Raw genomic sequence first — 102,361 nt, 5'->3', positions numbered from 1 at the left:
TTGTTCTCTGGGGAGAGTAACTGCTCCACAGGGTGAATGGTGGTAGGGGCATCGAGCGTGTTCTCTTCCATACCATCGTTGGCTGCCAAGCGTACTACTCGGGCTGATGCCGGTGTGAAATTCTTGAGGTTGACGTTGGCGGTTGTTGCGACATCGCTGGTATTTGCTATCTTTACGATAAGTTCACCTGTGGCATCGTCGATAGTGGCAGACGAGAAGATTCCTTTCGTTTCATCATGCTTCAAGACCGTGTCGAAGACAAGTTCGTTGTCGAGCCATGCCTTGACGCTATCTCCTGCCACCTGAAGGGTTACATCATACCAGCGTCCAGACTCGATATGTCCTCGCTTACTTGCGGTCAGCAGCTTTCCGCCATTGCTGATTTGCTCTATGGCATGCTGTGAGTTTGTCCATCCTCCGAAGTTCACCCAACAGTAGTTCTTGTCGTCCACATAGTTGAAGATGATGAGGAATCCTTCTGCTCCCTCGTCTTTGCGTGCGCGGAACTTACATGTGTAGTGGTCGCTGTCGATAACATTCTTCTCTATACATAGGGTGCCATCCTTCAGCCCTGTCTGTCGAACGATATTACCTTCTTTGTTCCAGTCGCCATTGACATAATCGTATTCCTTGACGGTTTCGAAAGAAGCATGTGTGCTCCATGTGCCGAATCCTACACGGCTCTGCTTGGGAGTAAGAGGTTTTCGTGCCACATCCTTGTAGGGATTGTTCTGTACCACCTTCACTACCTGGGTGCCCAGATGCTGAGGCATGAGCTGCTGAACGTAGTAGCTTGGGGTGCCCATTACACGACTGCTATTGAAACGTATCATATCAGGACGCCAGCGGGCATCGTTCTCATTGACGAAGATTGGCGCATAGGAAGCTAATTCGACTACGTCGGAGTTATTCTCCATTCCCATCATATATACAGCCTCGCCAAGGGCTGCATTCATATTGCCCAGATTGCCGTAGCCGTTTGTCACAGCATATTCGCCCACATATACCTTTGGCCCTTGACGGTCATAGCTGTCGTATTTATGGAAAGCGGCAGCGAACCAGTCAGGTGAGCGATAGTAATGCTCGTCAAGCAGATCCACAGGCAGCTTGCTGTTCCACTTCGGGTTGTCATCGCCCCATGCGACCACGTTTCCTATGATTTTCATCTCAGGGTACTTTTCACGTATGGCTTTATAGAACTGCTCATAACGCTCATAGTAGTGGTCACTCTGCTGATTGGGATCAGGCTGGTTGTTCTCGTTTCCCACCTCTATATATTCTATTCCGAATGGTTCAGGGTGCCCGTTCTTGGCGCGTAAGGCACCATATTTCGAAGTGACGGGACCATTGGCATACTCCAAGGCATTCATACATTCGTCAATCCACGGCTGTATGTTGTCGTATGGAGTCATACCACCGTGCCATAGTCCTACGTTTACTACATAGAGCGGCTTGGCGTTCAGGTCCTCTGCCAGTTGTAGATATTCGTGATAACCGAGTCCGTCGGTTGTGCGGTATCCCCAGTTCACGTTCCAATGCCCTTCACGTTCTTCTATCGGTCCTATGGTGCGCTCCCATCGGAAGGCGTTATCAGGACTCTCCTGTCCCTCTACAAAGCATCCGCCGGGGAAGCGCATGAACTTAGGATGCATCTGCCACAGCATATTGGCAAGATCGGGACGCATGCCGTTTTCGCGATTCTTGAAGGTTGGAGGGAAAAGGCTTACCATGTCAAGCTGTACCTGTCCCACGCCATCGAAGACCAGCGCAAACCGTGCCTTAGGATCATTGTCGTTGGAGGTAAGGGTTGCCTCGTACTTCGTCCAGCCCTTGGCCTTGACGTCAGGGAATTGGCTGACCACTGTCTCGGCATAGAGCAGTGAGCCGTCCTTAGAGCAGAGCGTGGCCTTCACGGTACCTTGATATTTCAAGGCTTTTGCCCAGAATGTGAGATGATAACTGCGCCCCTGCACGGCATTGATGCCCCAGTAGCCCTCGTTTACCAGGCAGACAGGCATCGTGGGCGAAGCCTTGATGTCGAGTGCCAGGGCGTTGTGCTGCACACTGTTAAGCAGTGGTGTCTTTTTCGTGGGTTGTATGAGTCTTGCCGTGAGTTGCGACGGGGCTGCTGCATAGGTTGACCATCCCTGCATATCAGCAGGTGCGCCATAACGTGGTCCGTCTTCAAACGAGCGGTTGCGTATCAACTCGGCATAGATGCCGCCGTCGGCTGCGTGGTTGATATCTTCATAGAAGATTCCATAGAGCATCGGACTAACCTTCGGTCCGCGCTGCTGTGTATCGATGTCGATAGTTACCTGTGCCTGAATTGCCAATGCAAAGAGAGCACAACCGGTTAATAGAATAGATTTCTTGTAAGTCATTTTTTTCCTAAATTCCGCAGCACTTTAGTTTAACTTTGTTTATAAGCTCCTGAGCATTATTGCCCAGAATTTTGTCATGTCAGATTCTTCACTTATCTTAGTGCTGCAAAATCAAAACAAGCAAAATCATCAATGACATGGCAAAGGTAAGCATAAAATCTGAGAAAATCACTCCTTTTGGAGGAATATTTCATGTGAGAGAGCTTTTTTCCCGTTACGTGGCCTTTTGGTCATTGTGGGCTCCACTCGAGCAGGAAGGCGAGGTGGTAAGGGCGATTGGGGTCGATGGTGTACTGCGGCAGCGTGCGCTGTCCCCAGGTGTCGACACCCCCTACCCCGTGGATGTTGAGGTCGATGTTCAGATTGACGAAACGGCCACGCTGGATGTCAGCGGGATGACGGGGCTGGGCATCAAGATCCTCCTCACCATAGTCCCAGGCTCGGATGCAGAGGGGCTGGAGGCCCTGAATATGAAGAGTGCACTGGTCGTTACCTATCTTGAACCAACGGACATCACAACGATTGCCATTGTCCTGCGGATGGATGTACTCCGTCTCGTATTCGGAGAGCGGCATCTTATAGAGGCCGAGGAAAGCGCTACGCTTGCGGTCGGGATAGTTCTCCCAAGGGCCGCGACCATAGTAATTGATCTCTGTCATATCGGCCGGAATACGCATCCGCATGCCAACCTTTGGGATGACGGCACGACCTTCGGCGGTAGGTTCGTAGTCGAGTTCGACGAGGATGGAGCGATCATTGATAGCGGTATATCGCACCGTGACGTCCTTCACCTCTTTCCACTCTGCTACACGACGAGCGAAGCCTGCAGCGTGCTGGTTGTCGTTCTCGGGTTTCCAGAAGTAGGGCTCCAGAGGCGCCAGCAGCATCTCACGGCCATCGACCTTCCACGAGGTGAGGGCATTTCCATTAACAGTAACCTCTGCTTTTCCACCAGGTTTCAGGTCTGAGGCATTGGGGAAGATGTAGGGCGTGAGCACGAACTGCTCGCGAGCCACCACAAATCCCTTCTCAGCCCAGGGCTTGTCATGGCGCAGACGGGCAGCGACATTAAGAAGCACCTCGCCATCGATGCGCAGCGTATCGTAGGTGATGTCGTACTCGCTGGGGTCGGTAAAGCTGTCACGGTTGATGATAGAGATAGTGCCATCAGTAGCACGGACGAAGGTCAGCGGCTGATAGACATACTGCACCTCATAATAATGGGGATGCGGGGTGCGGTCTGGCCCCACGAGGCCATTGATACAGAAGGCGCCATCGTTGGGACGATCGCCGAAATCTCCTCCATAAAGGAATGGAGAGTGTAGAGTGTAGAATGTAGAGTTTGCTACCGCCATACCTTCACCAGGACCTTTAAGGAGTCCGGCAGGAAACTCTACACTCTCAGTTCTAAACTCTACATTATATAGTCCTTGGTCTACCCAGTCCCAGATGGCGGCACCGGCGATGCTGCTGTCGGCATAGATCACGTCCCAGTATTCCTGGAAGTTGCCCATGGAGTTGCCCATGGCATGAGCATATTCGCGAGCTATCAGCGGCTTCTCGGTTTCCTTCTCTGCCTCAGCCTTCAGCACATCGGGCGTGGGATAGCCGAAGTCGTGAAGGGCCGAATAGCGGGGATGACAGTCGTAGAACGGCAGACGTGTAGAGTCGAGACGACAAACGGCATCGTACATAGCCTGGATATTAGGCCCCACGCCGCCTTCGTTGCCAAGGCTCCAAAGGATGACACATGGGTGGTTGAAGTCGCGCTTCACCAGCGACTCGGCACGGTCCACATGGGCATTGAGCCAATCGGGGTCCTCGCCCATCTCGTGGTTGGCATAGCCATAGCCGTGACTCTCCTGATTAGCCTCATCCATGACGTAGATGCCCCAGCGGTCGCAGAGCTCGTAGAGGTACTCGCGGTCGGGATAATGGCTGGTGCGCAGGAAGTTGATGTTGGCCTGCTTCATTAGGCGGAGGTCCTGCTCGTAGGTGGCATCATCGACGTAGCGTCCTGTGCGGGGATGATGGTCGTGACGATTCACGCCGCGCAACTTCACGTTCTTGCCATTGATCTTAAAGACCTCGCCCACGCACTCCACACGCTTGACGCCGAGGTGGTAGTCGAAATGCTCAATAACTGAGCCCTTTGCATCCATCAACTCGATGGTAAAGGGATAGAGATTAGGCTTTTCTGCCGACCACATCTTAGGATTATTAATATGATGCGTGAGAAGCAGATGCGTGGTATCGCCTACAGCAATACTTTTAGCGGAGCCATCAATCGTGGTGCCGTCAATGCGCATCACCGCTGTGAGGTTCTTCACCTTCTGACGACCCGTATTGCAAAGGGCGATATCGGCAGTAACCGTGGCCTGCGAGAAGTCATGATTGGGCACAGCGGTGACGTGATAGTCGCTGATATGTACCAAGGGGCGCACCCACAGCTGCACGGAACGGAAGATGCCCGACAGTCGCCACATATCCTGGTCTTCCAGATAGCTGCCGTCGCTCCAGCGATAGACCTCGACAGCAAGGCGGTTGCGGCCCTCACGCAGGTAACGGGTCACGTCGAACTCAGCAGGCGACATGGAGTTCTGACTATACCCCACCCTTTGTCCGTTGATCCACAGATAGAAGGCGGAGTGCACGCCACCGAAATGAAGAATGAGGTTCTGAGAGAGCATATCCTTGGTGACGTCGAGAAAGGTGACGTAGGAACCCACAGGATTACGGTTTTCGTAGGCTGTCCAGTCGCGTGGCGGCTCACCAGTCACACTGGGACGATTACGCTGGAAGGGATAGGTCATATTGGTATAGATAGGTGTGCCGAACCCTTGCGTCTGCCAGTTGCCTGGCACCGTGATGTCGTCCCAAAGACTCACGTCATAGTCCTCATGCTCAAAGCCCACAGGTCGTGAGTCGGGGTCTTTGCTCCAACGGAACTTCCAGCGTCCGTCGAGACTGATAATCTCCTTGCATTCCTTCTGTTTCGAAGGCAACTGGAGGGTAGCATGATAAGGCAGTTTATTGATGCCTAACACAAAGGGATTCTCCCAGTCTTTGGGTTGGGCCTGAGCCTGCATAGTGAGCAGGGCTGATAAAGCGACGAGGACTTTTTTCATCTGTTACTTGGTTTTGATGGTGATGTTTGCGGTGGGCAGACTGCTCTTGATACTGACCTGAGCCTTGCCTTGGGCATGACTGCTACGGACTACCAGCAAGGCGCGCCCCTTCCACGTGGTGACATGCGACGAGGTGTAGGGCTCGGTGTCCTTCAGGTCGGCAGAAGCGAACGACAATAAAGAACCCTGGCCCTTGACGATGGCCTCGCAGGGGATGGCGGCATCAGGACAGACACGGCCCTGCTTGTCGACCACCTCAAGGGTGATAAAGGTAAGGTCCTGACCATCGGCTGTCATCACGGTCTTGTCGGGGGTAAGACGCAGACGGGCGGGAGAGCCAGCGGTAAAAAGACCCACCCCCGCCCCTCCCTGCTTAGGGAGGGGAGTAGAAAGTTCGGCACGAAGAGTGCCAGGCTCGTAGTTTACGGTGAAGACGGCCTTGAACTCAGTATCGCGGCTAACCTGCTTCGTGCCAACGAGTTTGTCATTAAGATAAAGTTTCACCTCGGGCTGTTTGGTATAGACCTCCACTTCAATGGGTTTCCCCTCCCAGCCTGGCCAGTTCCAACTCTCCCATGTGGGCCACACACTCCAGGAAGTCGTGTTTATCTTGCCACGATAACCATCGGGTTCCTTGACAGCAAGGTAAAGAATTCGCTCTTCACTATTCCACAGCATCTCCCTATAGTGACTAATGGGCTTGCGCCAACCAGTGATATCGACATCGCCGCAATAGGCACCGTGCCATTCGGGCTGTCCACCGTCTACCCAGTGTTCGCCAGGACGTTCTCCATCGTAGTAGTTACGACCTATGCCGCTTTCGCCCAGGTAGTCGAGGCCCGTCCACACAATATCGCCAATGATATAGGGATAGTCATGCACCAGTTTCCAATTGCTGAAGGCATCGCGCGGATAACTCTCCGTTTGCCACATCACACGCTTGGGGTCGCGCTGATGGTCACTGGCGTGTTTGTGAATCATGTAGTTATAGCCGCCAATGTCGAGCGCCTCGAAATGTGGGTCGTAGATCTCCCAGTCGCTGTCCCAGGCACAAAGGGCCTCGGTCACAGGACGTGTGTCGTCAATCTCCTTGATGGCTGCCTTCAGCTTGCGAGCTGTGGTGACCACGCGGATATCCTTACGCTCGATGACCTCGTTGCCGATACTCCACGAGATGATGCTGGGGTGGTTCATGTCGCGCTCTACCATCGCATGGATATCCTCAAGATAGCACGAGTCGATAAGCGTGGAGTAGTCGTAGGGATTCTTCTGCGTGCGCCATCCATCGAAGGCCTCACCAATGACGAGCATACCCAGCGAGTCGCAGGCATCGAGGAAGGCACGCGTGGTGGGGTTATGTGACGTACGGATGAGGTTGAAGCCTGCCTCCTTCATCAGTTTCACCTTACGTATCTCGGCAGCATCGAAAGCCATCGCTCCCAGCACGCCGTCGTCGTGGTGTACGCAGGCGCCATTGATGAGCACCTTCTTGCCATTGAGCACGAAGCCGTTCTCCGCATCATACGAGAAGGTGCGGATGCCGAACTTCACATGACGTTCATCGATGACCTTCCCGTTGGACTTCAGTTTGACGATAGCCTCATAGAGATAGGGATTGTCAGGCGACCACAGATGGGGATTGTCGATGTTGTAACTCATCACAAAGGTGGCTACCTTTCCGTTTGGCAATGGTGTATTCTCTATCTTTCTTCGTTCAGACTTGTTGGTATCCACATTCACCATGGTCATACCCTTGAAGTCGCGTTTGGGTTGGTTGGCAACGATGACGTAAGGAGAGTAGAGATGCGGAGCGTTATCATGACGAAGGGTGAAACTGCCTCCCGCGAAACTGACGTCAACATCGTCTATCTGCTGGGTATTGCCTCCGTTGTTTTCCACCCAGACATTCATATCAACCCTGGCGTTCTTGGCATTAGCGTCGGCAGTCCAGATGCGCACACCATTATCGGCGAAATGCAACGCAGGCATCGTCTCCAGCCACACATGGCGATAGATGCCTGAGCCAGAGTACCAGCGGCAGTTGGGCTGCTCGCTGTTGTTGACCTTGACCACCACCTCGTTAAGTTCATTCTTCAATTTTAAAAAGCGTGTTACGTCAACCGTAAACGGTGTATAGCCATAGGCATGCTGTCCGGCTTTCTGTCCATTGACAAAGACCTCAGCCTTCTGATAGACACCCTCGAAATGGAGTTTTACGATGTCGGCATCGGGTGTGGCGAAGGTCTTGCGATACTCGCCCTTACCTCCCTGATACCAGCCGCCGCCCTCCTTGGTGGCACCCGTTTTGGGGTCAGGAGCATCATAAATGTCCCAGTCGTGGGGCAGATTCACCTGCATGGTCTTGCCATTACGTAAAAACTGCCAGTTGTCGTCAAACAACTGCCTGGTCTGTGCTGTGCCGCTGATGGTCAACAAACAATAGCCAAGTGTTAGAAACAATAATCTTTTCATATCTAATTCTTTTATCTCAATTTATCCTTATTCCGTATAGTATAAGTGCCCGCCTGATAATCCTTTGCATTGGTATCGCCAGGCAGAGTTATCGTGGCAGTAGTCCCCGTGGGGATCGTAAAAGTCCATATCCAGTCGTCGCCCACGTATTTCCAATGGCTTTCTATAAGGCCTGCTGCCGAATGGTAGATGGCATCGAGGTGGTCCAGACGACGGTCAGGAACGGGCTTCATGATGATATGCTTAAATCCAGGATGAGCAGGGTCGGAGGCGATACCTGCACAAGTCTGCCAAATCCACTGGCACACGGCTCCATAGGCATAATGATTAAAGCTGTTCATGCCGTTAGGTCCCATGCCGTTTTCCTTCGTATAACTGTTCCAACGCTCCCAGATGGTGGTGGCACCATTATCGACAGAGTACAGCCAACTGGGGTTCTTGCGCTGGAAGAGCAGTGTGTAGGCCACATCAGTCATACCGTTGTCAGTCAGTGTTGGCATGAGGATGGAGGTCCCCAGGAACCCCGTCTGCAGGCATTCACCATGCTCTCTGAAGTTCTGGCGCAGACGCTCAATCATCTTTGTCTTTGTCTCGCCCTCGAAGAGATTGTTCTTAAGGGCGAAAAGCGCAGGTGTCTGCATGGTGTTGAGGATATCGCATATAAACGTACCATCACCATTGAAGAATCGCTTGCGCAGATAGTTCTTCGCTTCGCTGACCATTATTTCGTATTCTGCAGAGTTCCTACCTGTAGCCTTCGCCATGTCGCACATCATCGCAGCATCGATAACCCAATAGGATGCACCTAGATAGTTCCAATACTCGATAGCCTCTGGCTTAGGATCATTACCGTCGAAGGCGCTACGCCCACAGGTTTCCAGCGGCTCATAGCTCAGCCAGTCACCCCACTGGTAGTTGCCATTTTCCTTTATAATGGCTTGATGATCATACTTAGTTTGGTTAACATGGTCCATATATCGTCTCATCGACTCCCAGCTCTCTTCGATAATCGATTTGTCGCCAAACTGCTTCCATACAGTCCAGGGCACGATGATGCCGGCATCCGACCAGCCGAAACGCATATACTCATTACTCCATGAGCCGTACTGTCCTGGAGGAGCCACGCTGGGATAACCTCCCTCGTCATTCTGCGAGTCGCGCAAGTCGTGCAGCCATTTGTGGAAGAAACGATTGGTATTGGCGAAGAACGTACCCGTCTCGCAAAACACCTGCGTATCGGCTGTCCACCCCAGTCGCTCGTTGCGCTGCGGACAGTCGGTAGGCACGCTCAGGTAGTTGGAGCGCATGCCCCAGATGGTATTCGAGACAAGCTGGTTCACGAGGTCGTTGCCTGTGGTGATATGGCCCGTCTCCATCTCGGGCGTGATACTGCTGACAGGAACCGACTGTATGCTTTCAATCATGACCTCATCAGTGGCGGTAATGTCGAGATAACGGAAGCCAAAGAAAGTTTGACAAGGGGTGTAATCCACAACTTTCTTGCTGTTGGCAAAAGTATAATCCAGTCGGATACTCTTGTCGTGAATGCGCAGGTTGCGGCGATGGATGCTACCTTCTGGCCCATCCATACCACGACTCTTGGCACCTTTGCCATCGTTCAGCAGTTCGGCGGGCAGGCAACTGAGTTGCGTACCCTCTTTGGCTTTAAAACGAAAAGAGGGAACCGCTGCGCAGTTCTGTCCAAAGTCGATGACGAGGTGCTCGCCCTTATTGACAACCATTCTCTGGCCGTCTTTATACTCACGGCCTATAACAATTATGCCATATTCATCTTCGCTTTCGTCCTTCACCTTAGAAAAGACGTATGCACGTTTAGGGTTGAGTGCCCACTCATTGATGTGATAGATCTCCGCGCCACAGTTGGGAACGATAACACCTTTATATTCCTTGCTTATGGAGGGTATTGACAGCTCAAGGGCATTTCCAAATGGTACAAGAAGTCTTGCATCATACTCCTCACCATCAAAAATAGCGGCATGTCTCACAGGACCAGCGATGCCTGCTTTCCAATCCTTTGTGTTAGTGCCATACAGGCGTTTCGTTCCGTCAGCAAACGTCAGTTCCAGCACACCACGGAAGGCACACTTCTGTCCGTACATGCCATTCGAACCGCTGGGTGTGATAATCTTGTCGGCCCACCAGCCTGGTGTCACCTGCGCAGACAAGGTATTATCTGCCCCTTTCTTCTTAAAAAAAGCCTTCGTCACATCGTAGGTAAACGAGTATTTCGTCTTGCTGTGGTGCGAGAAACCTGGACGCAGTACTTCCTTACCAATGCACTTGCCGTTGACATACAGTTCGTTTACACCCAAACTGGTGGTCATCCACAAGGCGGTCTTCACTTTTTTCTCATTCGTGATGCTTGTTACAAACCAGTTGGCACCATCGGCTGCACGTGTATGTTCATCCACACGCCCTTGCACCTCAGGCGCATCTGCCACGCAAATCCACTCTGATTCATTCCATGCCTCGTTAGACAACGATATTGTCTGTGCGACAGAAGTCATCGAGAACAGCGCAATCATGATAGATATCAAAATCTTTTTCATCTTCAAGGTGTTTACTTTTTTCTTTCAGGCACAGAGAAGTACTGTAATAATGGTTACTTTATTCATAAGAGATTTTCTGGATGATTTGTCCCGGGTCAATAATAGAAAGGGTGATTGTATGGTTCTGGCGATTCTTGTCAAGGGGTAGCGTCACCACGAACTCCTTGCGGTTTTCGAGAACCTGCAACTTCCATTCCGGTCCCCACTCCTTGAAGACGTTCTCGCAGACGACGGCCTCGCCACCATCGACACTAACCTTGAAGCGATTGGATCGGCTGCTGGATACAGGCCACATGGGAACGACGCTGATGCAGAGCTTGATGTCTGATGTCTGAAGGCTGATGTCTGACGGGAGAGCGATATCGATACTGCCTGTTGCCTCGCTGAGTGGTTGTCCCATCTGCAGAGCCTGCCAGTCGGTACCAATGCCTTCGATGAGGCGGAAGGGTTCGCTGACGGCAAGTGACGAGAGGTCAATGACGTTGTTGAATTCCGGATGGTGCTGCTCTGCTGGCAGTCGGTAGGCCGTGGTAGGCTTGTCGCTGAGTTCTGGCATCATCTGGTACTTGGCGCAGAAGCCAGGGGGAAGCTCACTCATCATCTCAGCCCATTTGCCGTCGAGTTGTTCGTTGTATTTCTTGCGTAGCTGTTCCAGTTTGTCTTGCGCGTCGAGGGCCATCTCGGCATAGGCGGCATGGCCTGTCTCGTGGTTGCGCTGGGCATAGAGGAACTTACGGTTCATCTGGTAGGCAGAATGTACGGCATAGCCCAGCATCTCGAAGAGTGCAGGACAATAACTGGGGTCGATGCTCTGTTCTATCATGTCGTAGACCTCGCAGATGTTCTCGTAGTCCATGAGTCGTTTCTGGGCCGTGCCTGTGTCGAACGAGAAGTCCGTATCGTGCAGGCGGTTCTCCTCGTTGCTGCTCCATTCATATTCATAGCCCATGAACTCTGGCTTGCGGTCCCACGCCAAACGGTAATAGTTATCGAGAATAAACTGAAATTGAGAATTGAGATTACCTTTGTTGTTTGTAAAGAGCTTGGCGAGCCACTGGGCCTGGTAGCGGTTCACATTGTCGAAGTTGAAAGCCTCGAAGTCATAGGCCATATCGAAGAACTGCTGCATCTCAACCTCCATAGGTTTGATGTCGCCTATGTTGAGCAGCCAATAGCGGTCGGCACCAGCATCGTAGGCCTTCTTCAACTCGTGGTACATCAGCACGGGAGCCGTACTTGGCAACCAGAGATAGTCGTGAGGCGTGCCGAGGTAAGAAATATGATAATACACGCCGCTATGTCCCTTGCGTCTCTGTTCTTCAGTATTGCTTACACGCTTCATATAGCCGTAGTTATCATCAGGCCATACAAGGGTGATATCCTCAGGTACCTTCAGTCCTGCGTCGTAGATGTCGAGGGTCTCCTTGTAGGGTACGAAGATCTGGGGCAGATTGGTAGCTTTCGTCTTCTTGTATTTCTCGAGGATGCCACGCTGCTTTTCAAACACCTTTTCAAGGGTGCGGGCGCGTACCTTCGGGTCCTTACTGCCTTTCATGGCCTCGTCGTGCAGACCACGCATACCCATCGTATAGATGTTGTCATACTGGGCCGTCTCGCGGATGCGGTCGTCGAGTTTCTTGAGGATGGTGGCGCTGTTGGTCTCGTAGTTCCATTCGCCATCGCGGGCTTTGTCCCACTCAGATAGGGCGGCGTTGTTAAAGAGCAACGGCTCACAATGACTGGTAGTAATCATGATGCCCCACTTATCGGCTACCACCTGACTCTCAGGATGGCTATAGAAGGCACCTGTGCACGAGTGCATCGCTGGTGCCAGCATGTTGCCTTTCAGACGGAGAATGAGTTCACAGACCTTGTCGTAGGTCTTAGGACCGATATCTGCGAGTTCCTTCTCAAAGGTCTTCGCTGCCCACGTCTTCAGTCCCCAGTCCTCATCGTTGATAAAGATGCCACGATACTTGATGGTGGGCGAGGCGCTGACGTAGTTTTCCTCGTAACTATAAGCGCGCCTGTTGCCCTTATCCACAGGAACATCGGCCCACCAGTACCAAGGACTGACACCTATCGCCTCGCTCACATGAAAGACACCATAGGCCAGACCTCTGGCATCGGAACCCGTGATATAGAGGTTGCCGTTTTTCGTTTCGATGGCATAGCGCTCCCAAGACCCTCGCAGTTCATGGCGAGGCTCACTGGTATCTACTGTACGGAGAATGATATGTTGCTCTGATGAGGGTAGATAGGCCATTTGATAAAGACTGCGTGCACCTACCACCTCAGGTCTCGTGCCCGACACCCGTTCGATGTCATCGGCCAACACCTGTGCCATTTGCTTCACCAGCGGTGCATCTTTTTTATGATATACGATGGTCGCTTTTGTTAGGTCCACTGTGGTAGGAGTGGCCTGCACAATCATACTGAAAATCAGCCCAAAAGTCAATAAGATAGTCTTCATGTAAAATATCAAACCTTACTTTTCTGTAATTACTTCTACGTCACTATATCCCATGCGTTCGCCTTGTGCCAGTCGAAGTCCTTCCACACGGATGACCTTGGCACGGGTGGGCTTACAGCGTACGGTCTGCCAGATGGGGTTGTTCACGATGTTTGAGAACTCGCCCTCGCCAATCGTCTCCCACTTCTGCCAGTCGGTGGTGGCAGAAATGCGATAATGAGTGACGAGACCTTCCTTAGAATCCTGCGGTGGTAGGTAGCGAAACCCCGTGACATTAGCCTCATCATTAAGGGTGACGAACATCATCTTGTCGGCACCGAAGAAGATGTAATAGTCTGATGCGTGCTTCTCGCCGCTATCGGGGATGTCTTGGGTGATGTCGGGTGCCAGATAGACCGACGTGCGTGTGATGATTGGCTCGCACTTCGATTCAAGAATGGTGAAGCGCAGCTTTGTTGCCGTCACCTTGGGGAAGCAGATGATGCGACGATGGCCGATAGTGGTCAATCCGTCACCATTATCCACGAGTTCATCTTTTAAAGGTACCCATTTTCCATCGACCTCAGCTTCTAAAGAAAACTTTTTGACGCGCTGGCCATAGCGGATGTCCTCCTCAGCCACAAAGCGGTTGAAGGTGGTAGGCTGGTTAAAGTGTAGAGTGTATAGTGTAGAGTTTGCTGCCGCACTGGATTCACTGGCAGTAGGAGCGGCTGTAGCAAACTCTACACTATCCACTTTACACTCTCCATTAACAAACACCTCGTCAATCATCTTCTTGAAAGCGATGCCACGCAGCGAGTCCGTGGGATGGATGCGCCCGTTGGGAGCGATGGGGAAGTTGAGCAGCAGGCACGAGTTACGACCTACCGATTTATAATAGGTGTCCATCAACTTCGACAGACTCTTCACGTTCTCGTTCTCCGTCTCATGGTAGAACCATCCCGGACGGATGCTCGTGTTGGTCTCGCCTGGACACCACACGTTACCGTCTTCCACACCGTAGTGCAACATGTGGTAAGGCACATCGCCCTCTTTGTTCAGCAGACTCCAGTTCGTCTCGCCGATATTGCCAGCCTCAGTACCCACCCAGCGCAGGTCGCCACGATCGCTACCGTCGTTCCAGATGAGACATTTGGGTTGCAGCTCGCGAATCATCTTGTAGGTCTCTGGCCACTCGTAGTAGGTCGTGCGGTCAATCTTGCGCACTTCATTGGCACCGCCATACCATCCGTCGCCACCGTTGGCGCCATCAAACCATACCTCGAAGATATCGCCATAATTAGTCAGCAGCTCGCGCAACTGGTTACGGAAATAGGTCACATATTCGGGCTTGCCATAGTCTTTATGATTTCTATCCCAAGGTGAAAGGTAAACAGCAAACTTCAGCCCCTCCTCACGACAGGCGTCAGCCAATTCCTTCACCACATCTCCCCTGCCCTGCTTCCAGGGTGTGTTCTTCACAGAATACTCAGTATATTTCGAGGGCCACATGCAGAAGCCACAATGATGTTTGGCTGTGAAGATTATACCTTTCATGCCTGCCTGTTTGCACACTCGTGCCCATTGACGGCAGTCAAGGTCTGAGGGATTAAACAATTTCAGGTCCTCATTGCCATACCCCCACTCCTGATCCGTATAGGTATTGAGCGAATAATGGATAAAGGCATACATCTCCATCTCCTGCCACCGCAACTGGTTTTCGGAAGGCAAAGGCGGACACAATGTCTGTGCATGCGATGGAAAAGAGACAAGAAGGAAGGCAGCGATGAGTGCCGAAAGTAGGATATGGACTTTTTTCATATTATCTGATGTATTTCTTTCCATTCAAAATATAAACACCTTTTGTAGAAGTATTGTTTAAAGGCCGCCCCTGCAGGTCGTAGGCGATATCTGTTGCGAATGTGTCTCGAACTACATGACTGATGCCAGTATAGGGCCAGTCAACAGAAGCACAACCATTGATGATACCATCGAGGGCCAGTTGGTTGAATACTGTAAGTGTCTTACGGTTCAACACATCCATCGAGGGGCGCTGACAGTAGTTGGTATCCCATACGAAAGGTACAACACCATTATGTACAGCATAGCGACAAAGGGTATAGTACCAGGAGTAGATACTGGCATCATGCTTATCTTGGTCCTCACCTTCTGGCATCACACGCCAAAGAGTTCCAAACTCTCCCATGATGACGGGAATACCCTTCGAGGTGTATTTGTTTTTCATCTGTCTCATCTGACTCTGCATATACGACTCCTCGCCCCAAGTGGCGTTATGTATTGAGCCGCTAACATGATTACCGCTTCCCCAATAGTAAGCCTGGTTTCCCCACGATTCGTCCTTAGTCATCATGGTGAAATTATAAGGAGAATAGAAATGTACCTCAAGCATCATAGCATTAGACACGTTGTCTTGAGGCATCACATCATAGTTAGTAGCCAAGTCAACACTGGTGCTGGGAGCCTGCACCACAAGTACTCGCTTGGCATTATTGCCACCCGTCTGACGTACTGCATTAACGAAAGCCTGCTCATAGCGTATCAGTGTGGCAATGTCGCCCTCCTTGTCGTTGCTATTGTCACCAGCAGCATCAGGTTCGTTCATGCCAGCAAAGAGCAATCGGTGATCGTAGTCACGAAAGCGGTTGGCAATCTGCTTCCACAGCATCCCCATGATAAAACAATTCTTACTGACTGACGACTCGGTACGTTCTGCAAAGGAGCGCTCTACCCAATTATTGTCAGTATGATCATTGAGCACCACATAGAGACTATCCTTCAAACAATAGTCCACTATCTGCTGCACCCTGTCCAGCCAGTTGCTGTCTATGTTATAGTTCGCATCACAATGTACGAACCAAGAACAAGGTATGCGCACGGAACGGAAGCCTTGTGCCTTAACAAAGTCGATGATGGCTTGTGTGGTCTTTGAACCTTGCCAAGCTGTCTCCCAGTTGATGGGGTTACTAATCCAGTCACAGGGACCAGGCTCCAACGTATTTCCAAGATTCCAACCCGGATACATTTCGGCAGCCATCTCCATAGCCGTGGGCCATGATGTATCCGATGCCGACTGTGCTGAAGCGGTGAAAGGCATCAGTAGTGTCAACAGCAAAAAAAAATGTTTCATTTTGCTCATCATAAAAGCGTAATATTCAGTTTTTTAAGTTTACGTTGCAAAGTTACAACTTTTTTTCCAATTAGAAAGGAAATAATGTCTTATAAAAAGTAAATAATGTTTCATTGGCAACATTTTTGTCTTCCGCGCAACATGATTTCTCGCGCCGCATGGTTCGTGGCTTGTACATCAGAAATGGGAAAAAGTATGTTAAATAAGCTGCTGATTCGGAAATAAAATCGTATATTTGCAGCGTGAGAAGGTGGTCAGGGACCTGCAGAGTTCATTCGTACCATCCGCATCAAACGCGGCAGAGCCCTCCTGGAAACTTCGCAGATGCAAGTCACGGAGATAGCCTATGCCGTAGGCTTCACCACGGTGAAGAGCTTCACCATGAACTTTAAGGCCGAATACGGCATGACACCCTCAGAATATAAACAGAAAACATAAAAACGTTCTACATAACGACATGAAAGATTTCAGACTCGTGGCATTTCTTGCCCTCACCTGTTTCGCACTCACGGCAGCTGCTGCCGATGTAAAGACCCAAGGTAACATCGTCACCATACATCCCGATGGCGGCCAGTCGAAAGTGGTCCGACTGGAGGTTATCAACGACAACATCATCCGCGTGCGGGCTACCTCGAAAGACCAACTGCCGCAGAAGCCCCAGAGCCTCATGATTGTGCCACAACAGGCGCCTGCCAAGGGCAGCTATAGCATCGAGGAAAGCGACGAGACGGTAACGGTAAAAGCTAAGAACGTCAGCGCTGTGGTCAGCAAGGCTACGGGCCATATTGAGTATTTCGACAGCAAGAATGTGAGACTGGCTAACGAGGACTGTAAGCGTTTCTGGGACTATACCGTGCCTGAGCGCGAGCTGGGCATCAAGGGCGGCGTGCAGCCTACTGAGGAGCAGAAGCATGGCCTCTCGTGGCAGATGACCTTCAACTCGCCTGACGACGAGGCTTTCTACGGCCTGGGTCAGCACCAGTCGGAAGAATTCAATATGAAGGGCAAGAACGAGGACCTCTTCCAGTATAACACCAAGGTGTCGATTCCTTTCGTGCTGTCCAACAAGGGCTACGGTTTGTTGTGGGATGCCTATTCGTATTGTCGTTTTGGCAATCCCAACGATTACCTGCAACTGAACCGTGCCTTCAAGCTCTACGACAAACAGGGTCGCGAGGGTCACCTCACAGGCACCTACGTCGATGCAAGAGGCAAGACGCTGGTACGCGACGAGGACTCTCTTTATTATGAGTATGGTACACCCGCCAAGTCTGAGATTGCCCTGAAAACTGATAATGGCGGCATCAAGAACCTGCCGCAGGGTTTCAATCTCGCTGGCGCCAATGTCGTCTACGAAGGTTTCATCGAGCCTCTGAAGAATGGGAGTGCCGACAATAATTCTCAATTCTCCATTCTCCATTATCAATTTATTTTGTACTACGCTGGCTACATCCGCGTGTATATCGACGGCAAGGAAGTGGTGGCTGAACGCTGGCGCACGGCGTGGAACCCAAATGCATATAAGTTTAATGTGTCCCTGCGGCCAGGCAAACGTGTACACCTGCGCATAGAGTGGCAGCCCGATGGCGGCGAGTCGTACTGTGGCCTGCGTGTGGCCGACCCTCAATTTTCAATTTTCAATTCTCCGCTCGGCTCTGCCGCTTCGCTCGGCGAAGAACTTTCAATTTGGTGCGAGATGGCTCAGGATATGGACTATTACTTCATTGCTGGCGAGAACTTCGACAAGGTTATCTCTGGCTATCGTACGCTGACAGGCAAGGCCTCGCTCTATCCCAAGTGGGCGCTGGGCTTCTGGCAGAGCCGTGAGCGCTATAAGACGCAGGATGAGCTACTATCCACGCTGGCTGAGTTCCGTCGTCGCCAGATACCCATCGACAATATTGTGCAGGACTGGAACTACTGGCCTGAGGACCAGTGGGGCAGCCACGAGTTCGAAGCCTCGCGCTACCCCAACCCACAGCAGATGCTCGACAGCGTCCACCAGATGCATGGTCGCTTCATGATTAGTGTCTGGCCTAAGTTCTACGTCAACACCGACAACTACAAGGAGCTCGACGCCAAGGGCTGGATGTACAACCAGAGTCCCACCGACGATATCCACGACTGGGTAGGCCCTGGCTATAAGAACGGTTTCTACGATGCCTACGACCCCGAAGCCCGCAAGGTGTTCTGGCGCCAGATGGACGAAAAGCTCTATACTGGCTTGAGTAAATCGATCGATGCCTGGTGGATGGATGCCTCCGAGCCCAATGTGCGCGACTGCACCCCCATGTGGTATCGCAAGGCCCTCTGCGGCCCCACAGCCCTAGGCACGTCAACAGAATACTTCAATGCCTATTCCCTCGTCAATGCCATGGCCATCTACGACGGACAGCGCAACACGTGGAAGAAATCGTCAAATCGAAAATCGTCAAATAGTCCAATAAACGAGCCTCGTGTTTTCCTCTTGACTCGTAGTGGCTTTGCAGGTTTGCAGCGCTACTCCACCGCCACGTGGAGCGGCGACATCGGCACCCGTTGGGAGGATATGCGTGCACAGATGACGGCAGGTCTGAACTACTCGCTTTCTGGCATCCCCTTCTGGGGCATGGACCAGGGCGGCTTCTGCGTTGAGAACCGCTATGTAAGGGCCCAGCAGTTGTTCGACCGCACGGGTCAGGAAAACGAAGACCTGAAGGAGTGGCGCGAGTTGCAATGCCGCTGGAACCAGTTCGGCGCCTTCATCCCCCTCTTCCGCAGTCACGGCCAGTGGCCGCTGCGCGAGATTTGGAACATTGCGCCTGATAACCATCCAGCCTATAAGTCGTTCGTCTATTACGATCGTCTGCGCTATCAGCTCATGCCCTACCTCTACTCACTGGCAGGCTGGGCACACTTCCGCGACTACACCCTGATGCGTGCCTTGGTCATGGACTTCAACGGCGACGAGAATGTGAAGGATATAGGCAACCAGTGGATGCTCGGTCCTGCGCTGATGGCCTGTCCTGTTGGCTATTACAAGGCTCGCAACCGCTCCGTCTACTTCCCTCGCCAATGCGGCTGGTACGACCTTTATTCAGGCCAATTGATAATCGACAAAGGAGAATCAACGGCGGCAGCAAATTCTCAATTCTCAACTCTCAATTCTCCGCTCGACTCTGCCGCTTGGCTCGTCCAAGAATTCACGAGCCGCAGGCTCGTCGTCTCCGCCCCTTATGAGCGTATCCCAGTCTTTGTGCGCGAGGGTGCCATCATTCCCTTCGGCCCCGAGATGCAATGGAGCGACGAGAAGGCTCCTGAGCTCATCAACCTCTATGTCTATGGAGGTCAGGACGGTGAGTTCCAGCTCTATGAGGACGAAGGCACCAACTACAACTACGAGCAGGGTAAGTACGCCACCATCGACATCCGCTACGACGACACGCGTCATACCGTCACCATAGGTCCTCGTCAGGGCAAGTTCCCAGGCATGCTTCTCCATCGTCGTTTCAACATCGTGTATGTCACAAAGGAGAAGCCCCAGCCCCTCAACCTCCAGAACCCACAAGGTCAGCTGGTAGATTACAGCGGCAAGGCCCTTACCATCCAGTTATAGTAATTGTTCTTAATTTTAGTTGTAAAAGTTCGGGAATAAGAAGATTTTTTACTACCTTTGCCGCAAGTTTTAGAAATTAATAGGTATTTTGATTCAAAACATAAGAATATGGCAAAGATAAAGACAATAGGTATTTTGACGTCGGGTGGCGACTCCCCCGGCATGAATGCGGCCATCCGTGCCGTGACACGTGCAGGCATCTGCAACGGCTTTAATATCAAAGCTATCTATCGTGGTTACGATGGACTCATCAAGGACGAGGTAAAGACGTTTACCACCGAGGATGTCAGCGGCATCATCACCCGTGGCGGCACCATCCTAAAGACTGCTCGCTCAAAGGAATTCATGACACCCGAGGGTAGGCAGAAGGCCTACGAGACCTGTCAGAAGGAGGAGATCGACGCCCTCGTCGTCATCGGCGGCAACGGCTCGCTCACCGGCGCCTGGAACTTCGGCGTGGAGTTCGACTTTCCCTGCATCGGTCTGCCCGGCACCATCGACAACGACCTCTATGGCACGGATGCCACCATCGGCTACGACACCACGATGAACACCATCATGGAGTGCGTGGACCGCATACGCGACACGGCGAACTCTCACGAGCGCATCTTCTTCGTTGAGGTGATGGGTCGCGATGCAGGCTTCCTGGCTCAGAACTGCGCCATCGCCTGTGGTGCCGAGGCTGCCATCGTTCCCGAGGAGACTACCGATGTGGATCAGCTGGCCGCCTTCATGGAACGCGGTATCCGTAAGTCGAAGAAGTCGTGCATCGTCATCGTTAGCGAAAGTCCCAAGTGCGGCGCCCTCTACTATGCCGACCGTGTAAAACACGAGTTCCCTGGCTTCGACGTTCGCGTGTCAATCTTAGGACACCTGCAGCGTGGTGGCTCACCCTCGGCTCGCGACCGCATCCTGGCCTCTATCACTGGCGTAGGTGCCATCCAGGCCATCAAGCAGGGTCAGCGTAACGTGATGATTGGCGTCCGCAACAACGAAGTGGTCTATGTGCCCTTCTCGGAGTGCATCCGTACCGATAAGCGTTTCGACAAGCGCCTCATCACCGTGCTCGACGAGCTAAGTATTTGATTATGGGCGAAGTTCCGAGCTTTGCTCGCCTGAGCACCTATAAAAGAAAGCAATGAGCGAAGAAATACAGAAAATAAATCTGAATGATTATATTCAGACTGGCGAGGGCGGGACGGCTCTTACCTATACTAAGAAGGAGGTCTCTCGTTGGCAAAACTCTATAGACCAGGCTTCGAGGCCGATAGGGCCAAGGCCGAGTTCCTGACAGCCCGCGCCGTGTTCGACATGGGCATCCCGTCGCCAAAGCCCTACCGTATGATTACCGATGGCGAAAGGAGCGGAGCCGAGTACGAACTGATCAAGAACAAACGCTCATATACACGCATCATCTCGCAAGAGCCCGAGCGTCTGGAGGAAATATCGCTGAAGTTTACGCGTATGGCCCTTGAACTGCACGCCAAGCAGGCCAACACCACGCTGCTCGGCTCATACAAGCAGCGCATAGAGCGTTTCTACCGTGAGAAGAATCGAGTGCCTGAGGACTACAAGCAACGTGCCCTGAAGTTCCTGGAAACCGTGCCCGACACGCCACACTGCTTGCATGGCGACCTGCACATCGGCAACATCATAACTGACGGCAAGCGCGACCTCTGGATAGACCTGGGCGAATTTGCTTACGGCGCCCCTGAGTGGGACCTGGCGCAGCTATGGACCATGTGCCACAACATGCCTGACAATAGGGTTCAGCACATTTTCCATATCACACACGAGCAGATGAAAGCCCACTGGGACATCTTCTTCCCTGCCTATCTCGGCACGTCAGACCCGCAAGCCATCGACGAGGCCACCAAGCGCCTCCTACCCTACTACGCCGCCAAGGTCCCCTACATGTTCGACATGATCTTCAACGCTCCCATGCCAGACGCTGCCCTGCAGAAAAACATGAAGAATTTTTGCTAGCTTTGCAATAAAAATCACTCCATGTATATCGATGAAGTAATTGAATGATAAGAAAAGTGAGTATGAAAAAGATTTTTTCCCAAGTATTATTGTTTTTCTGCCTGATGTTTGCAATGGCAGCACAGGCCGATGTGTTAGGAGATTATAGTTTCGTGGGGACATTGGGTGATAAGATTCCCGTCAGGTTGAAATTTGCCGTCAACGGTGAAGAGATTGCTGTGGGTGAGATCTATTATCCCAAGGCAAAGCACCCTGCGCCCATATTAGTGGTTGGTGCTCCAACGAACGATGAAGGCTGGTACAGTCTGAAAGAATACCAAAGCGACGGCACCATCACAGGAATAATGCAGTTCAAGATTGTGGAAAATGATAACGAGGAACCCTATATCTCTGAAGGCACCTGGACGAATCCGAAAACAGTGAAATCGCTGCCTATGAAGAACTTCACGACGAATGATGATGCCCAGACCGGACGTATCGATGTGACAGACTATCTTGACTACGAGGACCCACAGAACATCGGACGTGAGTATGCCTATTCCATCTGGAATCCCCGTTATAACGCTATGATGGGCGGCACCGTGAAGTTCCGTGGAGCAGGCAAGTACAAGCTACATTTCGAGGTGTGCAATGCGCCTGGCAATATAGCTGAGGGAAAGAGTGACCTTAACCGTCCTGCGGTACTGGGCGAAGCAACCCACGACTATTTCTATTATGATAATGTCAACGAGTGCGGCTATAGCTTCAGTGCCCATTTCTTCAAGAAGTTCGTGGTATTGAAGTCTACCACGGTGTTGTATGATAAACTCAAATGTTTCGGCATGGGCGTAGCCTTCGATGGTGTATATATCAAAGTAGTACAATAGCACAAAATAAAAGAGGGTGCAGAACACCCTCTTTTATTATTTCATACCCGTCATCTGGTAGTTCTCAAGACGGCGCTGGGCCATGGCCTCGTACTTGGTACCTGGACGGCCGTAGTTGGCATAGGGATGGATGCTAATGCCGCCACGAGGGGTGAACAGTCCTACGACCTCGATATACTTGGGCTGCATGAGGCGCACCAGGTCTTTCATGATGACGTTGACACAGTCTTCGTGGAAGTCGCCATGATTGCGGAAGGAGAAGAGATAGAGCTTGAGGCTCTTCGACTCCACCATACGCTCGCCAGGCATGTAGAGTATCTTGATTTCGGCATAGTCGGGCTGACCCGTGATGGGGCAGAGCGAGGTGAACTCAGGACAGTTGAACTGCACCCAGTAGTCGTTTTCGGGGTGTTTGTTCTGGAAGGTCTCCAGCACCTCGGGTGCATAGTCGGACTTATATTCAGTCTTGCGGCCCAGCGATTGCAGGCCTTCTTTTTCGCGTTCGTTGCTCATAATGATTGGATATTAATATTCAAATGTATAGTCGATACTGTCGCCGTGACGGGTGACGGTGAGTTTCTGCACGCTCTTGTCAGCATTGAGGGCAGCAGCGACGGTGATATTGTCGGCTGCATTCTGGAAGGTGGCAGCACTAACGATATAGGAGCTGCGACACAGGCGATAGAGCGACGCCAGCAGGTAGGGGTTGCATTGCTCGGCACCAAGGATGAGCTGGTTGACATCGACAGACTGATGGCGGTTGTCAGCGTTGCTATACTTGAATGCCATGTTCTCGCTGGCCACCACATAACCCTGACTGTTCTTGGCCTGATAGCGCAGGCTGTCGGCGATATTGATGCTGTCGGGATGAGAGGCGGCATTCATCTGCAGGAAGCCGTAGCCCTGATAGGCGCCATTGCTGTGGTGCTCCTCGAAATTGAAGGCGAGGCTGGCAGAGCCGGCATACATCAGGCTGTAATAGGTCTGCTCGGCAAAGACGATGGTGTCGCCACTACCGCCCAAATCCCTGGGCTGATAGTTGTTGGTATAGGTGGCCGACAGCTGCAGGCCCTGCGAGTTGACACGCATGGTCTGGGCGTAGTCGTTATAGGTGAACTCAAGGTTGCGGAGCGGTGTGCCGTCTTTCGAGATAACCACGGTGAGGGGGCGATAGTAATCGTCGTAGGTGAACTCGAAAAGACTGCCGTCGCTACCTGTGATTTTCTTCACCAGAGCGGCATTGCCAAAGGCACCGTTGCCGCGGGTAGCCACCTGAGTGAGTTTGAAGCTGACGTGGGTGTCGGAGTGTTCCTTGTCGAAGATGTCAAAGACAACATCGCGCGAGGATTCCGTGGTGTTCTGTGAGAAAATGATGGGAATGGTATAGCTTGTCATACCATTGCCCGAGTTTCTGTCGAGCTTGCACCAATTGGCTCCGCTGGTGGTGTTGATTTGCCACGAGCCGTAACTGGTGACAAAGAGCGTGTCTTTGTCGTTGTTGGCATAGAAATAGTTGCTCTTAACAGCGAGCTGTGGAAAACCGGCCTGATAGTTATCGTCGTTGCTGAGACACGAAGTCATCAGAGCTGTCAGGGCAGCAATGCCAAGAAATGATTTCATCGTTTTCATACGTTATCTTTGTTTTTAGTCATTATTTTCTTCTTCATCGTCGTCGTCCCAGCTGTCGAAATCGAAGCCGCCAAAACCCTCCATCGAGGGCATGACGAAGGCATCCATGGCGCGACGATCTTTCTTTGTGGGACGACCAGTGCCGCGGGCTCTGTCGACAAAGCCGCTGATGCGATTCATCTCGAGCAGCTCGTACTGGTCCTGTGGTGTTACATTCTCGTAGATCTCAGGTAGCAGCTTCGCCCCTACCCTTTGCTCGATGGTTTTGAGGATACGGAAGGAATAGGTTACAGGCGGCTTGCGCACGCTGATAACATCGCCCACCTTGACCATGCGCGACGGCTTGACATTGACATTATTCACAGCCACGCGACCGTTCTTGCAGGCATCGGCAGCAATGGTACGCGTCTTGAAGATGCGTGCCGACCATAGCCATTTGTCTATTCTTGCCTCATTCATGCGGTAGCAAATTTTTCACCTTTCACCTTTCACCTTTCACCTTTCACCTTTCACCTTTCACCTTTCACCTTCCCCAGCTTATTATACTGGTTCATAGTGATGTCGATACCAGCCAGCACGAAGCTTTTGATGATATCGACAGCCAAGTTGATAGAAGGCTGCAGCTCCTGCTGCTCCTCCTCACTATAGCGTCCCAGCACCCAGTCAATCTGTCCGCCACGGGCATACTCGTTGCCAATACCCATGCGCAGACGGGGATAGTCCTGACCTATGAGCTGCTGGATATGTCCCAAGCCATTATGACCACCATTTGAGCCGCTGGCCTTCAGACGAAAAGCACCAAGCGGCAGCGCCACATCGTCGCTGATGACCAGCAAGTGGCTCTGGTCGATATTCTCCTTGTTCAACCAATAACGCACAGCATTGCCGCTGAGGTTCATATAGGTGGAGGGCTTCAGCAGAAAGACCTTGCGGCCTTTGAGCGACGTCTCAGCCACAAAGCCGTAGCGACGGTCATCAAAAACGATATTGGACGCCTTTGCAAAAGCGTCCAATACCATAAAACCTGTATTGTGGCGGGTCATCTCGTATTCAGAGCCTACGTTGCCCAAACCAACAATTAAGTACTTTTCCATTACGAAACTTTAAGCCTTATTCAGCAGCAGCGGCGGCAGCAGCCTTCGATGCACGAGTCTCCTTAACTGAGCATACAACCACCTGAGCGGGAGTAGCCAGAGTAAGACCCTCGAAGCTCAGCTGACCCACCTTGATTGCCTTACCCAGACCCAGGTTGGTAACGTCGATGTCGAGAATCTCAGGAATCTGCTTATAGGGAGCGGTCACGTCAATCTTACGGATTGAGAGGTTCAGCTTACCACCATCGCGAACACCCTGAGCCAGACCATTGAGCTTAACGGGAATACCCACGGTGATGGGCTTAGTCTCGTTGATCTCGAAGAAGTCTGCGTGCAGCAGAGCATCAGATGTGGGGTGGAACTGCAACTCCTTCACGATAGCCTTATGCTCCTTACCATCGATAGTGATGTTAACGACATAAACATGAGGAGTGTAAACGACCTTGCGCAGCTCGGCGAAGCTGGCGGTGAAAGCCAGAGCCTCGGGCAGACCATTCTCACCCTTCTTCTCACCATAAAGGTTGCAGGGAACCAGACCTTCCTTACGAATCATCTTGGAAGCCTTCTTGCCAGTAGCCTCACGCTTCTGGCCATTGATTGCGATTTCTTTCATAACAGTTGTGTTACTCTAAATTAAGTTGTTTAACATTAAAATTACTGACTTAATTCGCCATCACACGAAAAAAGCGGGTGCAAAGGTACGAATAAAAATTGATAAATCACTACTCTTTCTACAAAAAAAACAAAAAAAGTGCGTTTTATTTGTGTAATAACGGAAAAATCACTAAATTTGCATCCGATAATAAACAATATACCGCATGATTAATAGAGAAATCATTAGAATCAAGATTGTTCAGTTAACCTACGCGTACTATCAAAACGGTAACAAGAACATTGACACAGCAGAGAAAGAGCTGTTCTTCAGCCTGTCGAAGGCCTACGACCTCTATAACTACCTGCTGGCACTCATGGTTGCCGTCACCAAAGAGTCGCGCCGACGCCTGGAGGTGCTCCAGACAAAAGCCGCACGTGAAGGTACAGCGGCACCCTCACAGAAATTTGCGTTTAACCGTTTTGCCCTGCAGTTAGAGAACAACAGGCAACTGAACGACTTCTTAGAAACCCAGAACCGTACTTGGAACGACACGCCAGAATTCATTGGTCGTCTGTTTGAACAGATTGAGCAGAGCCAGATTTATAAGGAATATATGGAAAGTGCCGAAGATAACTATGCCACCGACCGCGAGGTGTGGCGCAAGATTTATCGTAACCTGATTCAGGAAAACGATGATCTAGACCAACTGCTGGAGGAGCAGAGTCTTTATTGGAATGACGATAAAGAAGTGGTTGACACCTTCGTACTGAAGACCATCAAGCGCTTCGACGAAAAGAACGGCGACAAGCAGGAGCTGCTGGCCGAATACGACTCGGAAGAGGAGCAGGACTATGCCCGCAAGCTGTTTCGTGCCACCATACTCAATGCCGATGACTATCAGCGCATGATGACAGAAGCCTCGCGCAACTGGGACTTTTCACGTTTGGCCTATATGGATGTCATCATCATGCAGATAGCCCTGGCCGAGATGCTCACCTTCCCCAGCATCCCTGTCAGCGTTACCATCAACGAGTTTGTAGAGCTGGCCAAGTACTACTCTACCCCTCACAGCGCCTCTTACATCAATGGCATGCTCGACACGATTGCACGTCATCTGGTGAAGACTGGCAGACTGATGAAGCACATAGACGAAAAGAAATAACAACACATTATATTAATTATTAAACAAAATGACTAATCTCTTTTTAGCAGCACAGGAAGCCGGTCAGCAGGCTGGCAACGGCATGTTCATGACACTTCTCATGTTTGGTGCCATCTTCGCAATCATGTATTTCTTCATGATCCGTCCACAGCAGAAGCAACGCAAGGAAATTCAGAAGTTCCAGAACGAACTGACGGAGGGTACGGCAGTGGTGACTGGCGGCGGCATCTACGGCACCGTCAAGAGCATTGACATGGCCAAGAACACCGTTGACGTGAAGATTGCACGCGATGTGGTCATCACCGTTGACAAAGGCTTCGTCTATAAAGACACTGCCAGCACCAACTTGCAGAAATAACCATTAGCTCTATCACCCTTGAAAGGCTTGGGCATATTCCGCGCTATCAGACATTTCCTGTTCAGTAAAGCGAATAGGGAATTTCTGATTTTTTTTGCATTCCTCGTCATCTCGGGCATCTTCTGGCTTATGACGACGCTCAACGACGTGTACAGCAAAGAAACCGTTATGTGGGTGAAATATGTCAATGTACCAAAAAACGCTGTGATGACCTCCAACGAGACCGACAGTCTTCACATTACCATCAGCGACAAGGGATTCAATATCGTAAGTTTCCTCTATACTGCCAACAACGACGTGCTGGAGGTTGACTTCAACAGCTTTGCACAGACCAACGGTACAGGCACAGTATCGCATAGCGACCTAAGCCGACTCATACAGCAGAAACTGCCCACATCGACCAAGCTCGATGCCGTCAAGCCAGAGAAACTGACGTTCTATTATAATTATGGTGAGAGAAAAAAGGTGCCTGTGAGATGTCAGGGAAAGGCCATTCCACTAGCCACCCACTATATCTCGAACACCGCTATCACACCCGACAGCGTCTATGTCTATGCGTCCAAGCAGAAACTCGACAGCATCAAGTGGGTGGATACAGAGGACTTCAGTCGCGCCGACATTGACGACACGCTACTGGTTGTTTCGAAACTACAGCATATCAACGGCGTCAAAATGGTGCCAGACCGCGTCAATGTCACCTTCCAGACCGACGTGCTGACGGAGGGAGAAATCGAGGGAGTACCCATCTGCGGTCTCAACATGCCTGAGGGAAAGGTGCTGCGCACATTCCCTGCAAAGGTCAAGATACGTTTTGTAACAGGCATGAAGAACTATCGCACGCTGACCGCTAACGACTTCCTGATTGTGGCCGACTACGAGCAGTTTGGAAGCAACCCGTCGGCCAAGTGCAATATCACACTCAGACGCAAGCCTGAGAGCGTGACGAAGGTTGTTCTCGAAACCAACCAGGTGGACTATCTGATAGAGGAGTTACGCTAATGAAAATAGCTATCACAGGAGGTATTGGTAGCGGCAAGAGTTATGTCTGCAAGCTGTTAGAGCAACGTGGTATCTGCATCTACGACTGCGACAGCGCTGCCAAACGACTCATGCGCACATCGCCAGCCTTGCGACAACAGCTAAGCCAGCTGATAGGCTCTGAGACCTATGATGCAGAAGGCCGTCTGGACAAGGCCATTGTAGCCCGTTTCCTCCTGCAGTCGGAAGCCAATGCTCGCGCCATCGACGATATCGTGCATCCTGCCGTAGCTGCCGACTTCCAGTCGAGCGACTATCAATGGATGGAGTGCGCCATCCTGTTTGAGTCGGGCTTCGACAAACTGGTTGACAACGTTATTGTGGTCACAGCGCCACAGGAGCTACGCATACAGCGTATCATGCAGCGCGATGGCATCACCCGCGAGAAAACCCTCGAATGGATAGGGCGCCAATGGCCCCAAGAACAGGTCGTGGCACGTTCGCAATACGAGATTATCAACGACGGCCGACCGCTAAAACCCCAAATTGACAACATTATTAATAATATATAAAAGGTATAAGACTTATATGAAACAGACTATTTTAGCTATCTCCGGCAAACCCGGACTTTACAAACTGGTATCACGTGGCAAGAACAACCTCATCGTTGAAGCCCTTGATGCCACACACCGTCGTCAGCCCGCCTTCGGCACCGACCGCATCACCTCGCTGGCTGACATTGCTATGTTCACCGATGCTGATGATGTGCCCTTGATGGATGTGCTCGAGAGTCTGAAGACCCTTGAGAACGGAAAGAAGTCGAGCGTTGACTTCAAGAAGGCCAGCAGCGACGAGCTGAGAGAATACTTTGCAAAGGTGTTGCCCGCCTTCGATCGCGACCGCGTGCACACCAGCGACATTAAGAAACTGATACAATGGTACAACATCCTCGTAGAGAACGGCATCACCGACTTTAAGGAAGAGATGGCCCCCACCGAGGGTGACAATATCGACGACCGTAAGGAGGAATAATTATGAAACTGAACGAAATCTTTTCTGGCAGCTACAATGCCGCCGAGTGGGAAGCCAAAGGCTATGAGCTCCCCAAGTTTGACATCAAAGCCGTACGCGAAAAGACGGCAAAGGAACCCACATGGGTACATTTCGGTGGTGGCAACATCTTCCGAGCCTTCCCTGCTGCCATCCTCAACGATGCGTTGAACACAGGTAAGTACGACCGTGGTGTCATCGTGGCTGAGACATTCGACTTTGAAGTCATCGACAAGGCATATGCGCCTTACAACAACCTGTCGCTCTGTGTTAATCTCTGCTCTGACGGGTCTATCGAAAAGAAGGTCATAGCAAGTGTAACAGAAGCTTTAAAGGCAGACCCACAATTTCCTGATTGGCAGCGTCTTGTAGAAATATTCAAGAAGCCAAGCCTGCAGATGATTTCGTTCACTATCACAGAGAAAGGATACACTTTCAACGAGGCTGATCTGGCTCGCGGTCTGGCTCCGCTGTTCGCTATGGGTAAGGTCTGTGCATTGCTCCTGGAGCGATTCAATGCAGGACAACTGCCACTTACTGTTCAGTCGATGGACAACTGCTCGCACAATGGCGACAAGGTGAAGGCTGGTGTCTTCGCCTATGCTGAGCGCTGGGTCAAAGACGGACTGGTACCCGCTGCTTTCCTTGACTATCTGAAGGACGAGAAAAAGGTGACCTTCCCCTGGTCGATGATTGACAAGATCACGCCGCGTCCCCATGAGAAAGTGAAAGAGCTGCTGGCTAAGGACGGTTTCGAGGACAACGACTATATCGAGACTGAAAAGCACACCTTTACCGCACCTTTCGTGAATGCCGAGGAAGTGCAGTACCTGGTCATCGAGGACAACTACACCAACGGGCGTCCCCCACTCGACCTGGGCGGTGCGCTCTACACCACTCGCGAGACTGTTGACAAGGTGGAGACCATGAAGGTGACCACCTGTCTGAATCCGCTTCACACCGCCATGAGTATCTATGGCTGCATGCTTGACTACACCCTCATCTCTGCCGAGATGAAAGACGAAGACCTGCGTGCGTTTATCCAGAAGATTGGCTATATGGAGGCAATGCCTGTAGTTGTTGACCCAGGCGTGCTGAACCCCTATGAGTTCATTGGTGCCGTCATCAACCGCCGTCTGCCCAACCCCTTCATGCCCGATGCTCCTCAGCGCATTGCGATGGACACGTCTCAGAAGTTGCCCATCCGCTTTGGTGAGACCTTGAAGAAATATGTGGCTCGTGGATTGGATAAGAGCAATCTCGTTCTGATTCCTCTCACGCTGGCAGGCTATGCACGCTATCTGAAGGGACTCAAGGATGACCTGACCACCTTCGAACCGTCGCCCGACCCCATGCTGACCGAGCTGCAGGCCATCGTCGCCCCTCTCGAGATAGGCAAGCCCGATCAGGACTGGAGTCCGTTGCGTCAACTCTACACCCGTACTGACGTCTTCGGCCTCGACCTCTATGAGGCAGGTCTAGGTGAGCAGATTGAAGGTATGGTGAAGGAGCTCTACGCTGGTGCAGGTGCCGTTCGCAAGACCCTGCATAAATATGTACAGGCTCGCTAAGTTACAAGACAACAGAATAAAGAAGATGACGAGTAGCACGCTACCCGTCATCTTTATTTTGTATGCTTGACTAAATGGTCAATCTTTTGTAATCTTCAAAAAAATGATCAATCCTGAGAGTCCGTCAGGAAAGTATCAATCACCGCCACGCCCTTCTGTGTACATATGCCACGAATGGTCACGAAAAGCATATTGTTGAAAAGCTGTTCGAGCGGGAATTCTGTATAGAGCTTATGGTTTTTCATATACTCATTGATGGCGTCAAAGACATTGGCTATGATATCAACATTGATATCGCCTTTGAAATAGCCCTCTTCAATACCTCGGCGCAAGAAGTCCTTCAGTTTTGTACGGTCCTTGTCGTGCTGTTCCTCAAGGAACGACTGCAGTTGAGGATATTTCTCCAAGTCGGAATAGAACTGCGGATTGATTTTCTGCAACTGCGACATTTTTGAGCGATAAATATCCAAAATAATATCCATCACATTAGCCCGCTGAGCGGCGATAAACGTCATTTCCTCTTGAGCACGTGCCTTAGAAGTCTTCAGACATTCGTATAGCAGCACCTCCTTATTCTCATAGATTTCATAAAGTGTGCGCTTGGAGATGTTAAGGCTTTGGGCAATGTCGTCCATACGAACAGACTTGATGCCTTTCTGTGAAAAAGCATCTGAAGCAGCCTCAAGAATACGCGTCTTGAGCGACTGCCGATAGGCTGATATAATCTTTATTTCTTGCATATCTATAAGTTTCTGGTGCAAAGTTACAAAAAAGATAGATAAAGTTTGCGGTTTTCATCGATTTTTTGTAATTTTGCGCTGCATTTTTATAACATTACACTTTTTTATGGTTAAAATTTCAAAAGAGGCTGCCTTGGAATACCACATGAAAGGCAAGCCTGGAAAGATTGAAGTGAAGCCCACAAAGGCTTACAGAACACAAACAGATCTATCGTTGGCATATTCGCCTGGAGTGGCGTATCCCTGCCTTGAGATTCAGGAGAACGCAGACGATGCTTACAAGTATACCGACAAGGGTAACTTGGTAGCCGTCATCTCTAATGGTACCGCTGTGCTGGGACTTGGTGATATTGGTGCGCTGAGCGGCAAGCCCGTGATGGAAGGTAAAGGCCTGCTGTTTAAGATTTACGGCGGCATCGATGTCTTCGACATTGAGGTCAACGAGAAAGACCCAGAGAAGTTCTGCGAGGCCGTAGAGCGTATCGCCCCCACCTTCGGAGGTATCAACCTGGAAGACATCAAAGCTCCCGAGTGCTTTTATATAGAAGAGCGTCTGAAGCGAACGCTCGACATCCCTGTAATGCATGACGACCAGCACGGTACTGCCATTATCAGTGCTGCAGGTCTGAAGAATGCCCTTGAGGTCAACGGAAAAGACATCAAGAAGGTGCGTATTGTGGTCAACGGCGCTGGTGCCGCTGCCATCAGCTGTACCAAGCTCTATATGGCTATCGGTGCCCAGAAGGAAAATATCGTGATGCTCGACTCGAAGGGTGTTATCAGTCAGGACCGTCAGGACCTGAACGAGCAGAAGCGCTTCTTCGCCACCAGTCGCACAGATATCCACACCCTTGCCGAGGCCGTGAAAGACGCTGACGTCTTCGTAGGCCTGTCGAAGGGTAACGTGTTGACGCAGGATATGGTTCGCTCAATGGCGAAAGACCCTGTTATATTCGCGCTGGCCAACCCTGTACCTGAGATTAGCTATGAGGATGCAATGGCCGCTCGTCCTGACGTGCTGATGTCAACAGGTCGTACTGACTATCCCAACCAGATTAACAACGTTATCGGATTCCCCTATATCTTCCGTGGTGCCCTCGACGTTCACGCCACCGCCATCAACGAAGAGATGAAGCTGGCAGCCGTTCACGCCATTGCCGACTTGGCTAAGCAGCCTGTGCCCGATGTGGTGAACGATGTCTATAAGGTGAACAACCTGAAGTTCGGACGCGATTACTTCATTCCCAAACCCGTTGACCCACGTCTTATCTCTGAGGTCAGCGCTGCCGTTGCAAAAGCCGCTATCGACAGCGGTGTGGCTCGCAAAAACATTGAGGACTGGGAACAGTATAAGGATTCGCTCTCTGTGCTGCTGGGTCAGGAGACCAAACTCACCCAGAAGCTCTATGCCACCGCAGCAGCCCATCCCCAGCGCGTGGTCTTCGCAGAAGCTATTCACCCCACCATGCTGAAGGCTGCTGTACAGGCCAAGAGCGAAGGTATCTGTCAGCCTATCCTGCTGGGTAATGATGAGGTCATTGAGAAGATGGCCAAGCAGATGGACCTCAACCTCGAAGGCATCGAGATTGTGAACCTGCGTCATCCTAACGAACAGTCACGTCGCGAGCGCTATGCCAAGATACTGGCAGAGAAACGTCAGCGCGATGGCTACACCTTCCAGGAGGCCAACGATAAGATGTTCGAACGCAACTATTTCGGCATGATGATGGTCGAGACTGGCGATGCCGATGCATTCATCACAGGTCTCTATACCAAGTACTCTAACACCATCAAGGTTGTCAACGAGGTCATTGGTATCCGTCCTGAGTACAACCACTTCGGCACCATGCATATCATCAACTCACCCAAGGGTACGCTCTATGTAGCCGACACGCTGGTGAACGAGAATCCTGATACTGACACCCTTGTCGATATTGCCAAGTTGGCAGCTACTGCCGTTCGTTTCTTCAACGAAAAGCCCGTCATCTCGATGATTTCGCACTCTAACTTCGGTTCCAGCCAGAGCAACGGTGCCCAGAAGGTGCGTCATGCTGTAGAGAAGATGCAGCAGATGTATCCTGACCTGGCCATCGACGGTGAGATGCAGATCAGCTTCGCTCTGAACAAAGAACTGCGCGACGAGCAGTATCCTTTCACACGCGTGAAGGGCAAGGATGTCAACACGCTGATATTCCCCAACCTCACCTCGGCCCGTTCCAGCTATAAGATGCTGCAGATGCTCGATGCCGACGTTGAGATTATCGGCCCCATCCAGATGGGTCTGAACAAGCCTATCCATTTCATCGACTTCGGTGCCTCTGTCCGCGACGTAGTGAACATCGTGGCTGTGGCAACCATCGACGCCTATGTGGACAAGGTGAAGACACGTATCAATAGTCGCAACAGTTGAGAATTGATCGCTCGGCTTTGCCGCTTTTACAAAGGCGGAACGCCGACTAAAAGAATTGAGAATGTATGCATCAGGTTATCCTTTCATTAGCCGCTAACTGCGATGCAGAAAAGAATCTGCCCGAAGCACGCTTGTGTCTCGAGCAGATTCTTACTTTTACACATTATACCAATGCCATCTGGACAGAACCCATAGGTTGCAAACGCAAGGACCCATACCTGAACCAGATGGTGAAAGCCAACACGGAGCTGACCTTTGAACAACTGAACGAACAACTGAAAGCCATAGAGCGACAGATGGGACGCAGCACAGAAGACCGTCAGCAGGGCATCGTTCGCTTAGACCTCGACATATTGGAATATGATGGTGTGCGCCATCATCTGGCCGATTGGGACCGCCACTATGTCAAGTTGCTGTTACCGCAGCTTTAACTGGTCGCCCACCCTGATATCATAGTCGGGACTCAGCTTGTTCATCTTATAGAGCGACTCCAAACGGATGCCGTATTTCTGTGCGATAGAATACATCGACTCACCCTGACGCACATAGTGCGGACGGTCCTTATATTCCTTAGCGGCACGCTTCTGTTTCTTCTTCAGCCACACCACCTCGCCTTCCTTCAACACGTCGTTCTTGTCGCGCTCATTATAGCGAGCCAGCTTTTTATACGAGATGCCCACCTCCTCGCCAATAGAACGGAAGGTATCGCCCCTGCGGGCATAGAGGAAGTAGTTCTTATTATACATGCCAATGGGATGCAGCGGCTGTCCGCCCACATTATGATCTTTGGCATGTTGCGTCATAAATTTGTCGTAGTCCTTAGCCTTGTCGTATTCATAGAGCTTATAGAGCTGAATGATGTCTATCAGCGACTCGGCATATCTGGGATTGGTGGCATAGCCAGCAGCCTTCAGGCCTCGCGCCCATCCCTTATAGTCAGTAATCTTCAGTTTGAAGAGGCTACGATAGCGCTGACCTGATGCCAGGAAACGCGAATGGTCTTCATAGGAGTCGAAGGCCGAGCGATAGGTACGGAAGCACTCGTTACGCCTATCGTCATCGACATACATCGTGCCCCCTGACCAGTTATGACACTTGATACCGAAATGGTTGTTACCCTTGCGAGCCAGCGTGCTCTCGCCAGCGCCACTCTCCAGCAGTCCCTGTGCCAACGTAATAGAGGCCGGCACCTTCCATTTCAGCATCTGCTCAATGGCGCAGTCCTTATACTGGTCTATGTAACGCTGATAGCGGGCATTCCATTTTGCCTGAGCCGAGACAGTCAGCACACAGAACATCCATAATGCAATCGTCAACCATTCTTTCCTCTTCATATCTTCTTCAATCTTTATTTCAACACATTAAACTTGGCGAACTTCAGCAGCAACTGCTTGGTGCCTACATTGCGGAACTCCACCGTAGCCTTCTCATTGTCGCCAGAACCCTCCAACTTCACAATGGTGCCGATACCGAAACGCTGATGCTCGATAACAGCTCCCTCATGCAAAGCCGTTGACGATGAGGGCTGGCTGGCTGCCGCAGGCGCACTTTTCGGCACAGGTTTGAACCTGCCGTTCGATGCGATATTAAGCTGACGCTTGAAAGCATCGCTAAACGGATCGGGAGCGGCCTCGGGCCTACGAGGAGCCACCTGACGGGGCTTCGGGTCGGCACGGAACTGCGTAGCCACAGGTCTGGGATTCTGCATCCACTCAGGTCCCTCGGAGGGTCGCTGCCAGGGCTTCCTCTCGCTGGTGCCGAAACTGCTTCCTCCCTCCATCTGTCCCACAACAGTAAGCAACTGCGGGTCTATATCTCGAATAAATCGCGAGGGCGTGTCGTACTCCATACGTCCATAGCGGAAACGGTTCTGTGCACAGGTCAGGATGCAATGCTTCTCGGCTCGTGTGATGGCCACATACAGCAGTCGGCGCTCTTCCTCCAGCTCACGCATAGAATTGACGCAGAGCGGCGATGGGAAAATATTCTCCTCCAAACCCACCACGAAGACCGTAGGAAACTCCAAGCCCTTAGCCGAGTGGATGGTCATCAGCGACACCTTCGGCTGGTCCTCATCACCCTCGCTGTCGAGGTCGGTCAGCAACGCCACCTCCTGCAGGAAATCACTCAGCGCCACCTGGTCGCCTTGTCCTTCTTCCTTGTGACTCTCCACAAAGTCCTGCAGTCCACCCAGAAACTCTTCCAGGTTCTCCTGTCTCGACAGGTCCTCAGGGTTGCGACTGGAATAGATATCCTTCGAGATACCACTCTCGGAAATGATGCTATGTCCCAGCTGATAGGCATCTTCGGCAATAGCTCTTGCGCTCCAGCCTTCTATCAGTTGCCTGAAGGCCTCCACCTTCTTGGCAGTTCCTCCGCTGATGTCCAGATGAAACAGCTGTGGTTGTTGGATAACAGTCCACAGAGACACGCCATAGATCGAAGCCGTTGTCACAATCTTATTCACGGTGGTATCGCCAATGCCTCGTGTGGGATAGTTGATGATACGCTTCAGGGCTTCCTCATCGTTGGGGTTAGCCACCACACGGAAATAGGCAATCACGTCCTTTATTTCCTTGCGTTGATAGAAGCTCAGGCCGCCATAGATACGATATGGAATGCCGTCTTTTCGCATCTGTTCCTCAAACGAACGGCTCTGCGCGTTGGTGCGATAGAGGATAGCAAAGTCAGAGTATTGCGCCTGATCCTGCCGCTTGATGCGTTGAATATCCTTACACACAATGATGGCCTCTTCTTTGTCGCTATAGGCAGGCTTCAGGGTGAGCCTCTCACCATGCTCATTCTTGCTGAACACATCCTTTGGAATCTGTCGAGCGTTCTTCCTTATCAGACTGTTGGCAGCCTGCACAATGAGCTGTGTAGAGCGATAGTTCTGCTCCAGTTTGAAGAGCTTAGCATCATCGTATGAGTCTCTGAAATTCAATATATTATCAATATTGGCTCCACGGAAACTATAGATACTCTGAGCATCATCGCCCACCACACATACACGCTGGTGTTCCTGTGTCAGTTGCAGCACAATTTTCTGTTGGGCGAAGTTCGTATCCTGATACTCATCCACCAGCACATACTGGAAACGCTCCACGTATTTCCTACGCACATCCTCATGGTTCAGAAACAGCAGATAGGTCTGCACCAGCAGGTCGTCGAAGTCCATCGCATTAGCCTGTCGACAACGCTCCGCATAGCGCAGATAAACATCGGCCACCTTGGGCTTCTTAGTATCGAAGAGTGAGCACTTCACAAAGGCATTGGGCATGATGAGATGGTTCTTCGCCATCGAGATCTGGTCGCTGACGCTGGCAGGCTTGTACACCTTATCGTCGAGTCCCATTTCCTTCACAATACTTTTCACCAGCGAGCGAGCATCGCTCTGGTCGTAGATGGTGAAGTTCGAGTTGTAGCCTATCTTCTCGGCCTCAGCCCTGAGTATGCGCGAAAAAACGCTGTGGAAGGTACCCATCTGCAGATAGCGGGCCTGCTCGTGCCCCACCAGTCGAGCTATTCGCTCCTTCATCTCCCTGGCTGCCTTGTTGGTAAAGGTCAGCGCCAGGATATTCCAGGGATTGAGCCCTTTCTCCTGCATCAGATAGGCTATCTTATAAGTCAGCACACGCGTCTTTCCCGACCCTGCGCCAGCAATCACCAGCGAGGCTCCGTCGCAATATTTCACAGCATCGCGCTGACTTTCATTCAGTTGTGAAAGTAAATTGTCCATATCTTATGAAATCAGGTGCAAAGATAATCATTATTTATAAAATAAACGCTACTTTTTTCCGTTATATTTAAGGTATGGAAAATTTTCCCGGTGAAAAGATACTGATTTCGGTTGTCACACCCGTGTACAGAGGCGAGGCTTTTGTGCAGAGTGCCTATGATTGTCTTTGCCGTCAGACGTATCAAAACTGGGAATGGGTGGTGGTTGACGACGGCTCTGACGACGGCACCTACGAGAAGCTTGAAGCGCTTGCCATGAACGACCCTCGCATACGTTGCTTCCAACAGAAAAACAGCGGCTCGGCCAAGCAGCCCAGAGATCATGCCGTATATGAGTCGCAAGGGGCTTTTGTGCTGCCCCTCGACATTGACGACCTGCTCAGCGACGATTATCTGGAGTTGATGCTCACGCGCCAGCAGCAGACCGATGCCGATATCGTCTATCCCCAGATGCTGGTTGTTGATTTGGATTCTGGCCAGACCACCACGACACTCCCCGTTGCAGGTTTCGACACCACGAAGGTTTATCGCTCCAGGGACCTTGTCAGGGAGACGGCTCCTGAATGGCACATTGGCTGTAACGGTGGCCTGTATCGTCGCTCTGCATGGATTAACATGAGTTGGCCAGAGAAGAAAGAGCCCATATGGATGAACTCCGACGAGGTTGACGAGCGTCTCTATCTGATTCATGCCAACACCGCGGCCTTTTCCTCGGCACGCTATTATTATCAGAACCACGAGCAGTCTATCACCACACGCATCACGCCTAAGGTGTTCCATACCCAGAAGACCTGTCTGCAACTGCTCGACATCATTGAAAAGGAGTTTGGCCGCAACAGCGAGGAATACCGCAGGATGATGCGCAGGGCCTTCTGCGACTGGCGTTGGAAGACAGCCCTCTTTGTCATTCATCACGACGAGCTGGCTCATGCCGATGCCGAGATCCACACCAACCTCTCCACCTGCTTCCGTCGCCTCGACGTCAGCGTGCTCACGCTGGGCGAGCGTCTGCAGTTCCTCAATCTGGTGAGCTTTCCCTTGGTGCTCGCCCTGATTTGTCTGAAATACAAGCCCATGCTTTTGGTGGAGAAGATGATACAGCGCCTGTGCCCCAAAGCCTATGCCAACAGGTATATCCGCCAACGCACAGAGCAGGAGATTATCGAGGCCATAGCACCTTGTTATCAGGAGGCAACAGCCTTACCCGACTGCCAGCCCTACGTCATCAGCATGTTCTGCGGCAATGCACCCAGCGGTGGACTCATCGACCGTCTGCGTGGTGCCGTGAGCACCTATCAGGCCTGCTTGCAAATAGGGCGCACGTTTAAGTTGCACTTCACTCATCCCTTTGTGCTGAGCGATTATCTGGAGCCCAACACTTACGACTGGACCCTCCCTTCCGAGGCGCTGTCGTTTGCCCCTTCTCAGTCTGAGAGGCTCATTGCCAGCAGCGTGCTCGACACCCCTGCCGAACGTCAGCAGCACCAACAGCAGATGGTGCAGATGCTCAACAGCAGTCGTCAACATCAGGTTCACGCCTATACCAATGCCGCCTTCTGCTACGACCACGACTTTGGCCATTCGTTCCAGTCGCTCTTCAAACCTTCGGCACGTCTGCAGACCAGCATCGACCGTTGTAAGGCCGCTATCGCAGGCGACTATATCACCGTCTCGGCGCGTTTCTGCAACTGCCTCGACGACTTCAACGAAGAGGTGTATTGCGAGCCTCTCTCGGCACAGGAGCGCAGCCAGCTGCTCGACAGCTGCATGGCCCAGCTCACCATCATCAAGGAGAAGCATCCGCGCCAGCGCCTGGTCATCTGTTCCGACAGCACCACGTTTATCCGCGAGGCGCAGCGCCATTTCGACATCGTCACCACGCCAGGCACTATATCGCATATCGGCAACGACGACGTGCACAACTACGAATACTACGAGAAGACCTTCCTGGACTTCTACATCATAGCAGGCGCCAGCGAGGTCTACCTGCTCAAAGGCCCTCACATGATGAAGAGCGGATTCCCCTATGCCGCTGCCCTTGTGGGCCAGAAGACATTACACATCATAGATTTCTGACACATCAAGCATGAACGATAAGAAAACCAGCGCATATCGAAGGATAGTATCCAGCACCGCCATCTTCGGCAGCGCCCAGATACTCAACATCCTCGTCAACATCATACGCGGCAAATTAGTGGCCTATATCCTCCATTCGGCAGGCATGGGCATCGCCTCTATCTTCACCTCGGCAGCCAACACCATACAGCAGTTTGCCCTGATGGGACTCAACATGTCGGCGGTACCCTCCATCTCTCAGGCCAACAACGATGCCGACCCGCAGGTGCTGGCGTTCACCATCCGTCTGGTGAGGCGCATCGTGCTGCTGGCGTCGCTATTGGGACTCATCGTCACCGTGGTGCTGTCGCCAGTGCTGGCCCACACATCGTTCAACGACCAGTCATACATTCCCTATTTCATCCTGCTCAGCCTCTCTGTGTTCTTCAACGTGATGGGTACTGGCGAGATGGCTGTCATGCAGGGCTTACGACGCTATAAGCTGCTGGCCTTCTGTTCTGTGGTGCCTCCACTCTGTGGCCTGCTGCTCAGCGTGCCCATCTATTTCATCTGGGGCATCAAGGGTATTGTGCCAGCCATGATTGTTGTCAACCTGGTCTATTTCGTCGTCATCCGCATGCTGTCGTATCGCAACAAGCAGTCGGCACCACAGGAGCACATCTCCATGAAGACCATGTGGACGCAGGGTCGCGGCATCATCAAGTTTGGCGCCATCATGACCTTCGGCTCGCTGCTGGGCACGCTCACCACCTATGCGCTCATCGCCTTTATCAGCAATGTGGGCAGCATAGAGGATGTGGGGTTCTATCAGGCCAGCAACGTCATCACCAGCCAATACACAGGACTGGTGTTTACCGCTATGGCCACCGACTACTACCCTCACCTGTCCAGTCTGGTGAAGACCAACATGCGCGAGGCGTTCCGCGTCATCAACCAGCAAACGGAGATCATCATGCTCATCATTGCGCCGCTGGCTTCCATACTCATCCTCACGGCGCCGCTGGCCATCCGCATCCTGCTCACCGAGGAGTTCCTGAGCATCGAGCGAATGATTTGTTTTATCGGTCTGGCCAGCGTGTTCAAGGCACTCTGCTTTCCTCGCGACTACATCATCTTTGCCAAGGGCGACAACCAGATCATCTTCTGGGTAGAGACGGTATGGGGCTGCACCAAGACGTTCACCATCATGGGCGCCTTCTACTACTACCTCGGACTCGACGGTCTGGGCTATGGTGCGCTCTGCGTGTCGCTGGTCGATGTGGCCGTCAGCCTGGTACTCATCCCCTGGCGCTATGGCTTCCGCTTCACGCGCAAGACCATCAACCTCATCATCGTCACCTCTATCATGGCCACCATCTGTCTGCTGGGCTCACTCATCCCCTCGCCTGTCGAGAAATACGCCGTCATGGGCATCACCACCCTCGTCTGCACCGTATATTGCGGCATACAGCTCAACAAGCGCATGGAGTTGCGGGCCATCATCAGCCGCATAAAAAACAGGCATAAAAAGCAGGAGGAATAGAAACTTTTTCGTATCTTTGCGCCATGAAGTTGAGTATCATCGTTCCCGTCTATCGCTCCGAGGCCACCTTAGACCGTTGCCTGCAGAGCATCATACGCCAGGATATCACCGACTACGAGGTCATCTTGGTCGATGACGGCTCGCCTGATGGCTGCCCTCAGCTGTGCGACGAATGGGCTGCGAAGGATAGTCATTTCCGCGTGGTTCACAAGTCTAACGGTGGACTCAGCGACGCCCGCAATGCCGCCATCCGTGTGGCGCAGGGCGAATGGCTCACGTTTGTCGATGCCGACGATGAGGTGGCGCCAGCCTCCTATGCCGCGCTGCTGCCGCTGATGGGCCCTGACACCGACATCATCGAGTATCCCATTGTGCGCCGCCATGCTTCTGGTCGCGACGAACGGCTACAGCTGCCCTGCCGCACCTTCAGTAGTGCCCGCGATTACTGGCTGTGCACCAAGGGCTACACCCACACCTACGCCTGCAACAAGCTCTATCGCAAAGCGCTCTTCCAGCATGTTACCTTTCCTGTGGGCCGTGTGTTCGAGGATGCGTTCACCCAGCCGCTGCTGCTCCAGCAGTCACGCGCTGTCACCACCACCTCCGAGGGCTGCTATATCTATCATCTCAACCCGCAAGGCATCACCCAGCAGGCGCAGGGCCCACAACTGGCCATGCTGCTCGATGCTCACCTCACCACGCTAAGGACGTGGCCCGACGCCGAGTACTACCTGCACGTGGTCAACATCCAGATGGATGTCTATGAGCTCACGGGCCAACAGCCTGTGCTGCCCTTCCTCCGTGTAAACCCCTTCACCCGCGGCCTGTCGCTGAAACTCCGTGTAAAGGCGCTGCTGCTCAATATCCTGGGGCTGCGAGCCCTCTGTAAACTCAACAAAACCCTTCACCGATGGAACAGCAACCACTAGTCAGCTTTATCATCCCCACCTACAACCTGCCCGAGTCCCTGCTCCGCGAGTGTATCGACAGCATCATGAGTCTGTCGCTGCGTGAGTTTGAGCGTGAGATCATCGTCGTCGACGACGGCTCGAAGCGTGCCGCTATTGCATCGCTCACCGACCTTGCCGACACCATTATATATATCAGGCAGCGCAACAGCGGACTCAGCGCCGCCCGCAACCGCGGACTGCAGAACGCCTCGGGTCGCTATATCCAGTTTGTCGATGGCGACGATACGCTCGTCAGCAACCTCTACGAACACTGCCTCGACATAGCACGCTTCCAGCAGCCCGACATGGTGATGTTCGACTTCTGTCGCAAGCAGGCTAAGCAGTACTCCTACGACGACCTGCCCGCCATCAGTGGCAGCGACCTCATGCGCCATAATAATATCAGGGCCACCGCCTGCGGCTATCTGTTCAAGGCCACCACCATGGGCAACCTCAGGTTCACGCCAGGCATCTGCCACGAAGACGAGGAGTTCACACCGCTGCTCCTGCTGCGTGCCGAGTCTGTCATCCGCACCAGCGCCCCAGCCTATTTCTATCGTCAGCGCAGCGAGTCCATCACCACCAGCAAGAACCTGCGTAAGATGCTCCGTCGCCTCAACGACTTCAAGGCCGTCATCTACCGCCTCAACGACCTCTGCACGTCGGCCTTCAGCATCGAACGCTCGTCGTTCACCTCGCTCGACCGCCTCGCCCTGCAGCGCCGCGTCCACCAGCTCACCATGGACTATATCTACAACGTCATCGTCGAGACACGCAACAAGAAATACCTCGACCGCCAGCTCAACGAGCTGCGCAGCCGCAGCCTCTTTCCCCTGCCCGACAAGGACTACACCAAGAAATACACCTGGTTCCGCCGTCTCACCACCAACAAGATTGGCCTGGCCTTCCTGTTCCGCACCCTGCCCCTTATCAAGAGAGAGAGATGAAGATACTGCTACTGGGCGAATACAGCAACGTCCACGCTACACTGGCCGAAGGACTGCGCACGCTGGGCCACCACGTCACGGTGGCCTCCAATGGCGACTTCTGGAAAGACTATCCGCGCGACATCGACCTCACGCGCCACGAAGGTCCTCTGGGCGGACTGCGCCTGTCGGCCAAGGTGCTGTCGTGCCTGCCGCGCTGGCGTGGCTACGACGTGGTGCAACTCATCAACCCCATGTTCCTCGAGATGAAGGCCGAGCGCATCCTCCCCATCTTCAAATACCTGCGCCGCCACAACCGTAAGGTGGTGCTCTGCGCCATGGGCATGGACTATTACTGGGTCAGCGAGTGCACCAACTACAAGCCCCTGCGCTATAGCGACTTCAACATTGGCGACCAGCTGCGCACCGATGAGTGTGCCGTCAGAGAGCAGCGCGACTGGCTGGGCACCGCCAAGGAGACGCTCAACCGCTACATCGCCACCCATTGCGACCATATCGTCGCCGGCCTCTACGAAGACTACGTCTGCTACCAGCCCCACTTCCGCGAAAAGCTCTCCTTCATCCCCCTCCCCATCAAGATGCCTGCGAACTCCCTTCACCAAAATCCCTTCACCCTTCACCCTTCACCCTTCACCAAAATCTTCATAGGTATCAGCCGCGGCCGCAGCGCCTACAAGGGCACCGACATCATGCTCCGTGCTGCCGAAGACGTGCTCCAGGCCCACCCCGACAAGATGCAGCTCATCAAGGTTGAGGGCGTGCCCTTTGCCGAGTACCAGCGACTGATGGACGGCAGCGACGCCATCCTCGACCAGCTCTACAGCTATACCCCCTCCATGAATCCCCTGCTGGCCATGTCGAAGGGCATCATCTGTATTGGCGGTGGTGAGCCCGAAAGCTACGACATCCTCGGCGAGACCGAGCTGCGCCCCATCATCAACGTTGAGCCCACCTACGACAGCGTCCGCAATGCCCTCGAAGACCTCATCCTCCATCCAGAGCGCATCCCCGACCTCAAGCGTCAGAGCATCGACTATGTCCGCCGTCATCACGACCACCTCAAGGTCGCCCGCCAATACGAAACGCTGTACAAGCAATAACTGCCTCAATTCTCCAATTCTCATATACGTCATGATAGACCTCCAAATGGTCTATCTATGACTATATGTCCCTATTTATAGGAATAGGGACTATATCGTATATAGTCCTTATAAAGCAACTATCGGTATTTCCCGACGACTCTGCGTAAATTCAAGGCGAATTCTGCGTAAATTCAAGGCGAATTCTGCGTAAATTCAAGGCGAATTCTGTGTAAATTCAAGGCGAATTCTGCGTGCAAACTATCTCCTTGGTATGTGGCTCTGTGACTGACGTCATCTTACACTCGTTCCGACGTCATCTTCAGGTGCTTCCGATGGCATCTACGACTCGTTCCGATGATACTTTAGGGGGGTAAAGTATCATCGGAACGACTGCAAAACACCATTGGAACGGATGAAAGGAACGTCAGAAAAGACCCGAAAGTGACTGTATCTTTGCGGAGTCTACTTCGACAGAGAGCATGACATCATCCTTCAGCCATCAGCCCTCTACCATCATCCGTTAGGCGAGACGCTCACCTGTCCCTAGTGTACTTTGGTAGAGAAATCAATTTCCTTACCAAAATGTAACTTAAAGTCTTTCTGCTTCAACAAAAAAAGGAACCCACATGGCAGGACTCGCGCCCTCATACTGGGCATTGCGATGCCCTGCCATTATGGATTCCGATGCAAAGATAATCAATATTTGTTCACTAAGAGCAAACAGATGAAATATTTAAAAGATAATTAAACCTTTTCCCCCAAAGTATAGGATATCATGCAGTCAGTATAGTCAATGTTTTCATCCTCTAATTCAGAATAAGGTATGATATTTCCAATATCAGGATTCATATATACCACATCAGCATTGTTTATCTGACAGGTATATGACTCATCTTTGTTGATGAATTGAATTGCCTCATACTTCCTTAACTGCGGAACGCCCTTAATCTCCTTCACAGTCCCATCTTCATTCAGAACAAAGAACATACTGAGATTTTTAGGAGAAATCGCATCTGTATATACTTTCGTCTTACCGCTTACAATGCTCTTAAACGTATCCTTATTGACTTTAAGTTTTAGAACGTTATCATTGTCATCAGAATTCAGTTTAATGAGAGTTTCGCCTCCGCAAATATCCACAAACTTGGATTTCAAATTCTTACTCATAGTCTTATGATTTTTAGTTATACGTAATTATTGTTTTCTGTTTGCAAAGATAATCATTTTTTTGTTCAGCCAAAACGAACAAAAGAGAATTTATTTAGATAATACTGCTTTTTCTAACTCCTTTGCCATTTTGGTAAAACGTTTCCAGGTATGTTTAAATATGTCTGGATTATCCCAAACCTTTTCAAAATGACGTAGTGGTGCCATTATTAGATTCTCCCCACTAACCAACATCCCTGCTTCATGATTTCTTTTTACCCGCATGCCTATAGCAGCCGAGGTGATGTTGGCAGAACCAATGTAAGCACATTCATCATCAAAGACGAATAATTTCATATGGTTGTGCTCGTTATAACGTAACTCGAAGAGAGGATTGTCCAAAAGTTGAGGGCAGTTTTCCTTTGTGTACAGGTAGAATCCGAAAGGCTTCATGCACACCACCTGAACATGAACACCTCGCTCCACAAGTAACAGGAAGAAGTCGCATAAGCGTAGTTTTTCATCTCCGCTATCTGACTCAATAGTAACGCTAAAGTTCTTTAGATTTGCCGTTGCTATTTTCAAGCTATGTTTCACTTCTGTCATCCGTTTGAATACCTCTGAGTAATGCTCCTCATCTGCTACATAAGAAATATAGTCCTCCGTTTGAGGAACTTCTTCAATAGAGTCTGACTCATTCTTAATCAATCCTAATCCAGCCAGATCTTGTGGCATAATACGCCATCCGCTTTTGGGGGCTTTGCGAGCTGGAAGCGTACCGTTATGAATCAGGTCGTAAATTTCCTGCGTTGAAAGACCGGTTAGACGGACCGCATCTTTGGTACTTATGTATTTATTGATGGGCATCTTTTCTTATAAGTTGTCTTGTTCGTAATCTTCTTGCGTGAATGGCGGAGTTGGGTCTATGATAAGCACCTCATCGTAGGTCAGGCCGGAACACAACTGGGTCGGTTCAGGCGTGTACTTGATTTACTTATGCTTATTATTTATTACTTCTAAGATTAATCCTAAATGATATTCCACGACACCATTCCTGTACGTGATATCCTTCACCTGAACCAAGGCGCTTTCTCTAGCTTTATGATAACCGACAAAAAGACGTATTGCATCATATCGACGTAGATAGCGTTTTCCATCAGATTCATCCAGATAGGTATATTTGTTGAGTGTCGTCTGCTTCAATTCTCTATACTCTATCTTCTTTGCACCACTCAGAATATCATCAAAGTATATCTTCTTGATATTGAGTGTCAGAACCTTCATGCCTTTGGTATCGAATGTAGACTTCTCCTTTATTATTCGTTTTTCCAAACATTCTTGCTCAGGATTATAAGTGTATCCTACAATACTTCCATCCATGATTTTTTGGATAATTACATCCACAACAGGCAAAGGTACTATGAACCATTCTTGAGGTTGATGCTCTGCACCTTTATCGTCGAATACAGACACTTGGAATTGAGCTGGCTTTAATACCTGATGTATCAAGTCTTCAAACTTCTGAGAATTTACATTAACTACCTTATAGGTAGCTTGAATCTTTACTGGAGCCATCAAGTATGTGGGTTCATTCTCAGCATTTGCTATTCTTTGCTCAACACTATTTGTCGAGAATCCAATCTTATAGAGATGCTTTACGTCTTTGATAACAGGGTCTTGCGATAATGAACTAAGTACATAAATGTAGCCCGTCACTTTGTCATCTGCTGTTATATCAGAATTGCTAAAGAACTTGCCATTAACATCTTCCTGCAATTCTGTTACTGCATACCCGTCACCCACAACATTCTTTCGAAGTGTTTGTAACAGGATGTCCGACTCAGTACCATTCTCATAAATACAACGCGTTCTCGCATCTGGAAGGAAGTTACTACTTTTCTTCAGTTCCCCTATCTTTTCCAACAATAGCATTTGTCCACTTACAAAATAAAAGCGACCTTCAGCGAGTGTAGCAGTCTTGGTAATTTTGACCAACGAGCGCAGTCCTTGTTTCAACTCACGATGTACCTTCGCAAATAAGGGTTTGTAATCATCGAAGTTCTCGCAGAGTTTATGTTGGGCCACATAATCAGCTTTCTTCTTGGCAATCACCCTTCGCATATCCTGTGGAATTTCAAAAAGACTCTTTTCTTCTTCGCTAACATTCAACAATGGGTCATCAAACAATGCCTCCAATTCTTTATCTATGTCCATAATCCCTTTTCTTTTAATGTCGTTAATGATGCAAACATTAGTTTCTCTTTCAAGTTACCATTCTTTTGTGGTTCACGACCATTTTGAGCTATCCATTCCTTTATCTCAGCAATCTTCTGCATGATTCTGTCATCTGCAGTAATGGCCTTAGCAAAAGGACGTGCGCCATCCAACAAAGGATCATCAAATAGTTCAAGCAATTCTTTCTTGATGTCTCTTATAATCATACTCATGCCTCTACTCTCCTATTTCTAGTCCGCTCAATTGACGGCGTTTCTGGTTCCATATCTTTGCATAAGCCACGGCTAACTCCCTTACTCTTGGATCAGGATCATCCATTGATGGTATTTTCCCATCATGCTCAGCCACATATTCTTTCAACGGACCCTTGAACAGAATGATGGCCTGTTCTAAGGTCATATCATATTTCTGCTCTGCAATAGTATCTTGTATCAGTTTGAGCGTCTTAGCATCTACCGACTTAGATATAACTTCGTAAGCACGCTGGAAAGGATTTATCGTGTCAATCAAGTTAATACTAAGTTGGTCAATATTGATAAACCTATTGGCAATCTTTATCAGCCTGTTTCCTTCACTCTTCTCTTCACCATCGCCACTACTTGGTATCGAAGAGATTGGCTCACCTTTTTCATTAACAATATCATTGCCTTTAATGATGGTGTCGAGGAGCAAACGCTGACGCACCTCCTCAATTTCTTCGTCCGTCAACTCCGGATAACGTTCACGTATTATCTTTGGAATGATATGCTGGGTAATCGTTTCTGCTGTAGTAGAACCACTCAACGCCTTGACCATCATGTCGTCCTGCAATACAGCAGCCTTCAAATCATCAAGTTGACTTTCAACAATCGTCTTTGTCTTTTCGCTTGACAGCGGCTTCAGTCCTTCCACAACAATAGTATGCGTCAAATCGCCTTTACCGTCGTCTTCGTCCTTAATGGTTTTAAACTTCCAACTGGGTGCCATCACCTGTTCCATCAGAAGCGACGCGGTAATTGCTTTCAAAAAGTCATTTACCGCCACTTTCACTTCTGCCTGCTCGGCATCCGGCATTGCTATCAGGTTCACAAAACGAGCCGTTTCTTTTCCTTCACAGTCACGCGTACATCTTCCAATAATCTGTATCACTTCAGTCAGCGAACCACGTACACCAACCGTCAGACACATCTCACACCACTGCCAGTCAAATCCTTCCTTGGCTGTACCCAGTGCAATAATAATGTCCACATCGTCACGATGCTTGATGTTTTGCAGATATCCTTGCACCATATTGCGCTCCTTCTGGTCGTCTTCCACAAGGTCTGCTACCTTCAGCAGTCTGCCATCAGCAGTTCTTACATTATAAATACCAGTATTATAATCTTTTGATTCGACAGTACCTATCACTTTCATGATTTCGCCAGTCTCAGTATACTTACCGAGTCCCGTTGAACTACGTGCATTCACACTGGGTATGTGGATAATCGTTTTCTTCGTGGTATCGAGCACTTCACCAATACGATCCAGATACGAACCATGATAGAAGTGATAACCCAAAATCAGGTTCTTCAAATATTTGTAGCCGTTTAGTTGCTGGTAGTAATTATAGGTTACAGGGAAGAATCTTGCCTCATCTTCTGCTCTGAGCACAGGCACACCATCGCCTCTAAAATAGCTTCCTGTCATAGCAACGATATGTCCTGTGGAGTTGTTCATCACTCTGCGCACCACGTCGCCAAGATTTGAATTGGCATCAGCACTGGTATGGTGAAACTCGTCAATAGCCAACAATGTATCGTTAAAAGCTTCGTCTTCCAGTTCTTTCATGCCATTTCGCAGGGTAGCATGGGCGCAAACCAGTATCTTCGCACCATTCTGACGGAAGAATTCAATAAAACGACCTTTCTTGTCCTGCTCGTTTTTGACATCAGTCAGATTGAAATATGTTGGTACGGCCCAATTGGCAAAGAAGCCACCATTCGTCAGATTGGTATTCTTAAACGAGCGGCCAATACTCTTTTCAGGCACAGCCACCACAACTCTCTTAAGTCCCTGATTCTGCAACTTATCAAGTGCAATAAACATCAGTGCGCGGCTCTTTCCAGAGGCTGGAGGTGCCTTAATCAGAAGGAAACGTTTGTTACGATGTTCGTAGGCCATTGCCTGCATCTCGCGCATTCCTAAGGGGTTTACGGCAGTAGCCGTCCCTGTCTGTTGATACTTGATATCAACAATCGTGTTTTCAGTTTTTAGCATGTCAGAATATCTTTAGTTCAGCGCCTTTCCTCAAAAGATATTCTCTACGTTTGTCTGTCTGCGGCCAAGCTTAAGAGACGTTTCGAATTCTTAGTTTTGTAGCGCTTTGTTATTTGTCTTCTGTCAGCATCTTTGCTGTCAGTTCAAAGTCATCAATAATTGCTTGGGCCATAGGGTTCCGGTTTTCAACAATGATAGCAGCATATATCCCCTGCCCTTCTATCACAGCACTTGCCGTCTTTATTGTAAAACGTTCTGGTTCTGCAGATTCCTCAAACCATCGCAAGAACAGTCGGTTGCGTGCAGCTTCACGGCTATCACTGGTATCACACATATAAAGCAAGCCGTCTAAGTTCTCGCGGAAGAACGCATCGACAATAATAAGTGTGGTGTTCTTTACATCTGGGTCGTATGAAGCATGGAGTTTATTCTGGTTACTGATGGACAACTGATAAGTTTCGCATCCTCCAAGAGGGTCGTTCTCGATAAAACCAATGCCATAGATAACGCCCTTGGCAGTCTGAAACACATAATCGCCATCATCTGCTCGTTTGACCAGATATGGCGACCTCGTGTTAATATAGTCTAAGGAAAGATTGTTCATCACTCCTATGCTGTTGTGTACAAGTTTGTTACATCAGCATATTTCGCTTCGAACTTTTCTTCCCAAGCCTTCTTGCGATTCAGTGCGTTTTTAAAACGCTTCAGTGCTTCTTCCTTTGTCAGTTTCATAACTCACTTCTTTGCAATTACACTGCAAAGATACGGACTTTATCTGTAACTTCCAAATTTTTCTGCCGTTATTTCGCAGATGTCATCTTTTCGTAGAGCTTAAACAGACACTCCAAACGGGCTTCGTCTGAGGCAAAAGGATAACCAGGATAGCAACTCTCCACGATGTCATCCAGTTTGGCATGAGCCTCACGCAAATCCTGTGGCATCTTGTCTGGGTCATAAAGCTCTGCCAAAGTCTTCTCAGGATAATACTCACGAGTAATCAGCACTTCCTCTGCTGCTGATTCTATCTCCTGCTTCTTCTCAGCAGAGATTTTGGGGAAGGGGAAGGTGTTGTAACATAGGAAAATTGAGTAACGAAAATCGCTTCTCATCCTTCCTGCATTCTTTTTTACCCACATATTGTGCAATTTGGATGACAACAATCCAAATAAGAAAGAATCTGCATTATAGACAACTTGAGCAGAATTTGGCACTATGGTCTTATTTGGGGGAAAACCAATTGGTATATAATCTCTTCTTCCTGAAGATACAATTGGAATCAGCAACGACCATTCGCCGCACTCGAAGAACTCTCTGAACTGATGTGGACGTTTTGCTTGCTCATGTAACGTTACATCTTTGCTATGAAGTCGGTATTCCCTAACAGCATCAACACGCTCTTTAATTGGTGGAATTGATATTGCGGAAGAATAATCCTCATCAGAAATCCACAAACAGTATCGCTCAATGCTATTGATGAATTCTTCAGAACCTACCTGTAGCCTTATATATTTTGATGAGTCTGGATAGTTGTCAATCATCTGCTTCTTCTCATAAACAGACAACCTTAAATACTCTTTATCATTAGGCATATTACCTCTTCTCATTTCAGGCAAATCAGAAATTGACTTTGTCTGTTTTTGAATAGACACATATAAAGTCTCATTAGACAAACGAGGAGATATTGAATCTACTTCTTTTTTCTCATCTCCTTCATATAAGAAACATTTTTCTTTACATTTCCCTCTAATGCCTATTATTACTACAGATACGCCAGCATTATATTTTGCATTATTTGTCCAGTTAAATGTCGTATAGGCAAAGCCAATTTCCGTATTTTCTAAGACCTCATCCCAAAGGCTTAATTGTTCTCCTTGGCATATGGAGTTGGTAGATACAAAAGCAAGACGCGCTTTCGAGCCTTTAATATATTTGGAACCTAAAAAGAACCAGTTTGCAATATAATCAAATCGACGATGCGATTTAACTCTTCCAAGAACGAAATCAATGTCTGATTTATGATCTTCGGTTTGGTTCCGACTTCCCAAATACGGTGGATTACCAAAGATATAGACCTCTTCATCTGGGGTATGTGGGCATACTGTATTCCAGTCAATACGACAGGCATTGCCGCAGACGATTTGGGTAATATTCTTCAAGGGCAGGGCCTTGGTATTGACGCCAAAGTTCTCATTGAGTTTGGTGTTCATCTGGTGCTCTGCCAACCAGAGTGACAGCATCGCCACCTCGTGAGGGAAGTCGAGCAACTCAATGCCGTAAAACTGGCTCAGCGATATAACGCTGTTATCCACAAATAGGATTTCACCTTGAGGGGTACACTTCTGCTGTAATGCAAGGATATCCATTTCGAGGAATCGCAAACACTTATAGGTGATAATCAGGAAGTTGCCGCTACCACAAGCAGGGTCAAAGAACTTCATGCGACTCATGCGCTTCAACAAAGCATCACATTTTCTTATCACAGGCTTCAAGTCATCATAGAATTGTTTCACAGAGAGTGCGCCAATATTCTTCATCTGAAGTTTCTGCTCATAGAACTCATTCAGCTTGTTATATTCTCCACGCAGTTCATCCAAGAACAACGGGTTAATCACCTTCATGATGTTTGGCACACTCGTATAGTGCATTCCCTGATTGGCGCGTTCCTCAGGATTAACCACAGCCTGGATCATTGAGCCGAAAATGTCTGGGTTAATGTCCTTCCAGTCCAGTTCGCCACACTCAATGATAATCCTGCGGGCCTTAGCACCCATCTTGGGTATCTGAATATGTTTGGAGAACAGACCACCGTTCACATAGGGGAACTGCTTGATGATGCTCAGCGTTTCACGACTGCGCAACGAGACATCCATAATATTAAAGGTATGTGCCAGATAGTCTGATAGGTCCGAACCGTCCTCCTTGGTATATCGTTGGATCGAACTCGTAAAAAGGTTTTCCTCGAAGATGCCAGTATCTTCTGCAAAGAAGCAGAACAGCAGGCGGGTTATAAAAATGTTGAGGTCGTGCAGGTCATCATTACTACGGAACTCATTATAGGCTCGCAGTTCGTCATGAAGTTTGGCTAATTTCTCTGCCGCCTTGATGTCTGCAGGGCTCTCCTCCACATAGTGAACGCGCTCTACATCCATCAATGGATAGAAGAAAGCAAAGTCAGAGGGCAGTCGCTCCAGTTGGTTCTCATAAGTATCTTTTTCCCTGAGATCATAAGCTAAAATTGACTTACCATCACTTACAGCAATGATCTTAGGTGCTGCCTTGATAATCTGTGGTTCCGTCTTTAGTAGTTCCAATTGTGATGTTAAGCCAAACATACTGACGGGTTGATAGCAGAAAAGGCCCTTGATGAGCAAGCCATCAAAGGTTTTAAGTACCCCCTTACCCTCTTTGTAACGCTCAATGTCACGTTCGCTTTTGCCAAAGGAATAGAGTAATTGATAACCCACCTCAGATGGATTCACACCCTTACTGAACGAATCGGCTAATCGTTGCTCTATCTCCCTATAGCCAAGTTGCAGTTTCTTTGCCATAGTTTCATAGTTATTGAAGAAAGCGAACGGAATTTCTTCAATAACGCGACATCGGCCAAGCGCATGAAAAAACGTGGACAGTTTATACTTATCCAACGTCTCAGGCGCTTGGCCGGTGCCTTCACCAAAAGATAAGATAAACGCCCACGCTATCTGCGTGAACGTCCACTTTTATCATTTTGGTGATCGTCTATTTCGCGGCCAAGCTTAAGAGACGTTTTGAATTAAAAGCGTACGCTTCATTTGTTTTACCCTCAAAAGTCATACCACCACCCTGCACCCAGGGAGCTGCCGAAGCAAGTGTAGTTTACTACAATTGGCAGTACTTGAATGCAAAGATAGCAATTATTTTGCACAAAACAAAGAATAATGCATTTATTTTTGAATTCGCTGCTCGAAAATTTGGAAGATAACAAAAAAATAACTATCTTTGCAGCACGAAAGGAAACGATTTCCTCCCGCTGAAATGAAAGAGTAGCACCGTAATCGGGTTAGCAAATCAGTTCAGCGGTTTTTTATTTCCGCAGGTTTTGTATCTCAGCATCGAACATCGTTTGATCAATAATGGCGTATGGCTTGAACAGACCTGTGTTCTTGATTCTGCGAACACAGAGATATGCCTTTGCTCCCAGCTCTCTGCTGAAGTAAGCGAAATAGGCAGTCTCTGGATGTTTGCCTGGAATCACCTCGCGCCAGCCTTCGTATTTAGCTTTTTCAATGAAACCCCTAATGTCCTGTGCAACCTTGTTCTTGAAGGCATTGAAACGGTTGTCCTGAGTGTTTTTGCTGACAATGGTTTTCAAGTCAGATTTCGTTACCTCAACGTCCATCGTGATACCATTAGAGTGTGACAAGGGACTGTCCCCTGTCACATTAAACAAAAAATATTCCGCCAAAAGCGCTGATTTTCTCAGATTTTTGTTGTACCTTTGCCATGTCATTGATGATTTTGCTTGTCTTGATTTGCAGCACTAAAGTGCTGCGGAATTTAGGATATAAAGACATTGCTGAATGAAAAGGATATTACTGACATTCCTGGTACTGAAGTGTTCCCTCATTATTTCTGCCGGTGAGGTGGTGTGGTTCGACGGACAGCACCCGGTGACCTACAATATTCCCAAGAAGGCGGAACTCGTGGTTGGTACAGCACTGTCGATGTGGAAGGATGATATGCTGCAGGTAACAGGAATGATGCCTGTGGCATCCAAGAAGGCTGTCGTCAACTGCCAGTTGTCAAAGACTCTTCCTGCTGACGCTTTCCGCATATACACAAAGAATGGAAGCATCTTCGTAGAGGGTGGAAATGGCAGGGGAATGGCATATGGACTGCTGGAGCTCTCGCGCATGGCTGGTGTCTCGCCTTGGATATGGTGGGGTGATATAGTGCCTGAGCGTCGTGACAAGCTGGTGCTTAGCGGAGACTTTACCACAGAGCAGAGCCCGAGTGTAGCCTATAGGGGTATCTTTATCAACGATGAAGACTGGAGTATCCGTCCTTGGAGCTGCAATACATTCGAGCCAAACTCCAATGGGGAGATAGGTCCCCGCACTTATCGCAAGATATTCGAGTTGTTGCTGCGCCTGCGTGCCAATGCCATCTGGCCTGCTATGCACGAGGGTACAAAGGCATTCTTCCTTACACCAGGCAACAAGGCTGTTGCTGACTCGTGCGGCATCGTCATAGGAACCTCGCACTGTGAACCGCTTTTGCGCAACAATGTAGGCGAGTGGAATGTATCCGAACGAGGACGCTTCAACTATCGCACCAATCGCGAGGCAGTACAACAGTATTGGATTGAGCGCCTTAAAGAAGTAAAGACATCCGGTAATAACATATTTACTATTGGCATGCGTGGTATTCACGACAGTTCGATGGAGGGCTATGCCACTGAACAGGAGAAGTTCGAGGCCCTGCAGCAGGTTATCGACGACCAGCAGCAGCTCATAGTGAAGTACGTCGGAGCACCCGAAAAGCAGATGCAGATGTTTGTGCCGTATAAAGAGGTGCTGCAGTTGTATGAGAAGGGCCTCAAGGTGCCGGACTATGTCACCCTGATGTGGTGCGATGACAACTATGGGTATATCACCCGTCTCTCTGATGCCCGCGAGCAGCAGCGCAGCGGAGGTGCGGGAGTGTATTATCACCTCTCTTATTGGGGGCGTCCTCACGATTATCTCTGGCTCACGACTACACAGCCCGGACTTGTCTACAATGAGATGCGTCAGGCGTATGACCACAATGCCCGAAGGCTTTGGATTGCCAATGTCCACGATCCGAAAGTGGCAGCCTACGACCTGGAACTCTTCCTCGACATGGCTTGGAACATCAACGCTGTCAGCAGTTCTTCGCTTGGACAGCATCTCCGCTCCTGGCTCTGTCGTCAGTTCGGTAGTGAGGCGGGCGAGCGGCTCTATCCTGCTATGTTCCAGTTCTATCGTCTCTGTGGCGAGCGTCGTCCGGAGTTTATGGGATTCACACAGGTGGAGCTCGACAAGAAAAAATATCATCGTGGCCTCTCCACAGTTGGCGATGTGCAATTCTCCCGTCAGGAGGCTGCAAGTCGTCTGGCCGACTTCGAGTGCATCAAGGCTCGCATCATCGAGGCTAAAGCCTATGTGCGTCCAGAACTGTATGATGCCTTCTTCGCAGCCATCCAGTATCCCGTGTGGGCTGCATCTGCTATGAGCACCAAGATTCTCACAGACTCCGCAGAGAGCCGCCGGGCATACGATGAGATCCAGTCGCTCACTCGTCAGTATAATGAGATGCGTGGAGGCAAATGGCGCTGTCTGATGGATGCAACCCCACGAAAGCTGCCTGTTTTTGAAGATGTCCGTGGGCGTCTGAGAGAAGAGGTTAAGACTGTTGACGTAAGAGTGGTGCCGGTATCGGGAAATGCGGATGTCATACAGATGCTCGGTCACTCCATGAATGCCATCTCACTGCCCAAGGGCAGGAGCATGACCTACAAGGCGGATATCGACGTGGAGGGCGACTACACCGTGACAACAGCCCTCATACCGACACATCCTCTTGACAGCGGTGACTTGCGATTTAGTGTCAGCATCGATGGTGGTGAACCGGTTGTATATTCGTTGAAGGAACCCTTCCGTTCAGAACGATGGAAAGACAATGTACTTCGCGCTCAGGCTATACGTGACACAAAGGTTCATCTGCAGAAAGGGAGTCACTCTATTACAGTCCATGCTCTCGACAATCATGTGGTTCTCGACGAGCTGACTGTTAAAAGCATACAAAATTGATTACTTTTAAAATAAAATCGCTATCAACCGAAATTAGGAAAAGACACAATCCCCTACCCGTCCGCTTCACTAGAACAGAACGAAGGCACCGACTCAGAGATGAGTTGGTGTCTTTGATGTTCAAAAAAAGTAGGCTCGCTTCACAGCGAACCTGCCCGTATCAATTAAAGTAGAAAAGAATATTAAAAGAGGGGGAGGATAGCCTGTGCTACCCTCCCCTTTCTTTTGCTGTGGTTCTTACCTCAAGTCTATTTCTTCAATTGTTTCAAGTGTTGAATTATCACTAAGATCGGCATAGCCTCTAATGTAATAACGCTTACCTGGCCTTAGATCGATTTTGCGAGTAAAGGAGACTTCTCTTGTAGTAAACTTGTCGTTGTTCAAAGGCGGTTTAGTTTCGCTATGAGTTATGCCAAGGCGTGATACATCGTCAGCATTAACGTTGTGAACCTTCACCGTGACCTCTAATTTATATTTATCTAAAGATGATAGGTATGTTGGATTTCCCCAAGACAATGAAATGTTGGCGTCACCAGTTTGTGAACCATTAGAAGTCCCTTGACCACTTTTCTTGAGAGTAAGATCATCTGACCAGTACTCGACATGCTTTCCTTCAAAGAATTCGGATTCAACCTTCATTTCGCCAGCTTCCACAGAACCGCTTATGATATCCCAATAGAGTTCGGAGTCAAATTTCTCTGACGACATCAACACACGCTTGCCTCCACCATAATTCCAATGGTAGATGGAAGCAGTCATACTGGCATTTATTGCTGGAACCTTCATAGTAATAGTTCCTGTCTTGTCGGCATTAAAACGCGCAGAAACTGTGATGGGATAGTTATCATACGTAGTACCACTGCCGCTCCATGTTCCCACAAGAGCTTCGTCATAATTAATGACTTGGGGTTCTTCTGGTGGCGTTTCAGATTCTTTTTCGTCGTCGCCACACGAGACAAACGATAACGACATCACTACTGCCATAACAGCAGACATCATCGCAAAGATTTTTTTATTCATAATAGTATTGTTTTGATTAGTAATTCATATTTCTTTGTGTTAGTCTATCGTTTGCAAAGATACAAAAAGTTTTGAAAAACCAAATAAAAAGAAGAAAAACATGGAAGTATCTGCGTATTTATTTTGCAGTTTAGGTATTATTTGCTATCTTTGCGCTATAAATTAAAACCAATAACAAAATGACCTATACTTATAATTATCCTAGACCGGCAGTTACGGCTGACTGTGTGGTAATAACGAAGGAGGCAGAACCCAAGGTGCTGCTTATCCAGAGAGGAAACGAACCGTTCAAAGGCGCATGGGCTTTTCCTGGCGGATTTATGAATATGGACGAGACCACAGAACATTGTGCCATCCGTGAACTGTTTGAAGAAACTGGGCTTCAGGTATTTAATATTCAGCAGATAGGCACATACTCCAACGTGAACCGCGATCCACGAGGTCGCACCATCACGGTGGCGTATCTCGCCGTCATCGATAAGCCTGTTGCAGTACGTGGGCAGGATGATGCGGCAAAGGCTGCATGGTGGCCTCTATCTGAGTTGCCTGCACTAGAACTGGCTTTTGACCATGCAACAATCATGCATGACGCCATAAAACGATTACAGAGGATATATACGTATCAGAAACGTACGACTCCGGAGTGTATCACAGTGCTCCAGCCAAACGAGATATTCGTGTTTGGCAGCAACCTTCGTGGGATGCATGGGGGCGGTGCAGCTTATATTGCCCATCGCTATTTCGGCGCTATCATGGGACAGGGCGTGGGACTGCAGGGGCAGAGCTATGCCATCCCCACGATGCAGGGCGGCGTAGAGACCATCAAGCCCTACGTAGACGAGTTCATCGCCTTTGCCAAGCAGCACCCTACCCTTATCTTCCTGGTCACCCGCATCGGCTGTGGTATCGCCGGCTTCGCTGATGAGGAAATAGCACCTTTATTCCAAGCTGCACATTACGTAGATAATATCGTGCTGCCGCCGAGGTGGTAAGCGAGCATAGCTCGAGCGGGTATTTTGCTCGTTTATTCGTACTTTGACCGATGGTCTTAGGTAGGATGCACCTCGGAAATAAAAATAAATAAAGATTTATTTTGTATTTCGCTCGTTTATTCGTATCTTTGCAGCATAAACCCCAAAACTAAGAAAAAGAATATGACTGCAAAACAAACCATTGAGGCTGGAAAAGCCATTCTGGGAATCGAATTCGGTTCCACACGTATCAAGGCCGTACTCATCGACCAGGACAACAAACCCATTGCTCAGGGAAGCCACGAGTGGGAGAACCAGCTGGTGGACGGACTGTGGACATACTCGATAGAGGCTATCTGGTATGGTCTGCAGGACTGCTACGCCGAACTGCGCAAGGACGTGCTGAAGCAGTACGACTGCGAGATTGAGTCGCTGGCTGCCATCGGCTTCAGCGCCATGATGCACGGCTATATGGCCTTCAACGAGAAACAAGAGATTCTGGTGCCCTTCCGCACTTGGCGTAACACCAACACGGGCAAGGCTGCAGCAGAGCTGAGCAAGCTGTTCAACTATAACATCCCCCTGCGATGGAGCATCTCGCACCTCTACGAGTGCATCCTGGAGAACAACGAGCACGTGAAGGACATCAAGTACCTGACGACGCTGGCTGGCTATGTGCACTGGCAGGTGACTGGCGAGTTTGTGCTGGGCGTGGGCGATGCCTCGGGTATGATTCCCGTTGACCCCGCCACGAAGACCTACGACGCCACGATGGTGGAGAAGTTCGACAAGCTGATTGAGCCTAAGGGCTATAGTTGGAAGTTGCTCGACATCCTGCCCAAGTCGCTGAACGCAGGTGAGAATGCCGGTTTCCTGACTCCTGATGGTGCCAAGAAACTCGACGTGAGCGGTCACCTGAAGCCCGGCATCCCCGTCTGTCCTCCCGAGGGCGACGCTGGCACGGGTATGGTAGCCACCAACGCCGTGAAGCAGCGCACGGGTAATGTGAGCGCAGGTACCTCTTCGTTCTCGATGATTGTGCTGGAGAAGCCGCTGAGCAAGCCTTACGAGATGATTGATATGGTGACCACGCCCGATGGTTCGCTTGTGGCCATGGTACACTGCAACAACTGCACCAGCGACATCAACGCCTGGGTTGGCCTCTTCAAGGAATATCAGCAGCTGCTGGGCATCAAGGTCGACATGAACGAAATCTACGGCAAACTCTTCAACAAAGCCCTGGAGGGCGATACCGACTGCGGCGGTCTGATGGCCTACAACTATGTGTCTGGCGAGCCTGTCACTGGCCTGGCTGAAGGTCGTCCAATGTTCGTTCGCTCTGCCAACGACAAGTTCAACCTGGCCAACTTCATGCGTGCCCACCTCTATGGTGCCATTGGTGTGCTGAAGATAGGCAACGACATCCTGTTCAAGGACGAGATGATTCGCGTGGACCGTATCACGGGCCATGGCGGCTACTTCAAGACTGCCGGTGTGGGGCAGCGCATGCTGGCTGCTGCCCTAAACAGCCCCATCAGCGTGATGGAGACTGCTGGCGAAGGTGGTGCATGGGGTATTGCCCTGCTGGCCGGATACCTGATTAACAAGAACGGCAAGACGCTGGCCGACTATCTGGAGGATGTGGTGTTTGCTGGCAACACTGGCGTGAGCATCGCACCAACAGCCGAGGATGTGGCTGGATTTGAGAAGTATATTGAGAACTACAAGAAGTGCCTACCCATTGAGCAGGCTGCTGTAGATAACAAATAAGCCGATATACTCAATTCGCAACAAACGAGCACCGCAAGCCTCGATACAGGGCCTGCGGTGCTTATTTTTATATTATAAGGTACGCGCGAGGAAGAGGGACAGACACAAAGAAAAATCCCAGCCACTGGAAAGTGACTGGGATTCGCGTTGTAATATCAATGAATCGTTTTACAGCGTTTACTCTTCTACAGGAGCCTCGGTCTCGTCGATATCCTCCTCTACAGGAGCAGCAACGGGAGCCTCAGCAGGAGCCTCAGCTACAGGAGCAACACCACCCTCGGCTACAACAGTAACGGGGATCTCGGCGCTAACCTCCTTGTGGAAACGAACCACAGCAACATACTCACCAACCTTCTTGATATCCTTCAGGACGATAATCTTACGGTCTACCTCCTTACCAAGCTTGGCAAGCTCGTCGGCAACAGTCATATTGGTAACAGAACCGTAAAGCTGACCAGTAGCGCTCACCTTGGCGGTGATGGTCAGAGCAACACCCTCGAGAGCAGCAGCCTTCTCCTCGGCAGCAGCCTTCAGAGCAGCCAGCTTGTGAGCCTGCTGCTTCAGGTTCTCAGCCAGAATCTTCTTAGCAGAGGGAGAAGCAATAACAGCCTTGCCCTGAGGAATCAGGTAGTTACGGCCATAGCCTGACTTTACATTCACGATATCGTTCTTGAATCCCAAGCCGATAACATCTTCTTTCAAAATCAATTCCATTCTTGCGTCCTCCTTTGTTTACTTCATCAAATCGGTTACGTAAGGCAGCAATGCAATCTGACGTGCACGCTTAACGGCCTGAGCCACACGACGCTGGTACTTCAGAGAGGTACCGGTGATGCGACGGGGCAGAATCTTACCCTGCTCGTTCAGGAACTTCTTCAGGAACTCGGGATCCTTGTAGTCGATGTACTTGATACCGCTCTTCTTGAAACGGCAATACTTCTTCTTCTTTGTATCGATAGAAGGAGCTGTCAAATAACGGATTTCACTCTGTTCTGCCATAGTTTAAGCCTCCTCTTTTTTACCCAGCTTGTTGCGACGCTTCTCAGCATACTCTGCAGCAAACTTGTCGAATTTAACAGTCTGGAAACGAATAACCTTCTCGTCACGACGGAAAGCAGTCTCCAATGTCTTAATCACTGCTGGCTCAGCCTTGAACTCAATGAGAAAATAGAAGCCAGAGGTCTTCTTCTCAATCTGGTAAGCCAGTTTCTTCAATCCCCAGGCCTCTTCGTTCACAATCTCTGCACCTTTGTCGGTGAGAACCTTCTTGAACTTAGCGACCGTTTCCTTTGTCTGTTCGTCAGACAAAACGGGAGTTAAAATGAAAACGGTTTCGTACTGATTCATACTACTTTTTAATTAATAAAAATACTTAATTTGCAAATTGCGGGTGCAAAGGTACAAAAAAAATCGCATTCAAAGCCAAGAATTACGAATTATTTTGTATTTTTGCACCCAATTTTAACGATTTATATGAAGTTTATACTGAAATACAGCGGTTTAGCACTTATTTTGCTGGGAGTTTTGCTCTTAGCAGCACTTCATCTGCTGCATTTCACCTTCGTCAACGTGGTGCTGCTCACACCATTCTTCATCATCCTGGCAGGCGTGGTGCTGCAGGTGTGGATGATGAAGCGCGAAAGCCGTTATTAAGCGTCGCTAAGCCGAGATGTGGAGGAAGCGCGTCACCTTGCCCACAATACTCTTGTCCATATTGTCGATAAACGCATCGAGGATGCGCGTCTGTCCGTGCTGCGGCACCACGTCGTAGTCGGCCAGCGCAGCAGGTATCAGGCAACTATGACCTTCGCGCAGCTGTAAGCGCTCGCCCGTCTGGCGGAACTGCAGTTCACAGTGGCCCGCGATGCACATGGTGATGACAAAGCTGTCGTATTTCAACAGGTTACGATGGAACGACTTCTCGGTCTCTGTGACGCGCACGCTGAAATAGGGTGAGTTGACAATGAGGTTGGCACGGTTCTGGGCTGCGGAATAGAGCGTGCGATACTCGTCCTCCACATGATAGTCCAACGCCTGTGCTGCCAACTCGGTATGCAGCTCGCGCGGCTTGCCGTCCATACCAGGACGGTTGTAGTCGAAGATGCGATAGGTGACGTCGGACGACTGCTGCACCTCGGCCAGCAGGATGCCGCTGCCAATGGCGTGCACACGACCTGCAGGCAGATAGAACACATCGCCAGAGCGTACCTCATGGCGCGCCAGCACATCGACAATGGTGCCGTCGGCAATGCGCTGCTTATACTCCTCAGGCGAGATCTCCTTCTTAAAGCCGGCATAGAGATAGCTGCCAGGCTGGGCGTCGATGATATACCACATCTCGCTCTTGCCCATCTTGCCGTGTTCACGCTGCGCCATCGCATCGTCAGGATGCACCTGGATGCTCAGGTCGCGCTTGGCGTCGATGAACTTCACCAGGAGGGGCAACTGGCCCTGATACTGATCGCTGACCGCCTTGCCCAGAATGGCCTCGGGCTGTTCGCTGATGACAGAGATGAGATCACGACCTGCATAATGACCATTGGCCACAATACTGGGACTGGATTTCACAGCGCTGACCTCCCAGCTCTCGCCAATAGGTTCGGAGGCGTCAGACAGCCCTTTATAGGGGCATAAGCGTTCACCACCCCATACTACTGTATGCAGGTTCGGTTCAAACAAAAGGGGATATATCATCATAATAAATGCAAAAGTAGCAAATATTCAGCGAATCGCCAAATATTTGCCACTCTTTTTCACATTTCACCTTTGACCTTCGGTCTAGTCTGCTCTCGCTCAGCAAAGCTCAAACAATTTCTTGCGTCCCTTCGGTAGCAAGCGGTATAACCGAGCGGGCTCTGCTCTCGCTTACTCGCAGCCTTCACCTTAATACTCTCCCCAAGCCTTGATGCCGATGCCTTCGAGGCCCACATTACAGAAAGCCTGGATAAAGGCAGCCGCCAAGCGGGCATTGGTGATCAGAGGCACGTTGAGGTCGATGGCTGCACGACGAATCTTATAGCCGTTGGTCAGCTCGTGGGTAGTCAGGTCCTTGGGGATATTCACCACCATATCTATCTTGTGAGCATGCAGCAGGTCGAGGGCCGAGGGAGCATCGCTGGCGCCGTCGGCCTCTTCGGAAGGCCACAACACGCGGGTGTTGGCAATGCCGTTGTCAGTAAGATACTGACTGGTGCCCTTGGTGGCGTAGAGCTCGTAGCCGTGATTCACCAGCATGCGGGCAGCATCGAGCATGTCGGCCTTCTGCTTGGCACCACCCGTGCTCAGCAGGATGGTCTTCTTGGGAATACGATGACCAACACTCAGCATAGACTTCAGCAGCGCCGTATCGGTATTGTCGCCGATACAACCCACCTCGCCTGTCGACGCCATATCGACACCCAGCACGGGGTCGGCCTTCTGCAGGCGGTTGAACGAGAACTGCGAGGCCTTGATGCCCACATAGTCGAGGTCGAAGAGGTTCTTCGAGGGCTTTTCTACAGGCAGTCCCAGCATCACCTTCGTGGCCAGGTCGATGAGGTTGAGTTTCAGAACCTTCGACACAAAGGGGAACGAACGTGAGGCACGCAGGTTACACTCGATGACGAGGATATCGTTTTCGCGCGCCATATACTGGATGTTGAACGGACCATTGATATGCAGGGCGGCAGCAATCTGACGCGAGATGCGCTTGATGCGGCGCACCGTCTCGACATACAGCTTCTGAGGCGGGAACTGGATGGTGGCATCGCCAGAGTGCACACCAGCAAACTCTATGTGCTCGCTGATGGCATAGGCCAGAATCTCGCCATCCTTAGCCACAGCGTCCATCTCAATCTCCTTGGCATGCTCGATGAACTTCGACACCACCACAGGGTGATCCTCGCTCACATTGGCAGCCAACTGCAGGAAGCGCTCCAGCTCGTCTTTGTTAGAGCAGACATTCATGGCAGCACCGCTGAGCACATAAGAGGGGCGCACCAGCACAGGGAACCCTACCCTCTCTACGAACTTGTCGATATCTTCCATCGAGGTCAGCGCGCTCCATTCGGGCTGGTTCACACCCAGCTCGTTGAGCATCTGCGAGAACTTAGCACGGTCTTCGGCGCCGTCGATATCCTGAGCCTGAGTACCCAGGATGGGCACATGCTGCTCGTCGAGATACATAGCCAAGTTGTTAGGAATCTGACCACCCGTTGACACGACGACACCATGAGGGGCCTCCATATCGATGATATCCATCACGCGCTCGAACGTCAGCTCATCGAAGTACAGACGGTCGCACATATCGTAGTCGGTAGATACCGTCTCAGGGTTATAGTTTATCATCACTGAGCGCCAGCCCTCCTTGCGGATGGTGTTCAAAGCCTGAACGCCACACCAGTCGAACTCGACGCTGGAGCCGATGCGATAGGCACCAGAGCCCAGCACGATGATGCTGCGACCATCGTTCTCGTAGGCGATGTCACAATGGGCTGCCACAGAGTCGCCGTTTGTAGTACCTTGATAGGTAAGGTACAGGTAGTTAGTCTGAGCAGGATACTCAGCTGCCAGCGTGTCAATCTGCTTCACCACAGGCAGGATGCCCAGCTCCTTTCTGCGACGGCGCACCTGCAGCATGGCCTGATGCATATTGTCGGAGGTTTCCTCGAGTCCAATGGCACGGGCTATCTGGAAGTCGGTGAAACCATAGACCTTGGCCTCTCTTAGAAGTTGAAAGGTGAGAGTTGAAAATTTAGAGTTTTTCAACTCCTCATCGATGTCGATGATGTGCTGCAGCTTCTGCAGGAACCACTTGTCAATCTTGGTGAGCTCGTGAATCTTGTCGATGGTGTATTCAGGCATGTGCATAGCCTTTGAGATGACAAAGATACGCTTGTCGGTAGGCTCGCGCAGGGCGGCGTCGATATCGGTAATCTTCAGCTCTTTGTTCTCAACGAAGCCGTGCATGCCCTGACCAATCATACGAAGACCCTTCTGGATGGCTTCCTCGAAGGTGCGACCGATAGCCATCACCTCGCCAACAGACTTCATTGACGAGCCGAGCTCCTTGTCAACACCGTGGAACTTTGAGAGGTCCCAACGGGGAATCTTACACACCACATAGTCGAGGGCGGGCTCGAAGAAGGCACTCGTAGTCTTGGTAACGGAATTCTTCAATTCGAACAGACCGTAACCCAAGCCCAGCTTGGCAGCGACGAAAGCCAAGGGATAGCCTGTGGCCTTTGATGCCAATGCTGACGAACGGCTCAGACGGGCATTGACCTCGATGACACGATAGTCCTCTGACTCGGGGTCGAAGGCGTACTGCACGTTACACTCGCCCACGATGCCGATATGACGGATAATCTTGATGGCCAGCGCACGCAACTTGTGATACTCGCTGTTGGTAAGCGTCTGCGAGGGAGCAATCACAATAGACTCGCCAGTATGGATGCCCAGCGGGTCGAAGTTCTCCATGTTACAAACGGTGATGCAGTTGTCGAAACGGTCGCGAACCACCTCGTACTCTATCTCCTTCCAGCCCTTCAGGCTCTTCTCAACCAGCACCTGCGGCGAGAAGGCGAAGGCTTTCTCGGCCAGCTTGTTGAGCTCTTCCTCATTGTCGCAGAAGCCTGAACCCAGTCCGCCCAGAGCATAGGCGGCACGCAGGATGACGGGATAGCCCAGTGTGGCAGCGGCCTTACGGGCTGCCTCGATATTATCGCAAGCCTCGCTCTTGATGGTCTTCACATCAATCTCGTCGAGTTTCTTCACAAACAGCTCACGGTCTTCAGTATCGATGATGGCCTGAACGGGAGTACCCAGCACCTGGATGCCGTATTTCTCGAGCACACCACTCTGATAGAGCTCCACGCCACAGTTCAGAGCCGTCTGTCCGCCAAAGGCCAGCATGATGCCGTCAGGACGTTCCTTCTCGATGACACGCTCGACGAAGTATGGCTGGACAGGCAGGAAATACACCTGATCGGCAACACCTTCGGAGGTCTGCACCGTTGCAATATTCGGATTAATAAGTACGGTCTTGATGCCCTCTTCCTTCAGGGCCTTCAATGCCTGCGAACCGCTATAGTCGAACTCGCCGGCCTCACCAATCTTCAGGGCGCCTGAACCAAGTAACAGGACTTTCTTTATCTTATGATCTTTCATTTTCTTTCCCTTTTTCTTTTTTACCTTCTTACCCTTTTACTTTTTAAAGCGCAGCAATAAAGCGGTCGAACATAAACTCTGTATCTACAGGACCAGAACAGGCCTCAGGATGGAACTGACTGGTGAACCAAGGGTTGGTCTGATGGCAGATGCCTTCATTGGAACCATCGTTCATATTCACAAAGAGCTCGCGCCAGTCCTTACCCAATGTAGAGGCATCGACGGCATAGCCGTGATTCTGGCTGGTGACATAGCAACGGTTGGTGCCCACCTCGCGAACAGGCTGGTTGTGCGAGCGGTGACCATATTTCAACTTATAGATAGTGGCGCCACTGGCCTTTGCCAGCAGTTGGTTACCCATACAGATACCACAGATAGGCTTTCGGCTCAACGACATCTGCTTGCGGATAATCTGAACGGCATCCTCACACATGTCAGGGTCGCCAGGACCATTGGCCAGGAACAGACCGTCGAACTGCATCGCGGTATAGTCGTAGTTCCAAGGCACACGAATCACCTCGACACCACGGTTTATCAGGCAACGGATGATATTGGCCTTGACACCGCAATCGACCAGCACCACCTTCTTGCCTGCACCTTCGTTATAACGGATGATGTCCTTGCACGACACACGCGACACCCAGTTGACCGACTCATAGTCCTCATTAGCATTATCAGGCTCAACGGCCTCACCATCAAAGACTATTCGTCCCATCATCACACCCTGCTCGCGAAGCACCTTTGTCAGCGCACGGGTGTCGATGCCTGTTACGCCAGGCACCTTCTCACGCTTCAGCCAGTCGGCAAGGCTCTCGCAGGCATTCCAGTGAGAGTAGCCTGTGCTGTAGTCGCCCACAATGATGGCAGAGGCGTAGATACGGTCGCTCTCCATAAAGGTGGGAATACCATTTTGCTCGATGGTAAAAGGCGGCACGCCATAGTTGCCTACCAAGGGGAAGGTGAGTACCATGATCTGTCCAGCATAAGAGGGGTCGGTCAGCGATTCGGGATAACCCATCATCGCCGTGTTGAAAACCACCTCACCAGACACAGGCACATCGTAGCCGAACGATTTTCCCTTGAATGTTGTCCCGTCGCTCAGGACCAGTGTTACATCTTTCATCCTACTTCAGTTTTATCTTTTTGCTTTAATACCTATTTCTTTTTATAAAAAAGGCGAAACGTTCAGAAACGTATCGCCTTTAAATTATTCAACAGTAACAGACTTTGCCAAGTTTCTTGGTTGGTCAACGTTCTTACCCTTGCAAACAGCCACATGATAGGCAAGCAGCTGCAACGGAATGGTAGCCACCAATGGCTCGAGACACTCCATCACCTCTGGCAACTCTATCACTTCGTCGGCCACCTTGGCAATGGTATCATCGCCCTTGGTCACCAACGCAATCACCCTACCCTGACGGGCTTTGATCTCCTGGATATTGGAGAGCACCTTCTCGTACATAGCATTGTGAGTGGCGATAACGACGACAGGCATGTCGGAGTCTATCAAGGCAATAGGACCGTGTTTCATCTCTGCGGCTGGATAGCCTTCAGCGTGAATATAGGATATCTCCTTCAGCTTCAACGCTCCCTCGAGGGCCACTGGATAACTGAAACCACGACCCAGATACAGGAAGTTATGGGCATAGGTGAAGGTGCGTGCCAGGTCGGCCACCTTATCGTTGGTCTTCAACACCTCTTGTATCTTTTCAGGAACCTCGCTCAGTCCTTTCACAATCTGCAGATACTCATCGCGGTCGATGGTGCCCTTGGCCTCACCCATTGCCAACGCAATCATGGTGAGCACAGTGACCTGACCTGTGAATGCCTTCGTAGAAGCCACACCAATCTCTGGTCCTACGTGGATATAGGTACCTGTATCGGTGGCACGAGGGATGCTGGAGCCAATGGCGTTGCAGACGCCATAGATAAAGGCGCCACGCTCTTTGGCCAACTGAACGGCAGCCAGCGTGTCGGCGGTCTCTCCACTCTGAGAGATAGCAATCACCACGTCGCCCTTGCCTATAACGGGATTGCGATAGCGGAACTCAGAAGCATACTCCACTTCGACAGGTATGCGACAGAGCTTCTCAATAATCTGCTTACCAATCAAGCCTGCGTGCCACGATGTACCGCAAGCCACAATCACCACGCGTTTGGCGTTGAGCAGCTGACGACGATAATCGATGAGGGCGCTTAGAGTCACATGGTCGGCTTCTACGTTGACACGTCCTCGCATGCAGTTCACCAAGCATTCGGGCTGCTCGAAAATCTCCTTCAGCATGAAGTGGGGATAGCCGCCCTTCTCAATCTGACCCAGGTCAATATCAACGGTCTTTACTGCAAGTTCCTGCTCTTCACCAAGAATACTGATGACCTTCAGTTCCTCACCAAGACGGATAACTGCAATGTTGCCGTCTTCCAGATAAACCACCTTATCAGTATATTCAATGATAGGACTGGCATCGGAGCCCAGGAAGAACTCATTGTCGCCAATACCTACCACCAACGGGCTCTGCTTACGTGCTGCCACAATCTCATCAGGATGACGCTTGTCGATAATGGCGATGGCGTAGGCGCCAATCACCTGGAACAATGCTACCTGAACGGCCTGAACCAAGTCGAGGTTCTTCTTGGTCATCACATACTCTACCAACTGAACCAGCACCTCGGTATCGGTGTCTGACTTAAACGTCACACCCTTCTCCTTCAGCTTGGCCTTGATGTCGGCATAGTTTTCAATGATACCATTATGAATAATAGCCAGATTGTGAGATTCTGAATAATGAGGATGGGCATTGCGCGAAGAAGGCTCACCATGAGTGGCCCAACGGGTATGGGCAATACCGATGCTGCCGCTGACATCCTTGTCGCTGCAGTACTCCGTCAGATTGTCCACCTTTCCCTTGGTCTTGTAGACATTCAGACTGCCTTCGGCATTAATCATGGCCACACCTGCGCTGTCGTAACCACGATACTCCAGACGGCGCAATCCTTTAATCAGGATGGGATAAGCTTCGCGTTTTCCCAGATAACCGACAATTCCACACATAATCGTTTTACTTTTTGTAAGTGTTTGTGTTATGAAAAAAGAGATTGGGATAAAAACCCCAACCTCTCAGTATTTATCTTAAGATGTTATACAACAGCGATGTCAACGAAATGAGAATCGACGTTGCGGAGAACCATAGCGTCGTCATGCTACCCACACTTGAGTTCTGGGCTTTAACCTTGTTAGGCGTCACGTAAATCACATCGTTCTGCTGCAAGTAGAAATACGGCGAGTTGATGATGTTGGCATCCGTAAGGTCGAAAATATGAATAGACTTCTGACCTGTGGAGTCTTCACGAATCAACTGCACGTTCTTACGTTGACCATAGATAGTCAGGTCGCCTGCCTGGGCCAAGGCCTCAAGAATAGAAATCTTTTCACGCGACACAGTAAATGTACCAGGACGCGCTACTTCACCTATCACCGAAATCTGATAGCCTGGCATACGAACTGTTACAATAGGATTCTCAGCCTCTGCCATAAACGGCTTAATCTGATCCTGAATCATCTTCTCAGCCTGCGATTTGGTAAGACCACCTACATGGATGCTACCAAGAATGGGGAAATTGATATTTCCTGCATTATCGACCAGATAGGTCTGAAGCATTGCCTGAGAATAGGTAGAACGGGAATTGACCGTATAAGGTGTAGGCACCGTCAGATTGAAAGGCGTTGCAGCCTCGTCATTGGTAGTGCTGACAGTAATAGTCAGCTGGTCCTTAGGCATAATCTTAGCATCAAAGAGATACTGCGATTTCGACAAGTCTACTGATTCTGCATTCTGAAAATAGGGAACGTCCTTTTGAGTACCACATGCTGCTAAAAGCATGAGAGCTATCAAAGGCAAAACAATTCTATTGAAACGCTTCATATTCTATTTCGTTGTTAATCGGCTGCAAATTTACAGCATTTTTTCTAAATACGCAAAAAAGTAGGGGAGTTTTTTATGACAACTCCCCTTTTTCTTAACCAATCGATATTCTCACGATTAATAGAACTTGAAATAACGACGCGCGTTATTATACGAAATATCCTCAACCATACGGGCCAACGTCTCGCGATCATCTGGCAGTAATCCCTTCTCCACATCATTGCCCAGCAGGTTACAAAGGATGCGACGGAAATACTCGTGACGAGGATAAGAGAGGAACGAACGGCTATCGGTAAGCATACCTACGAAGCGACTCAACAGGCCTAATACGGAAAGGGCGTTCATCTGCTTCACCATACCGTCCATCTGGTCGTTAAACCACCAGCCTGAGCCAAACTGAATCTTGCCAGGCTCGCCACCCTGGAAATTGCCCAGCATAGTGGCTATCATCTCGTTGGCGCAAGGATTCAGCGTATAAATAATGGTACGCGTAAGTTTGTCCTTCATCTCGAGATTGTTCAGGAACTTCGACATGGCCTTAGCGGTATTGAACTCGCCGATGCTGTCAAAGCCGGTATCAGGTCCCAGTTTGTTGAACATCTTCGTGTTGTTGTCGCGTATGGCACCATAGTGGAACTGCTGCGTCCAGTCGCTGTCAGCATCCATCTCTGCCATCACCGTCAGGAAGCAGTTCTTAAACTGACGAACCTCCAAATCCGACAACTGCTGTCCACGCATAGCCTTCTCGAAGATAGTTTCTATTTGTGAGTCGGTATAGGGCTCATCGTAGAACTCCTCAAGACCATGATCCGACAGTTTACAGCCGTTGGCGGCAAAGAAGTCGTGACGCTTCTGCAGGGCATCGACCATATCGGCAAACTTTGTAATGCTCACGCCGCTAACGTTAGACAGTTGTTCTACGTATTTGGCATAGTCAGCTTTCTCAATATTCATGGCCTTGTCTGGACGCCAGGCAGGAATCATCATGGGGTCGTCGTCGGCCTTGTGCTTGGCATACTCAATATGGTTGTGCAGGTCGTCAACGGGGTCATCGGTGGTACACACACACTCCACGTGATAGTGTTTCATTAAGCCACGGGCTGAGAACTCGGGGCGCTTCAGTTTCTCGTTACACTCGTCGAAAATCTCGCGGGCCGTCTTAGGACTCAGCAGTTTCTCGATGCCGAAGGCGGTCTTCAGTTCCAGATGTGTCCAATGGTAGAGGGGATTGCGGAAGCAGTAGGGAACGGTCTCGGCCCACTTCTCAAACTTCTCCCAATCGCTGGTCTCGTTACCTGTGCAGTATTTCTCTTCTATGCCGTTGGTACGCATAGCGCGCCATTTGTAGTGGTCGCCACCCAGCCACAACTCTGTAATGCTCTTGAAGCGATGGTCGTTGGCCACCATCTCAGGAATCAGGTGACAATGGTAGTCGATAATCGGCATCTTAGCCGCATGATTGTGATACAGGTCCTGGGCGACTTCGGTCTCCAGCACAAAGTTTTTGTCGTTAAACTGTTTCATAAGCTTATGTTGTTTTAATTATCGGTTTTTATGTCTTACGAACCATTGGTGTGTGAAGCAGACATACATCAGCAAGGCCACGACGACGAGACCGAGAGCTGTTGTCAGAAGCTGCTGAATATGATGGGTGAAGCAGGCACAGCCCAATCCCACGCCGATAGCCAGTCCACTCTCCCAGCCCAACATGAAGGTGCTCTGCGAGGTGCCTCGCTGGCAATGGCGACTCAGCTTGATGAAGAAGAGCAGGAATCGGGCGCCCACGATGCCCAAACCCAAGCCCAGCAGGGGTGTGGTGAGTGGCGACATTCTTGAAGCCAGCAGGATAATCATGGCGGCAGCCATCAGCAGCAGTCCTGTAATCACCTCGCTCTTCACCTCTGCATCACGGAACACAAAACGCTGGGCCAATAGGGCCAGCAGGAAACCTATCATCACCATACCGTAAGAGTTGGCGGGAACAGCCATCGACATCAGCAGTCCTATGGCTATCGTGACGAGCATCAGGTTGAAGAACAAAGGGAAGCCCGACGGCAAGAAGAAGCGGTCGAGGCTCATGAGGCGAGTACCGTCCTCAGGTATTCTAAATGGGAAATGGATAAACAACACCAGGACAACAGCTGCTAAACAGCATATTGCAGCCACAAAGAACACGTTGAGGGGCGATAAGTTGCCGCTGCAGTCTTCGAGCAGACGATTGGGATAGATCACATCGGAGAGTTTCAGCAACAGCAGTCCAGTCATCGGCCCCAGCGACAGGGCGAAGCGTCCAAACCAGGTAGCCGAATGGTTTGCCTCTGTACGTTGGTGCGACTCGCAGGTGTCGATAATCAGGGTAGAACTGAGCACCATCTGAGCCAGTCCGAAGGCCGCTCCCTGCATCACACGCCACAGGATAACCACTAAGGGCGATTGATAGGCGGAATGCGGCAGGAAAGGCAGCACCATCGAGGCTGCCAGCACCAGCACGCTGATGATGAACACCAGATTACGACGGTAGCGTTGCACCAAATAGGAGCAAAAAGCGCCAGGCAGGAACAGTCCTATGGCAAAAGCAGCCATTACAAGTCCAGTCAAGGTGTCGTCCATCCCCGTCCATTGGCGCAGCCATAAGGGCAGAACCGGTATCAGCATGGTGACCGACATCGACAGCAGCAAGTTGGCCGTTGCCATCAGCCAAAACTCCCTGTGCCACAGGCGCATATGTACCGTTGTATTCTGACTATTCAACTCTCAAATTTTAATTATCAATATGATTCACTCTCATTGGGGAAGTCACCACTCTTTACGTCAGTAACATACTGCCCAATGGCATCAGTCATCACGCTATTCAGGTCGGCATAGCGGCGCAGGAAGCGCGGAGAAAAGCCCTGGTTCATGCCCAGCATATCGGCTACCACCAGAATCTGTCCGTCACATTTGCCGCCAGCACCAATACCTATCGTAGGCACGCTGATTTCCTTGGTGACCTGCTCAGCCAGCGCTGCAGGAACCTTCTCCAGAGTCACAGCAAAACAACCTGCCTCGCTCAGAGCCTTTGCGTCGCTCAACAGTTTCTGGGCCTCTCGCTCTTCCTTGGCGCGCACAGCATAGGTACCAAACTTATTAATAGACTGAGGCGTCAGTCCCAGATGGGCCATCACAGGGATGCCAGCATCCAAAATGGCCTTGACGGTATCAAGAATCTCCACACCACCTTCCATCTTCAAGGCGTCGCAGCCGCTTTCTTTCATAATGCGGATGGCGTTGACCACACCATCGTGAACGCCAGTCTGATACGAGCCGAAGGGCATGTCGCACACCACCAGGGCACGCTTCACAGCCTTGGTCACAGCTTTGGCGTGATAAATCATCTGGTCCACAGTAATGGGTAGCGTAGTCGAGTTACCAGCCATCACATTCGAGGCCGAGTCGCCAACCAAAATGCCATCAATGCCAGCACGATCTACAATGCCAGCGGTGGTATAGTCATACGAGGTGAGCATCGAAATCTTCTCACCCTTTTGTTTCATTTCAATAAAACGATGCGTTGTTACCTTGCGCTCGTCATTCACTAAATATCCTGCCATCTTTCTACATTAAAGGTTATACATTAAATATCTTACTCAGGGCATCATACGTAAATCCCTCATAATCAGATATCTGCACATCTGACAACGACGAGATATCCTCCTTCTTGTTGGTGGTAGCCAGACCTACGACAAACATTCCTGCGGCCCTACCCGACTTCAGTCCGTTAAAGCTATCCTCCAACACCACGCACTCGCTGGGCTCTACGCCGAAACGCGCTGCACCACGCAGATAGCAGTCGGGCGACGGCTTGCTCTCGGCAAAATCCTCGCTGGTCAGTATCTCATCAAACAATTCCTTGAATTCTGGACGAGCCTTGAACACACTCTGCATCTTCGGCAGATTACTACTTGTCACCACAGCCGTCTTCACACCATGCTGGTGCAAGTCATTGATAAAAGCCTCCAGACCATTAATATATGTATAGTCCATCTGTGCCTCAAACTCATTCAGACGCTGAGTCACCGTTTCGCGCTCTTTTTCCAGTTCGCCGCTCCACCAACGACCATAAATCTGGTCCAGCGTCGAACCCTTTATCTCGTGCTCCAATCCTGGATGCTCCGGATGGTACAGCCTGCACTGACTTCCCCAGAAAACAGTATATTGTGGCTCTGTGTCAAACACCACGCCATCCAGGTCAAACAATGCCGCTTTTAGTTGCTTCATTTCAATATCATCTTAAAATCGGGTGCAAAGGTACTGCAAATTAAGCGAAAAACCAAATTAATTTGAGTTTTTCCGAGTACGAGTGACCCTTTAGAGGTATAAAGCCTATTCCTTTAAGACATAGAAAGCATTTGAATGAAAAATAAAGATTAAGCAATAAAAAAATCCGGGTCGCTCTTGCGGTCCGGATTCTTTTTTATTGATGTAAGAATGGAGATTAGAGTGCTGTGGCAGCTTTATCTATCCATTCGTAGATGCACGAGCAGATGCCGAAGAGCAGGATGCCCACAGTGCAAATGGCGAGGCTCCAGTTGATGGCAGCACCATTGCGGAAAGTAGGCAGAGGATTCTCTTCCTTTGTGATATACATGGCCTTGACGATAAGCAGATAGTAGTACAAGCTCACCACGGTGTTGATCAGGGCGATGAACACCACGAAGTAGGGCCAGAAAGGTGCACTCTCGTGACCACCTACAGCAGCCATGAATACGAAGAACTTAGAGAACATACCTGCGAAGGGAGGAATGCCTGCCAGCGAGAAGAGTGCGAGGGTCATCAGAAGGGCCAACTTGGGGTTGGTCTGATAGAGACCGTTGTAGGCGCTCATCTGTGTCTTGCCGCCGTTGTTCTCTTCAACAGTACTGATAACCGTGAAGACAGCCATATTGGCAGCCACGTAAACCAGCACATAGAAGGTAAGAGCGGTGAGGCTGGTAGCGCTATTGCCTACCACAGCCAGCATGATATAACCTGCCTGCGAGATTGATGAGAAGGCCATGAAGCGCTTCAACTCGTTCTGACGGATAGCCAAGAGGTTGCCCACGGTGATGGTAAGCATGATAACTATCCAGAGCAGGGGCTCCCAGTATTCCACCATGCGTCCGAAGACGTGCATGAGGATAATAGCCAGCGTCAGCGTGGCAGCACCCTTAGACACAACACTCAGATAACCTGTGACAGGCGTAGGAGCACCCTCGTAGGTGTCAGCCGTCCAGAAGTGGAAGGGCACCAGCGAAATCTTGAAGCCCAAGCCGCTGAAGAAGAACACCATACCCATGATGGTGAGCGGGGTGAGCTGCATCTGTGCAGCCATATCGTCGAAATAGAGTGTGCCTACAGCACCATAGAGGAACGAGATGCCATAGAGCATCACGCCGCTCGAGAAGGTGGCTGTGAGGATATACTTGGCGGCAGCCTCAGCAGACTTCTTCTTATAGCGGTCGAAAGCAACAAGACATGCCATAGGCACAGAGGCCATCTCGAGTCCTAAGAAGAACAGGAGGAAGTGTCCACTCGACATCATCATATACATACCCAGCAGCGTAGAAAGTACCAACACATAGTACTCGCCGGAAATCTTGCAAACGTTATTCTTAAGCCACGACTGCGACATCACCACAACGATGAATGTACCCAAAGTGAGTATGGTCTTCATCACGTTGACAATGGGATATGTAACATAGAGGCCTCCGAATGCCGAAGTGGGCTCTGCCAAGAAGCAGGGAACCAACTGACAAAGCAGTAAGGCACCAGTGAGTACGCTCAGCACATAGGTCTTGCGCTCGCTTTTGTGTAATGCAAAGTCGGCGCAGAAAACGATAATCAAGGCCAACATCAGAGTTGCCTCGGGAATCATATTCAAAAATTGTGAATAGTTCATAATCTTTTTCCTCCTATTTTTACATTACACCAATTGACTTGAGAATATTTCCAGCGGCAGGCGAAATCATATCGCTGAAGAAGAAAGGAGCGCAACCCAGACCAGCCACACAGAATATGAGGCAGCACACAGCCACGCGCTCGTCCCATGTTGCATCGGTAAGTTCCAGGAAGTGCTTGTTCTCAACCTCGCCATAGAGAATCTTACCTACCACACGCAGGATGTAGACAGCCGTTACCACAATCGACGTACAGGCGATGATGGTAGCCACCATGCGGAACGACGATGAGGGGTCGCCAGCAACCTCGTGGGCTCCAAAAGAGCCAACAAAGATGGTCATCTCAGCAATGAAGCCTGAGAAGCCGGGCAGACCCAGATTAGCCAAACCAGCGATGACATAGCCCACAGCCAAGAATGGCATAATCTTCATCAAACCTGCCAACTCGCGGATATCACGAGTGTGGGTACGTCCGTAGATCATACCGATGAGGGCGAAGAAGAGAGCCGTCATCAAACCGTGAGACAACATCTGCAGGATGGCACCTGTACAAGCCGTCTGCTGCATCATGAGCAGGGCAAAGAGTACCAAACCGCAGTGTGATACTGAAGAATAAGCGTTGATATACTTCAGGTCGGTCTGCACGCAAGCGCTCAGGGCACCATAGACCACAGAGATGGTGGTCAGGATGAGGAATATCCACGAGAGGTTCTGGGCAGCGTCAGGCAGCAGGTACATGGCCAGACGGAAACAGCCGTAACCTCCAAGCTTCATCAGCACGCCAGCATGGAGCATTGATACTGCAGTAGGCGCAGAAGCATGACCATCGGGAGACCATGTGTGGAAGGGGAACAAAGCACCCAACACACCAAATCCAATGAAGATGAAGGGGAAGAACGCATTCTGAATCTCCTCGGGAATGTTGTGCATAGCAGCAATCTCGTTGACATTCATCGTGGTGTGACCACTGAAGTAGTAGATACCCAGCACGCCGAGAATCAGCAGGGCTGAACCACCCATCAGCATCAGCGTCAGCTTCATGGCAGAATACTCCTTGCGGCCAGAACCCCACACACCAATCAAGAGGTACATAGGAATCAGAGCCACCTCATAGAACATGAACATGGTGAACATGTCAGTGCAGATAAAGAAGCCAAACACACCCGTAGAAAGCAGGGTGAACCAAAGGAAGTACTCCTTGGTAAGAGGCTTCAGCTGCCAAGAGGCGAAGGTACCTGTGAACACGATGATACTTGACAGCAGCAGCATGACGACAGAGATACCATCGACACCCACGCTGTAAGCGATATTCAGAGGTTTGAACCAAGGCATAGAGGCTACCAGCAACATCTCGTCGGTATTGCCGCCATTACGCTCGGTTACGAAATAATAGCAAAGCCATATTGACAGGGCAAGCAAGCAAGACGAACCTGCCACCATCACGCCACGCACCTGGTTGAGGTTGCGGGCAATCCACAATCCCAGAAGCATCAGGGCGGGAATCAAAACGAATAAACTTAATATATTCATAGTCGTTATATCGTTATTACGTTATATCGTTATTACGCTTTATAAAGCAAGTAAAACGAGCGTTAATGCCACTGTGCCAGTGAGGAACCACACAGCATACTTACGTACATCGCCACTCTGCCAAGCACGCAGGCTCTCACCGCCTTCGTTAGCACCCCAAGCCATAAAGTTAAACGTGCCGTCAACAACGTGGCGGTCGAACCAGGCTATTGGCGTAGAGACGCAGCGGAAGATGATGCGGTGGGTGACATACTGCCAAATCTCGTCCTGATAGAAACGCTTGTAGGCTGCACGATGCAACTTGGGGAACGTCTTATAAAGACGGTCAGCAATAGGCTGGTTCTCACCTTTATAAATATAGGTGGCCAAGCAAATGCTCAGAATAGCAATCACAGTAGAGGTAGCAGCAATCTGAGTGTTGAAGTGGATAGTGTAGTCGGTACCAGCAGCAGAAACGAAGCTGCCAAAGCTACCACCCCACTCCATGAAGCCTGCCAATGTAGAATAGATACCTACACCCATAGTGATGATGCAGAGCACTATTAGAGGAATGGTCATCGTCAACGGAGCCTCATGGGGAGTATGGTTCTCATGAGCCTCCTTGTTCTCTGTACCCCAGAAGATGCCGTAGTACAAACGGAACATATAGAAGGCAGTCATGGCAGCGATACCAGTCATGATCCAACCTACTACCGGGCTGTACTCCATGCAGGCAGTAATAATCTCATCCTTTGAGCTGAAGCCCGAGAAGAATGGGATACCAGCGATGGCCAGACACGAAATGAGGAAGGTGATGTGAGTGATAGGCATGTACTTGCGCAGACCACCCATCAGAGCCATCTCATTGCTGTGAACAGCGTGGATGATACATCCGGCACCCAGGAACAGACAAGCCTTGAACATAGCATGAGTAAACAGGTGGAACATACCAGCCATGTAACCCAGCTGTGCATGATTATCGAGGATAGCACCATGATGACCAGGTAGCGATACACCCAGAGCCACCATCATAAAGGCAATCTGCGAGATGGTTGAGAAGGCCAGTACACGTTTGATGTCGCTCTGGGCGCAAGCCACAGCAGCAGCATAGAAGGCGGTGATAACACCCACCCAAACCACAATCGACATGGCCTCGGGGGCATACTCAATCCAGAGGGGGAACATACGTGCAATCTGGAACACACCAGCCACCACCATCGTAGCAGCGTGGATAAGTGCAGATACAGGCGTCGGGCCCTCCATAGCATCGGGCAACCAGATGTGCAAGGGGAACATAGCACTCTTACCAGCACCACCGATGAACATCAGCACAAGGGCTGTAGGCAGGATAAAACCTCCTGCGGCAACGGCCTTGGCCATATTGCCCTCGATGAACGGTGTGGTGCCCTGCCCCATCACGATATCGCCAGCAAACGAGAAGCTGAACGAATCGGTGTAGTAGCCGAAGGTCAGAATACCAATCAGGAAGAACATATCGGCAAAGCGGGTCACGATGAAAGCTTTCTTACTGGCTGCAATGGCGGGCTTCAAAGGATAGTAGAAGCCGATGAGCAGGTAAGAAGAAACACCCACGAGCTCCCAGAACATATACATCTGGAAGATGTTGGTGGCCAAAACCAAGCCCAGCATTGACATGGTGAAGAGGCTTAGGAAAGCGTAGTAACGCTGGAAACCTTTCTCACCGTGCATATAGCCGAATGAGTAGATGTGAACCATCAACGACACAGTTGAGATGACAATGAGCATCATCACCGAAATAGGATCCAGGAGGATACCCATGTCGAAGTGGAGATTGCCCAGAGGCAACCATGTGAAGTTGAAGGGCACGATAGTCTGATACACACCCTCAGCAGTACGGTCGGCAGTGAAATAAGTGATTGCCGTCCAGTAAGAGAGAATCGTAACCAGTGACAGCGAACAAGTACCGATAAGTCCGGCAGTCTTGTGCTGCATCTTCATGCCTGCCAGTCCCAACACGATGAAGGACAGTAGCGGCAGAAGCAGAATCAAATAAGATAATTCGTAGATCATAGCGTCGTTTTATCCTTTCATGTTAGAAATAGCGTCCACGCTGTCACTCTTGAAATTGCGGAACACATTAATAATAATCGCGATAGCCACAGCACTCTCGGCTGCACTCACACCGATTGAGAAGAGCGTCATGAAGAAGCCCTCGAGCTCACCGGGGAACAGCAGGCGGTTGAACGCTGCGAAGTTGATATCAACGGCATTGAGCACCAGCTCGATAGAGATGAGCATAGCGATGAGGTTGCGACGGGTGACGAAACCATAGACGCCGATGAAGAACAGCAGTGCACTCAGCACAAAATAACATTCTACAGGTACCATAGCTTAATCCTCCTTTTTACGTGATACAACCAAACCGCCGATGATACATGCCAGCAGGAATACTGAGATAAACTCGAACGGCAACACATACTGATACTTGTCACTACCCAGCAGGGCGGTTCCAATCTGATCCATAGGCAACTCGTCGGTCGTAGCGGCGCTTATAAAGCTGTTCTTCAGGAAAACAACAGCTACCGTTGCCAGACCTACCACAGAGAGAAGCAAGCCCTGAAGCATGCGTGAGCACTTTATATGCCCTACCATACCCTGCAGTGTCTGCTTGCTAACCAACTGGATGGCAAATACATAGATCATCGTTACGCCACCAGCGTAAACAGCAATCTGAGCAGCACCCAGGTAGGTGTAATCGAGCAGGAAGTAAAGACCTGCTACCCCAAAGAGCACGAACAACATATAGGTGGCGGCTCTCATGATTCGCTTCGTTGTCACACACAACAGGGCTGAACCCAGAATGACAAGAGCGAGAATAGAAAATACTACTATACTAGCCATAGTGCAGTTTACTTCTTTTTAGTGTTAAACTTACCGACCTGCCAGTCAGCGCCACCCTCCAAGATGTTGGGCAGTGAACCGCCCTCGTATACCTCCTTGTCGAGGTGGAGGACCAGAGCGCCACGACTGAACGTGGCATTCTCGAAGTCGTTGGTAAACTCAATAGCATCGAAGTTGCAGGCATTGGTACAAAGCTGGCAGAACATGCAGTCGCCAAGGTCGTACTGATAATCGTCAAGCACCTTCTTCTTTTTGCCCGTCTCAGGGTCTTCTTCCATGTGGGCGGTAATCTTGATAGTACCGTTAGGACAGGCTTTTTCGCAGAGCGTACAAGCGGTGCACTTATAGGCACCTTCCTCGTTGCGTTTGAAGACCAAACGTCCGCGATGGCGCTTAGCCACATGGAGCGTAGTCTTACGGTTCTCAGGGTACTGCTCAGTACATTTATTGGTCCAGTAATCCTTGGCGTATTCCTTCAAGGTCACCTTCATACCGGTAGCCAACGTCTTGATACCACGCCCTATTTCTCCGAAATATGATTTGTTATCTTCCATTTTGCTATACCTTATTTAATATATAAGCCAAAGGCCACGACAACTGTCATCAGCACCAGGTTGATGAGTGCCAGTGGCATAAGATACTTCCACTCCAGTTTCAGAATCTGGTCGATACGCAGACGGGGGAACGTCCACTTAATCCACATGAGCAGCCAAACCAGCAGGAAAGCCTTACCCATGAACCAAACGATGCCAGGAATATACTGCATCACCTCATCGAAGGCATCTACACCAATCTGAATAGGTGCCCAGCCACCCAAGAATACGGTAGCAGCGATACCAGCAATGATAAACAGGTTGAGGAACTCAGCCAGATAGAAGAAGCCGAAGCCCATACCTGAATACTCGGTATGATGGCCAGCGGTCAACTCACTTTCAGCCTCAGCCATATCGAACGGGCCACGATTAGCCTCAGCATTACCTGCTACAAGGAATACGAGGAAAGCGATGATAGCGGGAACATGACCCTGTACGATGAGCCAGCCCCAAGGTCCGGCCTGAGCCTCAACGATACCACTAACCTGCATGGTGCCAGTCAAGATGACGGCAGTAATCAGGCAGAGACAGAGAGACATCTCGTAAGAAATCATCTGCACAGCAGCACGCATGGCCGATACAACAGAGTACTTGTTGTTAGAACCCCAACCAGCCAAGAAGATGCCTACTACACCAATAGAGGAAATCGCGGTGAGCAGGAATACACCTACGTTAAAATCGAGGATGTGAGCACCACGGTTCCAGGGCAGGAAGGCAAAAGCGCCAACAGAGCCGATGATAACCAGGAAGGGAGCAACAATATAGAGCAGTTTATCTGCTTTGTCAACGAAGAAAATCTCCTTGATAAGCATCTTCAGCACGTCGGCCAGCACCTGCAGCAAGCCCCAAGGACCTACACGAACCGGGCCAATACGGCACTGGAAGTATGCGCAGACCTTACGCTCCATGAAAATAAGAATCATAGCAATGACAGAATAGGCGCCCAGTATGACAGATCCAACCAGCACACACTCTATCAAGATTGCTAAGAATTCGCCCAGACCCAGCGTCTGCGTCAGCAGCTCGTGGAACCAGGTGGTTACTTGTGAAAAATCAAATATATGTTCCATACCTTCTTCTTTTATCTGTCAATGTCGGGTATAACAATATCAATGGCAGCACCAGTAGTCACCAAGTCAGCAATTTTCTGGCCACGCAGCATCGGGTCGAGGGCACCCACGAGCGATAGACCCATAGGACGCATTTTCATGCGGTAAGGAATCTTGTCGCCGTTAGAGTCGAGATAAACGCCGAACTCACCTGCAGCACCCTCTACAGAGAAGTACCACTGACCCTCGGGCACCTTGATGATAGGCTTCTGCTTCACATAGAAGTCGCCCTCAGGAATATTGTCAATGAGCTGTTCGATGATATCCAAGCTCTGATACATCTCGTTGATATGAACAAGATAACGACCCATTGAGTCACATGTGTCGAAAGTAATCTGCTCGAAGTTCACCTTGTCGTACATATCGTAGGGATGGTTCTTACGAACGTCGTTCTTCCAACCAGATGCACGACCTGCAGGACCTGTGACACCATAATTAATACAGTCGCCAAGCGACATGGGTCCAACGTTCTCCAGACGGTTGTGGGCAATAATGTTATCGCCAAACACATCCATATACTCCTTAATCATAGGACGCAGGTACTTACAGAGTTCCTTCACGTTGTTTACGAAGTTAGGATCAATGTCGTCCTGCAGGCCACCTATTCTATAATAGTTCTGAATAAGGCGTCCACCAGTGGTTTCCTCCATCACATTAAGCACATGCTCACGATCACGCATTCCATAGAGGAAAGCTGTGAGGGCGCCCAAGTCCTGAGCACAGCAAGAGGTGAACAGCAGGTGGCTGTCTAGACGCTGCAACTCATCCATGATGGTACGGATATAATGGATACGGTCTGTAAGTTCTACCTCCATAGCCTCCTCAATAACGCCCACCAGCGCATGACGCTGCTGCATAGCACAAAGGTAGTTCAGACGGTCGGTCAGAGCCAGCGTCTGAGGATAGGTCATCGACTCCCACATCTTCTCTATACCACGATGGATATAACCCAGATGGGGATAGATACGCTTCACTGTTTCACCATTGAGCACCGTTTGAAGACGAAGCACACCATGGGTAGATGGGTGTTGAGGACCGATATTAATGACATAGTCGTCAGAGGTGAAGAGTTTATTCTCCTTCTGCTGCAAATGACCGTCGCGATCGAGTGAGTATTCAATACCATAGTCAGGCTCATCATCATCATCAAGGCTATACTCATCAGAAGCCTTGAAATCTTTACGAAGAGGATAGCCCTTGAAGTCATTACGAAGGAACAGACGACGCATATCGGGATGACCTAAGAACTTGATGCCAAGGAAGTCAAAGCACTCACGTTCCAACAGGTCGGCACCCTTCCAGATATTGATGACGGTAGGTATCACACTCTCACCATCAACCACCTTTGCCAGCATCTTCACGCTACAACGCTCATGGTTCTCGGTATTCTCAAGGATATATACACAGCCCAGACCTTCTTCTCCAAAGTCCTCACCAACGATAGTAACAAGGAAGTCGAAGTGCTTTTTGTCCTTCAAGTTCTGCATCTCTTGTGCAAACTTGTCAAAGTCAAATACAAGATGATTCAGTTTCATTTTGCTTCCTCCTTTCCTTTGTTGTTCTCTGTATTCTCAGAGAGTTCAGTGATAAACTCCTGGGGTACCTCAGTCACCACAATGGGTTTCTTACCTCCACGACCATACATCAGTTCCTCATTGGAAACACCCAACTCTGCCTCTGCCTTGGTCTGTTTATGGTTAGCACCACCGAAGAACTTCTCGATTTTTACTTTACGCTGCAACTGCATCATGCCATAGAGGATAGCCTCAGGACGAGGAGGACAGCCTGGAATGAACACATCGACGGGAACTATCTCCTCGATGCCCTTCACTACATGGTAGCTCTGCTTGAACGGACCACCACTAATGGCACAACCGCCAACAGCCACCACATACTTAGGCTCAGCCATCTCATCGTAAAGACGCTTGAGGGCAGGAGCCATCTTGTGAGTGATAGTACCTGCACACATGATGAGATCAGCCTGACGGGGTGAGTTACGAGTCACCTCAAAGCCAAAACGCGAAAAGTCATAACGAGAACAGCCACAAGCCATAAACTCGATACCACAGCAACTGGTTGCGAAGGTCAGTGACCACAATGAATTGCTGCGGCCCCAATTTATCAGCGAATCCAGATTGCCGGTTACCACGTTGACACCACCCTCATGGAGTTCGTCAACAATCTTCTCCAACGACTCGTTATCCTTAAACTCGTCGTAGGGCAAAGACTTGATTTTCGGTTTTCTTACTTCCATTCCAGTGCTCCTTTCCGCCAAGCATAAGCCAGGCCAAATACTAATACTACCAAGAAGAACCCGATTGACAGCAAAGCTGACGCACCAAAGTCCTTCACAACGACTGCCCACGGATATAGAAACACCGTTTCCACATCGAACATGAGAAAGAGGATGGCAAACAAATAATAGCCTACGTTGATGGGAATCCAACTGGTGCCGTGCGTAGGAATACCGCATTCGAACGGTTCTCCCTTAATCTTATTATAAGAGCGCGGGCCCAATAGTTTCGCCATTACATAGGCTGATGCCACCAGTGTAATAGCCGTCACCAGGACGGTGATTAACATTGTGAAATTCATAAAAGTATTTAGTGTTATAACAATATTGTTCACTTTAAAACGCTGCAAAGGTAGTAATTTATTTGCAAACAAAAGACATATTTTATCAAAATCTTTTTGCTGATTGAAAAAAAAGGAGTACTTTTGCAGCCAGACATTTAAGAGTGGCTCATATTTATAATGAAAAAAACGATATCCATACTACTGGCAATGTTGCCATTATTCATGAATGCTCAGACCTTCGACTTCGACATGACGAAGCCGCAACCTCGGTATGACAGCCAAAACGGCTATGGATATGACATACTGCCATCGCCTGATAAAAAGAAGCCGTCATTGCCATTCTTCTTCTCTGTGGCGGTCCCCGACGGCAACTATCGAGTCACTGTTGTGCTGGGAGGCAAAAAAAATTCTGACACCACCGTCAGAGCTGAAGGTCGCCGATTGATGATGGACAATATAACTACTAAGAACGCTAAAGACACGCAGGAGGTGACATTTGTGGTCAATAAGCGTTCGCCATATATCGAGGAAGGCAAGAACGTCAAGATTAAAGACCGCGAAAAGGACTATTTCGTTTGGGACGAGAAATTGACATTGGAGTTCAACGGTGCGTTGCCTGCCGTCAAGAGCATCCATATTGAAAAGGTCGACGTGCCAACCATTTACCTATGTGGTAATTCCACTGTGGTTGACCAGAACTACGAGCCGTGGGCATCTTGGGGACAAATGATTACCCGCTGGTTCGGTCCTGAGGTAGCTATCAGCAATCATGCCGAAAGTGGTCTCACAGCTCGTTCCTTCATTGCATCGCAGCGACTGAATAAGATTCTCACTTCCCTAAAGCATGGCGACTATGTCTTTGTGGAATTCGGACATAACGACGAGAAAGAAAAGGCACCAGGCGACGGTGCATGGTACCACTATCAGTACCAGTTGAAGATATTCATTGATCAAGTTCGAGGAAAAGGAGCAGAGATTGTGTTCTGCACACCCACTCAGCGTAGAGCTTTCAATGATGACCATCAAACACTACGCAATACTCATGGTGACTTCCCCGCAGCCATGAAGATGGTAGCAGAGAAGGAGAATGTACCATTAATAGATCTGAACCAAATGACGAAGGTATTCTTCGAGACACTGGGATTTGAAGATTCCAAACGAGCACTGGTACATTATCCTAAAGAGATGTACGGACGGGAACTGGCCGACAACACACACTTCAACCCCTATGGCGCATACGAAGTGGCAAAATGTGTAGTGATGGGTATGAAACAGCTCCAGCTACCGATTATCAAATACCTTCGTCCTGATTGGCAGGACTTCAACCCTGCACAGCCCGATGATTGGCGCACTTTCCAATGGGCACCATCACCTATCGTTGAGAACGTGAAACCCGATGGTAATTAAAATATGAAAAAGATTCTCTCCGCCATAGCACTTTCCATGCTAACACTGACTGTCGAAGCACAGTCGTGGCCTACGATAACAACGGAGGCCAGACCTGGCACACGCTGGTGGTGGCTGGGCTCTGCTGTGGATCAAGAGAATCTGAAATGGAATCTTTCAGAATATGGAGAACACGGTATCGGAGCTGTAGAAATCACACCAATATATGGTGTTCAAGGTAACCAAGCGAATAACATTACCTATTTGTCTGATGCATGGATGGCAATATTACGCCACACCATTGAACAAGCTGACCGGAACGGCATAGAAGTGGATATGGCCACAGGTACGGGTTGGCCCTTCGGAGGGCCTTGGGTGCCATTAGAGGAGAGTGCATCAAAGATGGTATTTGTCGACACCCTGATGAGTAAGGAGGGTGCCGACGAACTCGCTGCTAATGGAGTGATTCTTACGTTACCACTTAAGGATCAGAGAAATAGTCGCTTCGAATTGCAAAAAACGTTCCCACAGGCCGACGGTCGGGTGCGTGTCATTGCTCTTTACAGTAAGTTTGGCATAATGAGAGTGAAACGTGCTGCCCCTGGTGGTGAAGGTCTCGTTATTGATCATTTTGACCATAAGGCTGTGGCAAACTATCTACATCATATCGAAGAAGCCTTCGAGAGAACAAAGACCCCCTACCCTCACACATTCTTCAATGACTCGTATGAGGTAGCCGATGCCACATGGACACCGACACTATTTGCAGAATTCGAGAAACGCCGTGGTTATAAGCTAGAAGAAAAATTACCGGAACTGCTAGAAAACGACCCAAAAGTATTAAGCGACTATCGCGAGACTCTTGGCGACCTATTATTAGAAAACTTTACCGAGCAATGGACAACTTGGGCACATAAGCACGGGGCCATCACAAGGAATCAGGCTCATGGTTCACCCGCGAACCTCATCGACTGCTACGCTGCTGTTGACATCCCCGAAATAGAGGGTTTCGGACTCTCAGAGTTCGGCATCAAGGGACTGCGCACTGATCCAGGCAAAACCCGAAAAAATGACTCAGACTACTCAATGTTCAAGTATGCGCCTTCAGCAGCTCATGTCTGTGGAAAGCCCTACACCTCGAGCGAAACATTCACATGGCTTACGGAGCACTTCCGTACCAGTCTATCGCAACTAAAACCCGACCTCGACCTAATGTTTTGCGCTGGTGTCAACCACATGTTCTTTCACGGCACCTGCTATTCTCCTAAGGACGATAAATGGCCTGGATGGAAGTTCTATGCTTCGATTGACATGAGTCCTACCAACAGCATCTGGCGCGACGCTCCTTACTTTATGGATTACGTTACCCGTTGTCAGAGTTTCCTGCAAATGGGACAACCCGACAACGATTTCCTCGTATTGCTACCCATTCGCGACATGTGGAAAAAGAATATCAATAAATTATTGATGCAATTCTCCATTCATGAAATGGGGCGTTTAGCACCAGACTTTATCAAGACCATCCTCAACATAGATCGTGCCGGATTCGACTGTGACTATATCTCCGAGCGTCTATTGATGGGTGTAACATATAAAGATGGCAGGGTGGAGACTGCTGCTGGCACTCAATACAAAGGATTGATTATTCCAGGTTCAGATAACATGCCTGAGCCAGTTAAACAGCATATTGCACAACTGAAAGCCCAAGGTGCGCATATCTTTTATCAGATTGATGCTACCTCTCTTCAGACAGCGGCAAAGCCGGAACTGATGAAGACGAAGTGTGGACTGAAAGCTATACGCCGTAAGAACGTCAATGGCTATCACTATTTCATAGCCAACCTGACGCCTGAGGACATCCACCAGAAGGTGCCTTTAGCTGTTCCTTTTAAGGATGCCAAGTGGTTTAATCCACTGAACGGAGACATCTATGATGCAGTTTTCGATCGTGAAGGCCTTGACATCTGTTTGCATAGTGGAGAATCCATGATTCTTCAGACATTCGACGAAACTCTTGATAATAATTGTGGAGTCAATATAGCAAATAAAACTATAGAGACTATAACAATCAGCGGACCTTGGACGCTTTCTTTTACAGAATGTGAGCCAGTTGTCAGCAAGACCTATCAACTTCAGCAGTTACAAACATGGGAAGGATTGGATGAACAGACCAAGATACTTATGGGTACTGGCGTCTATACCACGACATTCAGGCTTCCCAAGGGAAACTATAAAGAAGGCAAATGGGTGATAGACCTCGGCGACGTCCGCGAGTCGGCCCGTGTCTACATTAACGGACAATTCATTGGCTGCGCATGGAGTGTGCCTTTTGTGCTCGACTGTCAGCAAACGCTGAAAGCCGGTGACAACGAAATACGCATCGAGGTGACCAACCTACCAGCTAATCGCATTGCCGACCTGGACCGTCTGGGCGTAAAATGGCGTAAGATGGAGGAAATCAATGTCGTGGACATTAATTACAAAAAGACAACATACGACCAATGGGAACCTGTTCCTAGCGGTTTAAACTCTGAAATAATAATTAAAAAACTTCAATAAAAATGGCTGAACAAGAACATCATCATCATCATCACGAACATCACGAGCACCACCATCATCACCACAAAATGGATGGCGCATCTAAGTTCAAGAGAGACAGTCTGTTGGCAATACAAAGAAAAAGAATAATTCAAAAATGGCTGTTCAGAATTCTTTGCATTGTAGCAATCTTACTGTTCATCGCTGTTGTCATCGTATACAAAATGGACTAAAAGCCCTACTTAATATAGAAAGCTTCTGTAAGCTGACGATACCAGTCAGAACGTTGACCCGGCGACTCTTCTAAGACTCCGACGCCTGCATCTATGTGCCTAACACTATGAAGACCAAAGGACAGCAGGAAGCGTCGGATATTCTTGTGTGGCGTGGTTTTGACCGCCCAGTCCCTATGTAAAAAGAAACCGCTTAGTGCGGCTTCAGATTTGACTTTCTGTACATAATCAAACGGCACTACTACAGAAATAATGCCCTGCTCCGTCAATAATCTACGAGCTGTTTCGAAGAGCGCCTTATATGTCAGGGAGAGACTGTGGCGTGCTATAGAACGTCGGGAGTCTGGAGATATTAACGAATCAGCAAAAAAAGGAGGATTAGAGACAATGGCATCAAAAGTACCATTGAAGTCATGAGCATCGGCTTCAAGTATTTCCACATGGTCGGCAAAGGGCGAATGTGCAACATTAATTCGTGCCTGACTAACAGCAGCAGGGTCGATATCTATTCCTGTGATATATGACTCGGGAAAACGTTGCGCCATCATCAGTGCAATAAGTCCTGTACCAGTGCCGATATCAAGAATCTTCTGACCACCTTCTGCCCATGCACCAAGAAGTGTTCCGTCTGTTCCAACTTTCATGGCGCAATCGGATTGCCATATGGTGAATTGTTTGAATTTGAAGTATTCATTTGCCATAATCGGCCACAAAGATATACATTTTTTGTTAATAATCAATGAATACATCGCCATTTTTCAATTAATTTTCGTAACTTTGCACCCCAATTATGGAGTTTAAAATTAAAATGAACGATAATCAGTATAATACTAAGTCCATATCGATGATTGCCGATTTGGAAGGAGATATCACAGACATGATTGATGGAGAAATCCCATCAACTCTGCCCATCCTTCCTGTCAGGAACATTGTGATATTCCCTGGCGTCGTATGGCCCATCCTGCTTGGTCGTGAGTCAAGCATGAAACTGGTACGTCAGGCAGAGAAGACTAGTTCTTTGATAGGTGTTGTATGTCAACGTGATCCGGATATTGAAATGCCTGTTGAAGGCGACCTTTTTGAATACGGCGTGGCAGCTAAGGTTGTTAAGCAGTTTAATCTGCCAGGTGGTTCCTCTACGGTTGTAGTGCAGGCATTAGGACGCTTTCATTTAAAACGTCTCACCAAGTTAATGCCTTATCTCGAAGGTGAGGTTGAGCCCAAGCCAGAGATGCACCCCGACAAGCACGACAAAGAATGGAAGACCGCCATTGATGACTTACGGAATATGGCAGAACGCTATATTTCAATGGTTGATGAGATGCCCGACGAGGCTATGTTTGCCATCCGAAATATCCACAATGACGAGATGATGCTGAGTTTCCTCTGTTCCAACATGCCTTTCACCATACAGGAGAAAGTCAAGCTATTGACTGTGGAAACCGTCAAGGAGCGGCTCTTTGGTGCCATGAAAGCGCTAAACCGCGAAATAAACCTTCAGAAGCTAAAGACGGATATCCGTAATAAGACCCGTGAGGATATCGACGAGCAACAGAAGAACTACTTCCTGCAACAGCAAATCAAGAACCTGCAGGCTGAAATGGGTAACGAGCAGTCACCCGAGAAATCAGAGTTGCTTCGCAAAGCCATGGACAAGAAATGGTCGGACGATGTTGCACGCACTTTCTATAAGGAAGTAGACAAATTGGATAACCTCCAGCCACAAAGTCCTGATTTCAATGTCCAGTTAAACTATCTACAGACATTTGTTTCGTTGCCTTGGGATGACTATACCAAGGATGACCTAAACCTACAACGTGCACAGAAGATTTTAGACCATGACCATTACGGCATGGAAAAGGTGAAGGAACGTATTCTGGAATATATGGCAGTTCTTTCACTACGTGGCGATTTGAAGAGTCCTATCATTTGTCTTTATGGACCTCCAGGTGTTGGTAAGACCTCACTTGGCAAGTCTATTGCCGAGGCCATGAAGCGTAAGTATGTACGTGTATCATTGGGCGGTCTGCACGATGAGGCAGAGATTCGTGGACACCGTCGCACTTATATCGGTGCCATGCCCGGACGCATCATCAAGAGCATTCAGAAAGCTGGTTCAAGCAATCCCGTATTCATCCTTGACGAGATTGATAAAGTGACACAAGGCACCATCAATGGCGACCCAGCTTCAGCTCTGCTCGAAGTGCTTGATCCCGAACAGAACACAGCTTTCCACGACAACTATCTTGACGTGGACTATGATCTATCGAAGGTACTCTTTATTGCCACAGCCAACAACCTCGGCACTATTCCACGTCCCTTGCTCGACCGCATGGAGGTTATTGAGGTGAGTGGTTATATCACAGAAGAAAAGATAGAAATTGCCAAGCGTCACCTGATACCAAGGGAACTGGAGAATACCGGACTGAAGATGCTGACTAGCAAGCCTAAGTTCAACAAGGCCGCCATTGAGAAAATCATCGAACAGTACACACGTGAAAGTGGTGTCAGACAGTTGGAGAAGCAGATTAACAAAGCCATGCGTAAATTGGCTTACCGACGCCAGATGAATGGTAGCATTGACAACTGGAAAATTACGCCTGAATCATTGGAAGACCTGCTTGGCAAACCGCCATTCTATCGTGACATCTATCAGGGCAACGACTATGCAGGTGTTGTCACAGGACTGGCATGGACCAGTGTAGGTGGCGAGATATTGTTCATCGAGACATCACTCTCGAAGGGAAAGGGTTCGAAACTGACATTAACCGGAAATCTAGGAGATGTGATGAAGGAGTCGGCGGTGTTGGCTCTGGAATATGTGAAAGCCCATGCCGAGAAGCTCAACATCGATTACCGCATCTTTGACAACTGGAACATTCATATCCATGTGCCAGAAGGTGCTACCCCAAAAGACGGTCCTTCGGCAGGTATCACCATTGCCACATCTATCGCTTCTGCCCTAACCCAACGTAAAGTACGTAAGAATATGGCGATGACCGGTGAGATTACTTTACGTGGTAAAGTTCTACCTGTAGGTGGTATCAAGGAGAAGATTCTGGCAGCAAAACGTGCTGGTATCACCGATATTGTGATGTGCCAGGAAAATAAGAAAGACATTCTGGAGATACCCGAGATGTATCTACAGGGGGTTCAGTTCCACTATGTGGAGAATGTGCAGGACGTATGGAACTTGGCATTGACTGATGAGATTGTCAAGAATTCGCTGAAGTTTGAAATCGAAGACGAGAAAGAGAAAGAGGACAAGAAATGAAATTCGAACTGCAACATAGCGACCCATATAGCAGTGCCCGCACAGGGCTTATCACCACTGACCATGGACAGATAAAGACACCTATCTTCATGCCAGTCGGCACCTGCGGCAGCGTGAAAGGTGTTCATTTCCAGGAATTGCGTGAGCAAGTCAAGGCACAAATCATTCTGGGAAACACCTACCATCTATATCTGCGGCCGGGACTTGACACACTTCGCAAAGCTGGAGGTCTGCATAAGTTCAACACCTGGGACCGTCCCATACTGACGGACTCTGGCGGTTTTCAAGTTTTCTCGCTGACAGGCATACGCAAGTTAAGGGAAGAAGGTTGTGAGTTCCGTAGTCATATTGACGGTTCAAAACACGTCTTCACTCCCGAGAATGTCATGGATACCGAGCGTATCATCGGTGCCGATATTATGATGGCACTCGACGAATGTCCTCCTGGCGAAAGCGATTATCAATATGCTAAGCGTTCTCTTGGGCTGACACAACGTTGGTTAGATCGGTGTATCAAACGCTTCAACGAGACAGAGCCACTCTATGGTCATAAGCAGACCCTTTTCCCAATTGTACAGGGATGTAAATACAAAGACTTGCGACAGGATGCCGCCAAACACGTGGTAGACCGTCTGGGCATGCTTAACGATGGTGGAGGTGCCTCCATTGGTGGTCTGGCTGTTGGTGAGCCTACCGAAGTAATGTATGAAATGATTGAGGTAGTCAATGAAATACTGCCTAAGGACCGTCCACGATATCTGATGGGAGTGGGTACACCTCAGAATATTCTTGAAGCAATAGAACGTGGCGTAGATATGTTCGATTGTGTGATGCCTACCCGCAATGGCCGAAACGCCCTACTTTTTACCTATCAGGGTACTATGAACATGCGCAACAAGAAATGGGAGAATGACTTCTCACCTATCGACGCCGATGGTTGCGACATAGACCGCTTGCATTCAAAGGCATATCTTCACCATTTATTCAAAGCTCAGGAGTTATTGGCTTTGCAGATAGCCTCTATCCACAACTTGGCTTTCTATCTCCGATTGGTGACTGATGCCCGTCAGCACATCGAGCAAGGCGATTTTACGCAATGGAAGCGCTCAGTGATTAATGACTTAGGACGCAGAGTATGAAGAAAATACTTGCACGATTAATCCCACGGCTTGACCGATACATCATCAGCAAGTTCATTGGAACATACATATATTCCATCTTGCTGATAATCAGTATAAGTATCGTGTTCGATTTTAATGAGAACTTAAACAAGTTCTCTACCTATCATGCGCCATGGAGTGCCATTATTTTCGACTATTATGCCAACTTCGTTCCCTACTTTGCCAATCTCTTTTCACCATTGTTTGTATTCATTGCCGTCATCTTCTTTACATCAAAGTTGGCGGGCAATTCCGAAATCATTGCCATGTTGGCAGCAGGTACCAGTTTCCGTCGTCTGATGAGACCCTACATGGTGTCAGCCGCCATTATTGCTATCCTCAATTTCTATCTGGGAGCGTATGTCATTCCTCATGGCAACGTTGTACGCTTGAATTTCGAAACACAATACAAAAACAAGAAACGCATCACCTCTGCCAGCAATGTTCAGTTGCAGGTTGCACCTGGCGTTATTGCATATTTGCAGCAATACGATAATAATATCAAACGTGGCTATGGCTTCTCGCTTGATAAATTTGAAGACAAGAAACTGGTTAGTCATATGACGGCCAACGTCATCCAGTACGACACCATTTCTGATTCACGCTATCATTGGAAAGCCATCAACTACAAAATTAGGACACTTAAAGGTCTGCGCGAGAAAATTGAGACAGGAGTAGAGATTGACACGCTTATTATGATGGAGCCCATGGACCTCGTCTATAGTAATGGGCAGCAGGAAACTTTCACCTCACCCGAGTTGCTGCGCTACATCTCCAAACAGCAGGAACGAGGTTCTCAGAATGTTGTACAATATGAAGTAGAATACCACAAGCGCATAGCCACTTCGTTTGCCTCCTTCATTCTTACAATCATCGGTGCCTCTCTATCAGCTAGAAAGCGCAAAGGCGGCATGGGATTGTCTTTAGGAATTGGTCTGGCTCTGTCTTTCTCCTATATCCTTTTACAGACCATCAGCGCCACTTTTGCTATCAACGCCGGTCTGCCTGCCTTATTGGCAGCGTGGATTCCCAACTTAATATATGCCGTCATAGCATATTTCTGCTATCGACAGGCGCCCAATTAAATGGAAAAGAACGATAATATAAAATGACATTTGAAGAAACATATTTAAATGATAATATCCTCGATGCGCTTTATGATATGCATTTCGAGGAAATGACACCTATTCAGGAGCGATGCATTCCAGAGATACTGGATGGACGTGACGTATTGGGTGTAGCTCAAACTGGTACTGGAAAAACTGCCGCATACTTATTGCCTATTCTTTCTATGCTTGATGACGGCGGCTATCCCGAGGATACCATCAATTGCATTGTGATGTCACCCACCCGTGAATTGGCTCAGCAGATAGACCAGGCCATGGAGGGCTTTTCATACTATCTTGATAACGTTAGTAGCATCGCTGTCTATGGTGGCAACGACGGCTCACGTTTTGATCAGGAGATAAAGAGTCTGAGAGGTGGTGCACCTGTGGTTATCGCCACGCCAGGCCGTCTTCTCAGTCACCTGAAAGTCGGCAATCTTGATCTCTCACGTACGTCATTTTTTGTACTCGACGAAGCCGACCGTATGCTCGACATGGGCTTTATGGAGGATATCCTTCAAATTAACAAGCTGCTGCCTGAGAGTTGTCAGAAGGTGATGTTCTCTGCCACCATGCCTGCCAAGATTCGCGAGCTGGCCGTATCCCTACTTCATAACCCCATAGAAGTGAAGCTCAAGGTGAGCCGTCCGGCAGAAAAGATTCACCAGATGGCCTATATCTGTTACGAACCCCAAAAGGTACGTATTATAGAAAACATCTTCAAACAAGGCGACCTGAAACGTGTGATTATCTTCTGCGGTAAGAAAGATAAGGTGAAGGACATCAACCGCACCTTACAGAAACTGAAGATCAATTGTGCTCCCATGCACAGCGACTTAACCCAGGCCGAACGTGATGATGTGATGTATCGTTTCAAGGCCGGTCAGGTTGATGTCTTGGTAGCTACCGATATCGTAGCACGTGGCATCGATATTGACGACATCAGAATGGTTATTAATTTCGATGTGCCCCACGACAGTGAAGATTACGTTCATCGCATTGGCCGAACGGCCCGTGCAGATCGTGACGGCGAGGCAATTACTTTCGTCAGCGACAACGACTTCCGTTTTTTCAAGCCTATAGAGCATTTCCTTCAGAAGGAGATAGAGAAGCTCCCCTTACCTGAAGGACTTGGAGAAGGTCCCGACTATCAAGCAATGAAGGAGGTCAGAAAAGGCGGTCGCGGACGAGGACATCGTAAGGGCAGCAAAAGGTCTGGCACGCATTTTGCTAAATCTTCTTCGAACAAACATAAGAAAGGAAACTCATGACGAATCAGTTTTCACCTAAAGTCTCCGAGATTTTGGCTTTCTCACGAGAGGAGGCTCAGCGTCTTTCGTCCAGCTACGTTGGCCCGGAACATCTGTTACTGGCTATGATGCGCATGAAAGATGGTCCTGTATTTGACATTTTCCAGAGACTCTCCATCAAGAAAGAAGATATCAAGTTGTCATTGGAAATGAAGCTCAACGACACAAATGGTCTGTTTCAACAAACAAATGTAGAAGAGTTGCTTCTGAACGAGAGTGCCAACAACATACTGAAACTGGCCGTTCTCGAAGCACGTATGCAACACGAGCAATGCGTTGACGAACAACATCTTTTGTTGGCCATTCTTCATGATCGTTCTGAGAACGAAGCAAAACAGATATTGGAAAACAAGAATATCCACTACACCGATGTCCTCAATCTGCTAAAAGCACCCCAGACAAAGGATGCACTCCAATTGCCTGATGAGGATGAGGAAGAGACGGAAGAACAGACATCACAAACCACACAAACAGCAACAAATAGTCCCAAGGAAAAATCCAAGACACCTGTTTTAGATAATTTCTCCACAGACTTGACACGTGCAGCCCTTGAAGGCAAACTTGATCCCTGTGTAGGACGTGAGCAAGAGATACAACGTGTGATGGAAATTCTGGGACGGCGTAAGAAAAACAACCCCATACTGATTGGCGAACCTGGTGTAGGCAAGAGTGCTATCGTTGAAGGTCTGGCACAGATGATAGCCCAGCGTAAATGCTCACCCATGTTCTTCAACCGCCGCATAGTAAGCCTTGACATGACAGGTGTTGTTGCAGGAACGAAATATCGCGGACAGTTTGAGGAGCGTATCCGTGCCCTTCTCAAGGAAATAGAACAGACACCGAATATTATCGTCTTTATTGACGAAATTCACACGATTATCGGTGCCGGATCCACACCTGGCAGTATGGATGCTGCCAATATCATGAAGCCTGCATTGGCACGCGGTGTCATCCAGTGTATTGGTGCTACCACACTCGATGAATACCGTAACAGCATAGAGAAAGACGGAGCTTTGGAACGTCGTTTCCAGAAAGTTCTCGTAGAACCTACCACTGCTGAACAGACTTTACAAATCCTGTATAACATCAAAGACCGATACGAAGATCATCATCATGTAGAGTTCTCCGAAGATGCTATCATAGCATGTGTCAAATTGACAGAACGCTACATGACTGACCGTGCTCAGCCCGATAAGGCTATTGATGCAATGGATGAGACAGGTGCTCGCGTACATCTTAGAAATGCACAGATACCTCCCGAGATTGATGAACTGGAGAAACAGCTCGATGAGATAAAAGACAAAAAACATCAGGCTGTGAGCAACCAGAACTACGAGTTGGCTGCCGGCTACCGCGACAGGCAGTCAGCATTGGAGAAGCAATTGGCTGAGGTGCAGACAAAATGGCTTGCCGGTAATTCCGAAGAACGACAGACTGTCACCGAGGTCGAAGTATCTGATGTGGTATCTATGATGACTGGCATCCCAGTTCAGCGTATGGCAGAGAGCGAAGGTGTCCGTCTGAAAGATATGGCTCCAAAATTGAAAGCCAGCGTTATTGCACAGGATGCAGCCATCGACAAGATGGTGAAAGCCATCCAGCGCAACCGTGTGGGACTGAAAGATCCCAACCACCCCATTGGTGCCTTTATGTTCCTTGGTCCGACGGGTGTTGGAAAGACCTATCTAGCCAAGAAGCTGGCAGAACAAATGTTTGGCTCTGCCGATGCACTCATTCGTGTAGACATGAGTGAATATACCGAGTCGTTCAACGTCTCCAGACTTATAGGTGCACCTCCAGGCTATGTAGGCTATGAAGAGGGCGGTCAGCTCACGGAGCGTGTTCGTCGCAAGCCTTATAGTATTGTGCTTTTGGACGAAATCGAGAAAGCTCATGGAAACGTCTTCAATCTGTTGCTACAGGTTCTCGACGAGGGACGTCTTACTGATGGCAATGGTCGTTTTGTGGACTTCCGTAATACGGTTATCATCATGACCTCCAACGCAGGCACCCGTCAACTCAAGGAATTTGGCAACGGCATTGGCTTTACCGCCTCTACGCTGGGCATCAACATGAATGAGAAAGACCGCGAACATGCCCGTTCCATCATCCAGAAGGCGTTGTCCAAGCAGTTCTCTCCCGAGTTTCTCAATCGTCTTGATGAAATTATAACCTTCGACCAATTGGATATGGAGGCTATCAAACGGATTATCGACGTCGAACTGAAAGGACTGGTTAAGCGCATCAAGGATTTGGGGTATGAAATGCAGTTGACAGATGCTGCCAAGGTCTTCGTAGCCACTAAAGGCTATGATGTGCAGTTTGGTGCCCGTCCTCTGAAACGTGCCATCCAGAACTATATCGAAGACGGCATCTGTGAGATGATTCTCGACGAGAGCATTAAGCCAGGTTCCGTTATTGTAATCGACAAACATCCCGACAAGGAAGAACTTTCCATTCAATTACAAACAACAATTCAAAGTGATTAAACCTCAGTTCAACAAGCGTGAGGTTTTGGTGTTCCATCATTTTCAGCGCAAAGGCTATTCCGTCTTTGCCAGTTTGGGACGCGAAGTTATCATCTCTGTACTCAGCGTGGCTACACTCTCTGCAGCCAAGGCCGAAAGTATCAGTGATGAGACATGGCGTGTAGACTCCACCAAAACCCCTGCTCGCGAAGTGACGCTTGATGATGTATGCGTCATGGGGTCCCGAGCCCCCCTGACAGTGAGTCAGGCTGCGAGAATGGTAACTGTACTGAGCCGCGAGGACATTGCGCAGGCGCCAGTACAAAGTATTAACGATTTGCTCAAGATGGCTGTCGGCATCGACGTCCGACAACGCGGGCCTTTAGGTTCACAGACAGACATCTCAATTCGCGGAGGCACCCAAGAGCAAATCACAGTCCTGCTCAATGGCATAAATATCTGTGATCCACAGACTGCCCATAACACCTTTGACCTGCCATGCGACCTGAGCGACATCGTGCGTGTCGAAGTGCTTGAAGGTCCCGCTGGACGTATCTATGGAACCTCGTCGCTCGTTGGTGCTATCAACATTGTGACTACATCCCATAATAAAGGTACTGAGATCTACGCGGAAGGAGGCTCGTATGGCTATGGCAGAATTGGTGGACGCATGTCTATGGGCAACAATTCCATTTCATCATCATATACCCGAAGCGACGGCTATTCACGTTCCAAGAGTGGTAGGCTTAACACTGACTTCAGTGGTTCAAAGGCATTCTATCAAGGCAACTACGATGATGAACAGGTGCGACTATCATGGCATGTAGGTATAGCCGACAAAGGATGGGGGTCTGGCACTTTCTATGCCACACCCCGTTGGCAAGCCGATGAACAATATGAACATACCACAAAGATTTATTCCGCCCTGCAAGGTGAGAACAAACGCGGTTTCGTCCATTTCATGCCTGCCTTATATTGGAACCAGAATCGCGACCGCTATGAAGGCTATCGTGGACAACCCGACATTATGAAGTATAATTATAACCGTTGCGATGTATATGGATTAAAGCTTAACAGCTACTTTGACTGGACTCTTGGTCGCACTGCCTTTGGTGCTGAACTCAGAAACGAGGATTTGGTGAGCGGTAACCTAGGTGAGCCGCTCTTCAACACACACCATATTGCCGGCACAGACCGCGACTACACGTTGGGCGTCAACCGTACCAACATCTCAGCCCATCTAGAACATAATCTACTACTAAGGAGATTCACCCTCTCTGCAGGTTTCGTGGCCGCCAAGAGCACGTGGAGCAGCATGAATATGACCATCTATCCAGGAGTTGATATCAGTTATGTGGCATGGGAGAATCCATCCCTTCATAAGCTAAAGCTCTTTGCCTCATATAACACATCGCTGCGGCCACCCTCGTTCACAGAGATGTACTACAAACTGCAAGGCTATGCTGCCGACCCACATCTAAAACCAGAAGAGATGCAGGCTATAGAAGTTGGCGCAAACTATCAGTCTGACATATTCCAGGCTAAGTTCACAGCCTATCATCATCACGGAAAAGACATGATTGACTGGGTGATGGACACACGACAGGGTGAGCAGGCACAATGGCAGAGCGTCAATCATACGAAGATTAACTCCTACGGCATTGAGGCTAATGCCACATTAGACCTGCGCCATCTGCTGAAGTTGGAGACACACCAGTCTACGCTAGACATTTCATATAATTATATAGAACAAGATAAAGATTTGGAGCGGGGCATCGTATCACAATACGCCTTGGAATACTTGCGCCATAAATTAGTAGCACGACTTCAGACGGACGTCTGGCGACAACTCAGTATGGGTTTGAGCTGTCGTTGGCAGGACCGTGTAGGCTCATACACCAACTTTAGTGACGAGATTTGCGACTATCGTCCCTATGCGTTAGTTGATGCCCGCGTACAATGGGAAGCCCCTCGCTATACGCTCTATGTCGAAGCCAACAACTTGCTGGATAACCGTTCGTATGTAGACTTCGGTAATGTACAGCAACCTGGCCTCTGGCTCATTGGCGGTGTCAAGATACAGCTGTTACAGTAACACTTTCGGATGCAAGGACAGGCTTTTCAGAAGAAAAATCCATTTTCATTTGGTTTTTCCCTCGAATTGCAGTACCTTTGCATCCGAAATTGCAATTTTTAGGAAAATGATACTTGAAAAAATAGACCAACTCCTTCAGCAAGTAGACTCGCTGGAGGCCAAGAATGCTGAGGAAGTAGAGCAGCTCCGACTGAGATACCTGAGTAAGAATGGTGAACTTAACGAGCTGATGAAAGACTTCCGCTCAGTACCCGCCGAGCAGAAAAAAGAAGTGGGTATGAAGATTAACGAACTGAAGCAACGCATTACCGACCGCATCAATATGCTGCGCGAGGCATGTACTGCTCAGGATAGCGTTGACGAAGCCATCGACCTCACCCGCACGCCCTACCCCATCCAATTGGGTACGCGCCATCCGCTCACCATTGTGACTAACGAGATTATCGACATCTTCAGTCGTATGGGCTTTGTGTTGGCTGACGGTCCTGAAGTGGAGGACGACCTGCATGTATTCACCAAGATGAATTTTGCTGCCGACCACCCCGCCCGCGATATGCAGGACACATTCTTTGTATCTCAGCATCCCAACGACGTTACCAAGAATATTCTTCTGCGTTCCCACACATCAAGTGTTCAGGCCCGTGTGATGGAGAATATGCATACCGAGGATGGGAAGTTGACAGCTCCTATCCGCGTTATCTGCCCGGGTCGTGTCTATCGTAATGAGGCCATCACAGCCCGCGCTCACTGTTTCTTCCATCAGGTCGAAGGTCTGTATATCGATAAGAACGTGTCATTCACCGACCTGAAACAGGTGTTGCTTTCGTTTGCCAAGGAGATGTTTGGTGCCGACACGAAGATTCGTCTTCGTCCCTCCTATTTCCCCTTCACAGAGCCCTCTGCGGAGATGGATATCTCATGCTTCATCTGCGGCGGTGAGGGTTGCGGTTTCTGCAAGCACACCGGTTGGGTAGAGATTCTGGGATGTGGTATGGTTGACCCCAACGTGCTGGAACAGTGTGGAATAGACTCTAAAGAGTATAGTGGCTATGCCTTTGGTATGGGTGTTGAGCGTATTACCAACCTGAAGTATCGCGTCTCTGACCTGCGTATGTTCTCTGAGAACGACACCCGATTCTTAGAGGAATTCCAGTCGGCATAACAGAGCGACATCAGATTGTTAAAGGATGTTATCCGGTGTAAAGTTTCTGTCAAAACATTTTTTTATTTGAAGAAAAAGTAATACCTTTGCACCCGCAAAACAGACAGAGACGCAAAATGGTGCGTTAGTTCAGTAGGTTAGAATGCCTGCCTGTCACGCAGGAGGTCACGAGTTCGAATCTCGTACGCACCGCCTCTCAGGTCTGCAAGCACTCAAAATATTATGGACTGGTGCGTTAGTTCAGTAGGTTAGAATGCCTGCCTGTCACGCAGGAGGTCACG

79 protein-coding genes, 1 tRNA gene and 2 pseudogenes are annotated in these 102,361 nt (G+C 49.6%); 34 read left to right on the top strand and 48 right to left on the bottom strand.

Annotated features, from left to right (window positions below; translation table 11 throughout):
- The 7 genes from Q0R57_RS06070 to Q0R57_RS06040 all read right to left on the bottom strand — a co-directional run.
- A partial coding sequence (locus tag Q0R57_RS06070) for an alpha-L-arabinofuranosidase C-terminal domain-containing protein (RefSeq protein ID WP_294744678.1) occupies window positions 1-2,384 on the bottom strand: 2,384 nt, incomplete at its 3' end.
- 230 nt (window positions 2,385-2,614) lie between these two features.
- Window positions 2,615-5,512, bottom strand: a complete 2,898-nt coding sequence (locus Q0R57_RS06065; RefSeq protein WP_294744676.1) for a glycoside hydrolase family 2 TIM barrel-domain containing protein — start codon at window positions 5,510-5,512, stop codon at window positions 2,615-2,617.
- 3 nt (window positions 5,513-5,515) lie between these two features.
- Complete coding sequence (locus Q0R57_RS06060) at window positions 5,516-7,984, bottom strand: glycoside hydrolase family 2 TIM barrel-domain containing protein (RefSeq protein WP_294744675.1); 2,469 nt, start codon at window positions 7,982-7,984, stop codon at window positions 5,516-5,518.
- Between the two features lie 11 nt (window positions 7,985-7,995).
- Window positions 7,996-10,554 carry a family 78 glycoside hydrolase catalytic domain gene (locus Q0R57_RS06055; RefSeq protein ID WP_294744673.1) on the bottom strand — a complete coding sequence of 853 codons (2,559 nt, stop codon included), beginning with the start codon at window positions 10,552-10,554 and terminating at the stop codon, window positions 7,996-7,998.
- 58 nt (window positions 10,555-10,612) lie between these two features.
- Window positions 10,613-13,027, bottom strand: coding sequence for a glycosyl hydrolase 115 family protein (locus tag Q0R57_RS06050; protein WP_294744671.1), 2,415 nt, complete (start codon window positions 13,025-13,027; stop codon window positions 10,613-10,615).
- A gap of 15 nt (window positions 13,028-13,042) precedes the next feature.
- Entirely contained in the window at window positions 13,043-14,827 is a 1,785-nt protein-coding gene (locus tag Q0R57_RS06045) for an alpha-L-fucosidase (RefSeq protein ID WP_294744669.1), read from the bottom strand.
- Between the two features lies 1 nt (window position 14,828).
- Window positions 14,829-16,154, bottom strand: a complete 1,326-nt coding sequence (locus tag Q0R57_RS06040; protein WP_294744667.1) for a glycoside hydrolase family 5 protein — start codon at window positions 16,152-16,154, stop codon at window positions 14,829-14,831.
- 264 nt (window positions 16,155-16,418) lie between these two features.
- On the opposite strand from Q0R57_RS06040, the pseudogene Q0R57_RS06035 reads away from it, so the two are divergent.
- The 5 genes and pseudogenes from Q0R57_RS06035 to Q0R57_RS06015 all read left to right on the top strand — a co-directional run.
- Window positions 16,419-16,592: pseudogene (locus tag Q0R57_RS06035) on the top strand (helix-turn-helix domain-containing protein); the annotation flags it as partial.
- A gap of 19 nt (window positions 16,593-16,611) precedes the next feature.
- The gene (locus Q0R57_RS06030; RefSeq protein ID WP_294744665.1) at window positions 16,612-19,749 is read left to right on the top strand and encodes a TIM-barrel domain-containing protein; all 3,138 of its coding nucleotides are present in this window, start codon (window positions 16,612-16,614) and stop codon (window positions 19,747-19,749) included.
- A gap of 108 nt (window positions 19,750-19,857) precedes the next feature.
- A complete protein-coding gene (gene pfkA / locus Q0R57_RS06025) occupies window positions 19,858-20,835 on the top strand; it encodes a 6-phosphofructokinase (protein WP_294744662.1) in 978 nt (325 codons plus the stop codon).
- Between the two features lie 147 nt (window positions 20,836-20,982).
- Window positions 20,983-21,735: a TIGR02172 family protein gene (locus Q0R57_RS06020; RefSeq protein WP_294744661.1), complete on the top strand. Its 753-nt coding sequence runs from the start codon at window positions 20,983-20,985 to the stop codon at window positions 21,733-21,735.
- Between the two features lie 62 nt (window positions 21,736-21,797).
- Complete coding sequence (locus tag Q0R57_RS06015) at window positions 21,798-22,601, top strand: hypothetical protein (protein WP_294744659.1); 804 nt, start codon at window positions 21,798-21,800, stop codon at window positions 22,599-22,601.
- Window positions 22,602-22,637: 36 nt separating this feature from the next.
- Here the strand turns inward: Q0R57_RS06015 and queF are convergent, their stop codons facing one another.
- From queF to Q0R57_RS05990, 5 genes are read right to left on the bottom strand one after another with little or no spacing between them, the layout of a single operon-like run.
- Window positions 22,638-23,114 carry a preQ(1) synthase gene (queF, locus tag Q0R57_RS06010; RefSeq protein ID WP_294744657.1) on the bottom strand — a complete coding sequence of 159 codons (477 nt, stop codon included), beginning with the start codon at window positions 23,112-23,114 and terminating at the stop codon, window positions 22,638-22,640.
- A gap of 12 nt (window positions 23,115-23,126) precedes the next feature.
- Window positions 23,127-24,221 (bottom strand): hypothetical protein, encoded by a 1,095-nt coding sequence (locus Q0R57_RS06005; protein WP_294744655.1) that lies wholly within the window; start codon window positions 24,219-24,221, stop codon window positions 23,127-23,129.
- A 24-nt stretch (window positions 24,222-24,245) separates the two neighbouring features.
- The gene (locus Q0R57_RS06000) at window positions 24,246-24,689 is read right to left on the bottom strand and encodes an RNA-binding S4 domain-containing protein (protein WP_294744654.1); all 444 of its coding nucleotides are present in this window, start codon (window positions 24,687-24,689) and stop codon (window positions 24,246-24,248) included.
- A 50-nt stretch (window positions 24,690-24,739) separates the two neighbouring features.
- Window positions 24,740-25,324, bottom strand: coding sequence for an aminoacyl-tRNA hydrolase (pth, locus tag Q0R57_RS05995; RefSeq protein WP_294744652.1), 585 nt, complete (start codon window positions 25,322-25,324; stop codon window positions 24,740-24,742).
- A 16-nt stretch (window positions 25,325-25,340) separates the two neighbouring features.
- On the bottom strand, window positions 25,341-25,937 hold the full coding sequence (locus Q0R57_RS05990; RefSeq protein WP_294744650.1) for a 50S ribosomal protein L25/general stress protein Ctc: 597 nt from the start codon (window positions 25,935-25,937) through the stop codon (window positions 25,341-25,343).
- A gap of 205 nt (window positions 25,938-26,142) precedes the next feature.
- On the opposite strand from Q0R57_RS05990, the gene nusB reads away from it, so the two are divergent.
- The 6 genes from nusB to Q0R57_RS05960 all read left to right on the top strand — a co-directional run bounded on the left by nusB (window position 26,143) and on the right by Q0R57_RS05960 (window position 31,038).
- Entirely contained in the window at window positions 26,143-27,081 is a 939-nt protein-coding gene (gene nusB / locus Q0R57_RS05985) for a transcription antitermination factor NusB (protein ID WP_294744648.1), read from the top strand.
- A gap of 28 nt (window positions 27,082-27,109) precedes the next feature.
- Window positions 27,110-27,439, top strand: coding sequence for a preprotein translocase subunit YajC (gene yajC / locus Q0R57_RS05980; RefSeq protein WP_294744646.1), 330 nt, complete (start codon window positions 27,110-27,112; stop codon window positions 27,437-27,439).
- A 147-nt stretch (window positions 27,440-27,586) separates the two neighbouring features.
- Window positions 27,587-28,438: a YbbR-like domain-containing protein gene (locus Q0R57_RS05975; protein ID WP_294744644.1), complete on the top strand. Its 852-nt coding sequence runs from the start codon at window positions 27,587-27,589 to the stop codon at window positions 28,436-28,438.
- Window positions 28,438-28,989 carry a dephospho-CoA kinase gene (gene coaE / locus Q0R57_RS05970; RefSeq protein WP_294744642.1) on the top strand — a complete coding sequence of 184 codons (552 nt, stop codon included), beginning with the start codon at window positions 28,438-28,440 and terminating at the stop codon, window positions 28,987-28,989. The genes Q0R57_RS05975 and coaE overlap by 1 nt, the downstream gene beginning before the upstream one ends.
- 16 nt (window positions 28,990-29,005) lie before the next feature.
- Entirely contained in the window at window positions 29,006-29,449 is a 444-nt protein-coding gene (locus Q0R57_RS05965) for a DUF5606 domain-containing protein (protein ID WP_294744640.1), read from the top strand.
- A gap of 2 nt (window positions 29,450-29,451) precedes the next feature.
- Window positions 29,452-31,038: a mannitol dehydrogenase family protein gene (locus Q0R57_RS05960; protein ID WP_294744638.1), complete on the top strand. Its 1,587-nt coding sequence runs from the start codon at window positions 29,452-29,454 to the stop codon at window positions 31,036-31,038.
- Window positions 31,039-31,145: 107 nt separating this feature from the next.
- On the opposite strand, the gene Q0R57_RS05955 is transcribed toward Q0R57_RS05960, so the two are convergent.
- Entirely contained in the window at window positions 31,146-31,778 is a 633-nt protein-coding gene (locus Q0R57_RS05955) for a TetR/AcrR family transcriptional regulator (protein WP_294744636.1), read from the bottom strand.
- A gap of 106 nt (window positions 31,779-31,884) precedes the next feature.
- Here Q0R57_RS05955 and Q0R57_RS05950 point away from each other — a divergent pair, with 106 nt between their 5' ends.
- Entirely contained in the window at window positions 31,885-34,188 is a 2,304-nt protein-coding gene (locus tag Q0R57_RS05950) for an NADP-dependent malic enzyme (RefSeq protein ID WP_294744634.1), read from the top strand.
- Window positions 34,189-34,253: 65 nt separating this feature from the next.
- Window positions 34,254-34,619: a 2-amino-4-hydroxy-6-hydroxymethyldihydropteridine diphosphokinase gene (locus tag Q0R57_RS05945; RefSeq protein ID WP_294744633.1), complete on the top strand. Its 366-nt coding sequence runs from the start codon at window positions 34,254-34,256 to the stop codon at window positions 34,617-34,619.
- Here Q0R57_RS05945 and Q0R57_RS05940 read toward each other — a convergent pair.
- Together Q0R57_RS05940 and Q0R57_RS05935 are read right to left on the bottom strand one after the other, a co-directional pair.
- A complete protein-coding gene (locus Q0R57_RS05940; RefSeq protein ID WP_294744631.1) occupies window positions 34,605-35,522 on the bottom strand; it encodes a glucosaminidase domain-containing protein in 918 nt (305 codons plus the stop codon). The two genes, Q0R57_RS05945 and Q0R57_RS05940, sit on opposite strands and share 15 nt — an antisense overlap.
- A gap of 14 nt (window positions 35,523-35,536) precedes the next feature.
- Window positions 35,537-37,927: a UvrD-helicase domain-containing protein gene (locus tag Q0R57_RS05935; protein ID WP_294744630.1), complete on the bottom strand. Its 2,391-nt coding sequence runs from the start codon at window positions 37,925-37,927 to the stop codon at window positions 35,537-35,539.
- A gap of 74 nt (window positions 37,928-38,001) precedes the next feature.
- Here Q0R57_RS05935 and Q0R57_RS05930 point away from each other — a divergent pair, with 74 nt between their 5' ends.
- The 5 genes from Q0R57_RS05930 to Q0R57_RS05910 are packed head-to-tail and all read left to right on the top strand — an operon-like array spanning window position 38,002 to window position 44,521.
- Window positions 38,002-40,002, top strand: coding sequence for a glycosyltransferase family 2 protein (locus Q0R57_RS05930; protein WP_294744628.1), 2,001 nt, complete (start codon window positions 38,002-38,004; stop codon window positions 40,000-40,002).
- A 10-nt stretch (window positions 40,003-40,012) separates the two neighbouring features.
- Window positions 40,013-41,524: an oligosaccharide flippase family protein gene (locus Q0R57_RS05925; RefSeq protein WP_294744625.1), complete on the top strand. Its 1,512-nt coding sequence runs from the start codon at window positions 40,013-40,015 to the stop codon at window positions 41,522-41,524.
- Between the two features lie 23 nt (window positions 41,525-41,547).
- Window positions 41,548-42,453, top strand: coding sequence for a glycosyltransferase family 2 protein (locus Q0R57_RS05920; protein WP_294744623.1), 906 nt, complete (start codon window positions 41,548-41,550; stop codon window positions 42,451-42,453).
- A complete protein-coding gene (locus tag Q0R57_RS05915; protein WP_294744621.1) occupies window positions 42,435-43,421 on the top strand; it encodes a glycosyltransferase in 987 nt (328 codons plus the stop codon). The genes Q0R57_RS05920 and Q0R57_RS05915 overlap by 19 nt, the downstream gene beginning before the upstream one ends.
- Window positions 43,418-44,521 (top strand): glycosyltransferase family 1 protein, encoded by a 1,104-nt coding sequence (locus Q0R57_RS05910; RefSeq protein ID WP_294744620.1) that lies wholly within the window; start codon window positions 43,418-43,420, stop codon window positions 44,519-44,521. Before Q0R57_RS05915 ends, Q0R57_RS05910 begins: the two co-directional genes overlap by 4 nt.
- A gap of 726 nt (window positions 44,522-45,247) precedes the next feature.
- Here the strand turns inward: Q0R57_RS05910 and Q0R57_RS05905 are convergent.
- The 9 genes from Q0R57_RS05905 to Q0R57_RS05865 all read right to left on the bottom strand — a co-directional run bounded on the left by Q0R57_RS05905 (window position 45,248) and on the right by Q0R57_RS05865 (window position 54,563).
- Complete coding sequence (locus tag Q0R57_RS05905; RefSeq protein WP_294744617.1) at window positions 45,248-45,670, bottom strand: hypothetical protein; 423 nt, start codon at window positions 45,668-45,670, stop codon at window positions 45,248-45,250.
- A gap of 90 nt (window positions 45,671-45,760) precedes the next feature.
- Entirely contained in the window at window positions 45,761-46,516 is a 756-nt protein-coding gene (locus Q0R57_RS05900) for a phospholipase D-like domain-containing protein (protein WP_294744615.1), read from the bottom strand.
- Between the two features lie 123 nt (window positions 46,517-46,639).
- Window positions 46,640-47,863, bottom strand: a complete 1,224-nt coding sequence (locus Q0R57_RS05895) for a GIY-YIG nuclease family protein (protein WP_294744614.1) — start codon at window positions 47,861-47,863, stop codon at window positions 46,640-46,642.
- Complete coding sequence (locus Q0R57_RS05890) at window positions 47,854-48,090, bottom strand: hypothetical protein (RefSeq protein ID WP_294744612.1); 237 nt, start codon at window positions 48,088-48,090, stop codon at window positions 47,854-47,856. The genes Q0R57_RS05895 and Q0R57_RS05890 overlap by 10 nt, the downstream gene beginning before the upstream one ends.
- Window positions 48,091-48,100: 10 nt before the next feature.
- Entirely contained in the window at window positions 48,101-50,119 is a 2,019-nt protein-coding gene (locus Q0R57_RS05885; protein ID WP_294744610.1) for a DEAD/DEAH box helicase family protein, read from the bottom strand.
- Between the two features lie 109 nt (window positions 50,120-50,228).
- Window positions 50,229-50,723 (bottom strand): DUF6169 family protein, encoded by a 495-nt coding sequence (locus tag Q0R57_RS05880; protein ID WP_294744689.1) that lies wholly within the window; start codon window positions 50,721-50,723, stop codon window positions 50,229-50,231.
- A 5-nt stretch (window positions 50,724-50,728) separates the two neighbouring features.
- Window positions 50,729-50,851, bottom strand: a complete 123-nt coding sequence (locus tag Q0R57_RS05875) for a hypothetical protein (RefSeq protein ID WP_294744607.1) — start codon at window positions 50,849-50,851, stop codon at window positions 50,729-50,731.
- 68 nt (window positions 50,852-50,919) lie between these two features.
- Entirely contained in the window at window positions 50,920-53,667 is a 2,748-nt protein-coding gene (locus tag Q0R57_RS05870) for a DNA methyltransferase (RefSeq protein ID WP_294744605.1), read from the bottom strand.
- Window positions 53,668-54,182: 515 nt separating this feature from the next.
- Window positions 54,183-54,563, bottom strand: coding sequence for a hypothetical protein (locus Q0R57_RS05865; RefSeq protein WP_294744603.1), 381 nt, complete (start codon window positions 54,561-54,563; stop codon window positions 54,183-54,185).
- Window positions 54,564-54,678: 115 nt separating this feature from the next.
- On the opposite strand from Q0R57_RS05865, the gene Q0R57_RS05860 reads away from it, so the two are divergent.
- Window positions 54,679-56,931, top strand: coding sequence for a glycosyl hydrolase 115 family protein (locus Q0R57_RS05860; protein ID WP_294744601.1), 2,253 nt, complete (start codon window positions 54,679-54,681; stop codon window positions 56,929-56,931).
- 237 nt (window positions 56,932-57,168) lie between these two features.
- Here Q0R57_RS05860 and Q0R57_RS05855 read toward each other — a convergent pair whose 3' ends face one another.
- A complete protein-coding gene (locus Q0R57_RS05855) occupies window positions 57,169-57,951 on the bottom strand; it encodes a hypothetical protein (protein WP_294744598.1) in 783 nt (260 codons plus the stop codon).
- Between the two features lie 179 nt (window positions 57,952-58,130).
- On the opposite strand from Q0R57_RS05855, the pseudogene Q0R57_RS05850 reads away from it, so the two are divergent.
- The 3 genes and pseudogenes from Q0R57_RS05850 to Q0R57_RS05840 form a co-directional block, all read left to right on the top strand.
- Window positions 58,131-58,526: pseudogene (locus tag Q0R57_RS05850) on the top strand (NUDIX hydrolase); the annotation flags it as partial.
- A 6-nt stretch (window positions 58,527-58,532) separates the two neighbouring features.
- Window positions 58,533-58,943: a hypothetical protein gene (locus Q0R57_RS05845; protein ID WP_294744686.1), complete on the top strand. Its 411-nt coding sequence runs from the start codon at window positions 58,533-58,535 to the stop codon at window positions 58,941-58,943.
- A gap of 162 nt (window positions 58,944-59,105) precedes the next feature.
- On the top strand, window positions 59,106-60,692 hold the full coding sequence (locus Q0R57_RS05840; protein ID WP_294744596.1) for an FGGY-family carbohydrate kinase: 1,587 nt from the start codon (window positions 59,106-59,108) through the stop codon (window positions 60,690-60,692).
- A 177-nt stretch (window positions 60,693-60,869) separates the two neighbouring features.
- On the opposite strand, the gene rplI is transcribed toward Q0R57_RS05840, so the two are convergent.
- The 3 genes from rplI to rpsF are packed head-to-tail and all read right to left on the bottom strand — an operon-like array spanning window position 60,870 to window position 62,039.
- Window positions 60,870-61,406 (bottom strand): 50S ribosomal protein L9, encoded by a 537-nt coding sequence (rplI, locus tag Q0R57_RS05835; RefSeq protein ID WP_294744594.1) that lies wholly within the window; start codon window positions 61,404-61,406, stop codon window positions 60,870-60,872.
- Window positions 61,407-61,424: 18 nt separating this feature from the next.
- Window positions 61,425-61,691 (bottom strand): 30S ribosomal protein S18, encoded by a 267-nt coding sequence (gene rpsR / locus Q0R57_RS05830; RefSeq protein WP_013064765.1) that lies wholly within the window; start codon window positions 61,689-61,691, stop codon window positions 61,425-61,427.
- A 3-nt stretch (window positions 61,692-61,694) separates the two neighbouring features.
- Complete coding sequence (gene rpsF / locus Q0R57_RS05825; RefSeq protein WP_294744584.1) at window positions 61,695-62,039, bottom strand: 30S ribosomal protein S6; 345 nt, start codon at window positions 62,037-62,039, stop codon at window positions 61,695-61,697.
- A gap of 126 nt (window positions 62,040-62,165) precedes the next feature.
- Here rpsF and Q0R57_RS05820 point away from each other — a divergent pair, with 126 nt between their 5' ends.
- Window positions 62,166-62,345 carry a hypothetical protein gene (locus Q0R57_RS05820; protein WP_294744582.1) on the top strand — a complete coding sequence of 60 codons (180 nt, stop codon included), beginning with the start codon at window positions 62,166-62,168 and terminating at the stop codon, window positions 62,343-62,345.
- Window positions 62,346-62,351: 6 nt separating this feature from the next.
- Here Q0R57_RS05820 and Q0R57_RS05815 read toward each other — a convergent pair whose 3' ends face one another.
- The 19 genes from Q0R57_RS05815 to Q0R57_RS05725 form a co-directional block, all read right to left on the bottom strand.
- Window positions 62,352-63,392: a type I phosphomannose isomerase catalytic subunit gene (locus tag Q0R57_RS05815; RefSeq protein WP_294744683.1), complete on the bottom strand. Its 1,041-nt coding sequence runs from the start codon at window positions 63,390-63,392 to the stop codon at window positions 62,352-62,354.
- Window positions 63,393-63,575: 183 nt separating this feature from the next.
- On the bottom strand, window positions 63,576-66,839 hold the full coding sequence (carB, locus tag Q0R57_RS05810) for a carbamoyl-phosphate synthase (glutamine-hydrolyzing) large subunit (protein ID WP_294744579.1): 3,264 nt from the start codon (window positions 66,837-66,839) through the stop codon (window positions 63,576-63,578).
- Window positions 66,840-66,882: 43 nt separating this feature from the next.
- Window positions 66,883-67,962 (bottom strand): glutamine-hydrolyzing carbamoyl-phosphate synthase small subunit, encoded by a 1,080-nt coding sequence (carA, locus tag Q0R57_RS05805; RefSeq protein WP_294744577.1) that lies wholly within the window; start codon window positions 67,960-67,962, stop codon window positions 66,883-66,885.
- An 84-nt stretch (window positions 67,963-68,046) separates the two neighbouring features.
- Window positions 68,047-69,891, bottom strand: a complete 1,845-nt coding sequence (gene glmS, locus Q0R57_RS05800) for a glutamine--fructose-6-phosphate transaminase (isomerizing) (protein WP_294744575.1) — start codon at window positions 69,889-69,891, stop codon at window positions 68,047-68,049.
- A gap of 73 nt (window positions 69,892-69,964) precedes the next feature.
- Entirely contained in the window at window positions 69,965-70,762 is a 798-nt protein-coding gene (locus tag Q0R57_RS05795; RefSeq protein ID WP_294744573.1) for a polysaccharide biosynthesis/export family protein, read from the bottom strand.
- A 117-nt stretch (window positions 70,763-70,879) separates the two neighbouring features.
- The gene (gene uxaC / locus Q0R57_RS05790; protein WP_294744571.1) at window positions 70,880-72,286 is read right to left on the bottom strand and encodes a glucuronate isomerase; all 1,407 of its coding nucleotides are present in this window, start codon (window positions 72,284-72,286) and stop codon (window positions 70,880-70,882) included.
- Between the two features lie 18 nt (window positions 72,287-72,304).
- Entirely contained in the window at window positions 72,305-73,513 is a 1,209-nt protein-coding gene (locus Q0R57_RS05785; protein ID WP_294744569.1) for an MFS transporter, read from the bottom strand.
- Window positions 73,514-73,530: 17 nt separating this feature from the next.
- Complete coding sequence (gene panB / locus Q0R57_RS05780; RefSeq protein ID WP_294744567.1) at window positions 73,531-74,352, bottom strand: 3-methyl-2-oxobutanoate hydroxymethyltransferase; 822 nt, start codon at window positions 74,350-74,352, stop codon at window positions 73,531-73,533.
- A 16-nt stretch (window positions 74,353-74,368) separates the two neighbouring features.
- The gene (locus tag Q0R57_RS05775) at window positions 74,369-75,019 is read right to left on the bottom strand and encodes an HAD family phosphatase (RefSeq protein WP_294744564.1); all 651 of its coding nucleotides are present in this window, start codon (window positions 75,017-75,019) and stop codon (window positions 74,369-74,371) included.
- Between the two features lie 217 nt (window positions 75,020-75,236).
- Window positions 75,237-76,679: an NADH-quinone oxidoreductase subunit N gene (locus Q0R57_RS05770; RefSeq protein ID WP_294744562.1), complete on the bottom strand. Its 1,443-nt coding sequence runs from the start codon at window positions 76,677-76,679 to the stop codon at window positions 75,237-75,239.
- A 19-nt stretch (window positions 76,680-76,698) separates the two neighbouring features.
- The gene (locus tag Q0R57_RS05765; RefSeq protein WP_294744560.1) at window positions 76,699-78,207 is read right to left on the bottom strand and encodes an NADH-quinone oxidoreductase subunit M; all 1,509 of its coding nucleotides are present in this window, start codon (window positions 78,205-78,207) and stop codon (window positions 76,699-76,701) included.
- Window positions 78,208-78,246: 39 nt separating this feature from the next.
- Window positions 78,247-80,238: an NADH-quinone oxidoreductase subunit L gene (gene nuoL, locus Q0R57_RS05760; protein ID WP_294744558.1), complete on the bottom strand. Its 1,992-nt coding sequence runs from the start codon at window positions 80,236-80,238 to the stop codon at window positions 78,247-78,249.
- A gap of 9 nt (window positions 80,239-80,247) precedes the next feature.
- A complete protein-coding gene (gene nuoK / locus Q0R57_RS05755) occupies window positions 80,248-80,556 on the bottom strand; it encodes an NADH-quinone oxidoreductase subunit NuoK (RefSeq protein ID WP_091818593.1) in 309 nt (102 codons plus the stop codon).
- A gap of 3 nt (window positions 80,557-80,559) precedes the next feature.
- A complete protein-coding gene (locus Q0R57_RS05750; RefSeq protein WP_294744549.1) occupies window positions 80,560-81,069 on the bottom strand; it encodes an NADH-quinone oxidoreductase subunit J in 510 nt (169 codons plus the stop codon).
- Between the two features lie 8 nt (window positions 81,070-81,077).
- The gene (locus Q0R57_RS05745) at window positions 81,078-81,623 is read right to left on the bottom strand and encodes a 4Fe-4S dicluster domain-containing protein (protein WP_294744547.1); all 546 of its coding nucleotides are present in this window, start codon (window positions 81,621-81,623) and stop codon (window positions 81,078-81,080) included.
- An 11-nt stretch (window positions 81,624-81,634) separates the two neighbouring features.
- Window positions 81,635-82,723, bottom strand: coding sequence for an NADH-quinone oxidoreductase subunit NuoH (nuoH, locus tag Q0R57_RS05740; RefSeq protein ID WP_294744680.1), 1,089 nt, complete (start codon window positions 82,721-82,723; stop codon window positions 81,635-81,637).
- A gap of 20 nt (window positions 82,724-82,743) precedes the next feature.
- Window positions 82,744-84,306 (bottom strand): NADH-quinone oxidoreductase subunit C, encoded by a 1,563-nt coding sequence (locus Q0R57_RS05735; protein ID WP_294744545.1) that lies wholly within the window; start codon window positions 84,304-84,306, stop codon window positions 82,744-82,746.
- The gene (locus Q0R57_RS05730; RefSeq protein ID WP_294744543.1) at window positions 84,303-85,025 is read right to left on the bottom strand and encodes an NADH-quinone oxidoreductase subunit B; all 723 of its coding nucleotides are present in this window, start codon (window positions 85,023-85,025) and stop codon (window positions 84,303-84,305) included. Before Q0R57_RS05730 ends, Q0R57_RS05735 begins: the two co-directional genes overlap by 4 nt.
- Window positions 85,016-85,366, bottom strand: coding sequence for an NADH-quinone oxidoreductase subunit A (locus tag Q0R57_RS05725; RefSeq protein ID WP_294744540.1), 351 nt, complete (start codon window positions 85,364-85,366; stop codon window positions 85,016-85,018). Before Q0R57_RS05725 ends, Q0R57_RS05730 begins: the two co-directional genes overlap by 10 nt.
- A gap of 159 nt (window positions 85,367-85,525) precedes the next feature.
- On the opposite strand from Q0R57_RS05725, the gene Q0R57_RS05720 reads away from it, so the two are divergent.
- From Q0R57_RS05720 to Q0R57_RS05710, 3 genes are read left to right on the top strand one after another with little or no spacing between them, the layout of a single operon-like run.
- The gene (locus Q0R57_RS05720) at window positions 85,526-86,755 is read left to right on the top strand and encodes a rhamnogalacturonan acetylesterase (protein ID WP_294744538.1); all 1,230 of its coding nucleotides are present in this window, start codon (window positions 85,526-85,528) and stop codon (window positions 86,753-86,755) included.
- A gap of 3 nt (window positions 86,756-86,758) precedes the next feature.
- On the top strand, window positions 86,759-89,293 hold the full coding sequence (locus tag Q0R57_RS05715) for a glycosyl hydrolase (RefSeq protein ID WP_294744536.1): 2,535 nt from the start codon (window positions 86,759-86,761) through the stop codon (window positions 89,291-89,293).
- 2 nt (window positions 89,294-89,295) lie between these two features.
- On the top strand, window positions 89,296-89,505 hold the full coding sequence (locus tag Q0R57_RS05710; protein WP_294744534.1) for a hypothetical protein: 210 nt from the start codon (window positions 89,296-89,298) through the stop codon (window positions 89,503-89,505).
- A gap of 5 nt (window positions 89,506-89,510) precedes the next feature.
- Here the strand turns inward: Q0R57_RS05710 and Q0R57_RS05705 are convergent, their stop codons facing one another.
- Window positions 89,511-90,260, bottom strand: a complete 750-nt coding sequence (locus Q0R57_RS05705) for a methyltransferase (protein ID WP_294744533.1) — start codon at window positions 90,258-90,260, stop codon at window positions 89,511-89,513.
- Window positions 90,261-90,313: 53 nt separating this feature from the next.
- Here Q0R57_RS05705 and lon point away from each other — a divergent pair, with 53 nt between their 5' ends.
- The 8 genes from lon (at window position 90,314) to Q0R57_RS05665 (ending at window position 102,272) form a co-directional block, all read left to right on the top strand.
- The gene (gene lon / locus Q0R57_RS05700) at window positions 90,314-92,779 is read left to right on the top strand and encodes an endopeptidase La (protein WP_294744530.1); all 2,466 of its coding nucleotides are present in this window, start codon (window positions 90,314-90,316) and stop codon (window positions 92,777-92,779) included.
- Window positions 92,776-93,918 carry a tRNA guanosine(34) transglycosylase Tgt gene (tgt, locus tag Q0R57_RS05695; protein WP_294744529.1) on the top strand — a complete coding sequence of 381 codons (1,143 nt, stop codon included), beginning with the start codon at window positions 92,776-92,778 and terminating at the stop codon, window positions 93,916-93,918. Before lon ends, tgt begins: the two co-directional genes overlap by 4 nt.
- Entirely contained in the window at window positions 93,915-95,024 is a 1,110-nt protein-coding gene (locus Q0R57_RS05690; RefSeq protein WP_294744528.1) for an LptF/LptG family permease, read from the top strand. Before tgt ends, Q0R57_RS05690 begins: the two co-directional genes overlap by 4 nt.
- Before the next feature lie 23 nt (window positions 95,025-95,047).
- Window positions 95,048-96,316, top strand: coding sequence for a DEAD/DEAH box helicase (locus Q0R57_RS05685; RefSeq protein ID WP_294744526.1), 1,269 nt, complete (start codon window positions 95,048-95,050; stop codon window positions 96,314-96,316).
- Window positions 96,313-98,844 (top strand): ATP-dependent Clp protease ATP-binding subunit, encoded by a 2,532-nt coding sequence (locus tag Q0R57_RS05680; protein WP_294744524.1) that lies wholly within the window; start codon window positions 96,313-96,315, stop codon window positions 98,842-98,844. Before Q0R57_RS05685 ends, Q0R57_RS05680 begins: the two co-directional genes overlap by 4 nt.
- Window positions 98,837-100,918: a TonB-dependent receptor gene (locus tag Q0R57_RS05675; RefSeq protein ID WP_294744522.1), complete on the top strand. Its 2,082-nt coding sequence runs from the start codon at window positions 98,837-98,839 to the stop codon at window positions 100,916-100,918. The genes Q0R57_RS05680 and Q0R57_RS05675 overlap by 8 nt, the downstream gene beginning before the upstream one ends.
- 106 nt (window positions 100,919-101,024) lie before the next feature.
- Window positions 101,025-102,080 carry a phenylalanine--tRNA ligase subunit alpha gene (pheS, locus tag Q0R57_RS05670; RefSeq protein WP_294744520.1) on the top strand — a complete coding sequence of 352 codons (1,056 nt, stop codon included), beginning with the start codon at window positions 101,025-101,027 and terminating at the stop codon, window positions 102,078-102,080.
- Between the two features lie 118 nt (window positions 102,081-102,198).
- A tRNA-Asp gene (locus tag Q0R57_RS05665) sits at window positions 102,199-102,272 on the top strand.
- Window positions 102,273-102,361 lie beyond the last annotated feature (89 nt).

It is taken from the genome of uncultured Prevotella sp. (assembly GCF_946407605.1).
GTDB lineage: Bacteria > Bacteroidota > Bacteroidia > Bacteroidales > Bacteroidaceae > Prevotella.
This window is presented reverse-complemented; position numbering and strand designations above follow the sequence as displayed.

Bases quoted from the DNA above. Each gene is read 5' to 3' on its own strand.
- Q0R57_RS06065 (WP_294744676.1), bottom strand. From the start codon at position 5,512: ATGAAAAAAGTCCTCGTCGCTTTATCAGCCCTGCTCACTATGCAGGCT.
- Q0R57_RS06060 (WP_294744675.1), bottom strand. From the start codon at position 7,984: ATGAAAAGATTATTGTTTCTAACACTTGGCTATTGTTTGTTGACCATC.
- Q0R57_RS06055 (WP_294744673.1), bottom strand. From the start codon at position 10,554: ATGAAAAAGATTTTGATATCTATCATGATTGCGCTGTTCTCGATGACT.
- Q0R57_RS06050 (WP_294744671.1), bottom strand. From the start codon at position 13,027: ATGAAGACTATCTTATTGACTTTTGGGCTGATTTTCAGTATGATTGTG.
- Q0R57_RS06045 (WP_294744669.1), bottom strand. From the start codon at position 14,827: ATGAAAAAAGTCCATATCCTACTTTCGGCACTCATCGCTGCCTTCCTT.
- Q0R57_RS06040 (WP_294744667.1), bottom strand. From the start codon at position 16,154: ATGAAACATTTTTTTTTGCTGTTGACACTACTGATGCCTTTCACCGCT.
- Q0R57_RS06030 (WP_294744665.1), top strand. From the start codon at position 16,612: ATGAAAGATTTCAGACTCGTGGCATTTCTTGCCCTCACCTGTTTCGCA.
- pfkA (WP_294744662.1), top strand. From the start codon at position 19,858: ATGGCAAAGATAAAGACAATAGGTATTTTGACGTCGGGTGGCGACTCC.
- Q0R57_RS06015 (WP_294744659.1), top strand. From the start codon at position 21,798: ATGAAAAAGATTTTTTCCCAAGTATTATTGTTTTTCTGCCTGATGTTT.
- queF (WP_294744657.1), bottom strand. From the start codon at position 23,114: ATGAGCAACGAACGCGAAAAAGAAGGCCTGCAATCGCTGGGCCGCAAG.
- Q0R57_RS06005 (WP_294744655.1), bottom strand. From the start codon at position 24,221: ATGAAATCATTTCTTGGCATTGCTGCCCTGACAGCTCTGATGACTTCG.
- Q0R57_RS06000 (WP_294744654.1), bottom strand. From the start codon at position 24,689: ATGAATGAGGCAAGAATAGACAAATGGCTATGGTCGGCACGCATCTTC.
- pth (WP_294744652.1), bottom strand. From the start codon at position 25,324: ATGGAAAAGTACTTAATTGTTGGTTTGGGCAACGTAGGCTCTGAATAC.
- Q0R57_RS05990 (WP_294744650.1), bottom strand. From the start codon at position 25,937: ATGAAAGAAATCGCAATCAATGGCCAGAAGCGTGAGGCTACTGGCAAG.
- nusB (WP_294744648.1), top strand. From the start codon at position 26,143: ATGATTAATAGAGAAATCATTAGAATCAAGATTGTTCAGTTAACCTAC.
- yajC (WP_294744646.1), top strand. From the start codon at position 27,110: ATGACTAATCTCTTTTTAGCAGCACAGGAAGCCGGTCAGCAGGCTGGC.
- coaE (WP_294744642.1), top strand. From the start codon at position 28,438: ATGAAAATAGCTATCACAGGAGGTATTGGTAGCGGCAAGAGTTATGTC.
- Q0R57_RS05965 (WP_294744640.1), top strand. From the start codon at position 29,006: ATGAAACAGACTATTTTAGCTATCTCCGGCAAACCCGGACTTTACAAA.
- Q0R57_RS05960 (WP_294744638.1), top strand. From the start codon at position 29,452: ATGAAACTGAACGAAATCTTTTCTGGCAGCTACAATGCCGCCGAGTGG.
- Q0R57_RS05955 (WP_294744636.1), bottom strand. From the start codon at position 31,778: ATGCAAGAAATAAAGATTATATCAGCCTATCGGCAGTCGCTCAAGACG.
- Q0R57_RS05950 (WP_294744634.1), top strand. From the start codon at position 31,885: ATGGTTAAAATTTCAAAAGAGGCTGCCTTGGAATACCACATGAAAGGC.
- Q0R57_RS05945 (WP_294744633.1), top strand. From the start codon at position 34,254: ATGCATCAGGTTATCCTTTCATTAGCCGCTAACTGCGATGCAGAAAAG.
- Q0R57_RS05940 (WP_294744631.1), bottom strand. From the start codon at position 35,522: ATGAAGAGGAAAGAATGGTTGACGATTGCATTATGGATGTTCTGTGTG.
- Q0R57_RS05935 (WP_294744630.1), bottom strand. From the start codon at position 37,927: ATGGACAATTTACTTTCACAACTGAATGAAAGTCAGCGCGATGCTGTG.
- Q0R57_RS05930 (WP_294744628.1), top strand. From the start codon at position 38,002: ATGGAAAATTTTCCCGGTGAAAAGATACTGATTTCGGTTGTCACACCC.
- Q0R57_RS05925 (WP_294744625.1), top strand. From the start codon at position 40,013: ATGAACGATAAGAAAACCAGCGCATATCGAAGGATAGTATCCAGCACC.
- Q0R57_RS05920 (WP_294744623.1), top strand. From the start codon at position 41,548: ATGAAGTTGAGTATCATCGTTCCCGTCTATCGCTCCGAGGCCACCTTA.
- Q0R57_RS05915 (WP_294744621.1), top strand. From the start codon at position 42,435: ATGGAACAGCAACCACTAGTCAGCTTTATCATCCCCACCTACAACCTG.
- Q0R57_RS05910 (WP_294744620.1), top strand. From the start codon at position 43,418: ATGAAGATACTGCTACTGGGCGAATACAGCAACGTCCACGCTACACTG.
- Q0R57_RS05905 (WP_294744617.1), bottom strand. From the start codon at position 45,670: ATGAGTAAGAATTTGAAATCCAAGTTTGTGGATATTTGCGGAGGCGAA.
- Q0R57_RS05900 (WP_294744615.1), bottom strand. From the start codon at position 46,516: ATGCCCATCAATAAATACATAAGTACCAAAGATGCGGTCCGTCTAACC.
- Q0R57_RS05895 (WP_294744614.1), bottom strand. From the start codon at position 47,863: ATGGACATAGATAAAGAATTGGAGGCATTGTTTGATGACCCATTGTTG.
- Q0R57_RS05890 (WP_294744612.1), bottom strand. From the start codon at position 48,090: ATGATTATAAGAGACATCAAGAAAGAATTGCTTGAACTATTTGATGAT.
- Q0R57_RS05885 (WP_294744610.1), bottom strand. From the start codon at position 50,119: ATGCTAAAAACTGAAAACACGATTGTTGATATCAAGTATCAACAGACA.
- Q0R57_RS05880 (WP_294744689.1), bottom strand. From the start codon at position 50,723: ATGAACAATCTTTCCTTAGACTATATTAACACGAGGTCGCCATATCTG.
- Q0R57_RS05875 (WP_294744607.1), bottom strand. From the start codon at position 50,851: ATGAAACTGACAAAGGAAGAAGCACTGAAGCGTTTTAAAAACGCACTG.
- Q0R57_RS05870 (WP_294744605.1), bottom strand. From the start codon at position 53,667: ATGGCAAAGAAACTGCAACTTGGCTATAGGGAGATAGAGCAACGATTA.
- Q0R57_RS05860 (WP_294744601.1), top strand. From the start codon at position 54,679: ATGAAAAGGATATTACTGACATTCCTGGTACTGAAGTGTTCCCTCATT.
- Q0R57_RS05855 (WP_294744598.1), bottom strand. From the start codon at position 57,951: ATGAATAAAAAAATCTTTGCGATGATGTCTGCTGTTATGGCAGTAGTG.
- Q0R57_RS05845 (WP_294744686.1), top strand. From the start codon at position 58,533: ATGCATGACGCCATAAAACGATTACAGAGGATATATACGTATCAGAAA.
- Q0R57_RS05840 (WP_294744596.1), top strand. From the start codon at position 59,106: ATGACTGCAAAACAAACCATTGAGGCTGGAAAAGCCATTCTGGGAATC.
- rplI (WP_294744594.1), bottom strand. From the start codon at position 61,406: ATGGAATTGATTTTGAAAGAAGATGTTATCGGCTTGGGATTCAAGAAC.
- rpsR (WP_013064765.1), bottom strand. From the start codon at position 61,691: ATGGCAGAACAGAGTGAAATCCGTTATTTGACAGCTCCTTCTATCGAT.
- rpsF (WP_294744584.1), bottom strand. From the start codon at position 62,039: ATGAATCAGTACGAAACCGTTTTCATTTTAACTCCCGTTTTGTCTGAC.
- Q0R57_RS05820 (WP_294744582.1), top strand. From the start codon at position 62,166: ATGAAGTTTATACTGAAATACAGCGGTTTAGCACTTATTTTGCTGGGA.
- carB (WP_294744579.1), bottom strand. From the start codon at position 66,839: ATGAAAGATCATAAGATAAAGAAAGTCCTGTTACTTGGTTCAGGCGCC.
- carA (WP_294744577.1), bottom strand. From the start codon at position 67,962: ATGAAAGATGTAACACTGGTCCTGAGCGACGGGACAACATTCAAGGGA.
- glmS (WP_294744575.1), bottom strand. From the start codon at position 69,891: ATGTGTGGAATTGTCGGTTATCTGGGAAAACGCGAAGCTTATCCCATC.
- Q0R57_RS05795 (WP_294744573.1), bottom strand. From the start codon at position 70,762: ATGAAGCGTTTCAATAGAATTGTTTTGCCTTTGATAGCTCTCATGCTT.
- uxaC (WP_294744571.1), bottom strand. From the start codon at position 72,286: ATGAAACAGTTTAACGACAAAAACTTTGTGCTGGAGACCGAAGTCGCC.
- panB (WP_294744567.1), bottom strand. From the start codon at position 74,352: ATGGCAGGATATTTAGTGAATGACGAGCGCAAGGTAACAACGCATCGT.
- Q0R57_RS05775 (WP_294744564.1), bottom strand. From the start codon at position 75,019: ATGAAGCAACTAAAAGCGGCATTGTTTGACCTGGATGGCGTGGTGTTT.
- Q0R57_RS05770 (WP_294744562.1), bottom strand. From the start codon at position 76,679: ATGAACTATTCACAATTTTTGAATATGATTCCCGAGGCAACTCTGATG.
- Q0R57_RS05765 (WP_294744560.1), bottom strand. From the start codon at position 78,207: ATGAATATATTAAGTTTATTCGTTTTGATTCCCGCCCTGATGCTTCTG.
- nuoL (WP_294744558.1), bottom strand. From the start codon at position 80,238: ATGATCTACGAATTATCTTATTTGATTCTGCTTCTGCCGCTACTGTCC.
- nuoK (WP_091818593.1), bottom strand. From the start codon at position 80,556: ATGGTACCTGTAGAATGTTATTTTGTGCTGAGTGCACTGCTGTTCTTC.
- Q0R57_RS05750 (WP_294744549.1), bottom strand. From the start codon at position 81,069: ATGGCTAGTATAGTAGTATTTTCTATTCTCGCTCTTGTCATTCTGGGT.
- Q0R57_RS05745 (WP_294744547.1), bottom strand. From the start codon at position 81,623: ATGGAAGATAACAAATCATATTTCGGAGAAATAGGGCGTGGTATCAAG.
- Q0R57_RS05735 (WP_294744545.1), bottom strand. From the start codon at position 84,306: ATGAAACTGAATCATCTTGTATTTGACTTTGACAAGTTTGCACAAGAG.
- Q0R57_RS05730 (WP_294744543.1), bottom strand. From the start codon at position 85,025: ATGGAAGTAAGAAAACCGAAAATCAAGTCTTTGCCCTACGACGAGTTT.
- Q0R57_RS05725 (WP_294744540.1), bottom strand. From the start codon at position 85,366: ATGAATTTCACAATGTTAATCACCGTCCTGGTGACGGCTATTACACTG.
- Q0R57_RS05720 (WP_294744538.1), top strand. From the start codon at position 85,526: ATGAAAAAAACGATATCCATACTACTGGCAATGTTGCCATTATTCATG.
- Q0R57_RS05715 (WP_294744536.1), top strand. From the start codon at position 86,759: ATGAAAAAGATTCTCTCCGCCATAGCACTTTCCATGCTAACACTGACT.
- Q0R57_RS05710 (WP_294744534.1), top strand. From the start codon at position 89,296: ATGGCTGAACAAGAACATCATCATCATCATCACGAACATCACGAGCAC.
- Q0R57_RS05705 (WP_294744533.1), bottom strand. From the start codon at position 90,260: ATGGCGATGTATTCATTGATTATTAACAAAAAATGTATATCTTTGTGG.
- lon (WP_294744530.1), top strand. From the start codon at position 90,314: ATGAACGATAATCAGTATAATACTAAGTCCATATCGATGATTGCCGAT.
- tgt (WP_294744529.1), top strand. From the start codon at position 92,776: ATGAAATTCGAACTGCAACATAGCGACCCATATAGCAGTGCCCGCACA.
- Q0R57_RS05690 (WP_294744528.1), top strand. From the start codon at position 93,915: ATGAAGAAAATACTTGCACGATTAATCCCACGGCTTGACCGATACATC.
- Q0R57_RS05685 (WP_294744526.1), top strand. From the start codon at position 95,048: ATGACATTTGAAGAAACATATTTAAATGATAATATCCTCGATGCGCTT.
- Q0R57_RS05680 (WP_294744524.1), top strand. From the start codon at position 96,313: ATGACGAATCAGTTTTCACCTAAAGTCTCCGAGATTTTGGCTTTCTCA.
- pheS (WP_294744520.1), top strand. From the start codon at position 101,025: ATGATACTTGAAAAAATAGACCAACTCCTTCAGCAAGTAGACTCGCTG.